Source organism: Streptococcus parasalivarius, assembly GCF_054785155.1.
This window is the reverse complement of the sequence record NZ_BAABOB010000008.1, coordinates 1-107,431: the sequence shown is the minus strand read 5'-3', so window position 1 is coordinate 107,431 and position 107,431 is coordinate 1. Positions and strand designations below refer to the sequence as shown.

General features: G+C 40.7%; 88 protein-coding genes, 1 tRNA gene and 4 pseudogenes. 8 read left to right on the top strand and 85 right to left on the bottom strand.

All coding sequences use genetic code 11. The annotated features are described in order from the left end of the window. Positions 1–54: 54 nt before the first annotated feature. The 4 genes from ACYVQ1_RS08740 to miaA form a co-directional block, all read right to left on the bottom strand. Positions 55–1,430, bottom strand: a protein-coding gene (locus ACYVQ1_RS08740; protein WP_461250437.1) for an IS3 family transposase whose coding sequence is annotated in 2 segments (ribosomal slippage) — positions 55–989 and positions 989–1,430 — 1,377 coding nt in all. Because the reading frame shifts where the segments join, the coding sequence is not laid out codon by codon here. A 113-nt stretch (positions 1,431–1,543) separates the two neighbouring features. Then, positions 1,544–3,196, bottom strand: a complete 1,653-nt coding sequence (gene dnaX, locus ACYVQ1_RS08735) for a DNA polymerase III subunit gamma/tau (protein ID WP_461250436.1) — start codon at positions 3,194–3,196, stop codon at positions 1,544–1,546. After that, entirely contained in the window at positions 3,196–3,696 is a 501-nt protein-coding gene (locus ACYVQ1_RS08730; protein WP_461250435.1) for a GAF domain-containing protein, read from the bottom strand. Before ACYVQ1_RS08730 ends, dnaX begins: the two co-directional genes overlap by 1 nt. Positions 3,697–3,729: 33 nt before the next feature. Further along, positions 3,730–4,641 carry a tRNA (adenosine(37)-N6)-dimethylallyltransferase MiaA gene (miaA, locus tag ACYVQ1_RS08725; RefSeq protein ID WP_461250434.1) on the bottom strand — a complete coding sequence of 304 codons (912 nt, stop codon included), beginning with the start codon at positions 4,639–4,641 and terminating at the stop codon, positions 3,730–3,732. Between the two features lie 75 nt (positions 4,642–4,716). On the opposite strand from miaA, the gene ACYVQ1_RS08720 reads away from it, so the two are divergent. After that, a complete protein-coding gene (locus ACYVQ1_RS08720) occupies positions 4,717–4,893 on the top strand; it encodes a DUF3042 family protein (RefSeq protein WP_002883513.1) in 177 nt (58 codons plus the stop codon). Positions 4,894–5,183: 290 nt separating this feature from the next. Further along, entirely contained in the window at positions 5,184–5,519 is a 336-nt protein-coding gene (locus ACYVQ1_RS08715) for a hypothetical protein (protein ID WP_461250433.1), read from the top strand. Between the two features lie 174 nt (positions 5,520–5,693). On the opposite strand, the gene ACYVQ1_RS08710 is transcribed toward ACYVQ1_RS08715, so the two are convergent. The 25 genes and pseudogenes from ACYVQ1_RS08710 to ACYVQ1_RS08590 form a co-directional block, all read right to left on the bottom strand. Beyond that, positions 5,694–5,765 (bottom strand) — tRNA-Arg (locus ACYVQ1_RS08710). 50 nt (positions 5,766–5,815) lie between these two features. Then, positions 5,816–6,163 carry a 50S ribosomal protein L19 gene (rplS, locus tag ACYVQ1_RS08705; protein ID WP_002883489.1) on the bottom strand — a complete coding sequence of 116 codons (348 nt, stop codon included), beginning with the start codon at positions 6,161–6,163 and terminating at the stop codon, positions 5,816–5,818. Positions 6,164–6,290: 127 nt separating this feature from the next. Next, on the bottom strand, positions 6,291–7,517 hold the full coding sequence (locus ACYVQ1_RS08700; RefSeq protein WP_461250432.1) for a voltage-gated chloride channel family protein: 1,227 nt from the start codon (positions 7,515–7,517) through the stop codon (positions 6,291–6,293). A 9-nt stretch (positions 7,518–7,526) separates the two neighbouring features. Beyond that, the gene (locus tag ACYVQ1_RS08695; protein WP_461250431.1) at positions 7,527–7,799 is read right to left on the bottom strand and encodes a chorismate mutase; all 273 of its coding nucleotides are present in this window, start codon (positions 7,797–7,799) and stop codon (positions 7,527–7,529) included. 73 nt (positions 7,800–7,872) lie between these two features. Beyond that, positions 7,873–9,408: a ClC family H(+)/Cl(-) exchange transporter gene (locus tag ACYVQ1_RS08690; RefSeq protein WP_417164270.1), complete on the bottom strand. Its 1,536-nt coding sequence runs from the start codon at positions 9,406–9,408 to the stop codon at positions 7,873–7,875. 50 nt (positions 9,409–9,458) lie between these two features. Further along, a complete protein-coding gene (locus ACYVQ1_RS08685) occupies positions 9,459–9,902 on the bottom strand; it encodes a flavodoxin (protein ID WP_002888085.1) in 444 nt (147 codons plus the stop codon). A 369-nt stretch (positions 9,903–10,271) separates the two neighbouring features. Beyond that, a complete protein-coding gene (locus ACYVQ1_RS08680) occupies positions 10,272–10,643 on the bottom strand; it encodes a hypothetical protein (RefSeq protein WP_461250430.1) in 372 nt (123 codons plus the stop codon). Between the two features lie 12 nt (positions 10,644–10,655). Continuing rightward, positions 10,656–11,375, bottom strand: coding sequence for a matrixin family metalloprotease (locus ACYVQ1_RS08675; RefSeq protein ID WP_002890801.1), 720 nt, complete (start codon positions 11,373–11,375; stop codon positions 10,656–10,658). 119 nt (positions 11,376–11,494) lie between these two features. Continuing rightward, the gene (locus tag ACYVQ1_RS08670) at positions 11,495–12,277 is read right to left on the bottom strand and encodes an alpha/beta hydrolase (protein ID WP_061652391.1); all 783 of its coding nucleotides are present in this window, start codon (positions 12,275–12,277) and stop codon (positions 11,495–11,497) included. A 140-nt stretch (positions 12,278–12,417) separates the two neighbouring features. Continuing rightward, the gene (locus ACYVQ1_RS08665; protein ID WP_037600162.1) at positions 12,418–14,079 is read right to left on the bottom strand and encodes a ribonuclease J; all 1,662 of its coding nucleotides are present in this window, start codon (positions 14,077–14,079) and stop codon (positions 12,418–12,420) included. Between the two features lie 179 nt (positions 14,080–14,258). Continuing rightward, complete coding sequence (locus tag ACYVQ1_RS08660) at positions 14,259–15,017, bottom strand: ABC transporter ATP-binding protein (RefSeq protein WP_461250429.1); 759 nt, start codon at positions 15,015–15,017, stop codon at positions 14,259–14,261. After that, entirely contained in the window at positions 15,014–15,883 is an 870-nt protein-coding gene (locus ACYVQ1_RS08655; protein ID WP_002883493.1) for an ABC transporter permease, read from the bottom strand. Before ACYVQ1_RS08655 ends, ACYVQ1_RS08660 begins: the two co-directional genes overlap by 4 nt. Positions 15,884–15,892: 9 nt before the next feature. Continuing rightward, positions 15,893–16,894, bottom strand: coding sequence for a tryptophan ABC transporter substrate-binding protein (gene trpX / locus ACYVQ1_RS08650; protein ID WP_270281650.1), 1,002 nt, complete (start codon positions 16,892–16,894; stop codon positions 15,893–15,895). Positions 16,895–17,029: 135 nt separating this feature from the next. Then, positions 17,030–17,251, bottom strand: a complete 222-nt coding sequence (locus tag ACYVQ1_RS08645; RefSeq protein WP_002890796.1) for a DUF4649 family protein — start codon at positions 17,249–17,251, stop codon at positions 17,030–17,032. Between the two features lie 185 nt (positions 17,252–17,436). Next, positions 17,437–29,250 carry a GEVED domain-containing protein gene (locus tag ACYVQ1_RS08640; RefSeq protein ID WP_461258413.1) on the bottom strand — a complete coding sequence of 3,938 codons (11,814 nt, stop codon included), beginning with the start codon at positions 29,248–29,250 and terminating at the stop codon, positions 17,437–17,439. Positions 29,251–29,991: 741 nt separating this feature from the next. Beyond that, the gene (gene pyk / locus ACYVQ1_RS08635; protein WP_070849186.1) at positions 29,992–31,494 is read right to left on the bottom strand and encodes a pyruvate kinase; all 1,503 of its coding nucleotides are present in this window, start codon (positions 31,492–31,494) and stop codon (positions 29,992–29,994) included. Between the two features lie 69 nt (positions 31,495–31,563). Further along, positions 31,564–32,583: a 6-phosphofructokinase gene (pfkA, locus tag ACYVQ1_RS08630; protein ID WP_013990713.1), complete on the bottom strand. Its 1,020-nt coding sequence runs from the start codon at positions 32,581–32,583 to the stop codon at positions 31,564–31,566. A gap of 92 nt (positions 32,584–32,675) precedes the next feature. Then, positions 32,676–35,786, bottom strand: coding sequence for a DNA polymerase III subunit alpha (locus ACYVQ1_RS08625; protein WP_461250427.1), 3,111 nt, complete (start codon positions 35,784–35,786; stop codon positions 32,676–32,678). Positions 35,787–35,954: 168 nt separating this feature from the next. Further along, positions 35,955–36,545: a 3-isopropylmalate dehydratase small subunit gene (gene leuD, locus ACYVQ1_RS08620; RefSeq protein ID WP_417164708.1), complete on the bottom strand. Its 591-nt coding sequence runs from the start codon at positions 36,543–36,545 to the stop codon at positions 35,955–35,957. Positions 36,546–36,556: 11 nt separating this feature from the next. Beyond that, positions 36,557–37,948: a 3-isopropylmalate dehydratase large subunit gene (gene leuC, locus ACYVQ1_RS08615; RefSeq protein WP_037597711.1), complete on the bottom strand. Its 1,392-nt coding sequence runs from the start codon at positions 37,946–37,948 to the stop codon at positions 36,557–36,559. A gap of 30 nt (positions 37,949–37,978) precedes the next feature. Then, the gene (locus ACYVQ1_RS08610) at positions 37,979–38,260 is read right to left on the bottom strand and encodes a DUF1294 domain-containing protein (protein ID WP_461250426.1); all 282 of its coding nucleotides are present in this window, start codon (positions 38,258–38,260) and stop codon (positions 37,979–37,981) included. A 4-nt stretch (positions 38,261–38,264) separates the two neighbouring features. Next, complete coding sequence (gene leuB, locus ACYVQ1_RS08605) at positions 38,265–39,302, bottom strand: 3-isopropylmalate dehydrogenase (RefSeq protein WP_002890787.1); 1,038 nt, start codon at positions 39,300–39,302, stop codon at positions 38,265–38,267. Between the two features lie 18 nt (positions 39,303–39,320). Beyond that, positions 39,321–40,877 carry a 2-isopropylmalate synthase gene (locus tag ACYVQ1_RS08600; RefSeq protein ID WP_004182645.1) on the bottom strand — a complete coding sequence of 519 codons (1,557 nt, stop codon included), beginning with the start codon at positions 40,875–40,877 and terminating at the stop codon, positions 39,321–39,323. A gap of 346 nt (positions 40,878–41,223) precedes the next feature. After that, positions 41,224–41,547 (bottom strand): annotated as a pseudogene (locus ACYVQ1_RS08595) (2,3-bisphosphoglycerate-dependent phosphoglycerate mutase); the annotation flags it as partial. A 39-nt stretch (positions 41,548–41,586) separates the two neighbouring features. Beyond that, a complete protein-coding gene (locus ACYVQ1_RS08590; protein WP_107372977.1) occupies positions 41,587–41,976 on the bottom strand; it encodes a nuclear transport factor 2 family protein in 390 nt (129 codons plus the stop codon). Between the two features lie 145 nt (positions 41,977–42,121). Between ACYVQ1_RS08590 and ACYVQ1_RS08585 the strand changes: the two genes are divergently transcribed. Then, positions 42,122–42,451 (top strand): winged helix-turn-helix transcriptional regulator, encoded by a 330-nt coding sequence (locus tag ACYVQ1_RS08585; protein WP_201061484.1) that lies wholly within the window; start codon positions 42,122–42,124, stop codon positions 42,449–42,451. A gap of 96 nt (positions 42,452–42,547) precedes the next feature. Here the strand turns inward: ACYVQ1_RS08585 and ACYVQ1_RS08580 are convergent, their stop codons facing one another. After that, positions 42,548–43,240, bottom strand: a complete 693-nt coding sequence (locus ACYVQ1_RS08580; RefSeq protein ID WP_000240128.1) for a phosphoglycerate mutase — start codon at positions 43,238–43,240, stop codon at positions 42,548–42,550. 255 nt (positions 43,241–43,495) lie between these two features. On the opposite strand from ACYVQ1_RS08580, the gene ACYVQ1_RS08575 reads away from it, so the two are divergent. Then, positions 43,496–44,431 (top strand): dihydroorotate oxidase, encoded by a 936-nt coding sequence (locus ACYVQ1_RS08575; protein ID WP_060971492.1) that lies wholly within the window; start codon positions 43,496–43,498, stop codon positions 44,429–44,431. Between the two features lie 61 nt (positions 44,432–44,492). Here ACYVQ1_RS08575 and ACYVQ1_RS08570 read toward each other — a convergent pair whose 3' ends face one another. The 29 genes and pseudogenes from ACYVQ1_RS08570 to ACYVQ1_RS08430 all read right to left on the bottom strand — a co-directional run bounded on the left by ACYVQ1_RS08570 (position 44,493) and on the right by ACYVQ1_RS08430 (position 82,688). Next, positions 44,493–44,693, bottom strand: a complete 201-nt coding sequence (locus tag ACYVQ1_RS08570; protein ID WP_002890779.1) for a hypothetical protein — start codon at positions 44,691–44,693, stop codon at positions 44,493–44,495. A gap of 59 nt (positions 44,694–44,752) precedes the next feature. Then, the gene (locus ACYVQ1_RS08565) at positions 44,753–45,028 is read right to left on the bottom strand and encodes an HU family DNA-binding protein (RefSeq protein ID WP_002884048.1); all 276 of its coding nucleotides are present in this window, start codon (positions 45,026–45,028) and stop codon (positions 44,753–44,755) included. Positions 45,029–45,164: 136 nt separating this feature from the next. Beyond that, a complete protein-coding gene (locus tag ACYVQ1_RS08560; RefSeq protein ID WP_461250425.1) occupies positions 45,165–45,737 on the bottom strand; it encodes a YpmS family protein in 573 nt (190 codons plus the stop codon). Then, positions 45,730–46,605 carry an SGNH/GDSL hydrolase family protein gene (locus tag ACYVQ1_RS08555; protein WP_149561287.1) on the bottom strand — a complete coding sequence of 292 codons (876 nt, stop codon included), beginning with the start codon at positions 46,603–46,605 and terminating at the stop codon, positions 45,730–45,732. Before ACYVQ1_RS08555 ends, ACYVQ1_RS08560 begins: the two co-directional genes overlap by 8 nt. Next, positions 46,598–47,440, bottom strand: coding sequence for a DegV family protein (locus tag ACYVQ1_RS08550; RefSeq protein ID WP_155212992.1), 843 nt, complete (start codon positions 47,438–47,440; stop codon positions 46,598–46,600). The genes ACYVQ1_RS08555 and ACYVQ1_RS08550 overlap by 8 nt, the downstream gene beginning before the upstream one ends. A gap of 69 nt (positions 47,441–47,509) precedes the next feature. Continuing rightward, positions 47,510–49,180: a DNA repair protein RecN gene (gene recN, locus ACYVQ1_RS08545; RefSeq protein WP_461250424.1), complete on the bottom strand. Its 1,671-nt coding sequence runs from the start codon at positions 49,178–49,180 to the stop codon at positions 47,510–47,512. An 8-nt stretch (positions 49,181–49,188) separates the two neighbouring features. Beyond that, positions 49,189–49,635 carry an arginine repressor gene (locus ACYVQ1_RS08540; RefSeq protein ID WP_002890762.1) on the bottom strand — a complete coding sequence of 149 codons (447 nt, stop codon included), beginning with the start codon at positions 49,633–49,635 and terminating at the stop codon, positions 49,189–49,191. After that, the gene (locus ACYVQ1_RS08535) at positions 49,622–50,449 is read right to left on the bottom strand and encodes a TlyA family RNA methyltransferase (protein ID WP_461250423.1); all 828 of its coding nucleotides are present in this window, start codon (positions 50,447–50,449) and stop codon (positions 49,622–49,624) included. The genes ACYVQ1_RS08540 and ACYVQ1_RS08535 overlap by 14 nt, the downstream gene beginning before the upstream one ends. Next, entirely contained in the window at positions 50,442–51,314 is an 873-nt protein-coding gene (locus ACYVQ1_RS08530; RefSeq protein WP_461250422.1) for a polyprenyl synthetase family protein, read from the bottom strand. The genes ACYVQ1_RS08535 and ACYVQ1_RS08530 overlap by 8 nt, the downstream gene beginning before the upstream one ends. Continuing rightward, complete coding sequence (locus tag ACYVQ1_RS08525; RefSeq protein WP_002884058.1) at positions 51,314–51,529, bottom strand: exodeoxyribonuclease VII small subunit; 216 nt, start codon at positions 51,527–51,529, stop codon at positions 51,314–51,316. The genes ACYVQ1_RS08530 and ACYVQ1_RS08525 overlap by 1 nt, the downstream gene beginning before the upstream one ends. Then, on the bottom strand, positions 51,519–52,847 hold the full coding sequence (gene xseA / locus ACYVQ1_RS08520; RefSeq protein ID WP_461250421.1) for an exodeoxyribonuclease VII large subunit: 1,329 nt from the start codon (positions 52,845–52,847) through the stop codon (positions 51,519–51,521). The genes ACYVQ1_RS08525 and xseA overlap by 11 nt, the downstream gene beginning before the upstream one ends. A gap of 186 nt (positions 52,848–53,033) precedes the next feature. After that, complete coding sequence (locus ACYVQ1_RS08515; protein WP_461250420.1) at positions 53,034–53,795, bottom strand: hypothetical protein; 762 nt, start codon at positions 53,793–53,795, stop codon at positions 53,034–53,036. Positions 53,796–53,922: 127 nt separating this feature from the next. Then, a complete protein-coding gene (gene nth / locus ACYVQ1_RS08510; protein ID WP_461250419.1) occupies positions 53,923–54,567 on the bottom strand; it encodes an endonuclease III in 645 nt (214 codons plus the stop codon). Next, positions 54,567–55,265, bottom strand: a complete 699-nt coding sequence (locus tag ACYVQ1_RS08505; protein ID WP_002890756.1) for a DnaD domain-containing protein — start codon at positions 55,263–55,265, stop codon at positions 54,567–54,569. The genes nth and ACYVQ1_RS08505 overlap by 1 nt, the downstream gene beginning before the upstream one ends. Positions 55,266–55,336: 71 nt before the next feature. Beyond that, a complete protein-coding gene (metA, locus tag ACYVQ1_RS08500) occupies positions 55,337–56,281 on the bottom strand; it encodes a homoserine O-acetyltransferase MetA (protein ID WP_201553115.1) in 945 nt (314 codons plus the stop codon). 172 nt (positions 56,282–56,453) lie between these two features. Then, positions 56,454–56,972 (bottom strand): adenine phosphoribosyltransferase, encoded by a 519-nt coding sequence (locus ACYVQ1_RS08495; protein ID WP_104020892.1) that lies wholly within the window; start codon positions 56,970–56,972, stop codon positions 56,454–56,456. Between the two features lie 114 nt (positions 56,973–57,086). Next, positions 57,087–59,294, bottom strand: coding sequence for a single-stranded-DNA-specific exonuclease RecJ (gene recJ / locus ACYVQ1_RS08490; RefSeq protein WP_461250439.1), 2,208 nt, complete (start codon positions 59,292–59,294; stop codon positions 57,087–57,089). Between the two features lie 310 nt (positions 59,295–59,604). Continuing rightward, positions 59,605–60,009: a GNAT family N-acetyltransferase gene (locus ACYVQ1_RS08485; RefSeq protein WP_461250418.1), complete on the bottom strand. Its 405-nt coding sequence runs from the start codon at positions 60,007–60,009 to the stop codon at positions 59,605–59,607. A gap of 104 nt (positions 60,010–60,113) precedes the next feature. Further along, entirely contained in the window at positions 60,114–60,269 is a 156-nt protein-coding gene (locus ACYVQ1_RS08480) for an SAM-dependent methyltransferase (RefSeq protein ID WP_461250417.1), read from the bottom strand. An 11-nt stretch (positions 60,270–60,280) separates the two neighbouring features. Continuing rightward, on the bottom strand, positions 60,281–61,048 hold the full coding sequence (locus tag ACYVQ1_RS08475; protein ID WP_461250416.1) for an SDR family NAD(P)-dependent oxidoreductase: 768 nt from the start codon (positions 61,046–61,048) through the stop codon (positions 60,281–60,283). After that, positions 61,048–61,977: a ribonuclease Z gene (rnz, locus tag ACYVQ1_RS08470; RefSeq protein WP_175060683.1), complete on the bottom strand. Its 930-nt coding sequence runs from the start codon at positions 61,975–61,977 to the stop codon at positions 61,048–61,050. The genes ACYVQ1_RS08475 and rnz overlap by 1 nt, the downstream gene beginning before the upstream one ends. A 31-nt stretch (positions 61,978–62,008) precedes the next feature. Continuing rightward, complete coding sequence (locus tag ACYVQ1_RS08465) at positions 62,009–62,650, bottom strand: cystathionine beta-lyase (RefSeq protein WP_461250415.1); 642 nt, start codon at positions 62,648–62,650, stop codon at positions 62,009–62,011. Next, a complete protein-coding gene (gene hflX, locus ACYVQ1_RS08460) occupies positions 62,643–63,881 on the bottom strand; it encodes a GTPase HflX (RefSeq protein ID WP_461250414.1) in 1,239 nt (412 codons plus the stop codon). The genes ACYVQ1_RS08465 and hflX overlap by 8 nt, the downstream gene beginning before the upstream one ends. Before the next feature lie 376 nt (positions 63,882–64,257). Beyond that, positions 64,258–65,427: pseudogene (locus tag ACYVQ1_RS08455) on the bottom strand (FtsW/RodA/SpoVE family cell cycle protein); the annotation flags it as partial. A 139-nt stretch (positions 65,428–65,566) separates the two neighbouring features. After that, positions 65,567–70,366, bottom strand: coding sequence for a glycoside hydrolase family 70 protein (locus tag ACYVQ1_RS08450; protein ID WP_461250413.1), 4,800 nt, complete (start codon positions 70,364–70,366; stop codon positions 65,567–65,569). Between the two features lie 239 nt (positions 70,367–70,605). Then, positions 70,606–75,177, bottom strand: a complete 4,572-nt coding sequence (locus ACYVQ1_RS08445; RefSeq protein WP_461250412.1) for a glycoside hydrolase family 70 protein — start codon at positions 75,175–75,177, stop codon at positions 70,606–70,608. A gap of 425 nt (positions 75,178–75,602) precedes the next feature. Further along, positions 75,603–80,084, bottom strand: coding sequence for a glycoside hydrolase family 70 protein (locus tag ACYVQ1_RS08440; RefSeq protein WP_461250411.1), 4,482 nt, complete (start codon positions 80,082–80,084; stop codon positions 75,603–75,605). A 267-nt stretch (positions 80,085–80,351) separates the two neighbouring features. Then, complete coding sequence (locus ACYVQ1_RS08435) at positions 80,352–81,374, bottom strand: glycosyltransferase (RefSeq protein ID WP_461250410.1); 1,023 nt, start codon at positions 81,372–81,374, stop codon at positions 80,352–80,354. A 33-nt stretch (positions 81,375–81,407) separates the two neighbouring features. After that, positions 81,408–82,688 carry a carbohydrate-binding domain-containing protein gene (locus ACYVQ1_RS08430; RefSeq protein ID WP_461250409.1) on the bottom strand — a complete coding sequence of 427 codons (1,281 nt, stop codon included), beginning with the start codon at positions 82,686–82,688 and terminating at the stop codon, positions 81,408–81,410. A gap of 319 nt (positions 82,689–83,007) precedes the next feature. On the opposite strand from ACYVQ1_RS08430, the gene ACYVQ1_RS08425 reads away from it, so the two are divergent. Together ACYVQ1_RS08425 and ACYVQ1_RS08420 are read left to right on the top strand one after the other, a co-directional pair. After that, positions 83,008–83,787, top strand: coding sequence for a polyphosphate polymerase domain-containing protein (locus ACYVQ1_RS08425; RefSeq protein WP_461250408.1), 780 nt, complete (start codon positions 83,008–83,010; stop codon positions 83,785–83,787). Continuing rightward, positions 83,780–84,463, top strand: a complete 684-nt coding sequence (locus ACYVQ1_RS08420; RefSeq protein WP_461250407.1) for a DUF4956 domain-containing protein — start codon at positions 83,780–83,782, stop codon at positions 84,461–84,463. Before ACYVQ1_RS08425 ends, ACYVQ1_RS08420 begins: the two co-directional genes overlap by 8 nt. A gap of 136 nt (positions 84,464–84,599) precedes the next feature. On the opposite strand, the gene ACYVQ1_RS08415 is transcribed toward ACYVQ1_RS08420, so the two are convergent. From ACYVQ1_RS08415 to ACYVQ1_RS08290, 26 genes are all read right to left on the bottom strand, one after another. Next, positions 84,600–84,941, bottom strand: coding sequence for a hypothetical protein (locus ACYVQ1_RS08415; RefSeq protein WP_461250406.1), 342 nt, complete (start codon positions 84,939–84,941; stop codon positions 84,600–84,602). Between the two features lie 156 nt (positions 84,942–85,097). Beyond that, positions 85,098–85,391, bottom strand: coding sequence for a hypothetical protein (locus ACYVQ1_RS08410; RefSeq protein WP_461250405.1), 294 nt, complete (start codon positions 85,389–85,391; stop codon positions 85,098–85,100). Between the two features lie 207 nt (positions 85,392–85,598). Continuing rightward, on the bottom strand, positions 85,599–85,913 hold the full coding sequence (gene hisE, locus ACYVQ1_RS08405; protein ID WP_002884043.1) for a phosphoribosyl-ATP diphosphatase: 315 nt from the start codon (positions 85,911–85,913) through the stop codon (positions 85,599–85,601). A gap of 8 nt (positions 85,914–85,921) precedes the next feature. After that, on the bottom strand, positions 85,922–86,260 hold the full coding sequence (gene hisI, locus ACYVQ1_RS08400) for a phosphoribosyl-AMP cyclohydrolase (protein ID WP_461250404.1): 339 nt from the start codon (positions 86,258–86,260) through the stop codon (positions 85,922–85,924). Continuing rightward, entirely contained in the window at positions 86,257–87,015 is a 759-nt protein-coding gene (gene hisF, locus ACYVQ1_RS08395; RefSeq protein ID WP_461250403.1) for an imidazole glycerol phosphate synthase subunit HisF, read from the bottom strand. The genes hisI and hisF overlap by 4 nt, the downstream gene beginning before the upstream one ends. A 1-nt stretch (position 87,016) precedes the next feature. Then, complete coding sequence (gene hisA, locus ACYVQ1_RS08390; RefSeq protein ID WP_461250402.1) at positions 87,017–87,736, bottom strand: 1-(5-phosphoribosyl)-5-[(5-phosphoribosylamino)methylideneamino]imidazole-4-carboxamide isomerase; 720 nt, start codon at positions 87,734–87,736, stop codon at positions 87,017–87,019. A 48-nt stretch (positions 87,737–87,784) separates the two neighbouring features. Beyond that, positions 87,785–88,393, bottom strand: a complete 609-nt coding sequence (gene hisH, locus ACYVQ1_RS08385; RefSeq protein WP_461250401.1) for an imidazole glycerol phosphate synthase subunit HisH — start codon at positions 88,391–88,393, stop codon at positions 87,785–87,787. Further along, entirely contained in the window at positions 88,390–88,974 is a 585-nt protein-coding gene (gene hisB, locus ACYVQ1_RS08380; RefSeq protein WP_002884025.1) for an imidazoleglycerol-phosphate dehydratase HisB, read from the bottom strand. The genes hisH and hisB overlap by 4 nt, the downstream gene beginning before the upstream one ends. Before the next feature lie 19 nt (positions 88,975–88,993). Continuing rightward, positions 88,994–90,277 carry a histidinol dehydrogenase gene (hisD, locus tag ACYVQ1_RS08375; protein ID WP_461250400.1) on the bottom strand — a complete coding sequence of 428 codons (1,284 nt, stop codon included), beginning with the start codon at positions 90,275–90,277 and terminating at the stop codon, positions 88,994–88,996. Beyond that, the gene (hisG, locus tag ACYVQ1_RS08370; protein ID WP_461250399.1) at positions 90,274–90,924 is read right to left on the bottom strand and encodes an ATP phosphoribosyltransferase; all 651 of its coding nucleotides are present in this window, start codon (positions 90,922–90,924) and stop codon (positions 90,274–90,276) included. Before hisG ends, hisD begins: the two co-directional genes overlap by 4 nt. Then, positions 90,917–91,897: an ATP phosphoribosyltransferase regulatory subunit gene (locus ACYVQ1_RS08365; protein WP_461250398.1), complete on the bottom strand. Its 981-nt coding sequence runs from the start codon at positions 91,895–91,897 to the stop codon at positions 90,917–90,919. The genes hisG and ACYVQ1_RS08365 overlap by 8 nt, the downstream gene beginning before the upstream one ends. Further along, entirely contained in the window at positions 91,894–92,946 is a 1,053-nt protein-coding gene (hisC, locus tag ACYVQ1_RS08360; protein ID WP_461250397.1) for a histidinol-phosphate transaminase, read from the bottom strand. Before hisC ends, ACYVQ1_RS08365 begins: the two co-directional genes overlap by 4 nt. A 331-nt stretch (positions 92,947–93,277) precedes the next feature. Next, positions 93,278–93,418 (bottom strand): hypothetical protein, encoded by a 141-nt coding sequence (locus tag ACYVQ1_RS08355; RefSeq protein WP_461250396.1) that lies wholly within the window; start codon positions 93,416–93,418, stop codon positions 93,278–93,280. Positions 93,419–93,605: 187 nt separating this feature from the next. Continuing rightward, positions 93,606–93,995 carry a hypothetical protein gene (locus ACYVQ1_RS08350; RefSeq protein WP_461250395.1) on the bottom strand — a complete coding sequence of 130 codons (390 nt, stop codon included), beginning with the start codon at positions 93,993–93,995 and terminating at the stop codon, positions 93,606–93,608. Beyond that, positions 93,976–94,899: a phosphodiester glycosidase family protein gene (locus tag ACYVQ1_RS08345; RefSeq protein ID WP_461250394.1), complete on the bottom strand. Its 924-nt coding sequence runs from the start codon at positions 94,897–94,899 to the stop codon at positions 93,976–93,978. Before ACYVQ1_RS08345 ends, ACYVQ1_RS08350 begins: the two co-directional genes overlap by 20 nt. 160 nt (positions 94,900–95,059) lie before the next feature. Beyond that, positions 95,060–95,794 (bottom strand): hypothetical protein, encoded by a 735-nt coding sequence (locus ACYVQ1_RS08340; RefSeq protein ID WP_461250438.1) that lies wholly within the window; start codon positions 95,792–95,794, stop codon positions 95,060–95,062. A gap of 8 nt (positions 95,795–95,802) precedes the next feature. Beyond that, on the bottom strand, positions 95,803–96,447 hold the full coding sequence (locus ACYVQ1_RS08335; RefSeq protein WP_461250393.1) for a TIGR01906 family membrane protein: 645 nt from the start codon (positions 96,445–96,447) through the stop codon (positions 95,803–95,805). After that, the gene (locus ACYVQ1_RS08330) at positions 96,437–97,210 is read right to left on the bottom strand and encodes a TIGR01457 family HAD-type hydrolase (RefSeq protein ID WP_461250392.1); all 774 of its coding nucleotides are present in this window, start codon (positions 97,208–97,210) and stop codon (positions 96,437–96,439) included. Before ACYVQ1_RS08330 ends, ACYVQ1_RS08335 begins: the two co-directional genes overlap by 11 nt. A 1-nt stretch (position 97,211) precedes the next feature. Further along, complete coding sequence (locus tag ACYVQ1_RS08325; protein ID WP_461250391.1) at positions 97,212–97,955, bottom strand: acyl-ACP thioesterase domain-containing protein; 744 nt, start codon at positions 97,953–97,955, stop codon at positions 97,212–97,214. Beyond that, positions 97,956–99,092 (bottom strand): radical SAM family heme chaperone HemW, encoded by a 1,137-nt coding sequence (gene hemW / locus ACYVQ1_RS08320; protein WP_461250390.1) that lies wholly within the window; start codon positions 99,090–99,092, stop codon positions 97,956–97,958. It abuts the gene before it with no gap. Positions 99,093–99,188: 96 nt separating this feature from the next. Further along, positions 99,189–99,923, bottom strand: coding sequence for a hypothetical protein (locus ACYVQ1_RS08315; RefSeq protein WP_461250389.1), 735 nt, complete (start codon positions 99,921–99,923; stop codon positions 99,189–99,191). Positions 99,924–100,128: 205 nt separating this feature from the next. After that, entirely contained in the window at positions 100,129–101,217 is a 1,089-nt protein-coding gene (locus ACYVQ1_RS08310) for a hypothetical protein (protein WP_461250388.1), read from the bottom strand. Positions 101,218–101,281: 64 nt separating this feature from the next. Continuing rightward, complete coding sequence (rfbB, locus tag ACYVQ1_RS08305; RefSeq protein ID WP_060971457.1) at positions 101,282–102,328, bottom strand: dTDP-glucose 4,6-dehydratase; 1,047 nt, start codon at positions 102,326–102,328, stop codon at positions 101,282–101,284. A 201-nt stretch (positions 102,329–102,529) separates the two neighbouring features. After that, complete coding sequence (locus ACYVQ1_RS08300; protein WP_175060694.1) at positions 102,530–103,123, bottom strand: dTDP-4-dehydrorhamnose 3,5-epimerase family protein; 594 nt, start codon at positions 103,121–103,123, stop codon at positions 102,530–102,532. After that, positions 103,123–103,992 (bottom strand): glucose-1-phosphate thymidylyltransferase RfbA, encoded by an 870-nt coding sequence (gene rfbA / locus ACYVQ1_RS08295; protein WP_417163944.1) that lies wholly within the window; start codon positions 103,990–103,992, stop codon positions 103,123–103,125. Before rfbA ends, ACYVQ1_RS08300 begins: the two co-directional genes overlap by 1 nt. A 196-nt stretch (positions 103,993–104,188) precedes the next feature. Continuing rightward, on the bottom strand, positions 104,189–105,535 hold the full coding sequence (locus tag ACYVQ1_RS08290) for an acyl-CoA thioester hydrolase/BAAT C-terminal domain-containing protein (RefSeq protein WP_461250387.1): 1,347 nt from the start codon (positions 105,533–105,535) through the stop codon (positions 104,189–104,191). Between the two features lie 228 nt (positions 105,536–105,763). Between ACYVQ1_RS08290 and ACYVQ1_RS08285 the strand changes: the two are divergent. Continuing rightward, positions 105,764–107,013: pseudogene (locus tag ACYVQ1_RS08285) on the top strand (ISL3 family transposase). A gap of 33 nt (positions 107,014–107,046) precedes the next feature. Then, positions 107,047–107,431 (top strand): annotated as a pseudogene (locus ACYVQ1_RS08280) (IS110 family transposase); the annotation flags it as partial.

Sequence of the window (107,431 nt, the reverse complement as noted above, 5' to 3'; positions counted from 1 at the left end):
TAGTTACGACGTCTAGCGCCAAAGGACTTATCGACTTAACAAGACACCACTACTTTAACATAACGAAAAAAGTAGTGAGTACTTTCTCCCGTCGGAGATTTCCTCACTACTAATCTTAGTATGTTTTAGTTTTACCTTAATGCGTTTGTTGTTGTAATAATTAATATAGTCTACAATAGCTTGTTCCAAATGATCAATTGACTTAAAAATCTTTTCATAACCGTAAAACATTTCGGATTTCAAAATGCCAAAGAAGGATTCCATCATGCCATTATCTGGGCTGTTCCCTTTACGTGACATGGATGGTTGGATTCTTTTCTCCTCTAAAAAATGATGATAGAAATCATGTTGATATTGCCATCCCTGGTCACTATGGAGAATTGTATGTTCGTAATGGTCCTCTGTGAAGGCTTGTTCCAACATCATTTTTACTTGTGCTAAGTTCGGTGACGTAGAAAGATTGTAAGCAATAATTTCACTGTTAAAACCATCTAAAACTGGTGATAAATAGAGTTTTTGACTGCTTGCTGAAATGACAAACTCTGTCACATCTGTGTAGCACTTTTCCATTGGTTTTGATGCTTCAAACTGGCGTTGAATGAGATTCTCTGCTTTCATACCAACCTCTCCTTGATATGAATAATACTTACGTTTACGACGAATTCGAGCACTTAAACCAAGAGCCTTCATTAGACGTTGCACTTTCTTATGATTTACTACGAAGCCACGATTCCTCAATTCAAGAGTCATTCGACGATAGCCGTAATTCCCTTTATGCTCAGTAAAAATAGATTGAATTTCAACTTTAACATCACAATTCTTATCGCTTTGATCGAGCTGTTTTAAATGATAATAATAAGTAGAACGGGCAAGTTTAATAATCTTTAGAAGAATCTCTAAAGCAAACTCTGTTACTAATCCTCGGACAATTTCCGTTTTTCTTCTTGCTCTTTCTCGTCCCTCAATCGGAGTTCTCTCAACTTTTTTAGAACCGCATTCTCCGCTCTCAAGTACTCATTTTCTGCTTGAAGACGTTCTAGTTCCGTCATTTCTTTCAGTTTTTTCTTTGGCTTACGTCCCATTTTAGGTATTCTTTCTCTTGTCTTCTCAACAATAGTATACCCGTTTTTCTTATAGTGTACGAGCCAGTTAGGAAGCGTTCCACGATTTGGGAGAGCATATTCGAGAGAAACTCTATCTTGAGAATAGCCTTTAAATAGGACTTTATCAATCATTTCTTGTTTTAATTCAGTAAAGTAGTAACGATTCTTTCCCTTTTTGGCGATTTCTATTCCGTATCGATCAATCAATTTGATTATGTAGCTAAGATTAGAAATGTTTATCCCAAATTTATTTGAAAGCTGCTCTAAGCTATATCCTTGGTTTCTAAGTTCATAGATTTGAACCTTATCTTCATAAGTCAATTTCATAATAAAAACACCCCAAAAGTTAGATTTTTTCTACCTAACTTTTGGGGTTCAGTTCAGTCCTTCCTCGCTTTTTCATTTCTGGGCTCGGACCTAAAAAGGTTCACTGGACCTTTTTAGTCCTCTATTTCTACAACATCAGAGAGAAATTCAAGTTCTTGCGGGATATATTCTTCACGATCTTCTTTTTCTAATTCTTCCTTGGATTTGAGGCTTCGTGCAAATTCTGTTCGGAGTTTTTCAAATTCTGCTTTTGGAACAGCCATAATATTGGGTGAGAAACCGGCAGCTGAACTCATGATATTGCCAAACATATCATTGAGATCACTGCGTTTCATGACCTGTTCAGCATTAAAGGCGGCATTAAAAGCCAGGATGGCATTTTCCTGATTGGCTAATACAGGCTCAGATCCATTCAAAAGGGCCCTATTTTGTGGGCTAATAGAATCCAAGATTTCAGGCCAAGTTGCCTTTAGGGCATCCAGACATTGGCGTGATTTCTGCGGATTTTCCATGGTTTCACGCATAATAGTGAGAACCTTTTCACGATCCACCTTATACTGATAAGCAGGTTTGGCTTTTCGAGTTGGTGCTACTTCTCCTTGGACTTTGCCCTCTTTAAGAGCTTTACGTAGGCCTTCTACTTCGCGACGAAGACTATCTAACTCTTCTTGTAAATTTCCTGGAATTTCTTGTGGCATCTGACTATGGGTTTCTGACAATTTTATAGTCAGCATCTCCGCATAGATTTTAGGATGTGTTCCAGTTTTAATTTCTGGCAAGGCACTTGTAACCAAGTCAATCAATTGGAAAAGTCGGTCTTGCTCTAGAGAAAGATTCTCTTCAAAAAGGGGACTATGATGACTGTTCTCTCCACCCGCTTTGACAATCAAAAGATCACGGAAATACTCCAAGAGATCAGTCGCAAAACGGCTCATAGACTTACCATTATCAAAGAGAGTTTCGAGATTTGATAAAGCTTGCGTAGTATCTTGATTGCGAACGTTAGCGACGAAACTATCCAAGGCTGTCAAACCAATAGAACCAGTGATTTCTTCAGCTACGGCTTGGCTGACATGATTGTCAGGAGACAGACTCAGTGCTTGGTCTAAGATTGACAAAGCATCACGCATACCACCTTCTGCACGACGAGCAATAATAGTCAAAGCCTCATCATCAAAGGTCAGTCCTTCTTTTTCCAGAATTGAAGCCAAGTGCTCTTTAATAGCTCCCTGCTTGATCGATTTAAACTCAAAGCGTTGGACACGAGAAAGGATAGTCGCTGGAATCTTATGTAATTCGGTGGTCGCTAGGATAAAGACCACATTTTCAGTTGGTTCTTCCAAAGTCTTCAAAAGAGCATTGAAAGCACCTGTCGAGAGCATGTGAACTTCGTCAATAATATAGACCTTGTAAGTCGCACGACTTGGGGCATAGGTCGATTTGTCACGAATTTCACGAATCTCATCAACACCATTATTGGATGCCGCATCAATCTCTATAACATCTTCGAGACTACCGTTTGTAATATCGCGACAAATATCACAGTGATTACATGGCTCCCCATCAACTTGATTAGGACAGTTCATAGCCTTGGCAAAGATTTTCGCCGCACTAGTTTTACCGGTACCACGCGGCCCAGAAAAGAGATAGGCATGGCTGATTTTCCCTGACTCTACCGCCTGTCTTAGCGTGGTTGAAATCACTTTTTGACCAACCATTTCGCCAAAGGTCTGACTACGGTATTTACGATATAAGGCTTGATACATTAGTTTACCTCAAACATTCCAAATGTAAACTTGGTTTTCTCGAGTAGAATTTTGACAAATGCTTCAAGATAATCTTGGTCTACGTCGTTATAGTCTCCTACTTGGTGAGAATCCAAATCGAGAACACCAACTAATTTGCCATCTTTTACCATTGGTACAACAATTTCACTTCGAGCAGCGGAATCACAAGCGATGTAATTAGCGTGTTTGGTAACATCTTCGACAATTAAGGTTCTATTTTCTGCTGCAGACTGGCCACAAACACCCTTACCTAGGGCAATTCGAACACAAGAAACATTGCCTTGAAAAGGGCCAAGGATTAACTCATTATTTATATTATCCATCAGGTAGAAGCCTGTGAACACAGAATTTGGTAGAGTTGTATTCAAGAGAGCCGAGGCATTAGAAAAGTTGGCCAGAGCATTGTCTTCATTGGCAAAAAGTGCCTTAGCCTGAGCTAGCATTATTTCATAGGCTGATTTTTTTTCTTCGTTAGTCATAACTACCATTATATCAAAGATAGGTCCTTAAAACTAAGATTGACCTACCTTTTCTCCTTCCCTTTCATTTAAAAATAATTCAAGATCATGAATGACATTTTCAGGATATTCTAGACTAGAAATCTGATAAAACTTAACAGTCATCCGATTTCTGAACCAGGTTAATTGACGTTTAGCAAATCGACGCGTATTTTGCTTAAGTTTTTCCAAGGCTTCATCCAAGGTCTGATTCCCAGCAAAATAAGGAAACAACTCCTTATAGCCTATTCCACGAGCTGACTGGGCGTCAGGATAATTATCATAAAGCCACTTAGCCTCTTCCAAGAGTCCAAGTTCAACCATCTTGTCCACTCGTGTATTGATACGGTCATAAATCAAGGAGCGTTCATCATCTAATCCGATAAGAAAGGGGTCATAAGTTGTCTCAGTATTTTCAAGATTCTCCGAAAAACGATGAAGTTCAAGTGCTCTAGTGGCACGACGTCGGTTAATCTCCTTAATCTCAATACCCAAGTCATCGATTTTGTCAAAAAGTTCCTGATCAGATAATTGTTCTAATTCTGAGCGATAGGCTAAAACCTGTTTCTGGTCTACCTGTCCCCCTAGGTGATACCCTTCTAGAAGGCTTTGTAAATAGAGACCTGTTCCTCCTACAATAATAGGCAACTTGCCACGACTAACAATATCAGTAATGGTAGCCTCAGCCTCTGTTACAAAATCATAGGCTGAATAAGACTCATTAACATCGCGAACATCAATCAGATGATGCACTGCTGCAGCCTGCTCTTCAGGAGTGGCCTTTGCGGTTCCTATATTCAATTGTCGGTAAACCTGCTGGCTATCTCCTGAAATAATTTCTCCATTAAAGCGCTGGGCCAATTTAATCCCAAGCGCCGTTTTTCCCACAGCAGTAGGTCCAGCCACTACAATAAGTTTGGTTTTCATAATGTTTTCACTTGCTATTCTAGATATTTTTTTAGATAATATAAGCATATTATAACATATACGGAGGATAGTCTCATGGCTAAAAAACATTCATTCGCTAAAGGTGTCGCTACTGGCGTTATCGGAACTGCTGCTACTGTAGCAGGTGCTGTCTTCGCAGTTAAGAAAACCATTATCGAACCAGAAGAAAAAAAATTGGCTTTCATCGAAGAAAACCGTAAAAAAGCAGCTCGCCGTCGTGTAAGCCGCTAAAACTGATGACCAGGGAAACCTGGTTTTTTACTGTAATTTTTACTCTTCATCTATGACTAAGAACGGAGCCAAATTTGAAAAGAAAAGAAAAAAATATAATATCATTACTTTCTCTTTTCTAGCTTTCTTCTTTCTCTTTGGTTTTTTATCAAAACATTTAAAAGAACCTGTAAAGCCTGCAGCAAAAACGCATCACATCTCTCACACCCTTTCATCAAAAAGCAGCTCATCTCATAAAAAAGAGAATACTAAATCATCAACAGCTACTTCTACGGAAGACCATAAGAGGGATGCTAAAGACGAAAATAAGAACCAAGCATCTCCTTCTGCTCAAGAAGCAAATCAGAAAACAAAACAACCAAACATCCCACCAAGAGGGAAATCAAGAAAAGTCCAAGCCTGCTGAAGGCGGACGAGGTTGGGGCGGACCAGAAGATGGCTCCTATGCCACTAACGGAGGAGGCGGTGGAGGTCACGATGCAGCCTTCGCCGCAGGTGCTGGTGGAGGAAGCAATCACTCAAGCTCAACTGATCAGAGCAATGAGTGGGTTAACGACGTTGATAACAATCCTTACGAGTACCCACAAGCTTCATCAAGCACAGACACAAGTGCAAATTCCAATTAATGAGATAACAGAATACTAAACATCACCAGTATTCTATTTTGAACCTTAGTTAGGACTAATCCTGACTAGGGTTTTTGCTTATCAAAAAAACACCTATATTGGAATAGGTGTCAAATACATTTGGTTTAATTTGGGGCAGAATAGCTTTAGACCGCATGGTTAAAGGCTTAAAAATGTCCCCTGCCGGAATCGAACCAGCAACGACTCCTTAGGAGGGAGTTGTTATATCCATTTAACTAAGAGGACTTATGAAAAAATCTGCCACGAGGACAGATTTTTTATGTGAAATCTGTAAATTATTTACGGATTTCTTTGATACGTGCAGCTTTACCTTGCAAAGCACGCAAGTAGTAAAGTTTAGCACGGCGGACTTTACCGTAGCGTACAACTTCAATCTTTTCAACACGTGGAGTGTGGATTGGGAAAGTACGTTCTACACCGATACCGCTTGAAATTTTACGAACTGTGTACATTTCTGAGATCCCTTGACCTTTGCGTGAAATAACTACACCTTCAAAGATCTGGATACGTTCGCGAGTTCCTTCGACAACTTTCGCGTGAACGCGAACTGTGTCACCAGGACGGAATGATGGGATGTCAGTACGAAGTTGACCTTCTGTCAAACTTTGGATCAATGGATTCATTTTTATATACTCCTATCTTACTAATCTTAAGAGCAACCTCTGTGTCTCAGCGGATTAGCCGTTATTTTTGTGTGTCCATTACACACTCTTAATATGTTATCAAAAATTTTTAAAGATGTCTAGTATCTTATTGCATTTCTATCATTTTTTGTTGACCATAAATGCTTGTCTTATGATTGATGAGATAAGCAAAAGCCATGACAATTGCATAAGGGATTGCATTAGCTGGACCAAAAACCTCAACGCCTATGAAAATAGGTGCTAAAAGGGTATTGGTACTGCTACCAAAGACAGATAGATAGCCAAGACCTGCTACAAGTGGGATTGGAAGTCCTAGAACTGGTGCTAAAACAGCACCAAGACTTGCTCCTATGGCAAACAAAGGAGTTACTTCTCCTCCTTGGAACCCAAGAGATAAGGTGAAGACGGTCAAGAGCAATTTCAAGAGCCAATCCAATGGATAAATGGTACCACCACCAACACTTAAAGCAATCAAATTCGTTCCAAGACCTGTATAGCGTCCCTTCCACAAAATCAGAAGAAGACAGGTTAAGACGACACTTCCTAATAGAACACGATAATAGGGATTTGGGAGCAGACTTGCCACTTTCTTTTTAGATAGTGATAAGAGATAAGCAAAGAGATTTCCTGCTATACCAAAGACCAGACCTAAAAGAGCTAATTTAACGAATGTCTCAAGGTCAATAGTCAAACTTTCGGATACAAAGTGACTAAATTTTTCAAGACCTAAAAGGTGGCTTGTTGTACTAGCCACAAAAGATGCAATAAGAGTTGGTACTAAAATTGGAAGGCTTAACTGTCCCAGGATCAAGACCTCAAGAGCAAAGAAGGTCGCAGCAATTGGTGTTTGGAAGAGACCTCCAAAACCAGCAGCCATCCCCATGGTCAAGCAAAGTCGTGAGGCATTAGGTATCTTAAAGTAGCGACTAAAGGCATGGGAAACTGTGGCACCAAGTTGCACTGCTACCCCTTCACGACCTGCCGAACCCCCAAAAAGATGTGTCAGCCACGTTGTCACTGTCACAAGTGGGATTAATCTTAAAGGTACCTGCTTCTCCTCATTGTGACCAACCTTGAAAATTAAGCCCATTCCTTGTGCTGCCTTGCCTGCAAACCTATGGTAAAGGTAAACAATCAAAAGCCCAGCTATAGGAAGCGCTGGGACTAGATAAAAGAGATGGTGGTCCCGATATTCTGAAAGTCCTATGAGAACACGACCAAAAATAGCATCAATCAGCCCAACTATCACTCCTAGAAAGACAGCATAGAGACTTAAAATCACTAAATTGGAGTATGAGAGACCTTGACTCTCACTTAATTGTCTAACTTTCATCTTAATAACCTACTTTCCTTCAAGCTTACCAGCTTGATAAGTACGTGAATGCTTCATAATATCTGCAAAGCTAGCTACGATAGCCTCTTGGTATTCTGGATTTACGACACTCGCTGCTACATTATCCAGCAAAGCCTGCTCACGCTCAGGATCATAGATTGCCTTTCCGGTGCGTTGTTTATAAGCACTTACTCGAGTTACCAATTTCATACGTTCTTCCAACAAAGCCACAATCTCATTATCAACGGTGTCAATCTGTTGGCGAATCTCATTTAAGTCCATACTGACCTCCTTTTTTCTCTTCATTATAACAAAAATGACCTGAGGACAAAAGAGCCTCAAGCCATTGAATTGCTTATAAAAAGAGTTTTCTTACCTGACTGATATTACTTTCATTAACAACCAAATATAAGGTTGCTCCTGCTTTTAGACGTGTGTCTCCATGAACAACCTCAGACTGGTCTTGAAAAATCTGAGTGGAAATCAAAACCCCGTCAGGTAAGGTTAAATCCTTAACCAATCGACCAGCTAAACTATCTGTAACTGGTAAATCAATCATCGTCGGTATATTATCAACTTGTTTTGGTTCGTGAGCAATCAGATTGTGAAGCATGGCTTCATAGACGGGTTCTCCTCCCATGAAATCCATGACGAGATAGGCAATCAGGGTCACAACTCCGATTGTCATCAATTGGTGAAGGTCACCCACCATCTCAGTCACTAAAATCATAGCAGTTAGCGGTGCCTTGGATACTGCACCGAAATAACCAGCCATACCAAGAATGATAAAAATAGGGAACTGACTGACTTGTAAGAATCCTAGATTTTCAAAAGCTGCCGCAAAGACGCTACCAGAAAGAGCACCTAAAGTCAAAATCGGCAAGAAAATCCCACCAGGAAAACCTGAACCAAAGGACAACATACTCCAAATAAAGCGAATAGCCAAATAGAGGATAGCCACAGTTAGAGCAGGATGTAAATCATTTAGGGCAAGAATCAATTCATTCCCACCACCTAAAAGATATGGAAAATAGAGACCTATAGGAATGATAAACAGAACTGCCAGAAGGCCATGAAAATGAGATGGCAAGTGGAAGATTTTCCCTAACCCTTGGTAGACCTTACCAATACGTAAGACAACCCACTCATAACCGTATCCAAGCACACCTAGAAAAATCCCCAAGATAATAAGAATCCAATAATCTTTCAAAGGAAATACGGGTAATTTTTCTGTCATAGCAAGAACCGGAACCTGACCAAAGATCCGTAAGGAAACAGCATTGGCTACTAAAGATGCCGTTAAAGCTGTCACCCAAACATGGCGCGAGAAATGATGATAGACTTCTTCGACAACAAACAGAAGACCGGCAATAGGGGCATTGAAGGCAGCCGATAACCCTGCTGCCGCTCCTGCAGCAATCAAGACGCGCTTTTCACGTGCAGAGAGCTTAAGACTCTCAGCTAAGCCCTTAGCAGTCATAGCACCAAGTTGAATACTAGGGCCCTCACGTCCCAGCATAAGTCCCATTGAAATCCCAAGGACTCCACCTAGGAACTTACGCCATAATACTGACCACCAAGACGGATGTAAGAGCCCCATCAGTTCCCCTTCAACATGGGGAATTCCTGAGCCCTTGATGTCTTTTTCCTGCTTAATAAGGTAACCAATAAAAAGTGCAATCAAGAGATTAACCAGAACAATTCCCAAAATCAGAAGTGGATTATGAAGAGCGTCTTTGTATATAGCTACAGAAAATTCGGCCCCTTTGGCAATTAACCAGCGAAAAAGACTGACCACTGCTCCTGCCGTCACCCCCACTAAGAGCCCTCGCCAAACGGACCAAAGCAGATGTTGAGATTGCGTCCTAAAATCTCTTTCTATTTCATTCATAAAAACTCCATTTTAACTACAATAAAAGCAGACTTTACTCTGCCTTTTTCTTATGCTAATGCTTCTGAAATTTTTTCAGCGAAAGCTTCGAGGTTCTCGATATCTTCATCTTCAGCAGAAAGATCAACCTTGACACTATCTGCTCCTTTAGTCGCCCCTGTGAAGGTGAATTGATTTTCAAATTCATCAACTGAGTGACAGAAATAATCGTAGAAAGTATCTCCTGAACCTACAACACCAAAGATTTTACCTGACAAATCGAGATCAGCCAAATCTTCGTAAAAGTCAACGATTTCATCTGGCAACTCACCATCACCATAAGTGTAAGTCGCTACAATACAGATGTCCGCATCTTCAAAATCAGCGGCATCAACCGTTGTACACTCGTCTACATCTACAGTGTGACCCAATTCTTCCAATTTTTTGGCAACGATATCTGCGATTTCTTCCGTGTTACCGGTCATACTGGCATAAACGATTTTTGCTAAAGCCATAATGTCCTCCAAAATAATAAATTAGCTATATTATATCATATTTCTTCAGAAAATAAATGACCTAATAACTCAAAAAAAACTGCCCTGATTGGCAGTTTTAAATTGACATTAATTCTTCTTTTTAGACTTTTCTTAGGTGAGTGCGGACGCTAGCGACTTCCTTCGGAATTCCATAGCTAAGTTTTGAGCCTAGTGTCTCAAAACTTCCGAGTGCCTAAAGCTTTTAAACTTTAGGCACTTTTCTCACAACGAAAAGTCTTGTCTACAGCTCGTTCTGAAATTATTAAAGGAACTATCTCATTTCATCTACAGAAAATAGTCTATGTTTTGATAGCCAAGTCACTTGTTAGAGGAAACTAAAACTGCCCATCAGGACAGTTTTAGATTTTGTAAAAGTTCAAAATGTCGATAGACTAGCCATAAGCCAACACCAACTAACAGAATGATAATCACTGCTCTCATGAGACCTCTAAGAAAAGTCAAGAGCCAAGTGAGAAGCATAGAGCTGATTAGCCAACTCCATCCAGAAGCACTGTAAAGGGTTTGAATACTCTCTATGGAATGACTTGTCAGAGTTTTTACCCAAGTGGGAATATAAATCCAAATGCCATCACCTGATAAGCCCAAACGATTGGCAATCATGGTTCCTGTTGTTTGCAACCAAGTAAAGACCCCAGCATTGAAAAGAAAAAGGAAGGTTTGCATGGGGTAACGTCTAGCAAGGCGTTTCAAATAGCGCATGACAGCCCCTCCTTAATTAGCATAAAGAGCATGGACCGTATCAATATCCACCTGTTGAATCCCGTAATAAGATCCAGCGGATTGCATAACGGATGTCTTAGAGTCATCATGGTCTAAGCCAATAGCATGTCCCAATTCGTGTTCAGCCGTATTAACAATACGCTTGTGAGTATAACCAAAATCACTATTCAAGAGGAAGTAACGATTTAACTTTACATCCACATGAGTGATGCGATTGGTCAAAACATTGGTTTGACTATCTGCTAAACCTGCTGCCTGTGAATTCGCATCGGAATAGTCTGTCGCAACAATGTCAGCCGTTGAGGCATCATCAGTTAAAGTAAAGATGAAAGCACCCGTGTTATTCCAGTTGGTGATAGCTTCCTTATAGGCGGCTACCAAGGTTTCGTCTGTAGATTGTATATAGATGCTGGCTGTATTTTGCGCCCATCTAGCTCCGTTAGACTCTGGAATAGTATCTGTCGTTGATAAGTTAGAGACAACTTTCTCAACGTCACTAGTACTGGTACCACTAAACCCTAGCTCTACTTGATGAAAGGCTTGGTTAATATTTGTGGCTAAGGTACTTGAAGAGTTATTGGCATAGTAGACGAGTCCATACCCAATGAGTGCTAGCACTAGGGCAAGTTTAAATATAGCCCAAATAAGATTCCAAATAAATTGTAAAAGAAGTTTGGGAATATAGAAGATTACTCTGAATAATTTTTTCATTATTGAGCCTCCTTTTCGAAACTTCCCTTAGTATATCAAGCTCTAATAGTTCTGACAAGTAAAAAATATCACTTTAAGCTTTTATCATCTCTTTGATAAGATGTTACAAACTTGACCTATTAAGACAAACGTTCTTCTTTAACGTAATCAATAGGTAACCATTCTAAGTAGGCTTCTAGTTGTTTTTCCCAATAATACCATTCATGTCTTCCATGGTCCGTGCGGTAGTCAATGTCCAAACCAAGAGCTTTCAAATCAGCTACTGCTTTGTTTTGAGAGTCAAAAAGGAAATCCTCAAGACCACACCAGGCAAAGAATTTGGTTTTCTTGTCATGTTGTTTGGCTAGATTGACCAGTTTATGCTGCTCAATGTCTTTTCCTTCTAAATCTCCAAAGACACCTTGCCAGTATTCCTTAGACTCACTCGTTTCATCAGTAATCATCTCCACTGATAATCCAAGAGCACCAGAGAAGGAACCGGCACAAGCAAAGTTATTTGTCGTTAAGGCGAGTTTGAAAGACCCATAGCCACCCATAGAAAGTCCAGCGATAAAAGTCTTTTCACGCTTCTTAGTCATACTTGGGAAGAAACGTTGCATGACTTGAGGAAGTTCCTTAGCAATGGCATCGTAATACTTAACACCGTATTTGGTATTTGTATACCATCCATTTTCAGAGTTAGGCATAATAACGATAAGATTAGTCTTACGAAGGAGACGCTGAATATTGGTACGAAAGGCCCAAGAATTATGATTGCCCCCCATGCCATGAAGGAGATAGAGAACCGGAATGTCCGTATCACTTTCCGTTTCAGCAATCTGGTCGCGGTCTGGATAAATGACATCTACTTGACGGTACTGTCCTAGAACATCTGAAGAGTATTCAATTTGAAAAAAAGCCATTGTATTTTCCTTTCTAAATGTCAGAAAAGCTGGGATCCCCCAGCTTCTGCTTTAAGAAGAAAATCTTGTTGAGATTTACCTCTATTTCGATGAATGCAAGCAAGACGAAGACGCTCACACCCTTATTGTAACATCAATGATTAACGTACTTCCATGACTACCGGAAGAATCGCTGGGCGACGTTTAGTTTGGTCAAAGAGGAACTTAGCTACATCGTCTCGGACAGCCCCTTTAAGTTCACCCCAATCGAAGCTGTCTCCTGCCAAGTAATTTTCAACGGTAGCATTGACAATGTCAGCAGCCTCACGGAGAATGTCACGGCTCTTCTTAACATAGACGAACCCACGAGTGTTCACACGCGCTTTAGAGACAATCTTACGTTCCTTCTTGTTCACAGTGATAGCTACGATAAAGATACCATCTTCAGACAAGACCTTGCGGTCACGAAGGACGATATTACCCACATCACCAATGGCATTACCGTCGATCATCACATCACCAGCTGGAACAGCTCCTTCATGAAGGAAACCTTGATCTTCAGACAAGTGCATGATATCACCGCGTTTAACGATATAAATATTTTCTGGAAGAATACCAACTTCCAAGGCTAACTCTGCATGGGCTTGAAGGTCACGGTACTCACCTTGGATAGGGAAGAGATACTGTGGACGAAGGAGATTAATCATCAATTGAAGTTCACGAGCATTGGCATGTCCAGATACACGAAGGCTCTGCGTAATCATCTTAACAGTTCCACCAGCCTTATAGATAGCGTTGTTGACACGTGCCACTACAGCTTCTTTAGCAATGCTTGGAGTTGTTACGATATAAACCAGATCTCCATCCTTAATTTGAACGTAACGGTGACGACCAACAGCCATCTTTTGGAGACCATCGATTGGTTCACCCATACGACCATTTTCAAGGATAATCAACTCGTGGTCTTCAAACTTGTTCATGTCTTTTGGTTTGACAATAAGTTTTTCATGCTCCACAGTCAATTTTTTGAGACGGATGGCTGTTCGGACTATATTTTCAACGTCAAAACCAGTAAGAACAACGCGACGTCCGTGATCAGCAGCTGAATCGAAGACTTGTTGAATACGTACCAAGTTTGAGGCAACTGCAGCAACAATAACACGTCCTTCTGCATCGGCAATGACTTGGTCAATTTCTTGACCAACTTCTGCTTCCGAAGCTGTTTGTTCAGTACTTGTCGCATTTGCTGAGTCTGACAAGAGGGCCAAGACACCTTCACGTCCAATTTCAGCCAAACGACCTAAATCAGTTTTGTAATAAGGACGTGCAGCTTGGTCAAACTTGAAGTCACCAGTATAAACAATATTGCCTTGGTCAGTGCCAAGAACAATCCCCATTGATTCTGGAATAGAGTGGGTTGTTTTAAAGAATGAGACTTCAGCATCTTCAAATTCAATTTCAGTTTCTGCGTCAATAACATGGAAGTTATTGAATTTCTTAACGCCAGCATTTTTTACAAAAAGCTTAGCCAACTCAATAGTAAGTGATGACCCAAAGACTGGTACTTTGACGTCTTGCAAGATATAAGGTAGGGCACCAATGGCATCAGCATGTCCGTGAGTCAAGAAAATCCCTTGGATACGATCTCTATTCTCAATCAAGTAATCTAAGTTAGGAATGACAAAGTCAACACCTAATTGTTCATTTTCAGGATACTTTAGACCAGCATCCAAGATAAAGATAGAGTCGTTAATCTCAACAATATAGAGGTTCTTAGCATTTTCACGTACTCCACCTAGGGCAATAATTTTAATATCGCTCATGCTTGTTTTTCTCCTTTTTAGTTTGACTCTCTTCTAGAGCCTATTTTTACAGACGGTCCAAGAAGCTGAACGTTCGTGCGAACAGTCTCCTTGTCGATTTACAGGCCACAACAAAAAGTTGCATACTCTTTAAGTATACAACTTTTTAGCTTATTTTACAATTTAGAGTCAGACGATAGTTACTCAAACATAGCGTAGTAGTCTGTGATATCCAATTGACCTTTTTCTTCCTTGGTAAGGTCTTTAATGATTTGACCATCCTTCATAACGATAAGACGATTTCCGTATTTAAGGGCATCTTCCATATGGTGAGTAATCATCAAGGCTGTCAAGTGGTCGCCCGTCACAAACTCATCGGTCAACTCCATGAGAGCCACACTTGTCTTAGGATCTAAGGCTGCGGTGTGTTCGTCTAAGAGCAAGAGCTCAGGACGTTTAAGTGTCGCCATCAAAAGACTGAGTGCCTGACGCTGACCACCTGAGAGGAGACCTGCTGGTGTATCTAAGTGTTTTTCTATACCATTACTGATACGTTCAATCAGACCTTGAAATTCCTCTGTGTAGAGATGAATTTGGCGTGATTTAAGACCTCGTTTTTCGCCACGGTATTTGGCAATCAAAAGATTTTCTGCAACCGTCATACGAGGAGCCGTTCCCATTTTAGGATCTTGGAAGACCCGTGAGAGGTACTTGGCACGTTTCTCAGCAGGCAGAGCCGTAACATCCTCACCCATGATGAAAATATGACCACTGGTCAACATGAGGGTCCCAGCAATGACATTGAAGAGGGTTGATTTTCCAGCACCATTTCCACCAAGAATGGTAATAAAATCACCTTCTCTAATGGTAAGATTGACATGGTCCAGGATGGTTTTTTCGGTATCAAAACCATTATTAACCTTAACAGTCGCATCTTTAAGTTCTACAATAGCTGTCATCGTGATAAGGTCACCCCCTTAAAGAATTTTCGGCGTAGGACAGGCGAGATCAAGCAAATGGCCAGAACAATCGCACTAAAGAGTTTGAGGTAGTTCGTGTTAAAGCCAAGAGCGATAACTGCTGTCAAAAGGAACTGATAGAGGATTGAACCAATACAGATGGCAATCAAACGTTCCAACAGAGTCAAGTTAGTCGCATAGAGGACCTCACCAATGATGATGCTGGCAAGACCAATGACGATAACACCAATACCTTTAGAAACATCGGCATAACCGTCCTGTTGACTAATCAAGGCTCCTGAGAGGGCAATGATACCGTTTGAGATAACAAGACCCATCACTTCCATATTGTCTGTGTTGATACCAAAAGATTTGGCCATGTCTCTATTATCACCTGTGGCAATATATGCTTGACCTAGGCGCGTGTTAAGAAAGGCAATCAAGGCAGTGATAACAATGGTTACAGCAATGAGACCAACAATCAAGAGGTTGTAGTCCTTGCTGAAAGGAAGTAAATCTTGAATAGTCTTAATATCAAGAAGTCCTAGGTTGGCCCTTCCCATAATCATAAGCATGACTGAGTTAAGAGAAGTCATGACCAAAATCCCTGCCAAAATAGTAGGAATTTCTCCCTTAGTATAGAGGAGACCAGTCACAAGTCCAGCACCACAGCCGGCCAAAACAGCAACCAAGGTTGCTAAAATTGGGTTCCAACCAAAGTTCATAAGAGTTACTGCTACTGCCCCACCAAGAGGAAAGGAACCTTCTGTTGTCAAATCAGGAAAATCCAAGATACGGAAAGTCATGTAAATCCCAAGACCTAGGATTCCGTATAGAAGCCCCTGATAAATAGATGAAATAATCATAAGTCCTCCTTATTTATCAGCTTTAACAGCGATGTCTGACTGTTTAAGCACATCGTCAGGGATGGTGATGTTGAGGTCTTGAGCAACTTTAAGGTTGAGCGTTGGAGTACCATCATCAATAACATCAACTGGGATATCCTTAACTTTCTTACCTTTAAGAACCTTAACAGCACTACGAGCTGTGGCTTTTCCAAGTTCATATTGGCTTTGAGCAACTGAGGCCAAACCGCCCTCTTTCACCATAGTATCGACAGTCGTATAAACTGGAATCTTAGCTTGGTTGGCTGATGAGATTACTGTTGAAAAGGCTGAGGCAATAGTATTATCTTGTGGCGTCCAGATAGCATCTACCTTACCAGTCATGACTGACATGGTTGTATTGATTTCATTGGTTGATGGTACGGCATACTCGACCACATTTAGGCCATCTTTTTCAGCGAATTTCTTAAAGCTCTCAACCTGTGATTTGGAATTATCCTCGCTTGAAGCGTAGAGAATACCAATCGTTTTAGCATTTGGTGTTAGTGATTTGACCAACTCTACTGTCTGCTTAATAGGCACTTGGTTGGAAGTCCCTGTGACATTACCTTCCGGATGCTTGAGATTCTTAACCAATTTGGCCCCAACAGGGTCTGAGATAGCTCCCATAATGACTGGAATGTTCTTGGTAGCTGCCGCTAGCCCTTGTGCTGCTGGCGTTGCAATACCGATAACGACATCATTCTTGTCATTGACCAATTGTTTAGACATGGTTTGAATTTTAGACTGGTCTCCTTCGGCATTTAGGAGGGTGATTTTAACCTTGTCTCCCTTATAACCAGCTTCCTTAAGACCATCCTCAATTCCCTTCTCGATTTGATCCAGGGCATCGTGAGTCACGAACTGGAGGATTCCTACTTTGACGACCTTATTAGCATCTTGGTGCTCTTTTTTGAAAAGATCTGTACCAATAGAACCGAGCGTCAAGATAGCTAAGAAAACCAAAGTCCAAATTAAACGCTTGTTTTTCATATGTGTCTCCTTCTATAAATTCTTCCTTTCTATTGTAAGTCATTTTCAGTCAATTAGCAATATTCTTAATTTATAAAAATTACCTTTCTCAAAGAAAAAGAATCAGAACACGATGTCTGATTCTTTTTCCTATTATTACTGATATTGTGCCAAGTCTAGCTTCATAATATAAAAGTAAAGGTCGCCATATTGTCCTTTGTAGCCAATATCATGTCCGTTTATAGTCACCTTAGTGACTGGCGTTGAATCCGGTAAGGCAATCCAACAAGCTTGCTGTGCTCTGACAAATTCATTGTAATCTTCAAAAGAAGTGTGTTTTTCTTGCTTTGCAGTATTTAAATAAGTTACTTCAATCATCGAGGGACCTCCTTTTAATCCTTTAATTAAAGTCTAGATTACGCTTCCTAGTGAGTAAAGTCAATCATGACGACTTAAAAAAATTAGCAGGCTAGCCCATACAAATAGACCCCATAGCAAATGCCATGAGGTCTATTTTAATTGGAATCTGGATTCTTAAGGTCCTATCCGACCGTTAAATCATTTTAACGTTTGCGTCGTTTTCCGCCATAGAGTCCAAATCCAGCTAGAAGACTTGCCAAACCAAAGATTGCAAGGTTTGAATCCTCACTACCAGTTTCTGGAAGTTGAGCTGTCTTATCACTTGGATTGATAAAGTGAGCTTCTTCTTTTGTTTCTGGAAGTACTGGAGCCTTAGGCTCTTCTGTTTGTGGAGCTGGCTGTGGCTCTGGTGTCGGAGTTGTATCCGGCACTGGTGTTGGAGTCACAATTTGTTTGTAGATGTGTTGAGTATTACCATTTTCATCTACAATTGTCTTCACAAATTCATAACCTGGGATTTCTTTCTTAGGTTGTTGGCCATCTTCGGTTGGATAACCAGGGATTGGCGTACCATTTTCATCAACGTATGACGTCGTTACTTTCTCGTAGACATGTTCGATATCACCATTAGGTAATTTCTTAGTTTCTACGAAGCGGTAACCTGGAATTTCAGCTTTTGGCTGTTCACCATCAACTGTAGGATATCCTGGGATTTCCTTACCTTCTTTATCAACAAACTTAGTGATTGGAAGAACAGTTGGTGTGTAAGTTGCGGAAGCTTTTGTTCCGTTCACATCTTCACGAACTACTGTCACTGTTGGTGCAGTACCGGTAAATTCAGGTTCTGGTGTGAATGTTACAGTGCCATCGGCAGCTACTGTGTAAGTTCCGACACCTGCAATAGTCTTAGTTGTTGAGCCATCTTCAAAAGTAGCTGTTACTTGGTTATTCATTGGTACACGGCTATCGCCCTCAGTGAAGCTTGGCTTACCTGTTTGCGTTTGGCCTTTGTTTCCAATTGAGGTAACTGATTCTGCAGTTGGTGTTACTGGTGTTACGGTTGGCGTGTAAGTTGCTGTAATGGCTGTACCGTTCTTGTCAACACGTTTCACAGTTACGCCTGTACCTGTTCCTGTGAATGATTTCTCTGGGACGAAGGTTACTGTTCCGTCTGGAGCAACTGTGTAAGTTCCTTCACCTGGAATAACTTTAGTTGTTGAGCCGTCTTCAAAGGTAGCAGGTACATCATCATCCATTGGGACACTTGGGTTACCAGGCGTGAAGCTTGGTGTACCTGTTTGTGTTTGACCTTGGATATCTGTAGATGTTGTTGGCTCAGCAGTTGGAGTAACTGGAGTTACTGTTGGTGTGTAGGTTGCTGAAGCCTTAGTTCCGTTCATATCTTCACGAACAACAGTCACAGCTGGTGCAGTTCCTACGAATGATTTTTCTGGAACAAAGGTTACGGTTCCATCTGCTACTACTGTGTATGTACCAACACCATCAACAGTCTTAGTCGTTGAACCATCTTCAAATGTTGCTGGAACATCGTCATTCATTGGTACACGGCTATCGCCTTCTGTAAATACTGGCTTACCAGTTTGTGTAGCACCTTGGATATCTGTTGATGTTGTTGGTTCAGCAGTTGGAGTAACTGGAGTTACTGTTGGTGTGTATTTCGCTGTGATTTCAGTTCCGTTCTTATCAACACGTTTCACGGTTACGCCTGTAGCAGTTCCTACGAATGATTTTTCTGGGACGAAAGTTACTGTACCATCTGGAGCAACGGTGTAAGTTCCTTCACCATCTACTGTCTTAGTGGTTGAACCATCTTCGAAGGTAGCTGGAGCATCCTCATCGATTGGAACATTTGGATTCCCTTCTGTGAAGGTTGGTTTACCAGATTGTGTTTGACCTTGGATATCTGTTGATGCAGCATCTTCAGAAGTTGGAACGACTGGAGTAATCTTAGGTGTGTAAGTTGTTTCTACAGTTGTTCCATTAGTATCCGCAGCTTGAACTTTCACTGGAACAACATCACCTGAATAAGATTTGTTTGTTGGTATGAAGGTCACAACACCTGTACCTTTATCAACGGTGAAGGTACCAATTACATCACCTGCTGGTGATTTCGCAAACACTGCCGCTGCTGGTTGGCCAGTTTCATCAAGAAGAGTAATGGTATCTTTGTCGATTGGAGCAACGGAATCTCCCTCGGTAAAGGTTACTGTTCCAGTCTGCACCACGCCTTGAGGACCAGTTGATTCTGCTGGTGTAGCAGTTGGAGTCACCGGTGTTACTGTTGGTGTGTAAGTCGCAGAAGCTTTGGTTCCGTTCTTATCTTCACGAACCACTGTCACTGCTGGTGCAGTTCCGACGAATGATTTTTCAGGAACAAATGTTACCGTACCGTCTGCTGCTACTGTGTATGTACCAACTCCATCAACAGTCTTGATAGTTGAACCATCGTCGAAAGTAGCTGGAACGTCATCGTTCATTGGCACACGGCTGTCGCCTTCAGTAAATTCAGGCTTACCTGTTTGGGTTTGACCTTGTTTTCCTGTTGATTTTGTATCTTCCGCAGTAGGAGTTACTGGTGTCACAGTTGGGGTGTACTTAGCTGTAGCTGGTGTCCCATTCTTATCTACACGTTTAACGGTTACACCTGTACCTTCTCCTGTGAATGATTTTTCTGGGACGAAGGTTACTGTGCCATCAGGAGCTACAGTATAAGTACCTTCTCCTGGAATAACTTTAGTTGTTGAGCCATCTTCGAAGGTAGCTGGAGTATCTTCATCGATTGGAACATTTGGATTTCCTTCGGTGAAGGTTGGTTTACCTGTTTGAGTTTGACCTTGGATGTCTGTAGATGTTGCAGGATCAGCAGTTGGTACAACTGGAGTGATCTTCGGTGTGTAAGTTGTTTCAGCAACTGTTCCGTTTGTATCTTTACCTTGAACCTTAACTGGAACCACATCACCTGAGTAAGATTTATCCGTTGGGGTGAAGGTCACAACACCTGTTTCTTTATCAACAGTGAATGTACCGATCACATCACCTGCTGGTGATTTCGCTTCTACTGATGCTGCTGGCTGACCAGTTTCATCAAGAAGAGTAATAGTATCCTTGTCGATTGGTGCGACTGGGTCACCTTCAGTGAAGGTGACTGTTCCAGTTTGAACCAAACCTTGAGGTCCCGTAGATTCAGCTGGTGTTGCTGTTGGAGTTACTGGTGTCACAGTTGGTGTGTAAGTCGCAGAGGCTTTGGTTCCGTTCTTATCTTCACGAACAACCGTTACGGCCGGCGCTTTACCTGTGAATGATTTCTCAGGAACAAAGGTTACTGTGCCGTCTGCTGCTACTGTGTATGTACCAACACCGTCGACAGTCTTGGTAGTTGATCCATCGTCGAAAGTAGCTGGAACGTCATCGTTCATTGGCACACGGCTGTCGCCTTCAGTAAATTCAGGCTTACCTGTTTGGGTTTGACCTTGTTTACCTGTTGTTTCAACTGGTGTCGCTGTCGGTGTTACAGGAGTTACTGTTGGGGTGTACTTAGCTGTAGCTGGTGTACCATTCTTATCTACACGTTTAACGGTTACACCTGTACCTTCTCCTGTGAATGATTTTTCTGGGACGAAGGTTACTGTGCCATCAGGAGCTACAGTGTAAGCACCTTCTCCTAGAATAACTTTAGTTGTTGAGCCATCTTCAAAGGTTGCTGGTACATCATCATCCATTGGGATTGCAGGGTTACCAGGTGTGAAGCTTGGTGTACCTGTTTGAGTTTGACCTTGGATGTCTGTAGATGTTGCAGGATCAGCAGTTGGGACAACTGGAGTGATCTTCGGTGTGTAAGTTGTTTCTACTCTTGTACCATTTGTATCAGCTGCTTGAACCTTAACTGGAACCACATCACCTGAATAAGATTTGTCTGTTGGTGTGAAGGTCACAACACCTGTTTCTTTATCAACGGTGAAGGTACCGATCACGTCACCTGCTGGTGATTTCGCATCTACTGATGCTGCTGGCTGACCATTTTCATCAAGAAGAGTAATGGTATCCTTATCAATTGGTGCAACTGGGTCACCTTCAGTGAAGGTTACTGTTCCAGTTTGAACCACACCTTGAGGTGCTTCAGATTCAGCAGGAGTTGCTGTTGGAGTTACTGGTGTCACAGTTGGTGTGTACTTAGCAGTAACTGGAGTACCGTTCTTATCGACACGTTTAACCGTTACGCCTGTACCTTCTCCAGTGAATGATTTTTCTGGAACAAATGTTACGGTTCCGTCTGGAGCAACTGTGTAAGTTCCTTCACCAGGAACGGTCTTCGTAGTTGAGCCATCTTCAAATGTTGCAGGCGTATCATCATCCATTGGAACATTTGGATTACCTGGTGTGAAGGTTGGTGTACCTGTTTGCGTTTGACCTTGTTTGTCAGTGGATGTTGTATCTTCTGCTGTTGGTGTAACTGGTGTTACGGTTGGTGTATAAGTTGCAGAAGCTTTTGTTCCGTTCTTATCTTCACGAACTACTGTTACAGCTGGTGCAGTACCGACGAATGATTTTTCTGGTACGAAGGTTACTGTTCCATCTGCTGCTACTGTGTAAGTACCAACACCGTCTACAGTCTTAGTCGTTGAGCCATCGTCAAACGTTGCTGGAACATCATCGTTCATTGGCACACGGCTATCGCCTTCAGTAAATACAGGTTTACCAGTTTGTGTAGCACCTTGGATATCTGTAGTTTCAACTGGTGTTGCAGTTGGAGTTACTGGTGTCACAGTTGGTGTGTACTTCGCTGTGATTTCAGTACCATTCTTATCCACGCGTTTCACTGTTACACCTGAAGCAGTTCCAGTGAATGATTTTTCAGGAACGAAGGTTACTGTTCCGTCAGTTGCTACTGTGTAAGTTCCTTCACCATCGACAGTCTTCGTAGTTGAGCCATCTTCGAAGGTAGCTGGAGTATCTTCATCGATTGGAACATTTGGATTTCCTTCGGTGAAGGTTGGTTTACCTGTTTGAGTGGCACCTTGGATATCTGTCGTTGTTGCATCTTCAGAAGTTGGTACAACTGGAGTGATCTTAGGTGTGTAAGTTGTTTCAGCAACTGTTCCGTTTGTATCTTTACCTTGAACCTTAACTGGAACCACATCACCTGAGTAAGATTTATCCGTTGGGGTGAAGGTCACAACACCTGTTTCTTTATCAACAGTGAAAGTACCAATTTCTTTACCTTCTGGTGATTTAGCAACTACAGATTCTGCTGGCTGACCATTTTCATCAAGAAGGGTAATTGAATCCTTGTTAATTGGCGCTACTTCATCACCTTCTGTGAAGGTTACTGTTCCAGTTTGAACCAAACCTTGAGGTCCCGTAGATTCAGCTGGTGTTGCTGTTGGAGTTACTGGAGTCACAGTTGGGGTGTAAGTCGCAGAGGCTTTGGTTCCGTTCCTATCTTCACGAACAACCGTCACAGCTGGAGCTGTTCCAGTAAATGATTTTTCAGGAACAAAAGTTACAGTTCCGTCTGCTGCTACTGTGTATGTACCAACACCATCAACTGTCTTAGTAGTTGAACCATCGTCGAAAGTAGCTGGAACGTCATCGTTCATTGGCACACGGCTGTCGCCTTCAGTAAATTCAGGCTTACCTGTTTGGGTTTGACCTTGTTTACCTGTTGTTTCAACTGGTGTCGCTGTCGGTGTAACTGGTGTTACTGTTGGGGTGTACTTCGCTGTGATTTCAGTACCGTTTTTATCAACACGTTTAACCGTTACGCCTGTACCTTCTCCAGTAAATGATTTTTCTGGCACGAAAGTTACTGTTCCATCTGGAGAAACGGTGTATGTTCCTTCGCCATCTACTGTCTTAGTGGTTGAGCCATCTTCAAAGGTAGCTGGAGTATCCTCATCGATTGGAACATTTGGATCACCTTCAGTAAAGGTTGGTTTACCTGTTTGAGTGGCACCTTGGATATCTGTCGATGTAGCATCTTCAGAAGTTGGGACAACTGGAGTAATCTTAGGTGTATAAGTTGTTTCTACTGTTGTACCATTTGTATCAGCTGCTTGAACCTTAACTGGGACAACATCACCTGAATAAGATTTGTCCGTTGGGGTGAAGGTCACAACACCTGTTTCTTTATCAACGGTGAAGGTACCGATCACATCACCTGCTGGTGATTTCGCTTCTACTGATGCTGCTGGCTGACCATTTTCATCAAGAAGAGTAATTGAATCCTTGTTAATTGGCGCTACTTCATCACCTTCTGTGAAGGTTACTGTTCCAGTTTGAACCAAACCTTGAGGTCCCGTAGATTCAGCTGGTGTTGCTGTTGGAGTTACTGGTGTCACAGTTGGTGTGTAAGTCGCAGAAGCTTTGGTTCCGTTCTTATCTTCACGAACAACCGTCACAGCTGGAGCTGTTCCAGTAAATGATTTCTCTGGAACAAAAGTTACAGTTCCGTCGGCTGCTACTGTGTAAGTACCAACGCCATCAACTGTCTTGGTAGTTGAACCATCGTCGAATGTTGCTGGAACGTCATCGTTCATTGGTACTCGGCTGTCACCTTCAGTAAATTCAGGCTTACCTGTTTGAGTCTGACCTTGCTTACCTGTTGTTTCAACTGGTGTAGCTGTCGGTGTGACTGGTGTAACTGTTGGTGTATAAGTCGCAGAGGCTTTGGTTCCGTTCTTATCTTCACGAACAACCGTCACTGCTGGAGCAGTTCCGACAAATGATTTCTCAGGAACAAATGTCACCGTACCGTCGGCTGCTACTGTGTAAGTACCAACTCCATCAACTGTCTTAGTCGTTGAACCATCATCAAATGTTGCTGGAACATCTTCATTGATAGCTACTGTTTTCTCAACACCATCAACGGTTACTGTTCCACCCTTGAATTCAGGTTTACCAGTTTGAGTAGCACCTTGGATATCTTTTGTTTCAGCTGGAGTTGCTGTCGGTGTTACCGGTACGATTTCAGGCGTGTAAGTTGTGTCCACCTTGATACCGTTTGAGCTTTCAGCTTGAACCTTGGCCGGTGTTACTACACCTGTGTATGATTTATCAGTCGGTGTGAAAGTGACTTGACCAGTAGCTGAATCGATAGAGTAAGTACCAATTTCAGTTGTACCATCAGCGGCATAAGCTGGTGTACTTGTTACCTCGTTACCATCATTATCCAAAAGCGTGTAGCTATTATCTTTGATCGTAATAGCTTTATCTTCACCATTCACTTGAACAGTTGTTCCTGCGAAGGTTGGTGTGCCTGTTTGAGTGGCACCTTGGATATCTTTAGATGTAGCTGGTTGAGCTGTTGGAACAGCAGCTACAACTGTTGGTGTGTAGGTTGCATCTGAAGTAATAGTTGCAGTCTTACCATTAGCATTTGTAATAGTAGCAGTTGCCTGAACAGTTACTCCTTTTGCAGTACCAACAAAGTCTTTTTCTGGCGTAAATGTTACTGCTCCAGTCGTTGGGTCGATAGTATAGCTACCTTCTCCTGCTACTGTTACAGTTGTTTCATCAGTCGGTTGACCAGTTGCTGGATCCACCAATTTCTTGCTTGTGATTTCAGCAGTCTTATCATTACTCAAATCAAAGGTTGGTGTTTGAGTTTGAGGAACGTTTTGAATATCCGCAGAAACCTTGTCTGTAGGAGTCACTGTAATTGGTGTTACTGATGGTGTGTAAGTCGCTGAAGCTTTGGTTCCGTTCTTGTCTTCACGAACGACTGTAACCGCTGGTGCTGTTCCTGTAAAACTTGGTTCTGGAACAAATGTAACTGTTCCGTCTGCTGCCACTGTGTAGGTACCAACGCCATCAACTGACTTGGTAGTTGAGCCATCATCAAATGTTGCTGGAACATCATCGTTCATTGGCACACGGCTATCGCCTTCAGTAAATACAGGTTTACCAGTTTGTGTAGCACCTTGTATATCTGTAGTTTCAACTGGTGTTGCAGTTGGAGTTACTGGAGTCACAGTTGGTGTATAAGTTGCAGAGGCTTTGGTTCCGTTCTTATCTTCACGAACAACCGTCACTGCTGGTGCAGTTCCAACGAATGATTTTTCAGGTACGAATGTAACTGTTCCGTCTGCTGCTACTGTGTACGTACCAACACCATCAACTGTCTTAGTCGTTGAACCATCATCGAAGGTCGCTGGAACAGCTTCATTAATCGCTACTGTTTTCTCAACGCCATCTACTGTTACAGTTCCACCCTTGAATTCAGGTTTACCGGTTTGTGTCGCACCTTGAATATCAGTTGTTTCAGCTGGTGTTGCTGTTGGGGTTACTGGAACGATTTCAGGCGTGTAAGTTGTGTCCACCTTGATACCGTTTGAGCTTTCAGCTTGAACCTTGGCTGGTGTGACTGCACCAGTGTATGATTTATCAGTTGGTGTGAAGGTTACTTGACCAGTTGCTGGGTCAATTGTGAAGTTACCGATCACGGTTGTACCGTCTGCCGCATAAGCTGGTGTGCTTGAAACTTCGTTACCTTCTTTATCCAAGAGTGTGTAGCTATTATCTTTGATCGTAATAGCTTTATCTTCACCATTCACTTGAACAGTTGTTCCTGCAAAAGTTGGTGTCCCTGTTTGCGTTGCACCTTGAACATCTTTAGAAGTTGCAGGGTTTGCAGTTGGAACTGCTGGCACAACAGTTGGTGTGTAGGTCGCATCTGAAGTAATGGTTTCAGTCTTACCATTAGCATTTGTAATAGTAGCAGTTGCCTGAACAGTTACTCCTTTTGCAGCACCAACAAAGTCTTTTTCTGGCGTAAATGTTACTGCTCCAGTCGTTGGGTCGATAGTATAGCTACCTTCTCCTGCTACTGTTACAGTTGTTTCATCAGTCGGTTGACCAGTTGCTGGATCCACCAATTTCTTGCTTGTGATTTCAGCAGTCTTATCATTACTCAAATCAAAGGTTGGTGTTTGGGTTTGAGGAACGTTTTGAACATCCGCAGAAACCTTGTCTGTAGGAGTCACTGTGATTGGTGTGACAGTTGGTGTGTACTTAGCTGTTGCAGTCTTGATGTAATCCTGTTGGATCTTACCATCTTTGTTTCTACCAACTGGCGCTGACAATGTAACTTCCACACCTTGGGCTGTACCAGTAAAGCTTGGATCTGGAGTGAAGGTTACTTCACCCGTTGAAGGATTAATCGTATAAGTTCCTTCCCCTTCAACTGTTACAGATGGCGCATCAGTAGTGAGACCTGTGGCAGGATCCACCAACTTAGCAGGATATTCTGCACTTGGAGTGATTGCAATCTTGTCACCATTTGAGTTAGTCTCAGTTGTGTTAAAGGTCGGAGTCTCTTTTTGAGTCGCACCTTGAACATCAGTCGAAGTTTTGTCAACTCCTTCGATTTCAATTGGAGTGACTGTTGGAACGTATTGACCATCCATGGTATTCAACTGACCATTAATGTTTGGTTCTTGATCTGGGAATTTTGTTGACCAACCAGTATCATAGCCGTTGTTATCTGAACGACGGATAGAAATACCATCAGCTGTTCCAAGGAAGTTATCTTCAGGAATAAATTCAACATCGACATCTTTACCGTTGGCAGTAATCTTGTACTTACCTTGTCCTGGAACGACATAGTAACCGTCCCCATCAAGAGTAGCACGGTTGCCATCTTTATCAACGATGTATGGTTCTACCGTTTCGTCAATAACGGCACTAGAATTAAGCTCATACTTGTGTTCTCCACGTGCTGTAAAGGTTACAGTTGCAGTTTGCTTCGCCCCTTGAGGACCACTTGTTTCCTTGAATTCCCCTTTTGGTGGGTGCGTAATTTGAGTTCTGAAGTCTTCCACTTCCCCTGATAAGGCCATACCAGTTGGGCTCTCAATCTCGTTAGCTTTCTTGGCAATACGAACACGAGCACCTAGTTCTTTAACGCTAGGGTCGATATAAGTCTTGCTATTTGCAAAAGTCAACTCAACTGTACCGTCATTTGTGATTCTTGCAAGATCAGAGCGTTCATCTTCATCAAAGGTACCATTTTGGTTAAAGTCTATCCAACCGTAGATATAAGCTTCTGAAGCTCCATCTGTATGGGCTTCTATTGACAGCTTGTAGTTACCTGGGCGTGTACGATCCATCTTGATCATCTCATTGGTTGTACCTTTAAGCTCATCTGGAAGCAATTGGTCAATTCCTTCATCGGCCGTAGTTGCCTTATCATCACCGAACCAGTCAAGAACAGTATTCTCATCCATATCTGGGCTCACATTACCAATATATGGTTGATTTACTTTAGCACCAGTTACACCATCTACAGTTGCAATGGTATGCATAGCTTTTCCGTATGACTCAGGAGCGTCCCCTTCATCAATTGGGAAGAATCCTAGCATTGCTGACTGTTTACCACCTGAAGCGACATAAAGCCCCACTTCAGAGGCACCACGCGTCATCACGATTGGAACAGTATAATTTCCTGCAGAAATGTTTGGACCAAAGACACCAGTACCTAATCCACCTGTAACTTGGTCAGGATTTCCAAAGTATTTCCAAGCTACTGGTTTCTTTTCTGGTCCAACTTCAGTAGATCTACGAAGTTGGTTAAGGTTAGTGTTGTTATATTTAGGTTTAGTTCCAAAAAGGTTATCCGTATCTTGTGGTTCATAGGGTACAGAGGTAGCTGGTCTATTAAATTTCTTCCATTCCCCAATGTGCTGCCAACCTTGTCCGTTGGTAGTGAACATAACAAATTCACCAGGGTTAGCAGACTCGCCATCGGCCATGACAACAGCTGGCTTAACTGTCTTGCCACGGAAGGTTGCAGAGATTTCAAACTGAACTCCAATATTCCCACCATTATATGCAGAACCCATGGTAGTCTTCTTGGCTTTGGTATCAACGTTTTCTAATTTGATTTCAGTCCACTGATTTTGAGCATCAGCGATAACGTCAGCTTCTTTTCCTTCATTAAAATATTTCTTAGCAATTGGCGAAGTAACACCACTTACATAACCATTTTTAGCATTTGGATCATAAGTTGCTTTTTCGGCTTCTGTAGCCCCTTCTTTTTCCATACGATTTTTATAGATTTCAGTCGCTTGGAATGGTTTCAAGGATTTGACTTTTACAGTGACTACATAACCAGGCATGATTTCCTTGGTATAGGTAGCCCCAACTTGAAGAGCTAAGACCTCTGTTAGCTCATCTGGTTTAAGTTCATTTTTAGCGACTTTGATTGTTTTCGCACCTGTCCAGTTAGCTACGTCTCCAAAGTCCAACCATGAGATTTGGCTAGTCATAGATTTGGCATCAACATTTGTTGTAAAGCCTGGTTTTTCAACTTTTGGAGTTGAAGTTGCATCTTCAACATCATCCCCAATCAAGCTTTCGTCATTAGGGTCACCGATTGCACGACGTGTACGACGGCGACCAGAAGTTTCTGCTGTTACAACAGGTTGCTCTAGAGCAGACGCTTCGGCACCACTTGAAAGAGCATTCGTTGTAGAAGCTTCTGCTTGAACGTCCACACCTTGTGCTTCAGATGCTGTTTCTGAAGCAGGTGTCTCAGATGATGCTGATGTAACAGAGGCTGTCGTTGAAACTCCCGTAGTATTGCCTACACTTGTAGAGCCAGCAACACTAGTGGTAGATGCTGCAGTACTTGCTGACGTTGACGAAGCTGCTTGAGATGTTGTCTCACTAGAAGCTTGTGTTGTAGACGTTTCAGAAGTAGCTGCGCTAGCATTTGAAACGGTTTGAGACTGACTATTAGTCTCAGAAATTGATAAGAAATTTGCGACTTCCGTCGAAGCTTGAGCAGCAACAGCATTCTGAGAAGATGTCTCATCACTCACTGTAGCAGTAGTGCTAGCTACATCTCCTGCTTGGACTTGGTTAGCTGTTTCATCGGCAGATACTTGACTAGCAGTACCAACCATAACCAGAGTTCCAAGAAGAACGGAGCAAACCCCTACATTCAGCTTACGAATCGAAAATCGACTTATACGATCATTAAATAAATCTTTACCCACTTTGGTAATCCTCCACACTTATACTATTAAGTATCTCACCCCTCAATGAGATTAAAAGTATTTAAAAATACTAATCGTTAAATATTTTAACAAAATTCCTAATATTTGTGAAAAGAAATGCTCTTATTTTCAATTTTTTTATAAGGTTCACTTAAAAATAATCATGTAAACAGTAGAATGATTATAAATATCACTATTTTTATAAACATTCCAATTAATAATTTTATAATTATTTACTTTTAGAATTGTCAGTAAAAAGAAACTTATGATTTCATTTTTTTCAAAAATCGATTTTCAGAATTAATAATTCATTAGAACTTTTAAATTAGTAAGTCATTATTGAAATAAAAATGGTTGGTTATCTACTCAGTCCTTCTAAAAAATATAGCTTATAACCATCTTAACTATAGTTTAGAAGCCTATTTAACGACATTTTTTATCCTGTTGTTTTCAAGAAAAGTTAAATTTCTTTGAAAAGATAATTTCCCTCTTCTCTAAATACCTTCTAAGTCATATGACACTTAGAAAAAAATCTGTTGAAAATACAGACCAAATCAGCCATCTTGCTTTAAACCATTTGGAATAAATATGATATTCCTCACTTGTTATTATTATCCAATTGATTTACCTACCTACGAAAAAAGCTCTATAATCTCTTCAATAGTTTAACCTACTAAATCGATTATAGAGCCAAAAAAAGAAGATCCTAAAGACCTTCTTTCAATTTAAGTTCTACTTAAATTATTTTACTGTGCGGATACGCATAGTGTTTGTACCACCTGTACCTACTGGAACACCAGCAACGATAACAATGTTATCACCAGATTCTACAAGACCTGATTCCAATGCAACTTTTTCAGCAACATCAAACATATCATCAGTTGAGCTTGGTTTTTCAGTAACTACTGGAATAACACCCCAGTTAAGCATCAATGATTTTTGAGTAATTTCATCGAATGTTACAGCCAAGATATCAGCTTCTGGACGGTATTTAGAAATCAAACGAGCAGTGTTACCTGATTCAGTAAGAGCAACAACAAGTTTGATATCCATTGAGTTAGTGGCATCTTTAACTGCAGACGCAACTACTTCAGTCTTAGTTGAACGGTCAAATGTTGATGAATCAAGACGACCATACTCTTTAAGAAGAGTTTGAGCGTTTTTATCAATTGTAGCCATTGTACGAACTGATTCAACTGGGTATTTACCATTTGCAGATTCACCAGAAAGCATTGTAGCATCTGTACCATCGATAACTGCGTTGAATACGTCAGATACTTCAGAACGAGTTGCACGTGGTTTATCTGTCATTGTTTCAAGCATGTTAGTAGCTGTAACAACAACTTTACCAGCAGCGTTTACTTTTGTGATGATCATTTTTTGGTAAACTGGAACCATTTCGAATGGTACTTCGATACCCATGTCACCACGAGCGATCATAATACCGTCAGCAGCTTCGATGATTTCATCAATGTTATCGATACCTTGTTGGTTTTCAATTTTAGCCAACAATTGAACGTGACCATTACCAGTTTCTTCACAGATAGCACGAACTTCTTGTACATCTTTTGCAGTACGTACGAATGAGATAGCGATAAAGTTAAGACCTTGTTCAAGACCAAAACGGATATCAGCGTTATCACGTTCAGCAAGTGCTGGGAAAGGAATTTTAGTGTAAGGGATGTTTACACCTTTTTGTTTAGCGATGATACCATCATTTTCAACTTCAACGATGAATTCACGTTTTTCAGCATCTTTGTCTACAACACGAAGACCAAGTTTACCATCATCGACAAGAACTTGTTTACCAACTTCTACATCGTCAAAAACGTCAAGTGCACCTGCAACGTTCAAAGCGATAACGTCGCGAGTTGATTTGATACCTTGTTTAGTAGCAACACGAATTTGTTCACCAGTTTTGTATGCATACTCTTTAGCATCACCTTCGAACAATTCAGTACGGATTTCAGGTCCTTTTGTATCAAGAAGGAAACCTACTTTTTGACCAGCAAGGTCTTCTGCCATACGAACGACATCCATACGTTCACCTTGTTCAGCGTGGTCACCATGTGAGAAGTTGAAACGGAAAACGTTAGCACCTTCCTTGATCAATTGAGCAATGTTTTTAGCAGATGCTTCACGGTCAAGTTTTTCACCCCAGTAACCATCTTCACCAAATTTTTTGCCGCCACGGATTTCAACCGCAGGACCAAGTGTTGCAACGATTTTTACACGTTTATTCATGATAAATAAAACTCCCTTATATTTTTTGTCGCATTAGCGACGGATTAACAATAATTTAAGTAACTGAGATTAGCTCAAGTTAGACAATGAACGGTTAAGGTCTGCAAAGTCAAGACGTGCTTTGTGAGGATTGTTGACGATAATTTTACCGTCTTCAGTAAGACTGAACAAAGCTCCTTCTTCTGCTGTACCAAGGATTGGGCTTTCAACAAGCTCTTCATTGTGGATACCAACAGCTACACCACCAATACCTTGTTTAAGGAGGTCAACCGCATGTGCCCCCATCCATGAAGCAAGAACACGGTCACGCGCAGTTGGTGAACCACCACGAACCACGTGTCCAATGTTTGTTGCACGAAGATCTGAAGTATCTCCAGCTTCTTTCATTTTAGCTGCAAATTCTTCAGCACCCATGACACCTTCAGCAACTACGATTACATGGTGAGTTTTAGCACCTGATTCGTAACCTTCTTTAACTTTACGTACAACTTCATTAATATCATACTCTTCTTCAGGTACGATAATTTGGTCTGCACCAGAAGCAATACCAGCCCAAAGAGCGATATCACCAGCGTTACGTCCCATAACTTCAACGACAAAAGTACGTCCATGACTGAAAGCAGTGTCTTGAATCTTATCGATAGCTTCTGTTGCTGTTGCAACAGCAGTATCAAAACCAATTGTATAGTCTGTACCAACGATATCGTTATCGATAGTTCCTGGAAGACCAACAGCTGGGAATCCATGTTCAGTCAAACGCATAGCACCATGGTAAGAACCATCTCCACCAATAACTACTACACCTTCGATTCCATGTTTTTTAAGTTGCTCAATACCTTTAAGTTGACCCTCAAGTTGGGCAAACTCAGGATAGCGAGCAGACTGAAGGAAAGTTCCACCACGGCTGAGGATGTTGTCTACGCCTTTGGCATCAAGTTGGAAGATATCTCCTTCAACCATACCAGCGTATCCACGGTTAATGCCGAAGACTTCAATTCCTTCAGAAATTGCTTTGAGAACAACTGCACGAGCGGCAGCGTTCATACCAGGGGCATCTCCACCACTAGTTAAAACAGCAATACGTTTCATTATTCCTGATACTCCTTTTATATATTTAACATTTTCATTATAACACAAAGAATTCTAAATGGCTTTAAATTTGAAAAGATTTATTGTTTTTTTTACCGTAAAACCGTTTTCAGCACATAAGGTGCTAATTCCCGAATAAGTTCCTCGTTCTTAGTTACTCTGTATTTTTGACTAACGATAGTCTCCTTACTTCCTTGATAACGGATAATGGCAGGAATGTGTCCAGGATACTTAGCTAATATTTGAGAAACTTCTATGTCTTTATCATGATTCTCAAGTAAAATCCAGAAACGCTCCGTGCTAGCTTCCTCCATGTTTGACAAGATTAACTGAATGCGTCCATCACGCTCCTGGGTCCGTCCATCAAGATAAAAGAGACCACCTTCACTTAATTTATCCTTATGATAGAAATAAGTTTCTGGAAATAGGGTAACATCAAGTTTATTGATCCCATCAGTGACGTTCAGAAAGGCCATCTGATCACCTTTTTTAGTTCTGATAATTCGAACGGATTCTATCTGAACCAAAACCGTTGCCTTAGTATTAACAACCAAATCAGAAATGGCTTGATAGGGACGAGAGGCCATTTTTTGAGCCAAGTGTAAAGGATGGGGGCTAAGCCCAACTCCTAGTATCTCCTGTTCTAAATTATAACGATCCTTCTGGCTATAGTCTTCATAATCAACCCAAGAGTAAGATGACTCTGCAAACAAACTTCCTAACTCATTGACAAAAGTAAAGAGGTTGCTTAAATTACCAATGATTTTCTGACGATTTGGTTCAAAAATATCAAACAAACCAATCTGGATAAGAGGTGTCAGACTATCGACTTTCTGATATTTGCTAGGAATACGTGTCAAAAAGTCTTCTATAGAAATGTATTTACCATTTTGTTTGCGATCCTCAATAATCCAAAGGGCAAAATCTCTTGGCAAGCCTTTGATAGTCTTAAGACCTAATACAATCTTTCCATCTGAAATCTTGTCCAGATAGGGAATTCTATTAATATCAAGGCTGGCTAGAGAAAAGCCATTTTCAATTGCATCCTTAATGTAATCACTAGACGAATAGTTTAACATGACGTCATAGAAAATCTGAGGGTAATGCGTTTTGAAATAGGCTAATTGAAAGGCTAGTGCTGAATAAGCATAGGCATGACTTCTATTAAAGCCATAACCTGCAAACTTAGCCATCATACTAAAGAGTCGTTCAGCAATCTGTGGGTTACGTTCCAACCGACGACTTCCTTCCATGAACTCTTCGGACATCTTGGACATTTCATTGGCATCTTTTTTCGACATTGCCCGACGAAGCAAATCGGCTTTTCCGAGTGTAAAGCCTGCAAATACTTGGGCAATCTGCATAACCTGCTCCTGATAAAGCATGATGCCATACGTAGGCTCGAGGATTGGTGCAACTACTGGATCAATCAAATCTACTTTTTCCTTACCATACTTACGAGCGATGAAATTATCTGTATAATCGCTAGCTCCAGGTCGGTTAAGAGAGGTTGTCGCTACCACTTCTTCGAACTTAGCGGGTTTAATCCGTTTAAGAAGGTTAATAGCACCCGCCTGCTCAAACTGAAATATTCCCTTAGTTTTACCCTTGGCAAAAAGAGCTAGGGTCTGTGGATCTTCCAAATCAATTGATTTGATATCTATAGCGACTCCCTGCTCTTCTTCAAGTTTCTCCTTCATTTTTTGAACAAAGGTCAAATTACGGAGACCCAAGAAATCCATCTTAAGCAAGCCGTTGGCTTCGACCGCGGAGGCATCGTACTGAGTAATCATCATATCCTCACCAGCTTTTAGAGGAATATGGTTGGTCAGGTCATCGTCACTCATCACTATACCAGCAGCATGGATTGAGGTCTGTCTTGGCTGACCTTCAATAGCCTTAGCAATCTCGAAAGCCCTCTGAAATTCTTGTCTTTGATTGATCAACTGTCTAAATGACATATTCTTCTCATAGACAGAGGTCAAGGTGTCACGAAAAGAAATCTTTTTACTAAGTTGTGACAGTTCAAATTCCTTGGCTCCGAAACGTTTAAAAACATCTCGGATAGCCTGTTTGGCCCCAAAAGTTGAAAAAGTAACAATCTGAGCAGAGTGCTTACTACCATAACGGTCCCTAACATAATGAAGAAACTCGCTTCGATAGATATCAGGCAAGTCGATATCTATATCAGGCATGCTATAACGTTCTTCATTTAGAAAACGCTCAAAAAGCAAGTCATTTTTAACGGGATCAATTCCAGTAATATCAAGGACATAAGCCACCAAGCTTCCTGCAGCAGACCCACGTCCCATTCCCATATAATAACCACGGCTACGCCCAAAGCGTAATAAGTCCCAGACAATCAAGAAATAATCATCAAAGCCCATCTGATGAATGATAGACAATTCTTTGTCTAAACGTTCCTGATAAACTGCTGCGCTTAACTTTTTAGTTTCTAATCCAGATTGGGCTAATTGACGTAATTGGTCAACTGCTGGCATATCACGATTAAAACGGGGAAGCTTCAACTCCGTATCAAATTGATAAGTAATGTCTGAAACAAGTTGCTCCAAATTGTTCAAAGCCTCTGGAATATCACTATATGCACTTTCCATTTCTTGAGGCGAGAAAAGAAGCTGATTCATAGGACAAATAGAGGCCTCTGACAAGGAAACGTTTTGTGAGATGGCATGTAACATCTGAATCGTCGAGCGATCTGCATTCTCAAAATAACGCACTGTATGTAAAGGAATTACAGGATAATCAAACTCTTTACCAGCATCTTCTGGCCTTACCCCAATAAAAACCTCTGAACCAAGAGTCATTCCTGGCTCCCAGTCTTCACTCGGAAGGATGAGGGCAATAGCATTCAGATAGTCCGAAAAAGCTGTAAACTCGCGTTGCCCTGAGGAGAGCTCTGTTGCCAACTTCATCAAATTTTTATAGCCCTGATTATTTTTTGCTAATAGACGAAAAGGAATTTTTCTTCCCTCGTAAAATAGATTAGCTTCCATACCAATCAAAGGACGTAAACCGTTGCTACTTGCAAACTGAGCAAAATGATAAGCAGCATAGAGATTGTCACGATCCATCAAACCAAGGGCTTGATAGCCAAGCTCTTTGGCCCGCTCAACGTAGGTGGTCAAATCTACAACACTATCCATGAAACTATAGACAGATTTTGTATCCAATTGTGCAAACATGAAGGCCTCCTTTCTATCTTTCTATTATAGCATACGCTCCTTGTAAAAACGCCTCTACCATGTTAACTGTTTCAAACAAAAAGAATGAGATAGAACAACACCTTAAACATTGTCCTTATCCCATTCTTTTAAGTCCTCATTATTATTTTACAAACACATCATTGTTTCTTATTGCCAATATGATGGACGTTGTTTTTCATAGGCAGCAATCAAATCTTCATATTGAAGAGTGATTCCAATATCGTCAAGCCCTTCAACCAATTTACGTTTCCACTCATGATCGATATCAAATGGAAACTCTCCTGCTGAAGATTTAATCACTTGGTTTGGAAGGTCAATCGTAATTTCCTCACCTGCAGGAAGAGCAGCCAATTTTTGACGGACTTCCAAGGGTTGAACGATTGGCAACATACCATTCTTCAATTCATTGTTATAGTGAATATCTGAAAATGATCCAGCAATAACACAACGGAAACCGTAATCTTCCAATGCCCATGCAGCGTGTTCACGAGATGACCCCGAACCAAAGTTATCACCAGTAACCAAAATGGTCGCATCGCGATACTCAGGTTTATTGAAGACGAAATTAGGATTTTCATCGTAATCATCATTAAGGTAACGCCATTCAAACATCAAATTCTTACCGAAACCTTTTTTATCAACAGCTTTCAAGAATTGTTTGGGAATGAGTTGGTCCGTATCGATGTTATCATTCATCAAAGGTACTGATTTCCCTGTATAGACGGTAAATTTTTCCATTATCTTCTCCCTTATGCTTGAACTTCTGGCATATCGCGGACATCTACGAATTTACCAGCGATTGCTGCAGCTGCTGCCATTGCTGGACTACAAAGGTGAGTACGAGCACCATATCCTTGACGACCCTCGAAGTTACGGTTACTTGTAGATGCACAGTGCACACCTTCTGGAACATGGTCTGGGTTCATACCAAGACACATTGAACAACCTGGATCGCGCCATTCAAAGCCTGCATCCATGAAAATTTTATCCAAACCAAGACGTTCAGCTTCTTTCTTAACTGGACGCGAACCTGGAACAACAATAGCTGTCAATGTCGGTGAGATATGTTTTCCTTTAACGAATTTAGCAGCTAACTCAAGGTCGCTAAGACGTGCGTTAGTACAAGAACCAATGAAGACATAGCCAAGATCAATATCTTTAGCATATTCACCAGGCTTAACGTCCATATACTCGTAGGCACGTTCATCATTAAAGTCCTTGATTTCTGGGAATGGTTGATCAAACTCAACACCCATTTCAGGGTTAGTTCCCCATGTAACCATAGGTGCCAATTCTGAAACATCAATAGTAATCACTTTATCATATTCAGCATCTGGATCTGAAACCAAAGTTTTCCAGTCGGCTACTGCTTCTTCGAATTTCTCACCCTTAGGTGCGCATGGACGCCCCTCAACATAATCATAAGTTTTTTGGTCTGGATTCATAAGACCCATCTTAGCACCAAATTCAATAGACATGTTACAGATGGTCATGCGTTCATCCATTGAAAGAGCATCGATAGCTTCACCACAATATTCAACTGCGTATCCTACACCAGCATCAACGCCATAGCGTGCAATAAGTGCAAGAATAAAGTCTTTTGAATAAACACCTGGCTGTGGTTTACCAACAAATTCAACCTTCATTTTCTTCGGTTTCACTTGCCACAAACATTGTGTCGCAAAGACATGTTCTACCTCAGATGTACCAATACCAAAGGCAATAGCACCAAAGGCACCATGAGTAGCCGTATGACTATCTCCACAAACGACAAATTTTCCTGGTTGACTACGACCTGTTTCAGGACCAACCATGTGGACAATCCCCTGACGAGCAGTACCGTGGGTAGCCGCATCAATACCAAATTCCTCAACGTTTTTCGCCAAAGTATCAATTTGGTTTTTAGAAATAAGGTCACGAATGTTAAAAATATCAACCGTAGGAACGTTGTGGTCTGTCGTACCAAAAGTTAAATCTGGGCGACGAACTTTACGTCCAGCATCACGAAGTCCTTGAAAGGCCTGTGGACTTGTAACCTCGTGAATATAATGCTGATCCACATACATCAATTGTGGTTCGCCCTCATTTCCAGTAACGACGTGGCGTTCCCAAAGTTTATCAAAAATTGATTTTCCGCTCATAAAATACTCCAATTATAATCTAAGGATTAGCTAATTCGAAAGTCTTGTTAGAATAAGGTATAAAAGAACGACATCTATAACAATACCTATAAGCCAACATAGCTTAAAATACCATTTGTTAATTTTATGTCTAAAAAGTTTTCCACCTAGAAATGCACCAATACCACCAAAGATCAGAGTCTGCAATAATAATGCCTTCTCAGAAATCCGTCTCTTATGTCGGATAGCCTTATGTTTATCAAAACCATAAACGGATAAGACGACTAGATTCCACACCAACAAAACACTTAGTAACACTAATTTCAGTGTCATGATTTTAGAGATTGCCAATAATAGCTGCTGTCATTTCAGCAGTCGAAGCCTGACCACCCAAATCACGTGTCAAGATGCCTTGATTCAAGGTCTTATCAACAGCATTTTCAATCAATTCTGCCCCTTCAGTTTCATTGAAACTTTCACGCAACATCATAGCTACTGATAAAATCATTGAAATTGGGTTGGCAATACCTTGACCGGCAATGTCTGGTGCTGAACCATGGATTGGTTCATAAAGACTCGGACCATTTTCAGAATGACTGGCAGATGGCATAACACCTAAAGTTCCTGGAAGGACACTTGATTCATCAGACAAGATATCTCCAAAAAGGTTTTCTGTCACAACCACGTCAAAACGAGCTGGATTGGTAATCATGATCATTGCGGCACTATCAACGAGCTGGTGTTCAAGAGTTACATCTGGAAACTCCAAAGAAACTTCATCAGCAACCTTACGCCACAATTTAGAAGTTGCCAAAACATTTTGTTTATCAATGCTAGTGACCTTTTTGCCACGACCTTGGGCAATCTTGAAGGCACGACGCATGATACGACGAATCTCATCTGCTGAATAATCATTGATATCGCGAGCCTTATCTTCTTCCAAAATGTGCTCACCAAAGTAAATTCCACCTGTAAGCTCACGAACAACGACGAAGTCTACGCCCTCAATACGCTCAGGTTTAAGAGGTGACAAGTGTTTCAAAGCATCAAAGATGCGGACAGGACGGATATTAGCAAAGAGATTCAACTCCTTACGAATGGCCAAAAGTCCTTGTTCAGGACGAACTGGCGCATTGTCATATTTAGGTCCACCAATTGCAGCCAAGAGGATAGCATCTGCTGATTTAGCAGCATCCAAAGTTGACTTAGGAAGTGGATGACCCTCGGCATCAATGCCAGCACCACCAAATGGTTTAGCATCGATGTCGTAATCAAATCCAATTTTTGAAGCTACTTTTTCAAGAACTTCAAGACCTGCTGCCATAATCTCAGGACCAATTCCATCACCTGAAAGTGTTACAATTTTCTTTGTCATGTTTAACTCCTCTTAGGCTTATGGAAGGTCACGATAAGAAACCTTACGTGCCATCTCACCAGCATTTTCTTTTTGAACCAATGTATTAGCATTGATATAGGCAATTGCTGATGCTTTCAAGACATCAAAGTCCAAACCAGATGCATTGAAAATAGTATCTGTATCTACATTTTCTACAGTTACAAGTACACGCGCTTGCGCATCAATACCATCAGTTACTGCGTCAATATTATAAGAAGTCAAGCGAACTGTTTGGTTGAAGAATTTGTCAATAGCATTGAAGATAGCTTCAACTGACCCTTGACCATTGGCCAAAAATTCTACAGATTCACCGTCTTCATTAGCCAAGCTTACTGTAGCAGTGATTGTTTCATCAGCATTAGTAGTCAAACGAAGATCTTCGAAGTGGAAACCTTCTGGATTATCTACACTTGTACCAGCAACAAGTGCACGAATATCTGCATCAGTAATATCATGTTTTTTCCCAGCCAAAACTTTAAATTTGGCAAAGAGTGGTTTGATATCTTCTTCAACAAAGTCAAGCTCAAGTTCTTTCAATTTTTCAACAAAGGCATGACGTCCTGACAATTTACCAAGAGGAAGACTGTTACTCTTGACACCTACCAATTCTGGTGTGAAGATTTCATAAGTTTGTGGGTTCTTAAGAACACCATCTTGGTGGATACCAGATTCGTGAGAGAAGGCATTTCCACCAACAACAGCTTTATTTTTAGGAACAGGAATTCCAGAGAAGCGAGAAACAAGCTCTGAAGTATTCATTGTTTCATTAAGAACAATATCACTTGTTGCTTGGAAAAAGTCTTCACGAATTTTCAAAGCAACAGCTACTTCTTCAAGAGCAACATTACCCGCACGTTCACCGATACCATTAACAGTTCCCTGTACACGTCCAGCACCGTGTTTAATTGCTGTCAAAGTATTTGCAGTTGCCATACCGAGGTCATCGTGACAGTGAACACCAAAGACAACTTTATGGTCTGATTTAATATTTTCAGTCAAATGATCAAAAATACGCGCAAACTCTTCTGGAGTCGTAAAGCCAACTGTATCAGGAATATTAATATATGAGGCACCAGCATCAACTGCTGTTTGAACAACTTCAGTCAAGAAATCAAGCTCAGTACGAGTAGCATCTTCAGGAGAAAACTCAACAACTTCAAATTTTGAACGTGCATATGACACATGTTCTTTTACAGCTTCAAGAATTTCTTCTTTTGATTTCTTCAATTTAAACTCACGGTGAATCGGACTTGTTGCGATAAAGACATGAATTTGTGGATACTTAGCATCTTTTAAAGCCTCATAACAAGCATCAATATCAGATTTTACTGAGCGAGCCAAACCAGTAACAGAAGTTGTTGTCATAGCTTCCGCAATTTGTTTTACGGCCTCAAATGAATCTGGGCTAGCTGCAGGAAAACCTGCTTCGATTACAGAAATTCCCCATTTTTCAAGTTGTTTAGCAATGGCAACTTTTTCTTTGATTGAAAAGTTAACACCTGGTGTTTGTTCCCCATCACGAAGACTTGTATCAAAAAACTCAACTTTACGCATAGACAATCCTCTTTCTAAAAGTAAAAACGATAGTAGTAAAAAAACATCTCACTCGGAAACCCAAGCGAGATGTTTTTACCTCCCGCTTGGTAAGCCAAACAGGACTAATGCTTTTGCACTAGCCCTCATTACGCAATAGCAAAACAGTTGTAGTTGCGAATGTCATTTGACTCATTTCCTTTCGATGTATCTTGGTTAATATGATACATCTTTCCAACTTGAAAGTCAAGGAAAAATTACTGAATTGACTGACTTTTCTGACCACTATTTACATTTATTTTCAAGAAAAGAAAAAAGCTGACCGAAGTCAACTTTTTATTTGTTAATGATAACTACTTATCTCAGCTTATTTTCCGAGGTAGTATTCGCTAACAACGTTCAATTTTTCATCAAATTCGAATACCAATGGTGGGAAGTTTGGAATTTCAACATCCACGATTTCGTCATCTGACAATTGTTTGATGTGTTTTACAAGGGCACGGATTGAGTTACCGTGTGCACCTACGAATACGTTTTTACCATCTTTAAGAGCTGGAGCGATTTTATCTTCCCAGAATGGAAGGGCACGTTCCAAAGTAACTTTCAAGTTTTCAGCATCTGGAATTACTGAGTCATCAAGTGAAGCGTAACGACGGTCAGTGTGTGCTGAGTGCTCATCATCACGATCCATAAATCAAATTTCATTTCAGATTATAGATTAATTTACTGTCTAACCCCAGAAAGCATCTTCTACTGCTTGATCTGATGAAAAGAGCCAAACTTCCTTGATCTTTCCATTATCCATGCGAAAAAGATCAATACCATTCATGTTGAGTTCCTCGCCGTCTGGGCGAGTTCCAACAAAGGTCACATTGGCTGCTACAAGGTCAATATTTTCAGACACCCAGTTAGTCAATACTTTGAAGGTACCGTTTGTTTTTTCTGAAAATTGAGCCAAGTGTGCTCCAAGTGCTTCTTTTCCAACAACTGTACCGGAATTACTATGCTGACCTGGCTGGTGCCAGATAATATCATCTGCCATAGTCTCAAAAACAGCTGGAAAATCACCTGTTATAAGACCATTGTTATATGCATTAAAAATTTCTAAATTTACTGACATGAGTTACTCCTCGTTTCTTTTATTTATGATATAATATTATCACTTACTAACAAAAAGACAAGCAGGCACTTTATTGTTATCTAGTATCAAATACGATACTATTATTGTCAAATAAGAAAATAATTTTAAAAAATTTGGAGGAATTATGGTAACCAAAGTTAGTGAATACGGAATTTGTCCTTTTGCCACGACGCAGCGTGTACTAACAGGCAAATGGGCTCTAGTCATCATCTATCAACTCAGTACGGGGACTAAGCGTTTTAATGAACTACAACGTCTAATTCCTGGCATTACCCAAACCATTCTAACACGACACCTCAGACAGCTCGAGAATGATAAAATCGTGGAGCGTAAAGTCTATGCTGAAGTTCCCCCACGGGTCGAATACAGTCTAACTGAAATGGGTAGAAAATTTCAAGGTGTCCTAGATGCCATTGAAAGTTGGGGACTGGAGTATATCGAAACTCTAGACTAATTATCTCCTCGGTTCATCTCACCTTACAAAGTGAGACGAACCGAGAGTCACTTCTCAAAAAAAGGCGGAATAAATCCCGCCTTTTATCTTTTATAATTATTTTCCAAGGTAGTATTCAGAAACAACGTTCAATTTTTCGTCAAATTCGAATACCAATGGTGGGAAGTTTGGAATTTCAACATCCATGATTTCGTCATCTGACAATTGTTTGATGTGTTTTACAAGGGCACGGATTGAGTTACCGTGTGCACCTACGAATACGTTTTTACCATCTTTAAGTGCTGGAGCGATTTTATCTTCCCAGAATGGAAGGGCACGTTCCAAAGTAACTTTCAAGTTTTCAGCATCTGGAATTACTGAGTCATCAAGTGAAGCGTAACGACGGTCAGTGTGTGCTGAGTGCTCATCATCACGATCCATTGCTGGAGGCAATACATCGTATGAACGACGCCAGATGTGAACTTGCTCATCACCAAATTGCTCAGCAGCTTCTGCTTTGTTTTTACCAGTCAAACCACCGTAGTGACGTTCGTTCAAGCGCCATGATTTTTCAACTGGAACCCAAAGTTGGTCAGATGCTTCAAGAGCCAAGTTAGTTGTTTTGATCGCACGTTTCAATACTGAAGTGTATGCTTGGTCAAATTCGATACCAGCTTCTTTGATCAATTTACCAGCGTCGATAGCTTGTTGAGTACCTTTTTCAGAAAGATCTACGTCAGCCCAACCTGTGAAAAGGTTAGCTTTGTTCCATTCAGACTCACCGTGGCGAGCGAAAACCAATTTTACCATTAGTTATGTCTCCTTTTTATTTTGGGTTAAACCCATTTACTCTATCTATTCTACCCAAAAAACCTTGAAAAAGCTAGCAAAATCCAAAAAATTCTGTAAAATTCTATTGCTTCTTGTCTTGGCAAAAAGAGACGATATCAGAATTTCGTTTTAGAGGCTTTAGCCCGTCCAATATTTCCTTGTTTTAGGCCCCTTTTCATGCTAAAATGAGATGAAATAGTAACATTTTACTTTGTGATCTTTAAGGAGGATCTTATGGTTTCTACTGCTACAAAAGTTGGTCAGTTTACGTTTGATAACTGTCTTATGAATGCCGCTGGTGTTCATTGTATGACTAAGGAAGAATTGGCAGAGGTTGAGGCTTCAGCTGCAGGTTCATTTGTCACAAAAACAGGAACACTTGAGGCCCGTCCCGGTAATCCTGAACCACGTTATGTGAATGTACCTCTTGGGTCAATCAACTCAATGGGATTGCCAAATAACGGTTTCGAATACTACCTTGACTATGTCATTGAATTACAAAAGCAACCAAATACAAAAAATCATTTTCTTTCTCTCGTTGGTCTTTCACCTGAGGAAACACACACCATTCTTAAAAAAGTTCAAGAAAGTGACTATGAAGGGCTGGTTGAACTCAACCTTTCATGTCCTAACGTTCCGGGTAAACCTCAAATCGCTTACGATTTTGAAACAACAACCGAGATCCTAACTGAAGTCTTTTCTTACTTTACGAAACCTCTTGGTGTGAAATTACCACCATACTTTGATATTGTGCACTTTGACCAAGCTGCTGCCGTTTTCAACCAATTCCCACTTGTCTTTGTTAACTGTGTGAACTCAATTGGTAATGGCCTTTACATTGAAGATGAGTCTGTTGTCATCAAACCTAAGAATGGTTTTGGTGGTATAGGTGGTGACTACATCAAACCTACTGCCTTGGCAAACGTTCATGCTTTCTACCAACGTTTGAAACCTGAAATCCAAATTATTGGTACTGGTGGTGTAAAATCTGGTCGTGATGCTTTTGAACACATCCTTTGTGGCGCAAGTATGGTACAAGTTGGTACTGCCCTTCAAAAAGAAGGTGTTGCTATTTTTGACCGTATTACTAAAGAACTTAAAGAAATCATGGAAGAAAAAGGTTACGAAACTCTTGAAGACTTCCGAGGAAAACTTCACTACATCGACTAGTCTATAAAAAAAGTTTGGAAGATTTTCCAAACTTTTTTGTTATTTGATGAGGATTCTCTTATTAGACAAGACCATCATCATCGCGTTCATCCCAATCTTCAAAAGGGTCCTTGCCCTCTTTTTCAGCTTGAAGACGTTTCTGACGAGCTTCTTCAATTTGTTCTTCACTTGGCTTCATCAGTTTGCTAATAGCAACAATACCTGATAGTTTAATAACAGTAAAAACCAAAAGAAAAATCAATACCACTGTTATGGTTTTCATAGATTTCCTTAACTTATTTCGTATAAATCAAAACCCCTAAAATCTTAGGGGTTTTTACATTATTTAACTGCGTCTTTAAGAGCTTTACCAGCTTTAAATGCAGGAACTTTAGAAGCTGCGATTGAGATAGCTTCACCAGTTTGTGGGTTACGACCTTGACGAGCAGCGCGTTCGCGTACTTCAAAGTTACCGAAACCGATCAATTGTACTTTTTCACCTGCAGCAAGGAATTCTTCGATAGAAGCGAAAACTGCATCTACAGCTGCTGCTGAATCTTTTTTAGTAAGCTCAGTTGCTTCTGCAACTTTAGCGATCAAATCTTGTTTGTTAGCCATTGTAACAATCCTCCAATTTATTTCTAAGCGAATAGTTTTTTTAGCGCTTGAACAAGTATTATCTTATCCTAAAAGACCTATGAGGTCAAGTAATAAACGCTAATTTAATCGCTTTTTTGCAAAAAGTAAAGGCTTTTTAATTTATTGTCTTATAGATGTCAAATTCGATACGGTCATTAACCAAATCTAGGCTTTGAGCACGTGCTGTTATCCCCTTCTCATTCTTCATAAACTGAATATTTAGGGTTACCTTTCCCTTCTTACTATCGATTGCGATGTAATCAGGAAGGTTAGTCGAACGTTTAATCATCTTAAGGGCATCCGAAACAGGCAGTTTCAGGGTTCCAGCTGAAAGCTCAGAAACATGCAGTACAATTGCTCCTGATTCACTAACAACCGGCGTAAAATAGACATATAGAGGAACAGGATGACCTAAAACCTTATAGCTACTTTCAAAAACAATTTTAGAATTGGTAACCTTGACCTTGAAACGCATCTTATCAGTCGAATAATCCTGGGCAAAGCCTGTAAGAGCAGCGTCAAGCTCATCCTTAGTCATACTATATTTTCCAATTTTAGTTGCTCCCTTGGGTAGGGATACAGAACTTGTCGTCTCCACTGGAGTCATGATTCTATATGTCACAACACTTACTAAGGCTAGATTTAAGGCCAAGAGTCCTAAAAATAGCCACTTCCATATCTTATTCACCTGACCACTCCTTCTTTGTTTGGTTAATACGTTTCAAAATGGCATCTGACATAATTTGATAACCTGTATTATTTGGATGAAAATGATCATCCTCAAAAAGAGCATCGTTCAGGCTATCTTGAGAAGATTTACTAGACTGAGAGGTATCATCAGAACTCGTAACACCGCCCTTACCATCAATTCCCTTATAAAGCAAATCATTTACAGGAACAAAATACACATTATCGTACTCTTTGCACACCTCTTCAGTAGACTGGTTCCAATTATCTACAATAGTTTGCATTTCTGTCATCTCTGGAAAATTAAGATAAAAAGGATTGTAAATACCAACAATATAAATTGGTAATGTTTTATTTTCCTTGCGAGCTAGCTCAATAATCTGTCTTAATCTCTTTTGATAGGCCTGAGCAGGCTTAGTGAAGGTAGCTACATTAAGATTCGTGATATTGTCCTTAATGACATGGATCACATCATTACCACCAACTGTCAGAGTCATCACTTTAGCCTTTTTGAGATCTCTTTGAATATCCTTCTTTTCTTGCATTCTTTTGAGAATTTGATTACTCGTATTCCCCGCAATACCGTAGTTACGAGAAGTCACTTGCCAGTCAAAATCTGACTCTAATGCCTGTGATAGCACAGGAACGAATCCTCCTTGATTACTACTATCACCTACTCCTTGAGTAAGGGAATCCCCAATAGCAACATAGGTCACATTTTCATTTTTGATAGATTTGATCTTTTCTGCAATTTTTGATGACTGATGCGTACTAGGAACGATAAAAATGAAGAGTCCGACAAATAAGAGAAAAAGCAAGAAGAAGCCTACAAGGCTTCTAACTAATTCTGATTCTTTCCACTTATTCATAACGAACCATTACGGCAAAGGCGCCTTCACCAGTGTGCGTTTGAATGATGGAACCAGTCTCAAGGATTGAAATTGGAGCACCCAAAACCTCAAGTTTTTCAGCCAGTTCATGTGCTAAATCAGGTGTCCCTGCATAAGAAATACCAATCTCTGCCACTTTGCGGTCCTTATCTTTGATACCATTAATATAAGAATCTAACCATTTCGTGAAAGTCTTAGCTCCTCGACCCTTAGCAATCGTATTCAACTGATAGTCTTTCAACTCCATGATGACACGAATATTGAGCAATGAAGACAGAAGACCTGTTACACGTCCAATACGACCACCTTTAACCAGATTCTCAAGGGTAGAAACACCAATATGAAGTTCTGATTTATTTTTCACTTCTTCAACATGAGCCACAATCTCATCAAGACTAGCTCCTGCTTCGGCTAATTTAGCTGCCTCAACAACTTGAAACTTGAGGCATTGATCCGTAAAGCCTGAATCGATGACAGTGACATCTGCTCCTGAAAGACTAGCTCCTTGACGTGAGGCTTCACATGTCCCAGAGAGTGTGTGCATAATGTGGATTGCCACAATTTGTTCTGCACCTTCTTTGACAAGATTTTCATATGTCTCAGCAAACAAACCTACAGGTGGTTGGCTTGTCTTTGGTAACTCTTTACTATGCTTCATCATTTCCAAAAAACGGCCTTCTTCTCGAAGGTCACTATCTGAATAGATGACACCGTCCACCATTACCGACAATGGGACAACAGTGATATTATATTTTTTAACCAATTCTGGTTCAATCGTGATTGACGAATCGGTTACAATTCTGATTTTACTCATAATTTTCTCGCTTAACACAAATTTTTATTCTATTATAGCATGACTGGAAAGGTTTTCCCAAGTCTTTTCCTAAAGAGAGTCATCCACCTTTAACAAAGCTCTTGCTTGGCTCAAGGCAGCCTCCGTCACGTTATCACCTGCTAACATCTTAGCGATTTCTTGCACCCTTTCCTCAGGTGTCAAAAGACGAACACGAGAGACAGTTGTCTCGTTATCGCTTTCCTTAGAAATAAAGAACTGATAATCAGCAATAGCAATAACTTGCGGAAGGTGACTGATGGCCAAGACCTGACCATGACTCCCAATCTTATGAATCTTCTGAGCGATGGCTTGGGCAACACGTCCTGAAACGCCAGTGTCAACCTCATCAAAGACGATACTTGTTTTATCTTCTTTGCGGGCAAAGGCTGACTTAATCGCCAACATGAGTCGAGACAATTCACCACCTGAAGCTACCTTAACAAGCGGTTTAAAGCCTTCACCTGGATTGGTTGAGATGTAAAACTCAACCTGCTCATTACCATCACGATTAAATTTCCCCTTAGTAAAGGTGACTTTAAAATCAGCCTTATCCATATAGAGGTCGCATAACTCGTTCTTAATCTCAGCTTCAAGAGCCGTAGCAATTTGATGGCGTGCTGTTTGTAGGGTCTCCGCAGACGCAAGCAGGTCCTTTTCAAGTTGCTTAAGCTCTTGTTCCATAGCATCTGACGAGCTAGAGTTTCCTGTCAGAAGATTGTATTCTTTACTTGAATTTTCCAGATAATCCAAGACGTCATCGACAGTCCCACCATATTTACGAGTAATGGCATTAATGGTATCTAAGCGGTGTTCAATCTCTTGTAAACGCCCAGCATCAAAGTCCAGATTATCCAAAAAATCACCTAGTTGCTTAGTGACATCTTCCAGAACATAATAGGCTTCTGATAGATTTCCAGAGAGTTCTTTGTAATCAGAGTCATACTCTTCAAGAGACTGGAGGTCATTCATGGCAGAACGAACATTTGAAAGGCTTGAAAAATCTTCATTATCCAGCATGACATAGGCATTTGTTAAGGTATCAGCAATCTGCTTATGATTAAGAAGCTTGTCTCGCTCCTGCATCAAAGCCAAATCTTCTCCTGATTTTAGAGAGACTGCTTCAATTTCTGCAATCTGAAATGCTAACATTTCAATTCGAGCCTTATGCTCCTGCTCATTTTTCTGCTTTTCAAGAACGGATTTTCTTAACTCACGATAGCGGTCAAAATACTCCTGGTACTCTTTCTTAGTCTGGAAAAATTTCTTGTCACCAAAGGCATCAAGCATGGTAATATGCAGAGCAGGTTTCATAAGTTCTTCCTGGTCATGTTGTCCATGGATATCTACCAAGAAGTGCCCAACAGCCTTAAGCGTCGTTAAATTGACCATCTGCCCATTGATACGACTAACACTTCTACCATTTTGGAAGATTTCACGACGGATAATCAATTCATCCTCAACAGGAATCCCATTATCTTCCAAGATACTAACCAAGGCAGGATTTTGTTCGATTGAAAAGAAGCCCTGAATTTCAGCCTTAGATGCTGAATGACGGACAACCTCACTTGAAGCCCTAGCACCCAACATAAGATTCATAGCATCTATAATAATGGACTTACCAGCACCTGTTTCACCAGTAAGGACGGTCATACCATTCTCAAAGTTTAGAGAAATCTCTTCAATAATTGCGAAATTCTTTATCGTAATTTCGAGAAGCATAGGCCCTCCTATTCTTCAACCCACTTAATGATTTGCCCCTGTAGTTCAATAGCTGCTAACTCTGACTGAGCCACTAAAAAGAGGGTATCATCATCAGCAATAACACTAAAAATCAAATGCTTGTACTCATCTAAAAGAATCTTCTTGATGAGGCGGCTTGTCCCAGGTTGAACAACGATATTCATAAAGGCATGTTGACGATCAACGCGCAACAAGCGACGAGTCGCAACAGAGGTTCCACCTACTCGTCTAGGAGCAGTTGAGAGCCCATAGATGTAAGAACCGTCTTCAGTTGGTACTTTGGTAATACCAATTTCATTGATATCACGCGATACAGTCGCTTGAGTAGCCTTTAACCCCTCATTTTGGAGTAATTTTACCAATTCTCCTTGAGTCGTAATTTTATTTTCTTGGACAATCTTTCGGATTAACTCCAAACGATCATTCTTCTTCATTCTTTTTAAACTCCTTGTGTGCTTGTGCTACAACTTCCTTAATAGTGGTTTGAGCATCCTTTTGAGGAGAATTTGTCTTCTCCAAGTGTGCGAGAAACTCAATGTTACCATGACCACCTTGGATAGGTGAAAAGTCTAGCCCCTTAACTGAAAAGCCATAGTCAACCGCAAAAGCAGTCACTGTTTCTAACACTTTTTCATGGACACTGCTCTCACGGACAATCCCGTTTTTCCCAATTTGTTCACGGCCCGCCTCAAATTGTGGTTTCACAAGAGCAACAACTTGCCCCCCATCAACCAATATCTTAGCCAAAGCCGGTAGAATCAGATTAAGAGAGATGAAGCTGACATCGATTGATGCAAAAGACGGTAGTCCTTCTGTAAAATCAACAGGTTCAGCATAACGGAAATTATATTGCTCCATGGAACGAACACGCTCATCTTGACGCAATTTCCAAACCAACTGATTGGTGCCGACATCAACAGCATAAACCAGTTTGGCCCCATTTTGAAGCATAACATCAGTAAACCCACCTGTTGAGGCTCCGATATCAATGGTCGTCATACCTTCAACTGACAGACTGAAAACTTCCAAAGCTTTTTCAAGTTTGAGTCCTCCACGACTCACATACTTAAGTTTTTCACCTTTAAGCTTCAACTCTGTACCGTCGTCGATTTTTTCACCAGGTTTATCGTAACGCTCACCATTGATAACATTAACAACTAAACCTGCCATTACGCCACGTTTTGCTTGTTCTCGTGTTTCAAAAAGGCCTTGTTTATAAGCCAAGACGTCTACTCTTTCCTTAGGCATGGAGTCGTAACCTTTCTATGATTTCTATAATACTGTCTTTCTTGAAACCTTGAGTCTCAGCTAGATTTTGGAAAATAGCCTCCACTTTATTGAGTGATTCCTCGAGGATAGCATGTGATTTTTCCAGACCAAGAAGAGCCGGATAGGTTGATTTCCCCGCTACTACATCTTTTCCAGGTGTCTTTCCAAGTTCTTCGAAATCAGCCGTCACATCCAAAATATCATCACGGACTTGAAAGGCAAGACCAATCAGGCGACCAGCTTCTTTCAGATTTTCCAAAACCTCTAGATTTTTTTGAGCAACAATACCAGCCGCCACAAAAGGAAAGGTTAAAAGCTTACCTGTCTTATGCTCATGAATTTTAGACAGTTGCGATAAATCAAGTTCCTGACCTTCACCCTTCATATCCAACATCTGGCCACCAACCATACCGAAGGTGCCTGAGGAATGAGACAATGCTTGAATCAATTGAACTCGAATTTCTGCCGATAGCTCTGTTTGGGCTAGGAGATCAAAGGGATCCAAAAAGAGAGAATCGCCAGCCAATATCGCCGTTGCTTCATCAAATTTCTTATGGTTGGTTAAACGTCCTCGACGGTAATCATCATCATCCATAGCCGGCAGATCATCGTGAATCAGACTTCCAGTATGAATCATTTCAAGACTCGCTGCAACATCGAAATGACTAGGAGTTAGCTCTAAACCAAATCCTTCAAGCAAATCTAAGAAAATCAGTGGACGAATACGCTTACCGCCACTATCAACTGAATAAAGAATAGCAGTGATTAAATCACCTGATACAGGAAGATTCTTTTTTTGGTAGTAATCACGGATAGCCGCATCAATTTTATTTAGCTTGCTCATTAGGCATCCATTTCCGTTTCTGTACCATCTGCTTGCATAACCTTAACTAGTGTTTTTTCAGCATCTTCCAAGGTCTTCTGCAAATCCTTAGACAAGGCCATACCTTTTTGGAACTCAGCAATAGCATCCTCAAGAGCAACATCACCTGTTTCGAGCTTAGTGACAATGGCTTCTAAGTCCTGTAAATTTTCCTCAAATGTTTTTTTAGTTGACATTTTTCACCTCTACTTCTAGTTCTCCATCTCTCATTTGGACGGTTAATTGATCACCTTCGGTAATATTCTTGGTACTGGTTAAAGGTTTATCATCTTTTTTGACAATGGCATAACCCCTTGCAACAATACGGCTAGTATCTAGAGACAATAAAGCATCCTGTGCCTTTTCTAATCTCACACGGTTACCATTAATGGTGTTCTTGGTTGTGGTCACCAATAAACGTTGCAAAGACTCTCGACGGTCTTGATAGTTCCGAACACTGGTCAGAAGATTTAAGCCTTGTAAGCGTTGTTTCAAAAGTTCCGCTTTTTTTTGCTTTCGCTCGAAATCCTGGCTCACGAAGGTTTCAAGCCTTGTTGTTAGTCGATCCAACTTTTGTAAATAACCATCATATAGGCGCTCAGGTTGCCTAAAGACAACAGATTGTGACAGTTTAGCTAAACGTTCTTGATTGTACTGTATACGTCTCAAACAGGCTTGATAAGCTCTATTTTGTCTTTCACGAATCCAAACCAAGGTATCGGCCTTTGATACTGGAGTAGCAAGTTCTGCCGCTGCTGTAGGTGTAGCAGCCCTACGATCCGCAACAAAGTCAGCCAAAGTCGTATCTGTTTCGTGACCAACACTTGAAATCACAGGTAGACGACTCTCAAAAATGGACTGAACAACAATTTCCTCGTTAAAAGCCCAGAGGTCTTCAATAGAACCTCCACCACGACCAACGATAAGTATATCTAAGTCATCCCTTTGATTGGCTTTTTGAATATTTTCAGCAATTTCCTGTGCAGCTCCTTCACCTTGAACCTTGGTAGGGAAAAGTAATATTTCTACCCCTGGAAAACGACGACTAACGGTCGTAATAATATCTCGAATAACCGCACCACTAGGACTTGTGACAACCCCGATTTTTTTGACAAAATTAGGCAGTGCTTGCTTATGACAATCATCAAAGTAGCCTTCTGCAGTCAATTTTTTACGAAGCTGTTCAAACTGGATAGCCAAAGCTCCAATACCATCCGGCTCAGCCTTCTCGATAATAATGGAATAAGAGCCACTAGGCTCATAAATCTGGACACGACCTACGACATTGATCTTCATACCTTCTTCGAGTTCAAAACCAAGTTTTTTGAAAACTCCAGCCCAAATCGTCGCCTGAATAACAGCTCCTTCATCCTTAAGCGAAAAATATTGGTGACTCGGGCGGCGACGAAAATTGGAAACCTGTCCCGTCAAATATACCCTCTCTAAATAAGGATCACGGTCAAATTTCATTTTCAAATATTTGGTTAAGGATGTGACCGATAAATAGTCTGACACGACAACTCTCCTTTATTTAACCTATCCTCGAAAACCTGAAGACATTAAAAAAGTTCTGTAGAACCATCATCCCCAAATCTTCTCAGTCAGCTTTTTAATTGTATACACGATTACCTTAAATTATACCAAAAAAGACTGTCAAAAGACAGTCTCAACCACCATAGTCAGGTGTTTTATATAGTTTCATTAATCGGTTGTATAAGTTTTTGAAACGACGTCCCAAGAATCGCTTGAACCGTCAATACCACCATAGGCTTCGAGTTGTCCCTTCTTATCTACACGGAAAAGAAGAACATCATTACCATAGGCATCATAAAGTTGAGCATAAACTAGGTTATCATCATCATCCGTCCATGAATAAACATTCCAACCTAGATTTTTATAATTTTCTCCAGTTGAACCTTGTTCTTTAGCATAGGTAGAAACAACCCAGTCTTCTAACTGTTGATCAGACAAAGATGAGGTATCAACTTGAGAGGATTGATTATCAGATGATGCTGCAGCTGCTTCCTTACTTTTTGCCAACTGACCGTTTTTCCATGGATTTGTTTCACTCTCTTTTTGGTTATTACTATACCACATCAAGGTAACAACAGGAATAACCACTGCAAGTACTGCAACAACTCCAATTACCCATCTAATGATTTTAGGATCTTTGAGTTTGTCAAAACTCGAAACTTTTCTTCCCTTTGTAGTTTCATTTTTACGACGTCTAAATTCGCTCACAGCTTTTTCCTCTTTTTCTTGAAAGTAGTCCCTTTTTTTCTTTTCCTCTTGCTCCAAGAGCTTTTGCACTTCCCTACGACCCTGTGGATCACTCGTTTGAGCCAATGAAATCTGCAACTGAAAAATACGATTATCCAAAGCTTGCTCATATTCTTTGGCTGCTTCTCTATCACCATTATCAGCTAAGGCTCTCAGATACTCTTCATTACTGAATTCAGCCATTCACTAAATCGCTCCTGCTTCTAAATCGTTTCTTCTATTTTCTTAAAGCCTGAGACTTTTGTCAAGTTACTAGTTTGTAACAAATTCTTACAGTTGTAAAAAGCCAAAGAAAATCACATTCTTCAGCTTATTTCTTAGTTGTTTCTTTATAATACTTACAATAACTTTGAAGAGGACAGGTCTGGCATTTAGGATTCTTAGCTAAGCAATGATAGCGTCCAAAGAAAATCATACGGTGATGGCTGATAATCCAATCCTTCTTTGGGATTTTCTTCATCAATTCTGCTTCGATTTCCTCTACACTAGCATCCTCTGGGGCGATATTTAGCCTTTTGGAAACACGTGAGACGTGGGTATCTACTGCAATCGAACGAATGCCATAAACCTCAGCTAAAACCACATTAGCCGTTTTTCGTCCCACACCAGGTAGACTTTCCAATTCCTTATGCGTTTTCGGAACCTGTCCATCAAAATTCATTAAAACAGATCTAGCAGTCTTGATGATGTTCTTTGCTTTATTCTTGTAAAGACCAATCGTTCGCAAACACATCTCAACATCATCGAGGTTGGCAGAAGCCAAATCCTCAATTTCTGGATAACGCGCCCATAAGCCTGGTGTAATCTTATTAACAGCCTTGTCTGTTGTCTGGGCTGATAAAATAACAGCAACTAATAGCTGGAAAGGAGTTTCCCACTCCAACTCTCCATGAGCATTGGGAAACATCTCTCCCATGAGAGCTAGAGCCTCATTAACACGTTTTCTTCCTAACATTATTGGCCACCCCATAATTGACGGGCGGCATCCATTCCTGTTTTGAAGTCATCAGAAACCTGATGATGGTGCTTCTTACCTTGATGCTCCAAACGACGCTCTTCAACTTGAATTTTAGTTGTAATACCACTTAATTTCCAGTTACGAAGAACTCCTTTTATATAATTCCAATTTGTCTTGCGGTTAAATACTGCTTCTTTCAAAGCCTCACGGATAAGTTCGGGATCAGTATGTTCTTCTTGGATTTCCTTGTTTAAATCTTCGACAACCATTGGATTCAAGATTCCCAAAGCTTGTTCCAATTCATCTGTTAATTGCTTGATAAGCTGGGTATTTGTTGGCTGACCAACGACAGGTCCTGCCGTTGTCTTTTCATTGCTCACTAACTTGTCCAACACTGCCAAGGCAGGTGAGGCATCTACAACCATCTCAATTTCATTGTTAATCTTAATAGTCGTGAAATCAAGAAGTCCAGCCTCAGTCAATGTCGTAATACTTTTATTAACTTCAGTTGGCGTCTTCCCAGTTGCTTGCGCGATCTGACTAGAAGCCACTTCTCCAATCTGAGTTGTCGTTTGTAGATAGAGAAACTGCCAAACCAGAAAGTCATCCGCAGATGGGAAAATATCCTTAAAGTGGAAAAATAAAGCATTAGGAAGGACCAGATTACCTGATCGATACTGTTCAAAAAAACTCATATTTACCTTTCAGAGTAGCTAGACACCCCAAAAAGTCAAATGCTCTCACATAAGTCTTTTGAGACTGTCTACTACAAATAACCGTAGAATGAAAAATCGTCTTCCAACTCTTCTAAACGATAAGGTGTTTCTTGATATACCGCATAGTTAATCCAATTACTAAAGAAGGCAGATGCCGCAAGATTCCAACGCAGTTTAGGCTCCTGACTTGGATCATCCTCTGGGAAATAGTTTGCTGGTACGTCTGGATTAATGCCTGCATCCAAATCTCTTCGGTATTCTCTTGCCAGAGTATCACGGTCATATTCAAAATGACCGAAACTATATACTTCACGAAGATTCTTACTTGCTAGAATGGATAAGCCAACCTCTGGTCCTGACACAACAATATCTAAATCCGTCTTGGCTTTAATATCCTCGAGCCTAACCTCTGTATAGCGTGAGTGCGGTGACATAAAGCTATCATCAAAGCCATTCATAAGGAAGTTTTCAGGCATGTCAACAGTTTGTTTATAGATTCCAGATAATTTCTCCGACAATGGAACCTTGTCGACTCCATGCTTATAATAGAGACCTGCTTGAGCTCCCCAACACAGATGAAGGGTTGAATAAACATGCTTTTTAGACCAATCAAAAACTTGTGTTAATTCTTGCCAATAATCCACTTCCTCAAATGGCATTTGCTCAACAGGAGCACCTGTTACGATGAGACCATCATAATACTTATGCTTAATTTCATCAAAAGTCTTATAGAAAGTTTCCATATGTTCGGCATGTGTATTTTTTGACTTATGACTAGCCATATAAAGAAACTCGACGTTAATTTGAAGTGGCGTATTAGCTAAAAGACGTAGTAACTGAGTTTCTGTAACTTCTTTAGTTGGCATAAGATTTAGGATTAAGACCTCCATTGGTCGAATATCCTGGCTACTAGCTCTGTTCTCATCCATGATGAAGACATTTTCCGAACGCAATACATCAAGAGCTGGCAACTTATTATCAAGTTTTATAGGCATAACAATATCTCCATCCTTATTTATTCTATCTTCATATTATAAACCGGGGAGGTATTGTTATCAAATATATATTTTCTCTAGTTAGCTATAGCTTTAAACTATATTTAGAGAACACTTATGTTTTAAAAGAGTTAAAAAGGCCCTAAGGCCTTTTGTTAATTCATAGATAGATTTATCCTGGGAAGTTCATCAATACTTTAGTATCGTAACCTTCAATAGCTTTACGTCCATTAAGACCATCAAGCTCAATCAAGAAGGCACAACCAGCAACAACTCCACCTAGGCGCTCAATCATTTCAATTGTAGCTTTGACGGTACCACCAGTTGCCAAAAGGTCATCAACGATAAGCACACGTTGGCCTGGTTTGATTGCATCGGCATGCATACAAAGTGTATCGATACCATACTCTTTTTCATAATCAGCCGAAATCACTTCACGTGGCAATTTACCAGGTTTACGAACTGGCGCAAATCCGATACCAAGTTCAAAGGCAACTGGACATCCAACGATGAAACCACGTGCTTCGGGACCAACAATCATGTCAATCTTCTTGTCAGTCGCATACTGAACGATTTCACGAATAGCATAGCTATAAGCATTTCCATCAGCCATCAAAGGACTAATATCACGGAAAGTAACCCCTTCTTTAGGGTAGTTTTCAATAGATGCAATATAATCTTCTAATTTCATTTGTTCTTCCTATAGGCTTTTCGCCAAAAAAATATTTACATGTCATTATAGCATGAATCTTCAGATTTAGAAAATGCTAACCCTCATTTCAAGACGAATCCTTTAGATTAAGCACTAGTTCTCCTTATAAAGCCAGTCATAAATTTCCTGTGGTGTTCCTAAAGCCATAAGTTCTTGGAACTTGACGAGACGTTTAAGATCTTGGAAAATCTGACTGTCCTCAATCTCGCGTTTTTCAGCTTCTTTATTGACTGTCAAAACACCATTATCAATAGTCACAAAATCCAATTCATCAAAAATCTGAATCATCTTAATCAGAAGTATCTTATCGATTTTAAGGTAATGACTGAGCTCATCCAGTTTATAGCGGACATCGAATTCTGGGAATTGGTAAATGGTTTTATAGAGTCTTGCAAATTGCTCTCTAGTTCCATAACCTGTCAGATAATAGGCTTCCTTAATACTATTTTTAAAATAGATAGCCTGGAAATCTTTACCTTCAAACCACTCTTTTACTTCTGTCGCTGAATCAGGTAAGGTGTTGAGGACAACCGCAGGTTCAGTGTCTGATGCTTCTTCTACCGTTGGTAGGCCTTCAGGCAGTGCCATATTTTTTGAGCGAAAATCAAATAATTGAACACCATCCACACGTGCATCTTCTAGAATGAGCTGGAGTGTTGTCTGACCATTCCAAACATTAACAGACAAGGTCACTGCCAATTCCAAACCCTGAGCTTGTTGGAATTCTTGAAGCAAATGACCTTTATTAAAGACCACAACATCAAAGCTATCCTTGCCTTGCTTAACCTTAAACTTAAGATGGGCTCCATTTTGCCCCATAGTCCTAGCTTGAGTAACGGTAATATCATGTAGCCAAAAGACTGGCTTTTTATTATCCATACCAAAAGGTGCTAGTTTTTCTAGGCTCTTAATGGTATCCAAGCTAAGCTCACTGAGTTGGAGCTCCTCGTCTAAATTTAACGTATTTTTGGCACTCGTATCAATGTCATTATCGTAAACATAATGACACAAAATCTCTGATAGTCGTCCAAGATTTTCTTCAGGAAGTGTCATTCCCGCCGCTCCAGCATGTCCGCCAAAAGCAATAAAGATGTCTCGGTGGTCATCAAGGGCATCGAAGATATTGATAGATTCCAAACTACGGGCTGAACCCTTAGCCAAGCTATCTTCAATATTCAAAACCACGACTGTCTGACTGATTTGTTCCATGATACGCCCCGCCACAATACCTAGGACACCAGGATGCCAACCTTCCTTGGCCAAAACCTGAACAGGTTTATCCAAATCCACCATAGTCATGGCTTCATCAAAGATTTTTTGAACAACTTCCTTACGTTCTTCATTTTTAGCATTGATCTCCAGAGCAATGGCTTGGGCTTCTTCATCGTCAAATCCGGTCAGCAGTTCAATGGCTGGATTTGGATCATCTAAGCGCCCCAAGGCATTGAGTTGAGGGGCCAGTTTAAATCCTACCGTTTCTTCAGAAATCGTTGTTGGGTCTACATCTGAAATACGGAGCAATTCTTGAAGCCCAATACGCTCAGTAGTCTTTAGAATTTCCAGGCCGACCTTGACCATAATACGATTTTCATCCGTTAGGCTAACCATATCGGCAATGGTACCAATGGCTACTAAGTCCAACATCTCAGTAGGAATAGTTTCAAGGAGGGCAGTTGCCAATTTGAAAGCTACACCACAACCTGCCAAATACTTAAAAGGATAATCGGCATCTGGATGCTCTGGATGGAGAATGGCATAGGCATCTGGAAGCTGTGCCGGCATACTGTGATGGTCTGTAACGATAACGTCCACACCTTGCTCTTGCGCATAAGCGATAGCCTCATTCCCCGCTACCCCATTATCTACTGTAACAATGAGCGAAATGCCTTCCTGTTCAATGAAGTACTTGTAGACACTTTCGTTTGGCCCATAACCATCTGTAAAACGGTTAGGCAGATAGACTCGAGCTTCAGCGCCCATCATTTCAAGGGCTTCCTTGACAATCGATGCTGATGTCATACCATCTGCATCATAGTCCCCATAGACTAAGATTTGCTCATAATTTTCAATGGCCTGACGAATTCTAGCCACTGCCTTATCCATATCATGAAGAAGAAAAGGATCATGAAGGTGTGATAAATCAGCCTTTAGAAAGTCTTCAAGAACATCTTCTGTCGTAATGCCACGTTCATAGACAATCTTGGCTGCTGTTTCTGCCAGTCCATGTTCTTTGGCAAGTTTAAAAAAGCCAGCATCTGGCTCTTTTGTGTTTATTTTCCAATCATACGTTGATGTAATCATGTTTTTATATTTTCTCCCTGTCATCTAGTCTACCTATTATAACATGAAAAAATTTATCATAGTGGATAGAAACCTAAGTTTCCTAAAAAGAGAATGGAAAACATAGGAAGGTGTTTAGACTCGTGGTACATTTCCAATCAAGACCTGCTTTTCTAGACAAAATAAAAAACTGGGTATCGCTCCTCATTTGACTTGTGTTTTCTCAGATATTCCCTTCTCCTCTTTACGTTAACTAACTCTATTCTACTATCATTTTCAAGTAATATTAGGAAAAACAAGAAAAAGATTCCCTATTTGGAAATCCTCTACATCAATATTTATAAATCATCCCTGTACAAGCTTGCTCTGAAAGTTCGACAAATCCCAGGGATTGGTAAAAGGCTAAATTTTTCTCGCTACGATCAGTGGCAAGGAGCCGTTGATAGACATGGGGGAACGTCTCTAAAGCCTCTTCTAAGAGTTTCGTGCCAATGCCTTGGCGCTGGTGATCTGGTCGCACCAAGAGGTCCTGTACAAAAATGACAGAATGGCCATCCCCTACTAAGCGAATGTAGGCTACTAACTCTTCCTTATCATAGACCGCCAACTGCCATAGACTGGCTTTGACAGCTTCTTCTAGCATGGTTGGATTGTTGGTATAATTGGTCCAGCCGACCGAGCTATAGAGTGCGAGTAGGTCTGCCATCGCTGGAATCTCTTGTTTGTAATCTAACATCTTAACTCCTCTCCAAACTTCCGACTAGTTGCTAATAAGGGTTGTCCTGAGCCCGTAAACCTACCATTTCCTCATTGGGTTCCACAGCTAGGACTCCTATTTTCTTACGCTAGGTGGTTGGACACAGGGCCAAAGCTACTGCCAAAATCAAGAACTCGCTTCCCCTTGATGTCCTGTAATTGGTCAAAAAGAATATCATAATAGATTTGACCCCAGGGTTTCCGGATGTTTTCTAAATAGGCTTGAATATTAGCTGCCATCTGGCATCCCCTTATTTGTAGTTAAACATATTGGTAGCTAGTTTATCCGAGATACGAGGGAAAAGGGTATAGAGTTTATGGGCCACATTCAATAGCCTAGGAAGATTGAGTTCACGTTTTGGTTTTCCAAAGTTTTTGACAATTTTCTTAGCCACATAGTCTGGTTCTAAAATATAGCGATCCACGGCTTTAACATAAGTCCCCTCTGGATCTGCTTGGTCAAAGAAAGTGGTTCGGATGGGACCTGGATTGACCGTAGTCACATAGACTCCCTTATTAGCCAACTCTAAACGCAGGGCATCTGAAAAGCCAATTACCGCAAACTTTGTCGCTGCATAGACACTTGAGTTGGCTGTCGCAATTTTCCCTGCCATACTAGCGATATTGATGATATGCCCATGACCTTGCTCCACCATTTTCTCAGCCATCAAGCGTGAAAAGGTCATCGTCGCAAAGGTATTGATATCAAACATATCACGGACTTCTTGGCTAGTGTAGTTATCATAAGACTTAAATTCGCCGAAGCCAGCATTATTGATAAAGACGTCAATACGTCCAAATCGTTGATAGAGATAATCGACCATTTCTTTAATGGCCTTGTCGTCTCTAAGGTCAATAGAAAGACAGGTTTTATTTTCCACATGGCGATAACATTTCTCAAGTTTGTCCTTGTCTCGTCCTAAGAGGATAGTACCATCACTGGGTGAGAGCTGTTTGACAATTTCTTGTGCAAGGCCTCCTGAGGCACCAGTAATAGCGATAATACGTTGTTTAGCCATTAAATCTCTACCTCTTCCAAGTCACGAACGATGTGGGTGTTTTCGAAAATCGTTTTGGCATCTGCTGCCATCTTACCGATATCACGTCCCAAGAATCGTGCTGATACATGATTTAGAAGAAGGCGCTTAGCTGAAGCATCTTTAGCGACCTGTGCTGCTTGCATATTGGTTGAATGCCCATGGCTCTTGGCAATTTTTTCATCGCCCTTACCATAAGTAGACTCGTGAACTAAGATATCTGCCCCCAATCCAAGACGAACACTGGCATTCGTCTTACGGGTATCACCTAAGATAGTGATAACTTTACCTTTCTTAGGCGCGGAAATGAAGTCCTTGGCAATGATTTTCGTTCCATCTTCAAGAACCACATCTTGACCATTCTTAATTTGACCAAAAAGTGGTCCAAATGGCACACCTGCTGCTTTAAGAGCCTCAGCATCCAAGGTCCCTTCAAGATCCTTTTGAACCACACGGTAACCAACACAAAAAATGGTGTGATCCAACTTATCTGCATAAACAGCGAACTTGTCATTTTCCATAACCAAGCCTAGCTTATGCTCATCAATTTCCTTAAAATGCACATGGTAAGGTAAACGTGTCCCCGAGGTGCGAAGGCTAGTCATGACGTATTGTTTAATACCAACTGGACCATAAACTTCAAGGTCCGTTTGTTCTTCGCTAGATTGGAAGGAACGACTAGCCAAGAAACCAGGTAGACCGAAGATATGGTCCCCGTGCATATGTGTAATAAAGATTTTTTTAACTTTACGAGGTTTGATTGTTGTTTCTAAAATCTGACGTTGGGTTCCTTCCCCACAGTCAAACATCCATACTTCGTTGATTTCATCGAGTAGCTTCAAAACCAGACTCGATACATTACGAGCCTTGGATGGCTGTCCCGCGCCCGTCCCTAAAAATTGTAATTCCATGACTTTCTATACTTTCTATCTATCGTTTTTCTTATTTCTGGACAATATAAGCCAGGCATTCACGCTGAGCAAAGCCATAATAAACAGTTTGCCCTTTATATTGAGATAAAAGTTCCACTAATTCATCTTGATTGAAGCTAGATAACTTAATGACGTTCCCCTTCAGTTTAGTTACACGACTAAGCAACTGAGTCTCAGGTGTCAACTCTTCCAACACTTCTTCATCAAAGTCAACCTTGGCCATTTTAACTTGAGTCCCTTCAAGATAAACCTTATACTGTGGGAAAACTTGAGCAAGCTCAAATAAAATACTAGCCGTTGGAACCTCTAAATGCTCTGCAAAGACTAGGGCCACTTCATCGGCATTTTCATAGCAAAAACCATAAGATTTTCCTGACAAATTGAGACGAATAAAGGGCTTGTGTTCATCAAAAGATGGTACTGGATTAAAGAGGTTCAATTCTTTCGAAAGCTCCAAATAGTAATCCGTTGCTGCTTCTGGAGACTGTTTCTGGTAAATCTCTGCAAAATAAGCATTAATAACACTTGGTGGTGGCGTAATGAAGGCCAGTTTTTGACTGTCTGAAAGGTCTGACAAGGTGTTTTCCAGATACACCTTATCTAAACTTGTAAAACCACCATATTTTAAAGCTAAATCCATCAAATCAGTCATAAAACTCTTCCAATTTCCATTTATTTTTCGGTGAAATATAGCCTGTAATTTCTTCCACTTCTGTTTCAAAACTATAGCTATCTAGCAAGGCTAATTGACTCAACTGATACAGTTTATAAGCTTGGTCCTGATGAACCTTAATACTAAAGGGTTCAAAAATCTGTTGAATTTCATCAATCAAGAGTCTTCGCAGAGCCTCACGACTGCCCTTGTCACGTGCTGAGAGACGAACATTAGGAAAGACTGTTGCTACTAAGTTATCCGCTACGTCCATCTTATTATAGATAGCTAGGCGAGGAATATCAGTCATGTCCAGGTCTTTAAGGATATCTAAAACCACCTTTTCATGCTCTTCGTGATTAGGATCACTAGCATCGATGACATGCAAAAGGAGGTCCACATTCCGACTTTCTTCAAGCGTCGACTTAAAGGCAGCAACCAATTCTGTTGGCAAATCCTGAATAAAACCAACCGTATCTGTCAAGGTCACCTGAAACTGATCTTTTAAGTAAATTTTCTTTGTCGTTGCATCCAAAGTCGCGAAAAGTTCATTGGCCTCATACTGCTTATCATCCGTCATAAGGTTCATAATGGTTGATTTCCCAGCATTGGTATAACCGATCAAGCCAATTTTAAAGGTAGCTGAGTCGACACGCTTTTCACGAATGGTCTCTCGGTTCTTCTCAACAATCTTTAATTGACGTTCAATATCCGCAATCTGATTACGGATAGAACGACGATTGAGCTCCAACTGACTTTCACCGGGTCCGCGGCTACCAATGCCCCCCGCTTGACGACTTAGCATAATCCCCTGACCAGCTAAACGAGGCAACATGTATTTGAGCTGAGCTAGATGGACCTGAAGTTTTCCTTCATGACTCCTAGCCCTCATGGCGAAGATATCCAAAATCAATTGCATGCGATCAATGACTTTTACGCCAAATGCTGCTTCAAGATTGGTATTTTGGCGAGGCGTTAAACGGTTATTGACAATTACCGTAGTAATCTCATCCGCGTCCACCATGGCCTTGATTTCTTCTAATTTCCCTGAACCTACGAAGGACTTACTATCATAGCGTTCACGTTTTTGGGTATAGCTAGCTACAACCTCTGCTCCTGCTGTTTTGGCAAGACTAGCAAGTTCCTCCATGGACATGTCAAAATGCTCTGTCTCTTGCAATTCAACACCTACTAAAATAGCACGTTCTTGCTGCTTGGCTGTCTCTATCATAGCAAACCCCTTTCGAAATAGTCGCCTTCTATTATACCACAGGGAGACCTAAAGAGAAGGGGACAGACCCTATTTTTTTATAAAGAAAAACAAGTTGGATTGCCCAACTTGCTTCTAATTAGTGTTTACGTGTCGGTTTCTTTTTAGAACCCTTACGACGCTTGCCCTGGTGGAGGCTAGGCGTATTTTGAGAAATAGTTTGACGTACTTTCACAGTAGCCTTATCAACCTTATCTTTAGCCTTGCCCAATTCTTGAGAGGCCTTAGTAACACTCTTCGAAGACTTGTTCTTCTTAGGCTTACTCTTAGAAACAGGTTTCACTTGACTAGTTCCAGACGTACGCATACGACGAGACATAGCCAATAGAATTTTATTTTCTTCGTTGAGGTTGGTTTGATAAGCCATTGAAAGCACCAAACCAACACCAATCAAGTTAGAGATGAGCGATGATCCCCCCTGAGAAATGAAAGGCAAAGGAATACCTGTCAAAGGAAGAATTCCCACTGCTGCCCCAATATTTTCAAAAATATGGAAGACAATCATCATGATAAAACCTGTCGAGATAAAGGTATAAAAACGGTTGTTAGATTTGAACGTCACTCGCAACATGCGGTAAATGAGGAAGAGATAGGTTAGAAGAACCAATCCACCACCTACCAAACCAAAATCTTCCGCAATAACTGTGAAAATCATGTCACTCTCACGAACCGGTACGTTCAACTCCAGATGATTAAAGCCTTTACCATAGATTCCTCCAGTACCAATCGAAATCATCCCCTGTGTCTGTTGAAAGGCGATACCATCTGCATAAGTGAAGGGATCCAACCAAGCTGAGATACGGTTAATCTGGTAGGTTTGCACCCCCATCTTGAGCATAGCTTCCTTACCCCAATCTGTGGTAAATACCATTACAAACAAGCCTAATCCCACTGCAAAAGCTAGAACTACCGGCAAGATAATACGCCAGGATATCCCCGAAACAACTATTATACCTGCTAAAATAGCGAGGAAGACTAAGGCTGTCCCCATATCACCTTGAAGAACCAGTAGACCTAAGACAGGAAGCGTGACCGCTACATATTGGAAAAGTAGCAACCAGTCATCTTGAAGTTCAGTTACTTCCTTTCCTTGTTTAGCCCAAACACCTATTCTCGAAAGAAAAAGGATGTAGGATATCTTCATAAATTCTGATGGTTGGAAAAGGGTGACTGATCCAATGCTGACCCAGTTTTTTGCCCCTGTCGAGGCAACCAAAGCAGGTGAATAGAAAACGAGAGGTAGAACCATAAGCCCCAGGCCAAACATATAGAGCCAGGGGGTTGCCTTCCAAAGAAACTCTGTATTAAATAACATGACAACAAAAGCAAGTACTGAACCTAGAAAAATCCATAGTACTTGCTGAGACATGACTTGCACAAGATTCTTTGGGTAATCAAAATTTGTCGCGATAAATACCGAGACCAGACCAACCAGTAGTAGGATAAGGACTGGCAAGAGAATCGAGTAATCTATCCGACTTTCAATAGTATTTTTTGACTTAGCCATGTGTACTCCAAAATAAAGATTTAGCAAGAGTTATTATACCACTTTTTGGCCAGACAAATGACCTGAATGTATAAAAGTTTGACAATTTTTTACGAAAAAAGCAACCACAAAAGTGATTGACTTCTTTCATTCATTAATCTTAATTTGACACGTAGCCTTTACCTTGGGCGTTAAAGTATACCCATTGCCCTGAAGGAATTTTAACCCAGCGATTAATAGCCTTGTCACCTGTATGGACATCATAGTAAGAGATTGATCCATCAGGATTCATAGCTGTTGCCCCCTTCACTTGTTTACCAGTTTGGTCAAAGTAGAGGTGTTGTCCATTGATTGTCTGTTCACCGACAACTACTTCTCCTTTAGCATCAGCATAATACCAGTTATTGTCTCCGCTAGTGAAGAAAGTTGATACTAACTTATCTCCGGTAGCCCCATGGTAATATGAGCGAGTGCCATTAGCGTTTGTTGCAAAGCCACCTTTAACTTGCTTACCATCAGTACCAAAGAAGAGTTTTTGACCGTTGATAACTTGAGCTCCTGTAACGACATTACCCTTATCATCAGCATAATACCATTTATCATGACCAGTAGTGAAGAAGGTAGAAACCATCTTATCACCAGTATTCCAGTGGTAGAATGAACGACTACCGTCAGTGTTCGTTACGAAGCCACCCTTAACTTGACGACCATTAGTATCAAAATAGAGATGTTGACCATTGATAACTTGTGCACCTGTCACATTACGACCATGTGAGTCTGCGTAGAACCAGTTGTTGTCCCCAGTAGTATAGAAGCCTGGTGTATGTGCCTTAGTCACAACACCCTTAGCATCGATATTAAAGGTTTGACCATCAACTACTAGTGATGTATCAACAAGTTTCACACCTGTGATTGCATCGTAGTATGAAGTCGTACCATCAGGATTGTTCACGAACTCACCTTTAACTTGCTTACCTGACTCATCAAAGTAGAGCTCGTCACCATTGATGGTTTGGGCACCACGAAGAACATCACCATCATTGTTTGCATAGTATGTGGCATCACCAACTTGGAAGAAGCGGTTCTTAACTTGAACACCTTTTTCATTGAAGTAAAGGTTTTGTTTGCCTACCTTAGTAAATCCAGTGGCAACATAGCCCTTATCATTAGCGTAGTACCAATTACCATCTTGTTCAAAGAAGCCTGAGTACTTACGTTCACCTGAATCGCCACAGAAGAACATCAAATGTCCATCTTTAGTAGTAATGAAGATACCTTTAGCTTGGTAACCATTGTCATAGAAGTATTTTTCCTTACCTTCTACTTCAGTCAAACCTGTGGCCATGATTCCACCTTTGAACAAGTATTGGTAGAATTTTTCTTCTTTACCATTGTCATCTTTAACGGTAACTTCTTTCCAACCAGTTTGAGTCGTTAATTTACCTGATTTACCATAAACCAATGATTGACCTTTGGCATTTTTAATAACACCATCAGTAAACATCACACCATTTGGCAAGAAGAAATAGTTTGAACCATCGATAGCTTGTTCACCAGTTACGAGGTAACCCTTATCGTTAAAGTAGTACTGTTTGCCATTATATGTTACAAATTGGCTCTTAGCTTGAGTACCTGATGTTGTGTAATAAGTAACACCTGTACCATCATAAGCAAATCCAGTCTTAGCTTTTGTATCACCAGTCAAGGCAGCTGGAAGGAAGGTACCTTTATCATTAACGGTGAAGTACAATTTACCATCGCTGAGAACATAGTCAGAACCACGTTTTTGGATGTTTGTACCGTTAAAGTACTTAGCTTCCCATTGTTTAATCTTAACGGATGGATCAATTGTCTTACCTGACGCTTCCATAACTTCTTTGAAGATTTCTGGATAAAGTTTTTGAAGTTTATCCAGGAAGGCACCACCATACTGTGCTTGGAAATCCTTACCTGATGATTTGGTATTTGTCACATAGAGTTTATTAACCAAGCTAGTATCATCAAGCACCTTACCATGCGTATCTGTACGAGTAGCTGTCACTACTTCTTTACCTGGAAGGGTATACAATTGGTCTGGAACCCAGTCAGCAATGACTTGAATACCTTGTTTGTGAAGAGCCTTGAGGGCATCACGAAGGTCCTCTTTTGAACCGTATTTATTGTTTTTGCTCATGGCAAAGTCATAACGGTCTGTGAAGGCATAACCATTCTCAATGATAGAATCAAGGAAGGTTCCATCCTTAGATGAGACATATTGAGGTGCAATTTCAAATGATGTAATGCCCCATGACTTGAAGAGGTCTGCATTAGCTGCAATCAATTTATTAGTGTATTGACTATCTTCTTTAACAAAGTCTTGGAAGTTTGAGAAGCCTTCGTAAATCACTTGTGCTTCAAGTGCTGCAGAAGAGCTATAAACCTTATCCCCTTCCTTATAGGCTTTTGTTGATGGTTTAGCAAGAACGTTTTGATCGTCAGTCGCACCTACTGGTACCCATACTGAAAGGTAACCACTCATATCAACAGTCTTAAAGCCTTTGATTTCATCAGCTGTGAAGACAAGATTTCCTTGTGCATCTGTATATTTCACAACCTTAGTATCTGAATCATTCAACGATGACACGATACCTTTATCCGTACCAAGCAAGAGTGGACGGTAGGCTTGGTTCTTGTGGGCAGCACCCATGTTTACGGTAATCGTTTCACCATCTGCTAATTTCAAATCTGGGTTATTAGCAATAAGGGTCAACATACCAGAATTGCGACCGTATTTTCCACCTTCTGTATCAGTCTTAGACATCAAATCTTGACCATAACGGACAGAAACCAAAACTTCTTTATTGTCTTTAGCAGATGACACTCCATCTCCAGCAAGATTGTGGATATAAGATGTTTGTCCACCAGCTACATATTTAGGACGCGCTTTAAGAAGGGTTGTGATTTGATCAAAGTATGGTGATTTCTTAGCCATGTACTGACCATTATCAGTATACAAGTCTCCATAATAAACACGTGTTGCTGCACCCATTGTTTGAAGCATCAAAGCATAGGCAGCAGGAATATTTGAATGCGTATATTCCTTATCAACTTTCAACATATCAGCATTATAAATGTCAAAAGCTTGTTTCAATTGATCTAATGTGAAAGTAAATCCATCTGTTGTAGGATCAATTTTTTTGCTGATAATGTCTGCGATAACCGTTTGAACTTCTGAGTCATGTGCACGAACAAAGAGATAGGTTGCAAAACCAAGTTGATCATATGATGTAACTTCCGCACGGTTTGAAAGACCGAAATAACCACCGTTAATAAGGTCCTTCATTGATGCATTACGAGCACCTGTACCTTTATTAGTTACTGGACGAGTCAATCCATGAACAATAGACAAACGGAGACCATTATCCATAGAAAGGGCAGCCGTATTATGTTCGTCTACATAATATGGGTCATTTTGAGACCAAGCTTCAAGAATTGAGATATTAGCAAGGGCACGTGCTTCAGACTCATTGACCTTGTAAGCAGCCTTCATGTATGAAGACACTAATTGAAGCATATCGATGCTGACATTGTCCACAGCATCAACACGGATACCATCGAAGTGAGCATCTTTGTCCTTGTCTCCAAAGACGATTTGTCCCCAGTTCATGAAGTAATACAATTGGTTAAGCATTTCAGCTTGCACAATTGGGTTTGAGTTGTCGATATCGCTTGAAAGCAAGAACTCATAACCAGCATCACTACCACTCTTGATCTTATCGTTTGCCAAACGACTTGTTGCCGTTTGGTCAAGTTTACGGTAGTCTGAGTTAGCCCACTTCGTTAAATCACTATTAACAAAGAGGAGAGCCCCTTTTTGGAAGTGTTCTTTACCTGGAGATTCAGAGTTAATGTTCCATTTATCTTGGTCTTTAACAAAGGCCTCGATTGACTGACGTAACCAGTCTGTTGACTTATTAGCAGCAATCTTAACCTCAATCTTACGTTGAATGATTTGAGCAGCGGCATTCAAGCTAGCTTGAGAATTTTCAATCGTAAAGACATCTTTTGTTTCTTCACCATTGCTAAGAGCCTTAGTCATATAGTTCAAGTAAGCTACTTGAGTATCCTTATCAGGCCACCAAGACATCAAAAGTGGACGAAAATCTTTTTCAGTTGACGCTTTCCAAGTTGTTCCTGCTTCAAGGATTTCTTTTGGACGGTACCAACTATCAGCTGTCAAATAACCATCAACAAGTTCAAAGCTTGCTTTTGTTGAATCGTAGGCAGCATTATTTTTTGTAAAATCAGTGACAAGATTTGTTGTTTCTTGTGTGAATGAATAAGTTGATGTGCTTGAAAGGGCACCATTCTCATCAAAATAAAGGACCTGACCATTTACAGTAATGGCAAAGTTTTTCTTGTGTGATCCATCTTCTAAAAGATAGTAATATTTACCATCTTTTTCTTTTTTAATATTATCAAGTGATACAGCAGCCTTAATTTCAGCCTCTGAAAGCTCATTAGACTTTTCAGCCGTTGGGGCAGCAAGTCCAGCATTGGTTGCCACTTCCGTTGATGTAGCTGTTTCTGGTTTAGCTGCTACTTCTGGCTTAGCAGTCGTTTCAGGTTTTGCTTCAACCTCTACTGCTGTAGCACTGTCACTAGTTGTTCCTGAATTTGGTTGAACTGTCGTTTCAGCCGGTTTGTCAGCAGTAATTGCTGCTCGCTCTGTTGTCGTGGCATTTGAAGTATTTGCCACTTCAGTTGTTGCTCCTACCTCTTTTTCAACCACAGGATTTGTATTTTCCCCGACTGTAGTTGTTGAAGGTGAGGCATTAGAGTTATTTGTTTCTTCTGCCGAAACAAGTGAAGTTGTGGCAACACTACCACCAACAATGGTAGCCAAAGCTGCTGAAGCGACAGCCAAAGTAACCCACTGCTTCTTCACTTTGTGCAGTTTATAGCGTACTTTATTTTCCATATTCAATTTTTCCCCAATATATTTTTTGTCTTAAAATCTACACCTTAAAGACTTACTTATTATATCATTTTTTAGCGCCAAAAAAACTTGATAAATCTTATTTTAATGAGATTTTTACTATCTTAATACTAGATTAAAGAATCGTCATGTAATCGAATTGAAAGGGGATTTTCAAAAGGTTTTCTTGATATAAAATAGACATAAAAAAAGAGAACCGAAGTTCTCCTTTTTTAAATCAATTAGTTTAGTACTCTTGGTGGGTAAGCAAGTCCATTCTTATCAAAGTAAACGTAAACTCCTTGTTGGATTTCTACCCATGTGCTGACAGCTCTCTTACCACTATCACCATAGTAATAGCTGATTCGACCGTTACCAGCACTTACTGTTTGCCCTTTTACTTGTTTACCATCTTTAGCAAAGTAATAGGTATCGTCACCAATTTTAACTTCACCAGTTACTGACTTACCATTAGCACCGATGTAGTACCAATTGTTATCACCTGTTGTGAAGAATTCATTAGTCAAGCGTTCACCTGTTGCAGCATCGTATTTGCTATAAGTACCATCTGCATTCTTAACAACATCGCCCTTAACTTGGCTTCCATCTTTTTTAAAGTAGAGATGTTGACCATTAATAACTTGAGCACCTGTAACAGTCTTACCGTTAGCGCCCGCATAGTACCAAACATTGCCATCAGTTGTGAAGAATTCGTTAGTCACTAGCTCTCCAGAACCTTCTTTGTACTTGCTATAAGTACCATCTGCATTCTTAACAACGCCGCCTTTAACCTGACTTCCGTCTTCATTGAAGTAAAGTTTTTGACCATTGATAACTTGTGCACCCTTAGCAGCAACACCTTTTGCATTAAAGTGGTACCACTTACCTTCAATGTTTCTCCAAGTGTTCTTGATAGCATTACCAGTATGAGCTTCAAAGAAGTAAGTCTTACCTTTATAAGTTACCAACTTATCTTTAGCTTGGAATCCATCTTCATCAAAGTATTGTGTGAAACCATCAATGACAGTAAGACCTTTGGCCATGACACCTTCTTTAGTGAAGTAACGGAACTTCACAACCTTAGACTCTTTACCGTCTTTAGTTTCAGTAACGTCAAATTTAGTGTAACCACCCTTATACATTTGACCCTTAGCGTTGTAAAGGTAGGTATTACCATTAGCATCAACATAGTAGGCATTACTCAACATGATACCATTTGGCAAGAAACGATAAACATCTTTACCATTTGGTGAATATTCACCGTTTGTAATCATGTGACCACGAGCGTCAAAGTAATAAGTATTACCATTGAAGGTTACAAAGGCAGATTTAGCTTGAGTACCACTTGTACCGAAGTAAGTGATTCCTTTACCATCACATGAGAATCCAGTAATAACCTTTTCTTTGCCTGTCAATTGAAGAGGGACGAAGTTACCATCTTTAGTGACAGTGAAGTATTTACCAGTTGCTTCATCGCTAAGTACATAGCCAACACCACGTTCAAGAACGTTTGTTCCGTTGAAGTATTCAGCCTTCCATTGTTTCAATTTAACAGAATCATCAATTGGTTTACCAGTTGAGATCATGTTTACCTTGAACATTTCAGGGTACTTAGCTCTAAGCTCAGCCAAGAATTCACCACCGTATTGAGCTTGGTAATCTTTGCCTGATGACTTAGTGTTAGCCACATAAAGTGAATGATCGATGATAGCGTCTGCAATTTTACGGCCGGCACCATCAGTACGAGTTGCTGTTACAACTTCTTTACCTGGCAATTGGTAAATTTGGTCTGGAACCCAGTCAGCGATTGCTTGGATACCAGCCTTGTGAAGTGCTTTAAGAGCATCACGTAAATCTTCTTTAGAACCGTATTTATTGTTCTTACTCATAGCAAGATCGTAACGGTCTGCAAAAGCATAACCATTTTGGATAACTGAGTCAAGGAAGGTACCATCGTCAGCAGATACAAATTGAGGTGCCATTTCAAATGATGTTACGCCCCATGATTTGAACAAATCAACATTTTCAGCAATCTTACGGTTAGTATAAACTGAAGGATCTGAACCATCTGGAATAGTTTGGAAGTTAGAGAAACCTTCGTAGATCAATTGTGAATCATAAGCTTCAGTCGCTTTAAGAGTCAACTCTCCAGCTTTCTTAGCTTCTGTTGAAGGCGCTACTCGGATATCTTGATCATCTGAAGCTCCAACTGGAACCCAAACTGCTACGAAACCAGACATATCAAATGTTTCATAACCCTTGATGTCATTAGCACCGAAAGTCAAGACACCATTGCTGTCTGTTTCTTTCACATAACCTGCTGCGATTGCATCTGCATCAGATGTAAAGTTCTTGATACCATCAGCTGTACCAACAATCAAAGCACGGTATTTTTGGTTGGCATGGATTTTACCCATTTCAACGTTTAGCTTAGCCGACTGATCCAAAGTCAATTTTGGATTGTTTGCTACAAGTGTCACCTGACCAGATGTACGGCTGTATTTAGAACCTTCTGTATCATCAGCTGTCATGATGTCTTTACCATAACGTACTGAAGCGTAGACTTCATTTGTACGGTAAAGTTCAACATCTGAATTGTCCATCTTACCATCAGTTGGCAACCAGTATGAACGTTGCGCTTGTCCACCAGATACATACTTGATACGATTCTTCATCAAGTTAACGATGGTATCGTAGTATGGAGATTTGGTTTCCATATAGTGACCATCATCTGTATAAAGGTCTCCATAGTAGACACGCGTGATAGTTTCCATGTTTTGCAACATTACAGCGTATGCTGCTGGGATGTTGTTAAGGGTATATTTTTTATTGCTGCTGAGCATGTCTTTGTTGTAAATATCAAAGGCTTGCTTCATTTCAGCATCAGTGATTGTGAAACCGTCTGATTTTGGATTGATTTCTTTCTTGATGATTTCAGCAATAATATCTTGAACGTTATTATCATGGGCACGGATAAAGACGTAGTTTCCTGACGCATCTCCGTATTTCTCGTTGTATTTACCGATTGTAGACTGTTTAACTGTTCCGTCTTCGTTATAGGCCTTGCTTCCATCTTTGTTAATCCAATCAGTCTTTTCATCACGTTGTGTCGTGTTGAAAGTATTATTATACAAAGGACTTACAGCTGGTGTACGTTCTTTGATTGGTTTAGCCAATGAGAAGAGGAGAGCCAAACGTTGTTTGTTTTCCATAGCAAGCGCAGCACCATCTGTCTTGTCATTGTAGTGGTTGTCATTAAGACTCCATGCTTCAAGGACTGAGATGTGGGCAAGAGCTTGCGCCTCAGATTTATTTACACCATAGTACTCACGGAAGTAGTTTGTGTAGAGTTGAAGCATGTCTGCATTGACATTATCTACCGCGTCAACACGGATACCATCGAAGTTAGCATCCTTGTCACCCATAACGATTGAACCCCAGTTCATAAGGTAGTGGATTTGGTTCAATTGTTCCGCTTGAACAACTGGGTTTGACAAATCTACGTCATTAGCTAGCAAGAAGTCGAAACCACCCATGTGGTTTGGATCTGATTGCTCATCAAGAACCGATTTATCAATTGTACCAGTCTGGTTAGTCGCTGTACGGTTCAAAAGACGATAATTAGAGTTCGCCCATGGTGTACGTGAATCATTTACATAAAGAAGGGCCCCACCTTGAAGGTGATCTTCGCCACCACCTTTAGAGTAGTTTTCAGTTTCTTTGTTCCATTGTGGTTGTGTCTTAACAAAGGCAGAGATAGTTTCACGCAACCATTGTGTTGATTTTTCAGCCTGAATCTTTTGCTCAATCTTGATTTGAATGTCCTTAGCAGCACGTTTCAAGTCTACTTGCTTATCTGTGCTAGTGTATTTAGCATCCAAATTGAATACTTTAGACATGTAGTTCAAGTAGTTAACTTGTGTATCTACATTTGGCCACCAAGCCATCAAAAGTGGACGGAAATCTTCTGCAGTTGATGCTTGCCAAGTTACACCATCTTTGATGATAGAAGCTGGACGGTACCAGCTATCTGCAGTCAAATAACCATCAATCAATTCAAAGCTAGCTTCAGATGAATCGTAGGCACGGTTATTTATTGAGAAACCATCAACAATATTTGTTGTTCCTGGTGTGAAAGAATATGTTGATGAGCTTGTAAGAGCACCATCTTTACCGAAGTAAAGCAATTGGCCATTTACAGTAATGGCAAAGTTTTCTTTGTGTGAACCATCTTCATTAACATAGTAATATTTACCATCAATGTTTTTGATGTTTTTCAAGGAAAGCGCAGCTTCTACTTCTGAATCTTTCAAAGCAGCTTCTGGCGCTTTAACTTCTGTGTTTACAACTTCAGCCTTAACTGTAGCTGGTTGTTCTTTTGCTTTTTCAGTTGTAACAGCTGGTGCATCTGTTGTCACAACTGCTTCTTTATTTGGCACAGCTGCCACTGCTACATCAGTAGTAGTTGTTGCTGTTGTAGCTACATCAGCTGTTGCTTGTACGTTAGTTGTAGCCCCTGCTTCTGCTGCATTTGTTTCTTTTGCAGGTGTTAAAATATCTGCTTCTTTTGTATTTGTATGTTTAGCGACTTCTTTTGTTGCTTCTGTTGAAGTTACTTCAGTAGACGAAACTAAGTCAGCTGTTGTATCTGAATTTGGTTGCGTTACAGTCTTGTCTTGTGTTTCATCCGCTGAAACTGATGACGTTGTTGCAGAAAATCCCCCTACGACAGTAGCGAGCGCTGCAGATGCAACTGCAATTGTAACCCATTGCTTCTTAACTTTATGAAGCTTATAGTGTACCTTTTTTTCCATTATAATTTTCCCCGTGATTTTATTTGTCAAAATCAGACTGAAATCTATCCGATTTCAAACAATTACATTATATCATTATTTTCTAACTATTTCTCAAATTAATTGTTTTTTTATAAAATATATGTAATATAATAGTAATATTAGAAAAGTTTTTTAATACGCCTGTTTCATAGGTTTTCAATTCTCATTTTTACATCATTTGATAACTGAAACTATTTTTTAGAAAATGTCTAGAATACTTGATTTAATAACATTTGTAGCCTTTCTGACTCAAAATTGATATTTGTCTGATTTTTTTCTTTAAGGAGCAAAAAAAAGTGAAATTTCTTTAAACGATTCTCGTTTTCAAGAAATTTCACCTATAAATTCATGTCAAATCATATCGTTTTTCACTTAATCTCTCAGATTAAGATTAGATTGTTTGATTATTTATCGAAATCAGCATAACCATTTTCATCGAAGAAGACAGTCTTACCGTCTTGGAAAGTGATCCATGTGTTTGTCACACGTTCGCCAAGAACTGATTCGTAGTATTCTACTCCTTTTGGTGTGCTAATAGGGCTACCTTTAACTTGGCGTCCCAATTTATCAAAGTAATATTCTTTACCATCGATATTTTGGCGTCCTGTTACAACCTTACCGTCTTTGAAGTAGTACCAAACATTGTTACCAGTTGTCAAGAAACGGTTATTGAGACGCTCACCTGAATCTTTATCATAGTAAGAGAGTGATCCGTCAGCATTCTTAACAAAGTCACCTTTGACTTGACTACCATCTTCTTTGAAGTAATAGTTTTTACCACCAACACTATAGGCACCTGTCACGATTTCACCATTATCTTTGGCATAGTACCATGTCTTACCACCATCAAGAGTGAAGAAATCAGATTTTACTTGGCTACCATCAGCATTGAAGTAATAGTTAAGGTGGTCAATCGTTTGACGACCTGTAACAAGGTTACCATCCTTATCAGCATGGTACCACTTGCCGTTCACTTCGAAGAACTTGTCTTTTACTTTATAACCGTTATCTACAGTGTAGTAGCTGATCTTACCGTTTTCAGTAACAAAATCACCTTTAACTTGGGCACCATTTGCACGGAAGTAATAGTCGTGACCATCCAAAGTAAGGGCACCTGTCACATTTTTACCAGCTGCATCACGATAGAACCATGTTGAGCCATCAGTTGTGTAGAATTCACCCTTCGTAGCTTGTGCATAGCCTTGATCGTTGAATTCATACCAGATACCATCGATTTCTGCCCAACGGTTCTTATAAGCGTTACCAGTATCTTTGTCAAAGAAGTAAAGTTTACCATCTGGAGTAACATACTTCATCCCTTTAGCTTGGTAGCCATTTTCGTCAAAGTATTGCAAGCCACCCCAAATTTCTTTAAGACCTACTGCCATAACACCATCTGGATCAAAGAAACGGAATTTAGTTTGTGTTTCTGATGTACCAGGAATTGGAATATCAAAAGCATAGTAGCCATTCTTATACTGCTCACCGAAGTTGCTGAAGAAATATTGTTTACCATCTTGCTCGTAAACGGCATTACGTAATTGAATACCATTTGGCAAGAAGAAGTAAGTCTTACCATTAATTTCTTGACGACCAGTAAGCATGTGACCATCTTTATCGAAGTAATAGTAATAACCACCGTGTTTGATGAAGGCGTTCTTAGCTTGGAAACCACTGTTATCAAAGTAAGCCATACCTTTACCATCATAGTAGAAACCAGTCTTACCACCTTGGTCTGTCAATGGTTTAGGCAAGAAGATACCATTTTCATCAACATGGTAGAAACGACCAGTAGCATCGTTGCTAAGAACATAACGGTAACCACGGTTTAGGATGTTAGTCGCATTGAAGTATTTAGCAGACCATTGCTTGATTTTCTCTGAAGTATCAAGCGTCTTACCGTTTGAAACCATAACTTCCTTGAACATTTCTGGGTATTTTTCCTTAAGCATATCAAGGAATTCACCACCATATTTAGCTTGGAAGTCTTTACCAGATGACTTGGTATTAGCAACATAAAGAGAGTTGTTGATATATGCACCCGCTTTAGGATCACCGTAGCTATTTGCACGTGTCGCTGTTACTACTTCTTGTCCTGGCAATTGGTAAATTTGGTCTGGAACCCAGTCAGCGATAGCTTGAATACCTTGCTTGTGAAGGGCCTTAAGGGCATCACGAAGGTCTTCTTTAGAACCGTATTTGTTATTCTTACTCATAGCAAGGTCATAACGGTCTGAGAAGGCATAACCATTTTGGATAACTGAGTCAAGGAAGGTACGATCGTCTGCAGATACGTATTGAGGTGCCATTTCAAATGATGTGATACCCCATGACTTGAAGAGTTCTGCATTTTCTGCGATCAACTTATTAGTGTATTGACTATCTTTTTCAACAAAAGCTTGGAAGTTAGAGAAACCTTCATACATAACTTGTGAGTCAAGAGCTTCTGTTGCTGAATAGGTCTTAGCTTGTTTTTCGTTTGAAGCTTTAACACGGAGGTCTTGGTTATCAGGTGTACCAACTGGTACCCAAACACCCAAGTAACCATCCATATCTACAGTCTTGTAACCCTTGATTTCATCACCTGAGAAGGTCAAATTACCTTCAGCATCAGTGTACTTGACTTTACCTACTGCTGCCGCATCACTTTGGTAAGAAACAATACCCTTATCAGTGCCAAGGAGCAATGGACGGTAGGCTTGGTTAGCGTGAAGTTTACCCATGTTAACTTTCAACGTACCATCACCCAATGAGAAGTTTGAGTCATTGGCAATAAGAGTCAACATACCTGAATGTTTGCTAGTTTCAACACCCTTAGTCTGATCAGCAGACATGATGTCTTTACCGTAACGTACTGAAGACAAAATTTCCTTGCCACCAAATGAATCAACCTTCATTGATTGACCACCTGAAACATACTTCATGCGGTTAGTCAAAAGTGTTGTGATAGCATCGTAATATGGTGATTTCTTAGCCATGTATTGACCGTCATCTGTGTAGAGGTCACCATAGTAAACACGTGTTACCAACTCCATGTTTTGAAGCATGAGGGCGTAGGCAGCTGGAATATTGCTCAATGTGTAGCGTTTGTCAGCTTTCAACATGTCTTCGTTGTAAATTTCAAAGGCACGCTTCAATTCAGCATCGGTCATTGTGAAACCATCAGATTTAGGGTTGATTTCTGACTGAATGATGACTTTGATGATATCTTGAACTTGGTTATCGTGGGCACGTGGGAAGATGTATGAAGCTTGAGTATCACCGTACTTAGTGTTATTTGTACGGTCAGTAAGACTGTCAGTAATCAAGTTGTTCAAACTTCCACGGTTACCACGTGTTGTCAAGTGGGTCAAAACAGCTGTACGGAGTTTATTGTCCATAGCAAGGGCAGCTCCGTCTGTTCTTTGGTTATAATCGTTATCGTTGAAGTTCCAAGCCTCAAGAATAGAGATGTGGGCAAGCGCATTTGCTTCAGATTTGTCCACACCAAAGGCTGCACGGAAATAGTTTGTATAGACTTGGAGTAGGTCAGCGTTGACATTATCTACCGCATCGACACGGATACCATCAAAGTTAGCATCCTTGTCTCCCAAAACGATCGAACCCCAGTTCATGAGGTAGTGGATTTGGTTCAACTGCTCAGCTTGAACAACTGGATTTGAAGTATCCACATCGTTGGCAAGAAGGAACTCATAACCACCAAGGTCTTTACCTGTACCATTAAGTGAACCATCTTGGTTACTTGGTGTACGGTTAAGAATACGATAGTTTGAGTTAGCCCATGGTGTAACATCACTATTCACAAAGAGAAGGGCTCCACCCTGAAGGTGGTCAGCTAGTGTATAGTTTTCTGTTGCAACACTCCACTGCTCTTGTTCCTTAACAAATGAAGAGATTGCTTGACGAAGCCATTCTGTCGATTGTTTCGCAGAGATTTCTTGCTCAATCTTAATTTGGATAGTCTTAGCCGCTTCATTCAATAGGGCTTGACTTTGGTTAGTTGAGTAAGTTGTATTGAGGTTGAAGTGTTTAGCGAAAGTATTGAGGTAGGCTACTTGCGTATCTACATCAGGCCACCAGGCCATCAAAAGTGGACGGAAGTCTTTCTCAGTTGATACACGCCATTTTTCACCATTTTCCAAAATAGTGACTGGACGGTACCAGCTGTTTGGTGTCAAGTACCCATCTACCAACTCGAAGCTCTCCTTCTTAGAATCGTAAGCACGGTTATGTGAAGAGAAACCATCAACCAAGTTAGTTGTTCCTGGTGTGAATGAGTGTGTTGATGTGCTTGTCAAAGCACCGTCTTTACCGAAGTAAAGCAACTGGCCATTTACTGAAACAGCAAAGTTTGTTTTGTATGAACCATCTTCTTTGACATAATAGTATTTACCATCAACTTGTTTGATGTTGTCCAAAGAGAGTGCTGCTGTTTCTTCTTTTTCAGTAACACCAGATTTTGGTTTTTCAGCTACTGTAAGCGTCGTATCTGTCGCTACAGTTGCATTTGCTGGTGTTTCTGTAGCACCATTAGCTACTGCTGCACGATCAGTCGCTACTGGTGCTGCCGTATTAGCAGTTGTGTCAGTTGTAGCCGTTGCTGGTGTTGGAGTTGCTACAGTATCTGTAGTTGCTGCCTTGTCATTTGTTACTGCTGTAACATCTGTCGTAGCAGTTGCTGCTGGAGTCGCTACTTCATGCGTTTCGACCACAACATCGCTTTCAGCTGTCGTAGTAGCAACTGGTTCTGTTGTTTCATCGGCTGAAACCTTTTGATTAGCTACTGTAGCACCGCCTACAATAGAGGCAAGTGCTGCCGAAGTGACGGCAATCGTCACCCATTGCTTCTTAACTTTGTGAAGCTTGTAATGTACCTTTTTTCCCATTTTAGGTCCTCATTTCATTTTCCTAGTTTGAATGAAAATCTACATAATTCAAACATTTTCATTATAGCATATTTTTTTCAAGCATTTGGAGACTTTATCAGACCTTTTAACTTTTTAATCATAATGTAAATTGAAAAACATTTCGACAAATATTAAAAACTACCGAATCTAGAAAACGGTAGTCTTTTTCTATTTTTTAGGAAAGTTTTTAGAGGTCATTGATTAAGCTACCTCTATGCAATCAGTTGGCAATTTTCAAGCCAGCTATTAAGCAAAAACCACGTTATGTTGAACCCTGTAACTGACTAAAAAGAGCAAGGTTTCTGTGACCAATTTTGCCAGAACTAGTCCCAAACCAATGGCAACTAGACTACTAAGTAAGAAATAATTACAAGCCAAGAGAACCAGGACCAACATAAAGTAGCGAACACTCGATCTAAAGAGGGAGCTTGTCGGATTGAAGACCACATTAGCGTTTAGTAGATACTGGCTGGAAGCCGAAATCACTCGAGCTAGCACGACCGAAAGGAAGAGATTTTTCGTCAAGGCAAAGAGCACAAATAAGGCGGTTGCATCAATGACTGAGGCCAAGACGGCCGTGCCAGAGAACTTTAAAAAAGGGCTGTAAATACGGATGGAATCACGAATGGGCCGAAAGTGCGAGCTTTTATTCTCCTCCAGATAAACGGTCTCGATTGGGACTTCAGAGATTTGGTGGCCTGACTTCTTGGCTTCAAGCAACATGTTAAACTCGTACTCAAAACGATTGCCATCCAGATTAAGAAGCCATGGAATTAGGTCTGTTGATATCCCCCGTAGTCCTGTCTGAGTATCCGTTACCTTCTGACCAGTTACTAGACGAAAGAGCCCCGCAGTCACTTTATTTCCAAAGCGGCTTCGTGCTGGCACTTTACCAATAAAGGCACGCGCACCCAAGATAAGATTTCTTGGATTTTCCTCGGTCGCCTTGGCTACACGGACAATATCCTTAATCAGATGCTGACCATCGCTGTCAACTGTGACAATAGGTTGAGCCGAAAGGTGCTGACCGACTACTTCTTCTTGAATGTGAGCAAAGGCTGTCTTGAGAGCTGCTCCTTTTCCTTTATTGATAGGATGGGTAAGGACAGTCGCTCCAATAAAAGCCGTTTCGTCGTAATAGTCGTTATAGCGTGGGCCACTCCCATCATTAACAACAATAATACGGGCTTTAGGGAGTTTTATAGTAATATCTTGAACCACCTGAATCAAGCGTTTGTCTGGTTCATAAGCTGGAATAATAATATACATAGGCACTTCCTTTCTGTTTCATCCTATGACTCTTTAGTGACCTCCGCCAAAGCCACCTGGTTGCCCACCACCTTGGGGACCACCGTCACCTTGAGGGCCACCGCCGCCAGGCATTGAGTTTTCAATCTTGGTTTGTTTTTCACCATTAATGGTAATATCACCACCGGTATAGGTCGCTGAACCGTCGAAGTCAAAGCCAGACTGACCAGTCAAATTGATCGTTCCACCCGATACAATAATATCACCGTTAGAATCGATTGGGTCTGTATCGCCCTGGCCAACCTCAACATTTAGGGTTCCATCGGTCATCTTGAAGAAAATCTCACTTTGACTGGCATTAGCATTGGCCGTATTGACACCATCATCCGTCGCATAGACATCGATATTTCCACCATTGATGGTCACAGATTTACCTTCGATACCTTCGGTTGATTTTTCAACCTTATAAGTACCATTATCAATGATCAGGTCGCCGGACGCATGAATACCGTCGTCACCAGCCTTAATGGTCATGGTATTGTCAGACAGATACATGGTCCCTACCGATGTGTCGTCATCAGTGTCGACCTTAACGCCATCTTCTTCCGCTTCAATAATCATGGTTGTTCCTGTGATATTAAGTTCATCATTGACATTGAAGGCATCGCCAACTGAGGTAATCTTATAGGTCCCCCCATTCATATGAAGACTGCCATTTGCTTTAATACCGTTGTTTTTCTTGGCATCAATGTTTAGAGTACCTGACCCATTAATGGTCAAATCTCCCTTAGAGAAAATCACGGCATCCGCATCTTCATCACTATTAGAACTTGAATCAGAGAGGGTGCTAGTGGTTCCATCTTTAAGCGTTAGGTAGACATGCCCGGCTTTTGTAGCGTTGATTGGTGCATTTGTATTTGTCATGGTAGCACCATCTAGAACAATATGGACATCATCTGAATCCCCAGCATCCACCTTGATTTGCACACCATCAGATTTTCCAGAAATGACGTAAGTTCCAGCTTTGGAGATGGTTACGGTTGAATCTGATACCGTTACGCCATCACCTGAAACATCCGCAGATGAGCCTGATAACTTAATCTTAGAGGCAGAACTTTCATCATAAGTTGTGTCTGAATCTTTTGAAGTAAAATAGTTGCTGTTGTTATTAGTCGTTTTCTTACTAGTTGTTGCGGTTACAGCACTCGTTTTTGATGTCGTGCTTGACGTCGTCCCCGTTGCTTGACTGTTTGATTGGCTACAAGCTGTCATGACTGTTAGGGCTGTCGCACAGGTTACTAAAGTCGTCCATTTTTTTAGTTTTTTTGATTTCATATTTTTCCTCTCGGGTTCGTTTTGATGATTACAGTTTACGGGACTTAACTAAAACATTTCTGAAGGTTAACTAAAACTTTTCTTAAGTTAAGTTTAGTGAAAGTTTGGCTTAGGACTTCTTTCAGAAAAGTCCCATAAACTAATAGGCGAGCAAGCAAGAGCTATGAAATGGTTCTTGTCCGCTCAACTTTTTACTATAAAACAAAAACATTAAAACAATAAGGCGACTGTTTAGGGATAGGTTTGCTACCACAAGCCCCCCTATTTTCCTAAGAGTTGCTTAACGGCTTTGTATCTTATCTATAAAAGGAGTTTTTTCATGGTTAAACAATTGGAAACACGTTTTAAACGTATTGAAACGAAATATGTGGTCTCAAAGGATAATCTCGAGGACCTGCTCACTGATCTTAAGGAGTATTTGGTAGAGGATGATTATCCGACATCTACCATTTCAAATATTTACTTTGATACGGATAATTTTGACGTCATCCAAGATGCCTTAGATGGTAATCACCGTCAAGAGAAAATCCGCATGCGTACCTACCTAGCCAATCCCAAAATTGATAGTAAGGTTTTTCTAGAGGTCAAAGCCAAAGATGAGGAGGGAATCGGCCATAAGTTTCGCCTCGTTTCAACTCCCCTTGCCATCACTAACTTGATGACAGACGGTAAGAATGATGGTCAAATCACTGATCGTCAGCTCTTGCAAGATATCCATCAGTTACGCCAGCGCTATGATGAGGGCCTCAAACCTCGCATGTATATCTACTACGACCGTTTTTCAATGAAAGAAAAAGAGACTATCCAAGGCTATACCTACAATAAAGTTCGTGTTACCCTTGACCAAAATTTGACTTACCGTGATGAAGACGTCAGTCTCTTTAAGGGAAATCATGGGTTTCCCCTTCTTGATGAAGATACGATTATCATGGAAATCAAGTCACCTGGCCAAAAGCCAGACTGGCTTCAATCTATCTTAGACAAACATGGTTTGAAAGAGCAGAAATTCTCAAAATACAGCTGTGCCTATCATAAGTCTCAAGGTCTAGATTACGGGCCACATCCAGTTCAAGAAAAAGGAGCTGCTGCCTATGTCTAATCTCTTCAATTCTATCTTTAATGATGCAACCGCAACTGCAAGTCCCCTTCAACTCATGCTGGCCTTACTGGTCAGCCTCGTTTTAGGCTTGGCCCTAACCTGGACTTACAAATACCGGACCCTTTACACCAGAGAATTTGCCATCAGTTTAACCCTACTTCCATGTTTGATGACCCTAGTTATCTTCCTTGTCAATGGTAGTTTGGGGACCTCTATCGCCGTGGCGGGGACCTTTAGTCTCATTCGTTTTCGTTCGGCTACCAGTGGTTCCAGAGAACTAATCGCCGTCTTTTTGGCCATGATTATTGGTCTGGCATCTGGGACAGGCTATCTCTTACTAGCCGTCCTCTTCACCGCCTTTCTGTTGGCAGTTTGGCTCCTTTTGGAAAATCGTCAAAGTCGTACGGACAACCAACGTCGTAGGCTCCTGACCATTAATGTCTCCCATCAGGACTTGATTGATCAAAAAATCACTAAAGCCTTACTCAATTTCACTAGCGAATGTGACCTAATCTCCCTTAACACCACAGGTGGAGGTGAGACCATGCAACTGGTCTACGAAGTGGACTTGAATCCTCAAGTGGACGACTTCCAATTGACGAATCACCTGATCTCAAGCATTGAAAATTGTGACCTTGCCCTAACCAAAAAAGCTAAAAAGAAAAAGAATTTGTAAGACAAAAAGACATCTCCAACTAGTTTTTGGAGATGTTTTTGCATGTTTTGAGGTTAACATTTTCACTTAGCTATAACCCTCACTTCTAATACCCTAGTATGACATACTAGATTATCGGCAGAAAGTAAAATATCTGCTAATCATATTCATATGGGATAACCTTACCATCTTGTACGTTAAAAGTGTGGTGGATGTACTTGTCCTTGTTATAATCACTACTATCTTCATCAGTTGAGAAATAATAAAATTCGTACTCTCCGTCTGGTAGTTTGCTAGCATCTAGTTTATTCGCTGCCTCTTTTAAATCGTTCTTACTAGTATTTTCTGTATCGCCTACTTCTATTCTCATAGTGACAAGGTGTTCATCAATCATTGTTTGGTAGGGAATTTGATAATACCCATAAAAATCATTCTTCCCATTTTTACGGTTTTCTTCAGCTAAATGAGCTTTACGATTATTAGCTTCTTGATCTATCAAAGTATTATCACTGAAGGAGAATTCTTCAATATCAAGGTCTAAAGATTGCTTTTTAAGTTCCTTGAAGAGTTTTTGCTCTTCTTTTTTTACAGATTTTTGTTGTAAATAGGTTTGCGAGTAAAGGCCAGGAGTCTCATATTCCTCACGATCAATTGTCTAGTCCAGGTTAAAAGTAATTTGTGAATCTAATGATATGGTTTGATTATCGTAGGTTTCTTCTGAATAGATATAATCGACATAAATGCCTGCACTATCTAGAATTATCTTTTTGATATTCTTAACTTGGACCTTCCCCTTAAAACCATTATGAGCCAAGATTTTTTGCGTTTTTTCCTTGGCTTTTGAGTAAGAATTTGGAAGTATAACTGTACAACCAACTAAAAGACTAGAACAGAGAAGGACAATAACTAAACGAGAAAGAGTTATGATATAAGGAGTTAGTTTCTTCATAAGACATCCTTCCTTTCCTCAATCATTTGTAAAAACAAGCACACCGAATCTTTCAAAATAAACAAGTTTTCTTCACTTTTATTATAGCATTTTAAAGCGCTTTCCCATGGTAGTTATAGGAACAAAATGATTAAAATTCCTCTAGCAAAAAAGCCCGAAGCATCACTTCAGACTTTTCATCTTGGTTCAAATCGGTTGAGATAATCCTCAATAATCCGTTACTTCTTTTCGGTCATGGACATTGCTTTGCTTGCCTTGACGTGCTTTAAGTACGGCTTCAACGTCTTCAGGGCTGACCCCTGTTTCAACGAGCATGACTGCTAGGTGATAGAGGACGTCTGCTGTCTCGTTGGCAATTTCTTCTTTATCAGCATTCTTGGCTCCGATAACAACTTCTGTTGCTTCTTCGCCAACCTTTTTAAGAATCTTGTCTAGGCCCTTGTCAAAAAGGTAATTGGTATAAGACCCCTCTTTAGGATTTTTTTTACGATCTAAGGCTTCCTTATAAAGTGTTTCTAACATAGCTACTCCTATCTATCTTGATTGTCATCATATATATCCGTAAAGAAACAGCTGTAGGCTCCTGTATGACAGGCTGCTCCTTCTTGTTCAACGGCGATAAGTAGGGTGTCCTGATCACAGTCAGTCTTGATGCTTTTGACATGTTGAAAATGACCAGATGTGGCGCCCTTATGCCAAAGCTCATTTCTGGAACGGCTCCAGTAATGCATTTGTTGAGTCTCAAGGGTCAACTGATAGGACTCCTCATTCATATAGGCCAACATGAGCACCTGTCCCGTCTTGTAATCGGTCACAATGACTGGCACCAGTCCTCCTTGTTTGTCAAAATCAAGTTTAACCTCTGTCATTGTCTCACCTCAATTCCTGCTTTTGCCAAGACTTGTTTGGTTTCACCTATATTTACCTCACCGAAGTGGAAGATAGAGGCTGCCAATGCACCAGTCGCTGTTGTCTTTTCAAAGACTTCGACAATGTCCTCAATATTTCCCGCGCCACCAGAAGCAATGATTGGAACATCGACGACTTCTGCCACACGATTAAGCATTTCCAAATCAAAACCAGACTTGGTGCCGTCCTTGTCCATACTGGTCAAGAGAATTTCTCCAGCCCCCAAGGCGACGACTTCTTGAGCCCATTGAATGAGATCCCTACCTGTGTCCTTTCGTCCTCCTGCCACAAAAACATGCCAACTCCCATCAGCCATCTTTTTAGCATCAATCGCAGCCACGACACACTGATTCCCGAATTTTTGAGCACAATCAGCGATTAGTTGAGGATTGACAAGGGCTGAGGAATTGACAGCAACCTTATCAGCACCGGCTTTGAGCATCTTGTTCATGTCTTCAACTGAACGGATACCACCACCAACTGTGAAGGGGATAAAGACCTGATCGGCGACGCGTCGCACCATGTCAACCGTTGTTTCACGATTATCTGAAGTCGCTGTGATGTCCAAAAAAACAAGTTCGTCACAACCAGCCTCATAATAGGCACGCGCAGAATCAACAGGATCACCAACATCTGTCAGATTCACAAAATTAACCCCCTTGACGACACGTCCATCCTTGACATCCAAACAAGGAATAATACGTTTTTTAAGCATATTAACCTCCGAAAGACTTGAGCTGGTCTAAAGTGATATTACCGTTATAGTAGGCTTTACCGACAATGGTTCCTGCCACACCAATCTCTTGTAGGTGATTTAAGTCGGCTACCTCTGCAATCCCACCTGAAGCGATGACTTTAGCGCTTGTGAGTTCAGATACCAAACGTTTGTAGTGATCAAGATTGGGTCCTGTCAGTGTGCCATCTCGATCAACGTCTGTATAAACAAAGAGGGTTACGCCCATCTTTTCCATTTCCTTGGCCAAGGTGATGTAGTCCACATTACTGGTTTCCAACCAACCTTCGGTAGCGACGAGACCTGCCTTGGCATCTATACCCACGACAATCTTATCGGCACCAAATTCCTCCAAAGCTGCTCTTACGAAGTCTGGATCTTTAACGGCCATTGAACCGATAATGATACGGTCGATGCCAACTGCCAAATAGTCACGAATCTGCTCCAAGGTACGGATACCGCCACCAACTTCGATGCCAAGTCCAGAAACCTTCTTGACCTCTGCAATCAAGTCACGGTTAGTGGCACGACCATCAAGGGCACCATCCAAGTCAACAACGTGAATAAATTCAATGCCCGCATTCTTAAAGGTCTTTGCTTGCTCAATAACATCTGGATTGACAACGGTTTGTTGGTTGAAATCTCCTTTGAAGAGACGAACAGCCTGTCCATCCTTAATATCAATTGCTGGTAGAATTTGCATCTCCCCTACCATCCTTTCTAACTAAAAAGTCTTTGTGCTCACGAGCTTCTAGGCTTTACATAAACCCACAAACTGTTCAATAATACCTAAACCAATATCACCTGATTTTTCGGGATGGAATTGGGCACCATAAACATTGTCTTTATGGATCATGGCTGGCACCTCGATACTATAATCTGCAGTGACATCAATATATTGGCTAGGCACATCCGTAAAATAACTGTGAACGAAGTAGACAGCTTGACCATCTAAACCATCTGTCAAAGGGCTAGCTTGCTTAACAGCCAAATCATTCCACCCCATATGTGGGACAGGCTGCTCCTTACTGGCAGGAATGGCACGGCAAACACCAGGAATAAAGCCAAGACCATCTGTTTCTTCATGCTCCAGTCCTTTTTCTGTTAAAATCTGCATACCTAAGCAAATTCCTAAAAGTGGAACTCCCTTTGCTACGGCCTCTTTGATGACAGCTACCAAACCTCTTCGCTCCAACTCTGCCATGGCTGTTGGATAGGCACCTACACCAGGTAAAATCAAACCATCTGCAGCTAGGATTTTTTCTTTGTCAGCAGACAATTCTGCAGTCACACCGATTTTTTCAAGAGCGCGCAGAACATTGGCGGTATTCCCCGCATCGTAATCAATGACGATAATCATAGCATCCCCTTTGTCGAGTTTACGCCGTGAATGTCAGGATTGACTGTGATGGCTTCACGCAAGGCACGTCCTGTTGCCTTGAAGAGACTTTCTGACTTGTGGTGATTGTTTTTTCCGTGGAGAATCTTGAGGTGGAGATTCATTTGAACATTAAAGGCTAAAGCTTGGAAAAATTCTTCAACCAGTTCTGTGTCAAAATTACCCAATTTTGGATTATCAAAACTAGCATCAAAGACCAAGAAGCTACGTCCAGACAAGTCTAAACTCGCCATTCCGAGGGTTTCATCCATAGGTACGAAAGCCGTTCCATAACGGTTGATACCTGCTTTGTCACCCAAGGCCTCTTTAAGAGCTTGCCCAAGGACAATACCGACATCTTCAACAGTGTGGTGACTATCAACCCAAAGGTCACCATCAGCCTTCACCACCAAAGACATACGGCCATGACGGGCAAATAAGGTCAACATGTGGTCAAAAAATCCGACACCTGTTTGAATGTCTACTGGTTCTTGAGCATCCAAATTGAGGCTTAACTTAATTTTGGTTTCAAAGGTATTACGTTCAATTTCTGCTTGTCTCATAACTGCTTCCTCTACTCTCTCAATCATTGTCGTTTCTGACTTCAATAGCCTTGGCGTGGGCCTGCAAGCCTTCCGCATAAGCCAAGGTTGTAATATCGTGCTGAGCCTTGTTGACTGCTGCCTTGTCGTATTGCGTATATTGGATACGTTTGACAAAATCGTGCACACCTAAAGCTGATGAAAAGCGGCTGGTTGCTGTCGTTGGAAGAACGTGATTGGCACCCGCATAGTAATCACCAATGGGTTCACTGGTAAAGTGACCAAGAAAGACGGAACCAGCATTTTCCACTTTTTCTAGGTAATCATAGGCCTTGTCCATAGCAATTTCCAAATGTTCTGGCGCAACCAAGTTCATGAGTTCAAACATGGCATCTGTATCCTTGGCGATAATAATACGGCCGTTATTTTCAATGGAAGGACGCGCAATCGCCTCGCGTGGTAAAAGCTTGAGTTGACGTTCAATCTCACTTTCAACCGCATCGGCCAAGGCTTCAGAATCTGTTACCAAAATAGCACGTGCTAGCTTATCATGCTCCGCTTGAGACAAGAGGTCAGCTGCCACATAAGTTGGATTGGCGCTACTATCAGCAATGACACCAATCTCTGATGGCCCTGCAATCATATCAATACCGACAATACCGTAAACCTGTTTCTTAGCAGTGGCTACGAAAATATTTCCGGGACCTGTAATCTTATCCACCTTTGGAAGAGTTTCTGTCCCAAAGGCCAAGGCAGCAACCCCTTGAGCTCCACCGACTTGGTAAATGGTGTCCACACCAGCCAATTTTGCAGCTACCAGGATAGCAGGAACAAAGTGTTCTTGAGGCGGCGTAATCATAATAATCTCTTTAACCCCAGCAATTTTAGCAGGAATGACATTCATAAGGACTGAGGACGGATAAGCCGCAGTTCCTCCAGGCACATAAACACCCACACGATTGATGGGACGAATCATTTGACCACGAATAACACCCTCACTTGGTTGGTCTTCAAATCCAGCCTCCAACTGATGTTTGTGGTAAGATTCAATATTTTCTTTAGCATTGACTAGGGCTTGATATACCTTTGGATCAATTTCCTTAAAGGCTTGATCAATAAGATCTTGTCCAACTTCAATATCAGTCAAATCAACCTTATCAAACTTCGCTGAATAATCACGAAGGGCCTCGTCTCCACGTTCTTTAACGTCTTCGATAATGGCTTGAACCGTGCTTTCAACGTCTCTATTTTCTTTTGAAAGTTCCAATTGCTCCTGATAAAGAAGCTCAGCAATTTCTTCATTTGTTCCAGTTAATCGTTTCATTCGAACGGTACCTCCTCGTTTCCTACAAGTGATTCAATCTTACGAATGAATGGTAGAACTTCCTTATTATTTTTCAAAGAAGCCTTATTAACAATCATTCGTGCTGAAATACGGCAAATATCTTCATAAACCTTTAAACCATTGGCAACAAGGGTATTCCCTGTTTCCACAATATCGACAATAGCATCTGCTAGACCAATAACAGGGGCAATCTCAACGCTCCCTTGAATCGAAATAATCTCGACATCCTCACCCTTTTGATTAAAATAATCAGTTGCAATGGTTGGATACTTGGTAGCAATACGTTTACGTTTATGGTCATTAGGATTATAGTCTGCTGTCGATGCTACAGAGAATTTACAAAGACCAAAATTAAGGTCTAACATTTCCAAATAGCCTGTCGGATGTTCAACCAGAACATCCTTCCCAATAATCCCAATATCTGCGACACCATGTCTAACATAGGTTGTCACATCTGGAGCTTTGACCAAGAGAAAACGGAAACGCTTGTCAGGACTCTCGAAAATCAAATTACGTCCCTTATCAGCCATGAAAGACATATCAAAGCCAGCTTTTTCCAGTAATGTAACCGCATCTTTCTCAATACGTCCCTTGGTCAAGGCAATTGTGATTTGATTGCTAGTCATCCAAGTCACCTCCAAATTCCACATCGTCATGTACTGCTTGATAAACTGAGTCGATATCAATGGCCCAGCCAACCGCTGTTAACTCGGTAGCACCAAAGCGTTCAAATAGTTTATCGTAGCGGCCACCTGATACAAAAGCATCCGGTACCTTGTCACCGAAGACCTTAAACATTATGCCCGTGTAGTAAGGTACTGCTGGCAATTGAGCCAAATCAAGCGTCGTCTCTGGGAGACTATCAGCTAGGCGATTGGTTAAGACTTCCAAACTATCCAAAGCCGTCAAAAAGGCTTCACTGTCTGTTAACTGTCTAGCTTTGGTCAAGACAGCAGTTGTCTCACCAAAGAGGAATGGCAACTGCTCTAAGACCTTGTCATATTGACTTGGATTTTCTTTGGTGAATTCCTTGAGACCTGTGATTGATTTATCACGGATATAGGCAGCCAACTCTGCTTCTTTTACTGCTGGAAGGTCTAATTCTTCAAAAATGAGTTGCAAGAGGCGGGCATGTGAAAATTCAAATTTGTAATTTTTGACACCTGCCACATCCAAGGCCTCCTTAGCAGATATCACTGCTTCTTCCAATGCCTGATGAACTGGAAAACCAATGATTTCCACGCCAGCCTGCGTATGCTCATTGGACAAGCCACGCATCTCTTCGTTGTAGTTAAAGACCTTTCCAGAGTAGGAAAATTTAATCGGTGTATGAACTTGTGTGGAGGCAATCACGCGCCCGATTTGACTGGTAATATCAGGACGTAGGCTAACAAGATCTCCATTTTTATCAAAGAAATTATAGTTACCATTGTCTACAACATCGCTAAAGACTTCAAAATGCTCTAAGGTTGGTGTCTCAATTCGAAGGAACCCCTTTGTCATCAACAAGTCACAGATACGGTGTTCAATCTGATACATGGTACGGGCACGTTTGAAAAGTTTATCGTGCATTCCTAAGGCTAATGTCGTTTTTTTCATGCTTGTAACTCCTGCATTGTCATTAATACGCGCTCCATCTCATCCTGCGTCCCAATAGAAATGCGTAGTCTGTCTGAAATACGCTCCACTTTTGGAAAATAACGGACATAAATTTTCTTACTTTGGAGAAAGTCAAACAATTGTCCTGCAGTCACTCCGTTAGGTTTGACCAAAACAAAATTAGTTTTTGAAGGTAGGACATCAAAGCCAATCGCCTGCAATTCTTGGCTAAACCAGTCACGTGTTGCCATAATCTTAGCGCAAGTGTCCTCATAATAGTCCCAAGACTTAATCGCTGCAGTCCCCAAGGCTTCCGCAATGCTATCCACATTATAGGGATTGACTGAATTCTTGACAGCATTGATCACAGCCATTAGTTTAGGACTTCCTATGCCGTAACCGACACGCAAGCCAGCAAGGGAGGCATCCTTAGAAAAGGTCCTAGTGATAAACACATTGTCATACTTTTCTAGGAGCGGTAAGGCCGTCTCCCCACCAAAGTTAATATAGGCTTCGTCAATAATCACAACTACCGACTGGTTGGCCTTTACAATCTCCTCGATTTGATCTAAAGGTTTATAAATACCTGTTGGAGCGTTCGGATTAGTAAGGACAATCCCACCATTTTTGACCAGATAATCTTGAGTATCAATCTCAAATGAAGAAGTCAAAGGCACCTCTCTAAAAGGGATGCGGTACAAATCTGCCCATACCTTGTAAAAACCATAAGTCAAATCAGGAAATATGATTTCTTCCTCACTGTTAAAGAAAGCTAGAAAAGCCATTGATAAGATGTCGTCTGACCCATTTCCAATAATCAATTGATTGGCAGGCACACCCAACTGTTCAGACAAAGCTCGACGCAAAGCCGCTTGATCCAAAGTCGAATACTTACGTAACTGATGGACATCAAAGGATGCTAGAGCTTGATGGACTGCTGGACTTGGTCCATAGGCATTTTCATTAGTATTCAACTTAATGATATTCTTCTCAGCGGGCTGACTACCCGCCACATAGGGTTCAATCTTTCGTAATCCTTTGATTTCCATAGTTTATCCTTTCTGTTCGACTCTAACCAAGTGTACTTTTCGCTACACGCTCTAAAAAAGTGTAACAAAAAACGTCCTCGCAAAAATAACTTTTGCAAGGACGTTGGCACGTGGTTCCACCTTAATTCGAACAGGGGTCGCCCCCTCTTCCTCATGAAGTCACAAAGACTCACTTGTAACTCCTAGTCGCTAACGGAACCACCCGTCGTACACTACTGTCATCCAGAGTTCGCATACGCTCTCAAGAATGTGTCGTCTTTGATCTCATGCGTTCTCAGCTTCCCGCACTCTCTGTGAAACGATCTGACTTTTTCTCTCAACGATTTAGATTTTAGTTCATTTTACCTAAAAATTCAGAACAAAGCAAGTCTTTTTTGTATATTTTTATAAAAAAACGAAACATTATTGTATATTTAATAGCTAAAAACTGCAGTTCTTTAAACTTTCTCCATGCAGTTTCAGATGCTTCCATCACTAGGAAAAGTCTCCTTTTATCTATATTCCTGTCACAAAAATCAATCTCAGTTATTTGTTATGAAAATCTCTTTAGTCCATTTCCTGATTCAAAACAATTTTTCCACTTATAAGGTGTATATTTATCCTAAATAAATTTTCAAAGTAAGGTAAAAAGCCTGAGGCATTACTCCAAGCTTTCATTTTTAAGCCAGTTTTCTAGGTCTGATAAATCCTGTTAGAAGACTCAAACAAAGTAGTCCAGCTGCCACATACCAATAGGGCATATCTACACTGGTTGTACGTCCTGAGACTTCAACAATGCCTTTAACTAAACAGGCACTTGCTACAACCGCGATTGCTGAATTTAATAAGAGTTTCGAGGCACGATTTCTCACCCAAGACATTCCCATTCCTGTTAGCAGATAAATCATAGCTCCAGCCAATGGTGCAAAGAACATCATGCGCATAAACATGGATGATTCACCATAAGAAAAGCGTTCATAGACAAAGGTAAAGACCAGGCTAAAAATAGTTAAACCAATATAGGTGAAAAAGTGCTTGCTAGCTGATTTTTTAGTAACCGATGTAAACAATATCACTCACCGCCCTTTCTGAGATTTTGTTTCCGTTTGTGGTTGGCTTATTTATAACTTGACTATTGAAATACATGGTTGATGAGCCACCACCATCAAGGTTGTAAGCTGTCGTCACGCCATAAGATTTCATCAATTCTGCCATTTCATAAAGAGTCAATCCTGACGACTCGCTCGTTCGACCATCTGAGACAATGACAATGTAGTGTACGCTGCCATCACTTTCTTCAATGACTCCGATAGCTGTACGTGGATTGTCAGCCATGGCTTGACCAACCTCTTCATTTTCTGAGACAGCTACCTTACCATTTTCAACCAAGGTTGGACCAAAGGCAAAGGTATTCACCACACCTGAATCGACCAGTTTTTGAGCTGTAGTGTCGCTCTCCTTAAAAGTCTTGAAGCTACCGTCTGAGTACACTGCTATATCCTCATAGTCACTATTTCGATCAGTATCACGATAGACTTGACCATTTTTAATGACATAGCCTGACTGGTTAGCCCCATAATAGTCACCATTGATGGCAAAGATAGCTTTATTTTGCTGGGCAATACTTGAAGTGGTGTCAGTAATATTGGTACCATAGGTGTTTTGTGCCAAAGCCGTTTTAAGGTAGTCCGCACTTGAAAGCTTGATATCGGCAACATAGTAAGTGGTATCACTAGTTTTACCCGTAGTGATTTTGATATCCATATTGTCATCTTTATAAGTCGTATCCGTCTTAGTGACCTTCCCAGTGCTGGTAGATGCTGTCGATGAAGCTGTGCTTGAGCTAGTCGTATTAGTCGAAACCGTTGAGACTGCCGAAGGAATGACAAAGACCTTTAAAAGGGAATAAACATTCGCCCCCATCAGAAAGAGGGTGAAGAGTAAGGCATAGGCATGCCTTTTTAAGAATTTCATAGAAGACCTCCAATTTTAAAAGATAAGATAGAAACCATAAGTTCCTTTTGCTTGAAATTAGCATAACAAGCAAAGCTTAAAATCTTCTATAAATCCCATAACAACGCCTTTTCTTTAAGTTTTCCTTAAGAAAAGACAGCCTCAACTGAAGCTGTCTGCGTTAGATAATCATATCTTCTGTAATGTCAAATTCTCTCAAGAGCTCCTGAATCTTATCAAAGTTCAGACGGAAATGCTCCAATTTATGCCCATCAGAGCCAATAGAATACTTACGACATCCCAAATCCTTAACAAGGCCCAAGGCATAACGATAAAGATCTTCATGATGATAAAGGTACATGCTCTTTGCATTTAACTCAAAAGCCAAATCATTAGCCATCATTTTCTGGAAAATACGTTTAAGCTGATTCTCATAGGCTTTTAGCTCATCAACAGTCACATCAAAAAGGCGGAAACCATAGTCAAAGTGGGCCAGAACATCTGCGTCCACACGACCAATAGCATACTCCAACTTGTCCAGATATTCTTGAATAATGCTAGCTTTGTCCATATCAGCCACCTCATCATCAAGATAATCATTAACCCCATTATGGTGAACAGAAAGCAGTTTGAGATCATAGTCCTTACCATCCAAAAAGTCTAAAATATCGCTTTCTCTAGGCTGGTAATAGCCAATCTCGATGCCTCGTTTAATACGATTGCCATACTTGAGGTTGAGTTTTTCAATCTCATGACTATAAGCCTCGTACTCTGGCACATCGTCCTGTTTCGTATAGGGATTAGAGAGATCATAATGCTCAGTCGTTACAATCTCGCCATCAAAATGGGTCAAATAATCAGTAAAATTCGCATCCGAATCATAGGAATGATGGGTATGCAAATGGTTATCACGAATAGTCATCATTACTCCTTATTTTTTAAATAGCTTCTCACCTGTTTATGGGCTAGCCAGGTCAACCCCACCATGATTCCCTCATAAATTATAAAGAAAATCACAAAACATTGAAGGAAATACTCTTCTGGCAAAACATTAATAATTGGGTCCAACATTGGATTAAAGAGCCAACTACTGTCTCCTGGAAAGAGAGCCTCATGAAAGAGAATGAAGAACTGATCAAATCCTAGGAAAAGTCCCACTACTCCAATAAAGATTGGTAAAACAGCTAGACTCAGATAAAGTCTACGATAGAGACCAAAGGTCGCCTTCTTCACATTTCGCCAAAGAAAGCTCACAGCTGGATAAGCCAGTAGGATAACAAGCCCCTGAACTAGATGAAAGAGCCACTTGACATCATGAAAATGCTTAAGGCCACTCCCTGACGATGGAAAATCAGGCATGGCCAGACGCCCCACCCAAGGAAAGGTCAGGTACTGCATGAGGACATTGAAGTTATGCCAAAGCTCTTTCTTGCCAATAATGACATAGTTCAAAAGATGCATCCAGTCAATATCAAAATAATAGAAGCCCCATGCTAGGTAAATCGTAACCAGAATTGACAAGGCCAGGAGCCAAATGGGAGTTAACACTGCTTCAATCTTAGTTCGCATCAAAATCCCACTCCGCTAGACTAGCAAGGACATGGTCTGGTTTGACAGGTAGACCTGCAACCTCTTCCGCCTTGGTGAAACCAGTTGTCACAAGAAGTGTTGGAAAGTCATTTTTAATGCCAGCTGTAATATCAGTCAAATAATTATCGCCAACCACGATTGTCTGGTTACGTTCTGTCCCGAGGATATCTAAGGCTTTATTCATGATGACTGCTTCAGGTTTACCAATAACGATTGGTTTCACACGCGTCGCTGCCTCGATGAGGGCCAAGAGGGATCCAGCACCTGGAAGTAGACCTCGTTCTGTTGGGATATTCAAATCTGGGTTTGTCCCAATAAACATAGCCCCTTTATGGATAGCAAGGGTTGCTTTAACCAGCATTTCATAAGTGACGTCACGGTCCAATCCCACTACCACATAAGCAGGATTTTCCTCATCTACCGTATAGCCCGCATCCGCAATAGCAGATTTAAGCCCAGTCTCACCAATAACATAAACAGTCTTACCACGATTCATATCATTCATGTAATCAACTGTCGCCAAGGTTGCTGTATAAATAGTTTCAAGAGGCGTTTCCAACTCGCACTGATTACGCAAAAGCTCTTGGACCATCTCTGGTGTACGCATACTGTTGTTAGTCACAAAAAGATAGGGAATCTGACGTTTCTGCAACTCCTTAACAAAGGCCTCCCCTTCAGGAATACGATCCTTACCTTTGTAAATAGTTCCATCTAAATCAATCAAATAGCCTTTATATCTCATCTTACTCGTCTCCTATTTCTTTCCATTGAATAATGGCCTGGGCATGAATATTACCATCAACACAAATCTGGTGTTGACTGCTCAAATTTTCTTGGTCAAACTCATAGCCAGAATAAATTTCTGAGCCATGATGAATTTCCTTAACGTACTTGAGATCAATATGGGCTGGTGTATACTTGGTCAAAAAGTCCAAATCGAAAACATCCAACATCCACTCTAGGTACTTGCTATTATTAACGTGCCCATTCATGTCTAAGTCAAAATAGCGCACACGGTATAAGATCTCAATGGGATTTTCCAAAGTCTTATAGCGAGGGCCTCGAATCAACTTTTTAATCTTATCAGCTCCATAAGGTGCTACCACCTCATCTGGCACCTCCGTTACCTTACGCATTTCATAATCCATGAGGGCAAAAGTGGTCTTAAAGAGCATGATTTGCTGACCAGCTTCATCAGTGATGTAAAAATTACGATAACAAAAAATCTTATTATAGGAAATAGCTTCCGTTGTAATGATTACTTTTTCATTGTAGCGAGGCAGGCGGTCAATCTCAATAGCATAGTCTGTCACAATCCAAACAAGACCGTAATTATCAAAAACGTCCTTATCCGTATTACCCAGAGACTCTGACTGCATGCCAGAGACTTGCAGTGAAAAAGCCAATAAGTGTGGTAATTTCACATGATGCGTGATGTCCGTCTCATAAAACGGAATCTGATAAGGAATACTAAATTTTAATCCCATCTAATCCTCCAAGATAAATTGCTCAGCGACACTATCCCCCAGAAAGAGTCCACGTTTCGTCATCCGAACGACCTCTGGATCCTTGACCAAAAGACCATCTGCCTGTAGTTTTTCCACAATGTCTCCATAAGTATCCGCAAATGACAAACCAAACTTCTCTTCAAACCGTTTGATAGACACACCTGACTTTTTACGTAAACCAAGGAAGAACTCCTCCTCCATCATCTCCGACTTAGTCAGATGTTCTTCATTGAGTCTAGCATGGCCATCCTCAGCTATGGCCTTTAGGTAATGTTGGATGGGCCCTCGGTTACGGTAACGAACACCATTAACATAACCAGAAGCTCCAGCACCAATTCCATAGTATTCATCATTATTCCAATACATGAGATTATGTCGACTCTCCATACCGGGTTTGGTAAAGTTAGAAATCTCGTAGTGCTCAAAACCATTTTTTTCCAACTCTTGGATAATATAGTCAAACATCTCTGCTTCCAAGTCCTCAGTCGGTAGATTGAGCTTACCCCGACGCATCTTATTCATAAAGACCGTGTGATGTTCTAAAATCAAACTATAGAGACTTAGATGGGGAATATCCAGCTCCAGTGCCTTTCTCACATTTTCCTTGACCTGATCCATGGTTTGACCAGGCAGAGCATAAATGAGGTCAATGGAAATATTATGAAAACCAGCAGCCTTCAAGCTATCAATACTTTCATAAATCTGTGCTTGATTGTGACTGCGACCAATTTGACGTAAGTGCTTGTCATCAAAAGTTTGAACCCCTAAAGACACCCGGTTAACAGCAGATTTTTTGAGTACTTCAATCTTATCAACCGTCAAATCACCAGGGTTGGCCTCAATGGTAAACTCCTCCAACTTAGACAAATCCAAGTTCTTCTGAAGATGACTTAAAAGGTAGTCCAATTGCTCGGCAGAAATAGCCGTTGGTGTCCCCCCACCAATATAAAGGGTACGAAGTTCCTTGATATCTAAAAGCTCCCACTCACGAATCAAAGCCCGTAGGTAGTCATCAACGGGCTGATTTTTAATAAAGACCTTGGAAAAGTCACAATAATAACAAATTTGTGTGCAAAATGGAATGTGCACATAAGCTGACGTTGGTTTTGTTTGCATGTAACTATTCTACCATTTTTTAAGCAGAAATGAGACCTTAGAAAAGAAGAGTTTAAAGCCCAAAAAGAAACTATCTCTCCAGATAGCTTCTCTACTTTATTTTGTTAATGAAAATGGGAAAGCATTATAGTTGCTATAATCAAAAGTTGGTCCCAAATCAGAGATAAATTGAACTGGTGTGTAGCTTCCATTTTCAAGAATAAAACCAGGCTTAGCTTGGAAACCAGCTCCCCCTAGTCCAGTAATGCCAGGAAGCAAGGTTGAAAAATCGCCACCTTCCCAAACGTAGAGATTAGCTGAAATCTGAACAGCTTTTGCAGTTGTTGAGCTTTGACGATAGGGTTCGTAATCGACATTGAAATTTGCCTTTGAAGTGATATTGCCATCAGCATCAACTGTAAAACTAATGTCTGTCGCTTGAGGACTGGTACCAGTCCAAGTTCCAACCAAAGCTGCGGGAACAGGAGAGTCACTTTGGGTATCAGACCTTGCTTGATCGGACTTGTTTGACTCAGGAGCAGCACTACTACTTGTTCCTGCTTGAGCATCGGTTCCTACTGAAGCTTGATTTTTTGCTGAGCTAGATTCAGAATCACTTGCTAGGTCTTGGCCTTGGGAATCCTTTGAAGCTTCTGTCTTGGCCTTTTTATCAGATTTCCTTTCAGCTGTTTTTGGCTTTGCTGATGACTTTACTACTTTAGACATTGAAGTTGTAGATGATGATGCAGTGTCTTTTTCTGACTTAGAGCTACATCCGACAAGAGCCCCAGAAACAGCTACAGATAATAAAACAAGTGAACAAACACGGATAACTTTACTTTTCATTTTCATAAACCTCTTTTCTATATTTCTATTATATCTATTCTGTTACAAATATCAAGTGTTGTTTGTAATTTTGTAACTTTTATGTAATTATTTGTGTTGCTGTCATAAGCTAATATGTCCTTGTAAGCAAAAAAACGATCACTCCCATAGGAATGATAGATTTTGGACTATTATTAAGTACTTCTTATCTTATCTGACAGAGATATCGTGATTAGCGCGCTTCTTCTCTTTCAATATAACCTGTATAAGAGAGAAGGTTGGAGCTATCCTCCAAGATAATAATGCGCTTACCACCATCTACAAGGACATAATAGTATGAACTTTTCTCATCGTGGTAGATGTCATTAACACTCTTAGCCTGATAACCATGTGACTTAAGAAACTTCTGTATTTTAGCAAACTCTTTTTGCACCTCACCATTATCTACGCTACCTGATTGATCCACCAGATATTCTTTTAAAGGTGTAAGAATTAAGATATCTATATCATCAGAATCTGTAGTCATAACACTATTTTCAGAGATAGTCACTTCTCCTTCTGATTCATCTTCATCATCAAATGTCTTCCATTTTCCAGCAATAACTTTTGGAACCTCTGCCTTATGAAAAAGACATGTCTTTTTTAAATCTTTTGTACTTCTTGATCCGTAGTAGAGTTCTGATAAGAATAAATCTAGAACTAAGTTTGTCCCATCCTTCTGAATCAGATTATAGTAGCCAAACCATTCCGTCTTTACCAGTATGATCTCTTTGGTCTGTAATTGATATTTCTTGTCAAAATCAGCAATCGTTTTTAGTTTTGAATCACTGACATCCTCTAAGCTTGTTTCAAATTTCTGTCTAACTTTCTGACCAATAGAGATTTCTTTGATTTCTTCTTCCCTATGGCCTGCCACAAGTTTTGACTTCTTCCCATTTAAATCATAAACCAAACCAGCATTATCATTAGTTACCCACAAACCACCCAAGTTTGTTCCTTTGGAAGAAAACAAAAAGACTCCAAGACTTGTTGCTAGGACAAGAAATAAAGCAATACCCAAACCAATAAAAGTCTTCTTTCCAAAGTTTTTCTTCTTAACAAAGATCATTTGCTGTGAATAAGTTGGGTTGACCATGTGACCAGTCATTTGATTTGGAAATGGCTTGGCTTCTTCAGTCACAGACTTACCATTGTTGGTAAAAGTAGCTTGTCTTCCTTCCATAACAAATTCACCATTTAAAAGAGCCTGCTGACACTCCTGGATGGTGGGCTTACGATTATTAATCGCTTCAAAATATTCAATCCATTCTTTTCTATTCATCATCTCTCCTAACAGTTCTTAACAGAAAAATCTATCACTAACTTTAAAGTGATAGACTTTCCAATTATTTAAGCACTTCTTGTGTCTTAGCGTAGTTAGCTTCAACAGCGTCTTTTTCGGCTTTCCACCAATCTTGGTGATCTGTGTACCACTTGATCGTTTCTTCCAAACCTGATTCGAAGTTTGTGAATTGTGGTTCCCAACCAAGTTCTTCACGCAATTTTGTTGAATCAATCGCGTAACGCAAATCGTGACCAGCACGGTCTGTAACACGGTCGTATGCGTCTTTTGGTTGACCCATTTTTTCAAGGATGAGCTCAAGAACTTCCTTGTTGTTCTTTTCACCATCAGCACCAATCAAGTAAGTCTCACCGATACGGCCCTTAGTAAGGATGGCCCAAACACCAGTTGAGTGGTCATTAGTGTGAATCCAGTCACGGACGTTTTTACCTTCACCATAAAGTTTTGGTTTAATACCTGACAAGATATTGGTAATTTGACGTGGAATGAATTTTTCAATGTGTTGGTATGGTCCATAGTTGTTTGAGCAGTTTGAGATCGTTGCTTTAACACCAAATGAACGAACCCATGCCTTAACGATAAGGTCTGAAGCAGCCTTGGTTGATGAATAAGGTGATGATGGGTTGTATTTGGTTTCTGCTGTGAATTTTTCACCAGGACCTTCACCATGTCCAGGGAGATCTTCACGCAATGGAAGGTCACCATACACTTCATCTGTTGACACGTGGTGGAAACGGATATCGTACTTGCGAGCCGCTTCCAAAAGTGTGTATGTACCAATGAAGTTGGTGTGGATAAATGGTGATGGGTCGTTCAAAGAATTGTCATTGTGGCTTTCAGCTGCATAGTGAACGATTGCATCAGCCTTAGCAGCCAATTTATCAACCAATTCAGCGTCAGCAATATCACCAACAACCAATTCAACACGATCCCCAAGGATTTCTTCAATGTTAGCACGGTTACCAGCGTAAGTGAGTTTGTCAAGGACAGTCACATGCACGTCTGGATGGTTGTTGTAGACATAGTGTACGAAGTTTGAACCGATGAAACCTGCGCCACCAGTTACGATGATATTTTTATATTCAGTCATTTTTTCTCCAAATTTCTTAGTTCCTTGACCGTTCCTTTAGCTAGTGAGGGACGCCAGCAACCCTTCGGTTTCATGGCTAAATCCGGAGCCTAAGTCTCCGGATTTCCCTACAAAATTCCCTAAGGGAATCTTGTTCCCACTAGGGCAGGAACGATCCTATCAGGCTCCTTGCAGTCGCAAAATGCTGTGCAAGGTTTATTTTTACAAATCCTCTGGTTTGAGGGGTTTGACGTCTTTGAGCAATGGGTGATTTTTATCTGCTTCTGAGACTTCTGCTTCTTCCAAGTTTTCCCACTTGATATCAAGGCTTGGGTCTGCGTAATTGACAAAGGCGTATTTTGGTTTGAGTTCAAGTGCCCAGTAGTCGTTCACAAGATAGCTGTATGCGACCTTATCAGACAAAACTTGGAAACCATTGGCAACACCACGAGGAACAAAGATTCCTTTTGAGGCATCAATCACTGTTTGGTAAGTATTCCCAAACGTTTCGCCTTCACGAAGGTCAACCCATGTTCCAAGAACCTTTCCTTCATCTGCTACTGAGATGTATTTATCCCAAGGCTCAGCGTGCAAACCACGTAAAACATTTTTACGTGAGAAAGAAACGTTATTTTGCAATTTTCCTTCTGCAAAGAATGATTCTGGAAAACCAAGCGGCAACATTTTTTCCTTTTGGAAGTTTTCCTTGAACCATCCACGGTTATCTCCATGTACTGGAATATCAAATTCAAGTAAGCCTGGGATAGCATCAATCTTACGTGCAGCTAATTCTTTACCAAAAAATTGTTCAGTCATTATGCTTCTCCAATCAAACGGAGCAAATATTGCCCGTATTCATTCTTCTTAAGTGGTTGTGCCAATTCGAGGACCTGCTCTTTAGTAATGTAGCCCATGCGATAGGCAATTTCCTCAAGGTTAGCCACTTGAACATTTTGCAAACGTTGAACTGTTTCAATGTACTGAGCAGCTTGCAAGAGACTTTCGTGAGTACCTGTATCCAACCAAGCAAAGCCACGTCCCATAAGTTCAACAGAGAGGTCACCACGTTCTAAGTAAGCCTTGTTAACATCCGTGATTTCAAGTTCGCCACGAGGACTTGGCTTGATATTTTTGGCAATTTCCACGACATCATTGTCATAGAAATAAAGACCAGTTACAGCAAAGTTTGATTTTGGATGCTCAGGTTTTTCCTCGATTGAGATGGCATTCATATTGTCGTCAAATTCAACCACACCAAAACGTTCTGGATCCTTAACTTGGTAGCCAAAGACTGTAGCTCCTTTTTCCTTAGCTTCGGCACGTTGAAGCATGGCAGAAAGACCATTGCCATGGAAAATATTGTCCCCAAGAACAAGGGCAACACTATCATCACCAATGAATTCTTCACCAATGATAAAGGCTTGAGCCAATCCATCTGGACTTGGTTGTACTGCGTAAGAAAGGGAAATACCAAACTCTGAACCATCACCAAGGAGCTCTTCAAAACGTGGAAGGTCCTGTGGGGTTGAGATGATGAGGATTTCCTTAATACCAGCCAACATAAGCGTTGATAGTGGGTAATAAATCATTGGTTTATCGTAAATCGGCATCAGTTGTTTTGATGCAGCACGAGTCAATGGATACAAACGCGTCCCTGAACCGCCTGCAAGAATAATACCTTTCATAAGAAGGCTCCTTTTTTCTCTAATATATTACCTATATTTTAGCATTTTTCAGCCCTCTTGTCACGGTAAACCCTATGTTCTTAAGCTTTCATTAAGAAAAACAGAAGTGTACATTTTCTTAATCCAATGGAAAAAGGACTTCAATTGAAATCCTTTTCTTGCAATATTACTCTTGGTAAGAGTGACTTTCATTCTCTTAGTGTCTTTGTGCACTCATCCAGTCAAAAATACTGTTATAAGTTTGTCCATTGACACTGGCACGAGAACCACCACCATTGGTTGGGTCAGTGGCTACCATACCACTATAACCATCCCAATTTTTCGTATTTTCAGAATGCTGAACGCCAATCACCTGGTCATGGAAGAAATAAATCCAAGCCCAATGCCCATCATACTCTGTCCCAGGAAGATCAGTTCCAGTAGCTGTTTCAAAGTAAGAGAACCACTTGTTAGTAGCTCCAGAGGTAATCAAGCTCTTATATAAAGGCAAGACACTATTTTCTGGTTGTACTGTTGCGTCTGCCTTTGTGTGAATCAACCACATAGGTTGGCTCTTCAGTTTATCAATTCCAGATTGGTCAACAGTTAAGGGTGCAGCAATTGGAATGAGAGCTGCAAAATAATCTGGATAGGTTGCTCCCATGGTCAAGACCATACCACCACCATTTGAAACTCCCGCAAGATAGATTCGTCCCTTATCTACCTCTGGGTGATTAGCTAGGTAGGTATCAATGGTCTCTTTGAGTTGTGCTGCATTATCCGACCCCCAAGGTGTCTGCGTTTGAACAGCAAGCACATTGACCCCACGCGCCTGATCACCAGTTGTTAAGAAATGGCCTTGAATATCAGACTGGGTAAGCGCATAAACGTCATTTGAAAGAAGGGGAATATTCATATCGGTCCCTCTTTCACCAATGCCGTGTAGCCAGACTATCAAAGGTTTGGTGCTATTTCCCGTACCGGTCTGGGCACTATAAGCCGCATACTGCATGTTACCTACCTGCCCTCGCTCATCGAAAACCTCCGTTGTTGGCATCAAACGATTATTGATGGCATCTTGCTTAGAAGACACCATTTGCGACTGACTACTGCCTTCTGCCACTACTGACAAATCTTTCATCGATACCATATAACTTTCCAACCATTGGTTAGTCCAAGTAGAAAGGTTAAAATACATAGGTTCAGCATTTCCACCCATGTTGTAGCGATTATAAGAAGGTAGGCTCAATTCAAGCGTCACGTACTTGCTGTTATCATAATAGACCACATGCCCCTGATTGTCGGACACATAAGAATTCGTCACCTGACGACTAACTCCTGCTGTTGTAACCTGGGTTGAGCTGTGGACAACCTCTGGTGTGACCTTCTGATTAAATTCAAAAATGACTTTGGTTACAGCAGGACCAAACTCATAACTCTCTAGGACAATTCTTGTCTTTGTCACAGCCAAGTCTTCTGCTGCCCCTGCTTTGACAGACAAGCCTAAACTTATGGCTAACAAGGAAACAAAGACTATCACATATACTTTAACTTTTTGGAACATAGTCCCTCCCCATTTTTTATTAGTATTCACCTACAATCGATGAACAGTTACTATTTTATCATTTTCTAATCAAATAAGAAATGGATGTAAATAACTCTAATAAAAAAGGCTCTATAATTTCTGTAGTGGGTAAAACCACTGTAGAGATTATAGAGCTTTTTAAGTATACACAAAAAGTCCCATAAGAACTATAATGAAAAGCAACCAAACCATCATTAGGAAGAACTTATGAGACTTATTAAGAATACCACAGAATTAATCGGAATTAAAGACCAAAATATCATTATTTCACTTGTTTTTGAAACTGACACTCATATCGAGATTCAAGCAAAACTTGATTACCCTGCACCATCATGTCCTTACTGCCAAGGAAAGATGATCAAATATGACTTTCAAAAAAACTCTAAAATCCCTCTTCTCGAGCAAGCTGGAACTCCAACTCTACTACGTCTGAAAAAACGTCGTTTCCAGTGTAAAAGTTGTAGGAGAGTAACGGTGGCTGAGACATCTATCGTTGAGAAAAACTGCCAAATCTCTAATCTGGTCCGACAAAAGGTTACACAACTCCTAACTGAGAAGGTGTCACTAACTGATATTGCCAGAAGACTTCGTGTGTCGACGTCCACTGTCTATCGTAAGCTTGCCCAGTTCACTTTCAAGAAACATTATGACAAACTTCCAGCTGTTATGTCCTGGGATGAGTTTGGGTTCAAGAAAGGGGAATTGGCTTTTGTGGCGCAGAATTATGAGACAAACGAACTCATAACCATCCTTGATAATCGCCGCCAAACCACTATACGAAACTACTTTTTAAAGTATCCATTAAAAGCTCGCCAACAGGTGCAGTTTATCACAATGGATATGTCTGGAGCCTATATCCCACTAGCCCGCAGCCTCTTTCCAAACGCCAAAATCGTTCTTGATTGTTTCCACATTATCCAGCACCTTGGTAGAGCATTTTTAAAGACTAGAATTGCAACCATGAACCAGTTCGATAAGAAGTCACTACCCTATCGAGCCTTGAAAAATCACTGGAAACTCTTTCAAAAGGACAGCCGTAAGTTATCTCTCAATTCTTTCTATTCAAAGACTTTCCGCCAAACTTTAGCACCACATGAAGTTGTTGAGAAGACACTAGGCTTTTCAAAAGAGCTTACTGACTACTATACACTTTATCAGCTTTTGCTTTTTCACTTTCAGGAGAAGAGAGTAGATGAGTTCTTTGAGCTGATAGAGGAAAATAGAAGCAAGGTCAATCACTATTTTCAAACGGTCTTTAGGACTTTTCTTAGTCACAAGCAATACATCCAAAATGCACTAGAAACAGACTATTCAAACGCAAAACTGGAAGCTACTAACAAGTTGATTAAAGACATCAAACGGTTGGGCTTCGGTTTTAGAAACTTCATCAACTTTAAGAAACGTGTCTTCATCACACTGAACATACATAAAAAGAGGACCTATCCGGTCCTCTCTAGATGTTAGCTTTTCGTCACCCACTATAGTTGACAAACCGTCTGCACAAGGTCCTACAAGTCACCTTTCCTGAATTGGAAACTCTATTATCCACACCTACTGGAGAGCAATATTGGAACCTAGTGATGGCTTTTCCATGCAAAGAGTTTGTATTAAGCCTATCTCAAAGTAACTTGTGTGAGATTGTCCGTCAATCCACCTCCAAACGCATCTCTGAAAAGCGTATTGCTTACCTGACTGATAAACTTATAAAACTCGCTAAACAATCTTTTTGTGCGGTCAAGAATACCTCTCCAATGCTTGAAGAGGTTCGTTACTATGCTCAAGAATTGCTTCGTCTTTCTGAACGCAGACAAGTTGTCTTAAACGACATGGTAGCTCTAGCTCAGCCTTTACCAGAGTATGACATCTTACGGTCAA

Excerpts from the sequence above, each read along its gene's own strand:
- hisG (WP_461250399.1), bottom strand. The coding sequence starts at position 90,924 with ATGACTAGCAATCAAATCACAATTGCCTTGACCAAGGGACGTATTGAG.
- ACYVQ1_RS08685 (WP_002888085.1), bottom strand. The coding sequence starts at position 9,902 with ATGGCTTTAGCAAAAATCGTTTATGCCAGTATGACCGGTAACACGGAA.
- hisB (WP_002884025.1), bottom strand. The coding sequence starts at position 88,974 with ATGAGACAAGCAGAAATTGAACGTAATACCTTTGAAACCAAAATTAAG.
- ACYVQ1_RS08670 (WP_061652391.1), bottom strand. The coding sequence starts at position 12,277 with ATGGCTTTTTTTCAAATTGAATACTCTTCAGATGTTCTAGGACAGTAC.
- ACYVQ1_RS08690 (WP_417164270.1), bottom strand. The coding sequence starts at position 9,408 with ATGAATGAAATAGAAAGAGATTTTAGGACGCAATCTCAACATCTGCTT.
- ACYVQ1_RS08330 (WP_461250392.1), bottom strand. The coding sequence starts at position 97,210 with ATGAGATATAAAGGCTATTTGATTGATTTAGATGGAACTATTTACAAA.
- ACYVQ1_RS08420 (WP_461250407.1), top strand. The coding sequence starts at position 83,780 with ATGTCTAATCTCTTCAATTCTATCTTTAATGATGCAACCGCAACTGCA.
- ACYVQ1_RS08680 (WP_461250430.1), bottom strand. The coding sequence starts at position 10,643 with ATGCGCTATTTGAAACGCCTTGCTAGACGTTACCCCATGCAAACCTTC.
- ACYVQ1_RS08720 (WP_002883513.1), top strand. The coding sequence starts at position 4,717 with ATGGCTAAAAAACATTCATTCGCTAAAGGTGTCGCTACTGGCGTTATC.
- ACYVQ1_RS08445 (WP_461250412.1), bottom strand. The coding sequence starts at position 75,177 with ATGGAAAAAAAGGTACACTATAAGCTTCATAAAGTTAAGAAGCAATGG.
- pyk (WP_070849186.1), bottom strand. The coding sequence starts at position 31,494 with ATGAATAAACGTGTAAAAATCGTTGCAACACTTGGTCCTGCGGTTGAA.
- ACYVQ1_RS08590 (WP_107372977.1), bottom strand. The coding sequence starts at position 41,976 with ATGTCAGTAAATTTAGAAATTTTTAATGCATATAACAATGGTCTTATA.
- ACYVQ1_RS08515 (WP_461250420.1), bottom strand. The coding sequence starts at position 53,795 with ATGGCTGAATTCAGTAATGAAGAGTATCTGAGAGCCTTAGCTGATAAT.
- leuB (WP_002890787.1), bottom strand. The coding sequence starts at position 39,302 with ATGACAAAGAAAATTGTAACACTTTCAGGTGATGGAATTGGTCCTGAG.
- rnz (WP_175060683.1), bottom strand. The coding sequence starts at position 61,977 with ATGGAATTACAATTTTTAGGGACGGGCGCGGGACAGCCATCCAAGGCT.
- ACYVQ1_RS08540 (WP_002890762.1), bottom strand. The coding sequence starts at position 49,635 with ATGAAGAAGAATGATCGTTTGGAGTTAATCCGAAAGATTGTCCAAGAA.
- hflX (WP_461250414.1), bottom strand. The coding sequence starts at position 63,881 with ATGATAGAGACAGCCAAGCAGCAAGAACGTGCTATTTTAGTAGGTGTT.
- ACYVQ1_RS08645 (WP_002890796.1), bottom strand. The coding sequence starts at position 17,251 with ATGATTGAAGTAACTTATTTAAATACTGCAAAGCAAGAAAAACACACT.
- hisF (WP_461250403.1), bottom strand. The coding sequence starts at position 87,015 with ATGCTTAAAAAACGTATTATTCCTTGTTTGGATGTCAAGGATGGACGT.
- ACYVQ1_RS08345 (WP_461250394.1), bottom strand. The coding sequence starts at position 94,899 with ATGAAATTCTTAAAAAGGCATGCCTATGCCTTACTCTTCACCCTCTTT.
- ACYVQ1_RS08440 (WP_461250411.1), bottom strand. The coding sequence starts at position 80,084 with ATGGGAAAAAAGGTACATTACAAGCTTCACAAAGTTAAGAAGCAATGG.
- ACYVQ1_RS08355 (WP_461250396.1), bottom strand. The coding sequence starts at position 93,418 with ATGGAAGCATCTGAAACTGCATGGAGAAAGTTTAAAGAACTGCAGTTT.
- pfkA (WP_013990713.1), bottom strand. The coding sequence starts at position 32,583 with ATGAAACGTATTGCTGTTTTAACTAGTGGTGGAGATGCCCCTGGTATG.
- ACYVQ1_RS08495 (WP_104020892.1), bottom strand. The coding sequence starts at position 56,972 with ATGAAATTAGAAGATTATATTGCATCTATTGAAAACTACCCTAAAGAA.
- ACYVQ1_RS08570 (WP_002890779.1), bottom strand. The coding sequence starts at position 44,693 with ATGAAAACCATAACAGTGGTATTGATTTTTCTTTTGGTTTTTACTGTT.
- ACYVQ1_RS08300 (WP_175060694.1), bottom strand. The coding sequence starts at position 103,123 with ATGACTGAACAATTTTTTGGTAAAGAATTAGCTGCACGTAAGATTGAT.
- ACYVQ1_RS08365 (WP_461250398.1), bottom strand. The coding sequence starts at position 91,897 with ATGAAAAAAACGACATTAGCCTTAGGAATGCACGATAAACTTTTCAAA.
- ACYVQ1_RS08310 (WP_461250388.1), bottom strand. The coding sequence starts at position 101,217 with ATGAATAGAAAAGAATGGATTGAATATTTTGAAGCGATTAATAATCGT.
- ACYVQ1_RS08435 (WP_461250410.1), bottom strand. The coding sequence starts at position 81,374 with ATGTATATTATTATTCCAGCTTATGAACCAGACAAACGCTTGATTCAG.
- leuD (WP_417164708.1), bottom strand. The coding sequence starts at position 36,545 with ATGGAAAAATTTACCGTCTATACAGGGAAATCAGTACCTTTGATGAAT.
- ACYVQ1_RS08625 (WP_461250427.1), bottom strand. The coding sequence starts at position 35,786 with ATGTTTGCACAATTGGATACAAAATCTGTCTATAGTTTCATGGATAGT.
- ACYVQ1_RS08465 (WP_461250415.1), bottom strand. The coding sequence starts at position 62,650 with ATGACTGATTTGATGGATTTAGCTTTAAAATATGGTGGTTTTACAAGT.
- ACYVQ1_RS08290 (WP_461250387.1), bottom strand. The coding sequence starts at position 105,535 with ATGTTCCAAAAAGTTAAAGTATATGTGATAGTCTTTGTTTCCTTGTTA.
- ACYVQ1_RS08715 (WP_461250433.1), top strand. The coding sequence starts at position 5,184 with ATGCTAAAGACGAAAATAAGAACCAAGCATCTCCTTCTGCTCAAGAAG.
- ACYVQ1_RS08525 (WP_002884058.1), bottom strand. The coding sequence starts at position 51,529 with ATGTCAACTAAAAAAACATTTGAGGAAAATTTACAGGACTTAGAAGCC.
- ACYVQ1_RS08325 (WP_461250391.1), bottom strand. The coding sequence starts at position 97,955 with ATGGGATTAAAATTTAGTATTCCTTATCAGATTCCGTTTTATGAGACG.
- ACYVQ1_RS08485 (WP_461250418.1), bottom strand. The coding sequence starts at position 60,009 with ATGTTAGATTACAAACAAGAGATTCCAGCGATGGCAGACCTACTCGCA.
- ACYVQ1_RS08580 (WP_000240128.1), bottom strand. The coding sequence starts at position 43,240 with ATGGTAAAATTGGTTTTCGCTCGCCACGGTGAGTCTGAATGGAACAAA.
- ACYVQ1_RS08410 (WP_461250405.1), bottom strand. The coding sequence starts at position 85,391 with ATGAAGAAACTAACTCCTTATATCATAACTCTTTCTCGTTTAGTTATT.
- hisE (WP_002884043.1), bottom strand. The coding sequence starts at position 85,913 with ATGTTAGAAACACTTTATAAGGAAGCCTTAGATCGTAAAAAAAATCCT.
- hisH (WP_461250401.1), bottom strand. The coding sequence starts at position 88,393 with ATGATTATCGTCATTGATTACGATGCGGGGAATACCGCCAATGTTCTG.
- hisD (WP_461250400.1), bottom strand. The coding sequence starts at position 90,277 with ATGAAACGATTAACTGGAACAAATGAAGAAATTGCTGAGCTTCTTTAT.
- ACYVQ1_RS08335 (WP_461250393.1), bottom strand. The coding sequence starts at position 96,447 with ATGCGAACTAAGATTGAAGCAGTGTTAACTCCCATTTGGCTCCTGGCC.
- ACYVQ1_RS08480 (WP_461250417.1), bottom strand. The coding sequence starts at position 60,269 with ATGGCAGCTAATATTCAAGCCTATTTAGAAAACATCCGGAAACCCTGG.
- dnaX (WP_461250436.1), bottom strand. The coding sequence starts at position 3,196 with ATGTATCAAGCCTTATATCGTAAATACCGTAGTCAGACCTTTGGCGAA.
- ACYVQ1_RS08425 (WP_461250408.1), top strand. The coding sequence starts at position 83,008 with ATGGTTAAACAATTGGAAACACGTTTTAAACGTATTGAAACGAAATAT.
- hisC (WP_461250397.1), bottom strand. The coding sequence starts at position 92,946 with ATGGAAATCAAAGGATTACGAAAGATTGAACCCTATGTGGCGGGTAGT.
- hisI (WP_461250404.1), bottom strand. The coding sequence starts at position 86,260 with ATGACAGAGGTTAAACTTGATTTTGACAAACAAGGAGGACTGGTGCCA.
- ACYVQ1_RS08730 (WP_461250435.1), bottom strand. The coding sequence starts at position 3,696 with ATGACTAACGAAGAAAAAAAATCAGCCTATGAAATAATGCTAGCTCAG.
- metA (WP_201553115.1), bottom strand. The coding sequence starts at position 56,281 with ATGCCTATAAAACTTGATAATAAGTTGCCAGCTCTTGATGTATTGCGT.
- ACYVQ1_RS08430 (WP_461250409.1), bottom strand. The coding sequence starts at position 82,688 with ATGAAATCAAAAAAACTAAAAAAATGGACGACTTTAGTAACCTGTGCG.
- ACYVQ1_RS08565 (WP_002884048.1), bottom strand. The coding sequence starts at position 45,028 with ATGGCTAACAAACAAGATTTGATCGCTAAAGTTGCAGAAGCAACTGAG.
- ACYVQ1_RS08555 (WP_149561287.1), bottom strand. The coding sequence starts at position 46,605 with ATGAATAAGTGGAAAGAATCAGAATTAGTTAGAAGCCTTGTAGGCTTC.
- ACYVQ1_RS08665 (WP_037600162.1), bottom strand. The coding sequence starts at position 14,079 with ATGAGCGATATTAAAATTATTGCCCTAGGTGGAGTACGTGAAAATGCT.
- rfbB (WP_060971457.1), bottom strand. The coding sequence starts at position 102,328 with ATGACTGAATATAAAAATATCATCGTAACTGGTGGCGCAGGTTTCATC.
- ACYVQ1_RS08655 (WP_002883493.1), bottom strand. The coding sequence starts at position 15,883 with ATGATTATTTCATCTATTTATCAGGGGCTTCTATACGGAATCCTAGGT.
- ACYVQ1_RS08315 (WP_461250389.1), bottom strand. The coding sequence starts at position 99,923 with ATGAAAATGAAAAGTAAAGTTATCCGTGTTTGTTCACTTGTTTTATTA.
- hemW (WP_461250390.1), bottom strand. The coding sequence starts at position 99,092 with ATGCAAACAAAACCAACGTCAGCTTATGTGCACATTCCATTTTGCACA.
- nth (WP_461250419.1), bottom strand. The coding sequence starts at position 54,567 with ATGTTAGGAAGAAAACGTGTTAATGAGGCTCTAGCTCTCATGGGAGAG.
- ACYVQ1_RS08450 (WP_461250413.1), bottom strand. The coding sequence starts at position 70,366 with ATGGAAAATAAAGTACGCTATAAACTGCACAAAGTGAAGAAGCAGTGG.
- ACYVQ1_RS08660 (WP_461250429.1), bottom strand. The coding sequence starts at position 15,017 with ATGACAGCTATTGTAGAACTTAAAGATGCGACTGTTAAGGTTAATAAT.
- ACYVQ1_RS08505 (WP_002890756.1), bottom strand. The coding sequence starts at position 55,265 with ATGAGTTTTTTTGAACAGTATCGATCAGGTAATCTGGTCCTTCCTAAT.
- trpX (WP_270281650.1), bottom strand. The coding sequence starts at position 16,894 with ATGAAAAACAAGCGTTTAATTTGGACTTTGGTTTTCTTAGCTATCTTG.
- ACYVQ1_RS08535 (WP_461250423.1), bottom strand. The coding sequence starts at position 50,449 with ATGCCTAAGGAAAGAGTAGACGTCTTGGCTTATAAACAAGGCCTTTTT.
- ACYVQ1_RS08550 (WP_155212992.1), bottom strand. The coding sequence starts at position 47,440 with ATGAGTAAAATCAGAATTGTAACCGATTCGTCAATCACGATTGAACCA.
- ACYVQ1_RS08610 (WP_461250426.1), bottom strand. The coding sequence starts at position 38,260 with ATGACACTGAAATTAGTGTTACTAAGTGTTTTGTTGGTGTGGAATCTA.
- ACYVQ1_RS08600 (WP_004182645.1), bottom strand. The coding sequence starts at position 40,877 with ATGCGTAAAGTTGAGTTTTTTGATACAAGTCTTCGTGATGGGGAACAA.
- ACYVQ1_RS08585 (WP_201061484.1), top strand. The coding sequence starts at position 42,122 with ATGGTAACCAAAGTTAGTGAATACGGAATTTGTCCTTTTGCCACGACG.
- recN (WP_461250424.1), bottom strand. The coding sequence starts at position 49,180 with ATGCTTCTCGAAATTACGATAAAGAATTTCGCAATTATTGAAGAGATT.
- rplS (WP_002883489.1), bottom strand. The coding sequence starts at position 6,163 with ATGAATCCATTGATCCAAAGTTTGACAGAAGGTCAACTTCGTACTGAC.
- ACYVQ1_RS08695 (WP_461250431.1), bottom strand. The coding sequence starts at position 7,799 with ATGGACTTAAATGAGATTCGCCAACAGATTGACACCGTTGATAATGAG.
- recJ (WP_461250439.1), bottom strand. The coding sequence starts at position 59,294 with ATGATTACATCAACGTATGATTGGAAAATAAACACAAAAGAGCCAGAT.
- rfbA (WP_417163944.1), bottom strand. The coding sequence starts at position 103,992 with ATGAAAGGTATTATTCTTGCAGGCGGTTCAGGGACGCGTTTGTATCCA.
- hisA (WP_461250402.1), bottom strand. The coding sequence starts at position 87,736 with ATGCAAATTCTACCAGCAATTGATATTAAGGATGGACAGGCTGTTCGT.
- ACYVQ1_RS08475 (WP_461250416.1), bottom strand. The coding sequence starts at position 61,048 with ATGGCTAAACAACGTATTATCGCTATTACTGGTGCCTCAGGAGGCCTT.
- ACYVQ1_RS08700 (WP_461250432.1), bottom strand. The coding sequence starts at position 7,517 with ATGAAAGTTAGACAATTAAGTGAGAGTCAAGGTCTCTCATACTCCAAT.
- ACYVQ1_RS08675 (WP_002890801.1), bottom strand. The coding sequence starts at position 11,375 with ATGAAAAAATTATTCAGAGTAATCTTCTATATTCCCAAACTTCTTTTA.
- leuC (WP_037597711.1), bottom strand. The coding sequence starts at position 37,948 with ATGAGCGGAAAATCAATTTTTGATAAACTTTGGGAACGCCACGTCGTT.
- ACYVQ1_RS08530 (WP_461250422.1), bottom strand. The coding sequence starts at position 51,314 with ATGAGCAAGCTAAATAAAATTGATGCGGCTATCCGTGATTACTACCAA.
- miaA (WP_461250434.1), bottom strand. The coding sequence starts at position 4,641 with ATGAAAACCAAACTTATTGTAGTGGCTGGACCTACTGCTGTGGGAAAA.
- ACYVQ1_RS08575 (WP_060971492.1), top strand. The coding sequence starts at position 43,496 with ATGGTTTCTACTGCTACAAAAGTTGGTCAGTTTACGTTTGATAACTGT.